Origin of the sequence: Veillonella sp. 6_1_27, assembly GCF_000163735.1 — a bacterium.
Taxonomy (GTDB): domain Bacteria; phylum Bacillota; class Negativicutes; order Veillonellales; family Veillonellaceae; genus Veillonella; species Veillonella parvula_A.
In genome coordinates this window covers 24,319-136,963 of sequence record NZ_GG770218.1, presented here as the reverse complement: position 1 = coordinate 136,963, position 112,645 = coordinate 24,319, and the positions used below count along the sequence as shown (strand labels likewise).

97 protein-coding genes, 1 rRNA gene and 1 riboswitch are annotated in these 112,645 nt (G+C 39.2%); of the genes, 93 read left to right on the top strand and 5 right to left on the bottom strand.

The genetic code is table 11. The features are described 5' to 3' along the window. Nucleotides 1-142 precede the first annotated feature (142 nt). The 8 genes from rrf to HMPREF0874_RS09755 all read left to right on the top strand — a co-directional run bounded on the left by rrf (nucleotide 143) and on the right by HMPREF0874_RS09755 (nucleotide 10,344). A 5S ribosomal RNA gene (rrf, locus tag HMPREF0874_RS09790) occupies nucleotides 143-259 on the top strand. A gap of 355 nt (nucleotides 260-614) precedes the next feature. Further along, nucleotides 615-1,475 (top strand): polysaccharide deacetylase family protein, encoded by an 861-nt coding sequence (locus HMPREF0874_RS09785; protein WP_008603514.1) that lies wholly within the window; start codon nucleotides 615-617, stop codon nucleotides 1,473-1,475. An 8-nt stretch (nucleotides 1,476-1,483) separates the two neighbouring features. Further along, entirely contained in the window at nucleotides 1,484-1,978 is a 495-nt protein-coding gene (locus tag HMPREF0874_RS09780) for a molybdenum cofactor biosynthesis protein B (RefSeq protein WP_008603511.1), read from the top strand. Nucleotides 1,979-2,199: 221 nt separating this feature from the next. Further along, on the top strand, nucleotides 2,200-2,631 hold the full coding sequence (locus HMPREF0874_RS09775; protein WP_008603509.1) for an Rrf2 family transcriptional regulator: 432 nt from the start codon (nucleotides 2,200-2,202) through the stop codon (nucleotides 2,629-2,631). An 84-nt stretch (nucleotides 2,632-2,715) separates the two neighbouring features. After that, complete coding sequence (locus HMPREF0874_RS09770) at nucleotides 2,716-4,104, top strand: cytochrome ubiquinol oxidase subunit I (RefSeq protein ID WP_004695363.1); 1,389 nt, start codon at nucleotides 2,716-2,718, stop codon at nucleotides 4,102-4,104. Beyond that, the gene (gene cydB, locus HMPREF0874_RS09765) at nucleotides 4,095-5,114 is read left to right on the top strand and encodes a cytochrome d ubiquinol oxidase subunit II (RefSeq protein ID WP_008603507.1); all 1,020 of its coding nucleotides are present in this window, start codon (nucleotides 4,095-4,097) and stop codon (nucleotides 5,112-5,114) included. The genes HMPREF0874_RS09770 and cydB overlap by 10 nt, the downstream gene beginning before the upstream one ends. Before the next feature lie 200 nt (nucleotides 5,115-5,314). After that, nucleotides 5,315-8,902 carry a thiol reductant ABC exporter subunit CydD gene (cydD, locus tag HMPREF0874_RS09760; protein ID WP_008603505.1) on the top strand — a complete coding sequence of 1,196 codons (3,588 nt, stop codon included), beginning with the start codon at nucleotides 5,315-5,317 and terminating at the stop codon, nucleotides 8,900-8,902. Between the two features lie 272 nt (nucleotides 8,903-9,174). Further along, a complete protein-coding gene (locus HMPREF0874_RS09755; protein WP_004695368.1) occupies nucleotides 9,175-10,344 on the top strand; it encodes a hypothetical protein in 1,170 nt (389 codons plus the stop codon). Nucleotides 10,345-10,473: 129 nt separating this feature from the next. Here the strand turns inward: HMPREF0874_RS09755 and HMPREF0874_RS09750 are convergent, their stop codons facing one another. Then, a complete protein-coding gene (locus tag HMPREF0874_RS09750) occupies nucleotides 10,474-11,058 on the bottom strand; it encodes a DUF805 domain-containing protein (RefSeq protein ID WP_004695370.1) in 585 nt (194 codons plus the stop codon). Between the two features lie 21 nt (nucleotides 11,059-11,079). Then, a complete protein-coding gene (locus HMPREF0874_RS09745) occupies nucleotides 11,080-11,913 on the bottom strand; it encodes a pyridoxamine kinase (protein WP_039965504.1) in 834 nt (277 codons plus the stop codon). A gap of 135 nt (nucleotides 11,914-12,048) precedes the next feature. Here HMPREF0874_RS09745 and HMPREF0874_RS09740 point away from each other — a divergent pair, with 135 nt between their 5' ends. From HMPREF0874_RS09740 to ftsH, 21 genes are all read left to right on the top strand, one after another. Next, nucleotides 12,049-12,981 carry an ABC transporter permease gene (locus HMPREF0874_RS09740; RefSeq protein WP_008603500.1) on the top strand — a complete coding sequence of 311 codons (933 nt, stop codon included), beginning with the start codon at nucleotides 12,049-12,051 and terminating at the stop codon, nucleotides 12,979-12,981. After that, nucleotides 12,974-13,873, top strand: coding sequence for an ABC transporter permease (locus HMPREF0874_RS09735; RefSeq protein ID WP_008603497.1), 900 nt, complete (start codon nucleotides 12,974-12,976; stop codon nucleotides 13,871-13,873). The genes HMPREF0874_RS09740 and HMPREF0874_RS09735 overlap by 8 nt, the downstream gene beginning before the upstream one ends. Then, nucleotides 13,873-14,853: an ABC transporter ATP-binding protein gene (locus tag HMPREF0874_RS09730; RefSeq protein WP_008603495.1), complete on the top strand. Its 981-nt coding sequence runs from the start codon at nucleotides 13,873-13,875 to the stop codon at nucleotides 14,851-14,853. The genes HMPREF0874_RS09735 and HMPREF0874_RS09730 overlap by 1 nt, the downstream gene beginning before the upstream one ends. After that, nucleotides 14,853-15,800 carry an ABC transporter ATP-binding protein gene (locus HMPREF0874_RS09725; RefSeq protein WP_008603494.1) on the top strand — a complete coding sequence of 316 codons (948 nt, stop codon included), beginning with the start codon at nucleotides 14,853-14,855 and terminating at the stop codon, nucleotides 15,798-15,800. Before HMPREF0874_RS09730 ends, HMPREF0874_RS09725 begins: the two co-directional genes overlap by 1 nt. Nucleotides 15,801-15,812: 12 nt before the next feature. Continuing rightward, on the top strand, nucleotides 15,813-16,631 hold the full coding sequence (locus tag HMPREF0874_RS09720; RefSeq protein ID WP_008603492.1) for a serine hydrolase: 819 nt from the start codon (nucleotides 15,813-15,815) through the stop codon (nucleotides 16,629-16,631). Beyond that, the gene (locus HMPREF0874_RS09715) at nucleotides 16,628-18,229 is read left to right on the top strand and encodes a peptide ABC transporter substrate-binding protein (protein ID WP_004695386.1); all 1,602 of its coding nucleotides are present in this window, start codon (nucleotides 16,628-16,630) and stop codon (nucleotides 18,227-18,229) included. The genes HMPREF0874_RS09720 and HMPREF0874_RS09715 overlap by 4 nt, the downstream gene beginning before the upstream one ends. A gap of 89 nt (nucleotides 18,230-18,318) precedes the next feature. Further along, on the top strand, nucleotides 18,319-19,257 hold the full coding sequence (locus tag HMPREF0874_RS09710; RefSeq protein ID WP_004695389.1) for an LD-carboxypeptidase: 939 nt from the start codon (nucleotides 18,319-18,321) through the stop codon (nucleotides 19,255-19,257). A gap of 126 nt (nucleotides 19,258-19,383) precedes the next feature. Next, a complete protein-coding gene (locus HMPREF0874_RS09705) occupies nucleotides 19,384-20,523 on the top strand; it encodes an amidohydrolase (RefSeq protein WP_008603490.1) in 1,140 nt (379 codons plus the stop codon). 110 nt (nucleotides 20,524-20,633) lie between these two features. Next, entirely contained in the window at nucleotides 20,634-22,190 is a 1,557-nt protein-coding gene (locus tag HMPREF0874_RS09700; protein WP_008603488.1) for an ABC-F family ATP-binding cassette domain-containing protein, read from the top strand. Nucleotides 22,191-22,198: 8 nt separating this feature from the next. Continuing rightward, nucleotides 22,199-22,768: a GTP cyclohydrolase I gene (gene folE / locus HMPREF0874_RS09695; protein ID WP_004695394.1), complete on the top strand. Its 570-nt coding sequence runs from the start codon at nucleotides 22,199-22,201 to the stop codon at nucleotides 22,766-22,768. Continuing rightward, entirely contained in the window at nucleotides 22,761-23,594 is an 834-nt protein-coding gene (gene folP / locus HMPREF0874_RS09690; protein WP_004695397.1) for a dihydropteroate synthase, read from the top strand. Before folE ends, folP begins: the two co-directional genes overlap by 8 nt. Next, a complete protein-coding gene (gene folB, locus HMPREF0874_RS09685) occupies nucleotides 23,594-23,956 on the top strand; it encodes a dihydroneopterin aldolase (RefSeq protein WP_008603485.1) in 363 nt (120 codons plus the stop codon). Before folP ends, folB begins: the two co-directional genes overlap by 1 nt. Then, nucleotides 23,956-24,426 (top strand): 2-amino-4-hydroxy-6-hydroxymethyldihydropteridine diphosphokinase, encoded by a 471-nt coding sequence (gene folK / locus HMPREF0874_RS09680; protein ID WP_008603484.1) that lies wholly within the window; start codon nucleotides 23,956-23,958, stop codon nucleotides 24,424-24,426. Before folB ends, folK begins: the two co-directional genes overlap by 1 nt. Before the next feature lie 101 nt (nucleotides 24,427-24,527). Then, the gene (locus HMPREF0874_RS09675; protein WP_008603482.1) at nucleotides 24,528-25,343 is read left to right on the top strand and encodes a hypothetical protein; all 816 of its coding nucleotides are present in this window, start codon (nucleotides 24,528-24,530) and stop codon (nucleotides 25,341-25,343) included. 94 nt (nucleotides 25,344-25,437) lie between these two features. Next, complete coding sequence (locus HMPREF0874_RS09670; RefSeq protein ID WP_038125918.1) at nucleotides 25,438-26,385, top strand: L-lactate dehydrogenase; 948 nt, start codon at nucleotides 25,438-25,440, stop codon at nucleotides 26,383-26,385. Nucleotides 26,386-26,562: 177 nt separating this feature from the next. Further along, nucleotides 26,563-26,895, top strand: a complete 333-nt coding sequence (locus tag HMPREF0874_RS09665) for a septum formation initiator family protein (RefSeq protein ID WP_004698500.1) — start codon at nucleotides 26,563-26,565, stop codon at nucleotides 26,893-26,895. Nucleotides 26,896-26,965: 70 nt separating this feature from the next. Further along, nucleotides 26,966-27,367, top strand: coding sequence for a S1 RNA-binding domain-containing protein (locus HMPREF0874_RS09660; protein ID WP_004695410.1), 402 nt, complete (start codon nucleotides 26,966-26,968; stop codon nucleotides 27,365-27,367). A gap of 96 nt (nucleotides 27,368-27,463) precedes the next feature. Beyond that, on the top strand, nucleotides 27,464-28,360 hold the full coding sequence (locus tag HMPREF0874_RS09655; RefSeq protein ID WP_008603478.1) for a phosphatase: 897 nt from the start codon (nucleotides 27,464-27,466) through the stop codon (nucleotides 28,358-28,360). Continuing rightward, complete coding sequence (gene tilS / locus HMPREF0874_RS09650) at nucleotides 28,329-29,327, top strand: tRNA lysidine(34) synthetase TilS (protein WP_038125915.1); 999 nt, start codon at nucleotides 28,329-28,331, stop codon at nucleotides 29,325-29,327. Before HMPREF0874_RS09655 ends, tilS begins: the two co-directional genes overlap by 32 nt. A gap of 23 nt (nucleotides 29,328-29,350) precedes the next feature. Then, nucleotides 29,351-29,896 (top strand): hypoxanthine phosphoribosyltransferase, encoded by a 546-nt coding sequence (gene hpt, locus HMPREF0874_RS09645; protein WP_004695416.1) that lies wholly within the window; start codon nucleotides 29,351-29,353, stop codon nucleotides 29,894-29,896. An 88-nt stretch (nucleotides 29,897-29,984) separates the two neighbouring features. Further along, nucleotides 29,985-31,913, top strand: coding sequence for an ATP-dependent zinc metalloprotease FtsH (gene ftsH, locus HMPREF0874_RS09640; RefSeq protein ID WP_004695418.1), 1,929 nt, complete (start codon nucleotides 29,985-29,987; stop codon nucleotides 31,911-31,913). Between the two features lie 53 nt (nucleotides 31,914-31,966). Here the strand turns inward: ftsH and HMPREF0874_RS09635 are convergent, their stop codons facing one another. Beyond that, the gene (locus tag HMPREF0874_RS09635) at nucleotides 31,967-33,310 is read right to left on the bottom strand and encodes a threonine/serine exporter ThrE family protein (protein WP_004695419.1); all 1,344 of its coding nucleotides are present in this window, start codon (nucleotides 33,308-33,310) and stop codon (nucleotides 31,967-31,969) included. 171 nt (nucleotides 33,311-33,481) lie between these two features. On the opposite strand from HMPREF0874_RS09635, the gene HMPREF0874_RS09630 reads away from it, so the two are divergent. The 61 genes from HMPREF0874_RS09630 to HMPREF0874_RS09330 all read left to right on the top strand — a co-directional run bounded on the left by HMPREF0874_RS09630 (nucleotide 33,482) and on the right by HMPREF0874_RS09330 (nucleotide 107,081). Next, nucleotides 33,482-34,456 carry a biotin--[acetyl-CoA-carboxylase] ligase gene (locus HMPREF0874_RS09630; RefSeq protein ID WP_008603475.1) on the top strand — a complete coding sequence of 325 codons (975 nt, stop codon included), beginning with the start codon at nucleotides 33,482-33,484 and terminating at the stop codon, nucleotides 34,454-34,456. Nucleotides 34,457-34,465: 9 nt separating this feature from the next. Then, nucleotides 34,466-35,233 (top strand): type III pantothenate kinase, encoded by a 768-nt coding sequence (locus tag HMPREF0874_RS09625; RefSeq protein ID WP_004695423.1) that lies wholly within the window; start codon nucleotides 34,466-34,468, stop codon nucleotides 35,231-35,233. A 94-nt stretch (nucleotides 35,234-35,327) separates the two neighbouring features. Then, nucleotides 35,328-36,314 carry a tRNA dihydrouridine synthase DusB gene (gene dusB, locus HMPREF0874_RS09620; RefSeq protein ID WP_008603473.1) on the top strand — a complete coding sequence of 329 codons (987 nt, stop codon included), beginning with the start codon at nucleotides 35,328-35,330 and terminating at the stop codon, nucleotides 36,312-36,314. A gap of 123 nt (nucleotides 36,315-36,437) precedes the next feature. Continuing rightward, complete coding sequence (greA, locus tag HMPREF0874_RS09615; RefSeq protein ID WP_004695428.1) at nucleotides 36,438-36,911, top strand: transcription elongation factor GreA; 474 nt, start codon at nucleotides 36,438-36,440, stop codon at nucleotides 36,909-36,911. 29 nt (nucleotides 36,912-36,940) lie between these two features. After that, nucleotides 36,941-38,458: a lysine--tRNA ligase gene (lysS, locus tag HMPREF0874_RS09610; protein ID WP_004698435.1), complete on the top strand. Its 1,518-nt coding sequence runs from the start codon at nucleotides 36,941-36,943 to the stop codon at nucleotides 38,456-38,458. 429 nt (nucleotides 38,459-38,887) lie between these two features. Then, nucleotides 38,888-38,986: riboswitch (purine riboswitch) on the top strand. A 61-nt stretch (nucleotides 38,987-39,047) separates the two neighbouring features. Continuing rightward, the gene (locus HMPREF0874_RS09605; RefSeq protein ID WP_004698450.1) at nucleotides 39,048-40,391 is read left to right on the top strand and encodes an NCS2 family permease; all 1,344 of its coding nucleotides are present in this window, start codon (nucleotides 39,048-39,050) and stop codon (nucleotides 40,389-40,391) included. A 101-nt stretch (nucleotides 40,392-40,492) separates the two neighbouring features. After that, nucleotides 40,493-41,773 (top strand): guanine deaminase, encoded by a 1,281-nt coding sequence (guaD, locus tag HMPREF0874_RS09600; protein WP_004698462.1) that lies wholly within the window; start codon nucleotides 40,493-40,495, stop codon nucleotides 41,771-41,773. Nucleotides 41,774-42,015: 242 nt separating this feature from the next. Next, nucleotides 42,016-42,969, top strand: coding sequence for a cation diffusion facilitator family transporter (locus tag HMPREF0874_RS09595; RefSeq protein WP_004695437.1), 954 nt, complete (start codon nucleotides 42,016-42,018; stop codon nucleotides 42,967-42,969). 125 nt (nucleotides 42,970-43,094) lie between these two features. Continuing rightward, complete coding sequence (serS, locus tag HMPREF0874_RS09590; protein ID WP_004698502.1) at nucleotides 43,095-44,375, top strand: serine--tRNA ligase; 1,281 nt, start codon at nucleotides 43,095-43,097, stop codon at nucleotides 44,373-44,375. 13 nt (nucleotides 44,376-44,388) lie between these two features. Further along, nucleotides 44,389-45,033 (top strand): fructose-6-phosphate aldolase, encoded by a 645-nt coding sequence (gene fsa, locus HMPREF0874_RS09585; protein WP_004698439.1) that lies wholly within the window; start codon nucleotides 44,389-44,391, stop codon nucleotides 45,031-45,033. A gap of 59 nt (nucleotides 45,034-45,092) precedes the next feature. Further along, the gene (gene glpX, locus HMPREF0874_RS09580) at nucleotides 45,093-46,055 is read left to right on the top strand and encodes a class II fructose-bisphosphatase (RefSeq protein WP_004695442.1); all 963 of its coding nucleotides are present in this window, start codon (nucleotides 45,093-45,095) and stop codon (nucleotides 46,053-46,055) included. Nucleotides 46,056-46,255: 200 nt separating this feature from the next. Further along, a complete protein-coding gene (gene murA, locus HMPREF0874_RS09575) occupies nucleotides 46,256-47,521 on the top strand; it encodes a UDP-N-acetylglucosamine 1-carboxyvinyltransferase (RefSeq protein WP_004695444.1) in 1,266 nt (421 codons plus the stop codon). Further along, on the top strand, nucleotides 47,502-48,887 hold the full coding sequence (locus HMPREF0874_RS09570) for a rod shape-determining protein (RefSeq protein WP_038125913.1): 1,386 nt from the start codon (nucleotides 47,502-47,504) through the stop codon (nucleotides 48,885-48,887). Before murA ends, HMPREF0874_RS09570 begins: the two co-directional genes overlap by 20 nt. Before the next feature lie 227 nt (nucleotides 48,888-49,114). Beyond that, complete coding sequence (locus HMPREF0874_RS09565; protein WP_008603466.1) at nucleotides 49,115-50,455, top strand: phosphodiester glycosidase family protein; 1,341 nt, start codon at nucleotides 49,115-49,117, stop codon at nucleotides 50,453-50,455. Nucleotides 50,456-50,542: 87 nt separating this feature from the next. Next, complete coding sequence (locus HMPREF0874_RS09560) at nucleotides 50,543-50,827, top strand: biotin/lipoyl-containing protein (protein ID WP_004695449.1); 285 nt, start codon at nucleotides 50,543-50,545, stop codon at nucleotides 50,825-50,827. 12 nt (nucleotides 50,828-50,839) lie between these two features. Beyond that, entirely contained in the window at nucleotides 50,840-52,822 is a 1,983-nt protein-coding gene (locus tag HMPREF0874_RS09555; RefSeq protein WP_004695451.1) for a SpoIVB peptidase S55 domain-containing protein, read from the top strand. A 30-nt stretch (nucleotides 52,823-52,852) separates the two neighbouring features. Continuing rightward, a complete protein-coding gene (locus HMPREF0874_RS09550) occupies nucleotides 52,853-53,614 on the top strand; it encodes an ABC transporter permease (RefSeq protein ID WP_004695453.1) in 762 nt (253 codons plus the stop codon). A 21-nt stretch (nucleotides 53,615-53,635) separates the two neighbouring features. Beyond that, nucleotides 53,636-54,394 (top strand): ABC transporter ATP-binding protein, encoded by a 759-nt coding sequence (locus HMPREF0874_RS09545; RefSeq protein ID WP_004695454.1) that lies wholly within the window; start codon nucleotides 53,636-53,638, stop codon nucleotides 54,392-54,394. Then, nucleotides 54,394-55,653: an MlaD family protein gene (locus HMPREF0874_RS09540; protein ID WP_008603460.1), complete on the top strand. Its 1,260-nt coding sequence runs from the start codon at nucleotides 54,394-54,396 to the stop codon at nucleotides 55,651-55,653. Before HMPREF0874_RS09545 ends, HMPREF0874_RS09540 begins: the two co-directional genes overlap by 1 nt. A gap of 42 nt (nucleotides 55,654-55,695) precedes the next feature. After that, nucleotides 55,696-57,156 (top strand): TolC family protein, encoded by a 1,461-nt coding sequence (locus HMPREF0874_RS09535; protein ID WP_038125910.1) that lies wholly within the window; start codon nucleotides 55,696-55,698, stop codon nucleotides 57,154-57,156. A gap of 179 nt (nucleotides 57,157-57,335) precedes the next feature. Continuing rightward, the gene (locus HMPREF0874_RS09530; RefSeq protein ID WP_038125909.1) at nucleotides 57,336-61,625 is read left to right on the top strand and encodes a translocation/assembly module TamB domain-containing protein; all 4,290 of its coding nucleotides are present in this window, start codon (nucleotides 57,336-57,338) and stop codon (nucleotides 61,623-61,625) included. A gap of 176 nt (nucleotides 61,626-61,801) precedes the next feature. After that, nucleotides 61,802-63,970 (top strand): outer membrane protein assembly factor, encoded by a 2,169-nt coding sequence (locus tag HMPREF0874_RS09525; protein WP_038125908.1) that lies wholly within the window; start codon nucleotides 61,802-61,804, stop codon nucleotides 63,968-63,970. A gap of 106 nt (nucleotides 63,971-64,076) precedes the next feature. Then, a complete protein-coding gene (locus HMPREF0874_RS09520; RefSeq protein ID WP_004695463.1) occupies nucleotides 64,077-64,565 on the top strand; it encodes an OmpH family outer membrane protein in 489 nt (162 codons plus the stop codon). A 29-nt stretch (nucleotides 64,566-64,594) separates the two neighbouring features. Next, entirely contained in the window at nucleotides 64,595-65,566 is a 972-nt protein-coding gene (locus HMPREF0874_RS09515) for a hypothetical protein (RefSeq protein ID WP_008603451.1), read from the top strand. Nucleotides 65,567-65,577: 11 nt separating this feature from the next. Beyond that, nucleotides 65,578-66,105 carry an OmpH family outer membrane protein gene (locus HMPREF0874_RS09510; RefSeq protein ID WP_004695467.1) on the top strand — a complete coding sequence of 176 codons (528 nt, stop codon included), beginning with the start codon at nucleotides 65,578-65,580 and terminating at the stop codon, nucleotides 66,103-66,105. Nucleotides 66,106-66,136: 31 nt separating this feature from the next. Then, nucleotides 66,137-67,168, top strand: coding sequence for a UDP-3-O-(3-hydroxymyristoyl)glucosamine N-acyltransferase (gene lpxD / locus HMPREF0874_RS09505; RefSeq protein ID WP_008603448.1), 1,032 nt, complete (start codon nucleotides 66,137-66,139; stop codon nucleotides 67,166-67,168). A gap of 6 nt (nucleotides 67,169-67,174) precedes the next feature. Next, nucleotides 67,175-68,077: a lysophospholipid acyltransferase family protein gene (locus tag HMPREF0874_RS09500; protein WP_039965501.1), complete on the top strand. Its 903-nt coding sequence runs from the start codon at nucleotides 67,175-67,177 to the stop codon at nucleotides 68,075-68,077. A gap of 263 nt (nucleotides 68,078-68,340) precedes the next feature. Continuing rightward, nucleotides 68,341-69,180 (top strand): UDP-3-O-acyl-N-acetylglucosamine deacetylase, encoded by an 840-nt coding sequence (lpxC, locus tag HMPREF0874_RS09495; RefSeq protein ID WP_012864067.1) that lies wholly within the window; start codon nucleotides 68,341-68,343, stop codon nucleotides 69,178-69,180. Continuing rightward, nucleotides 69,177-69,602: a 3-hydroxyacyl-ACP dehydratase FabZ gene (gene fabZ, locus HMPREF0874_RS09490; RefSeq protein WP_004695477.1), complete on the top strand. Its 426-nt coding sequence runs from the start codon at nucleotides 69,177-69,179 to the stop codon at nucleotides 69,600-69,602. The genes lpxC and fabZ overlap by 4 nt, the downstream gene beginning before the upstream one ends. A gap of 20 nt (nucleotides 69,603-69,622) precedes the next feature. After that, on the top strand, nucleotides 69,623-70,435 hold the full coding sequence (lpxA, locus tag HMPREF0874_RS09485) for an acyl-ACP--UDP-N-acetylglucosamine O-acyltransferase (protein WP_004695481.1): 813 nt from the start codon (nucleotides 69,623-69,625) through the stop codon (nucleotides 70,433-70,435). Between the two features lie 328 nt (nucleotides 70,436-70,763). Continuing rightward, nucleotides 70,764-71,600 carry an LpxI family protein gene (locus tag HMPREF0874_RS09480; protein ID WP_039965500.1) on the top strand — a complete coding sequence of 279 codons (837 nt, stop codon included), beginning with the start codon at nucleotides 70,764-70,766 and terminating at the stop codon, nucleotides 71,598-71,600. Then, on the top strand, nucleotides 71,600-72,742 hold the full coding sequence (gene lpxB / locus HMPREF0874_RS09475; protein ID WP_008603444.1) for a lipid-A-disaccharide synthase: 1,143 nt from the start codon (nucleotides 71,600-71,602) through the stop codon (nucleotides 72,740-72,742). Before HMPREF0874_RS09480 ends, lpxB begins: the two co-directional genes overlap by 1 nt. Continuing rightward, a complete protein-coding gene (locus tag HMPREF0874_RS09470) occupies nucleotides 72,735-74,465 on the top strand; it encodes an ABC transporter ATP-binding protein (protein WP_004695487.1) in 1,731 nt (576 codons plus the stop codon). The genes lpxB and HMPREF0874_RS09470 overlap by 8 nt, the downstream gene beginning before the upstream one ends. A gap of 2 nt (nucleotides 74,466-74,467) precedes the next feature. Next, the gene (locus HMPREF0874_RS09465; protein ID WP_004695490.1) at nucleotides 74,468-75,772 is read left to right on the top strand and encodes a 3-deoxy-D-manno-octulosonic acid transferase; all 1,305 of its coding nucleotides are present in this window, start codon (nucleotides 74,468-74,470) and stop codon (nucleotides 75,770-75,772) included. A 54-nt stretch (nucleotides 75,773-75,826) separates the two neighbouring features. After that, nucleotides 75,827-76,939: a tetraacyldisaccharide 4'-kinase gene (gene lpxK, locus HMPREF0874_RS09460; RefSeq protein ID WP_039965499.1), complete on the top strand. Its 1,113-nt coding sequence runs from the start codon at nucleotides 75,827-75,829 to the stop codon at nucleotides 76,937-76,939. A gap of 44 nt (nucleotides 76,940-76,983) precedes the next feature. Continuing rightward, nucleotides 76,984-77,715 (top strand): 3-deoxy-manno-octulosonate cytidylyltransferase, encoded by a 732-nt coding sequence (gene kdsB / locus HMPREF0874_RS09455; protein ID WP_004698512.1) that lies wholly within the window; start codon nucleotides 76,984-76,986, stop codon nucleotides 77,713-77,715. Continuing rightward, nucleotides 77,716-78,534 (top strand): 3-deoxy-8-phosphooctulonate synthase, encoded by an 819-nt coding sequence (gene kdsA / locus HMPREF0874_RS09450; RefSeq protein WP_008603443.1) that lies wholly within the window; start codon nucleotides 77,716-77,718, stop codon nucleotides 78,532-78,534. A gap of 11 nt (nucleotides 78,535-78,545) precedes the next feature. Next, entirely contained in the window at nucleotides 78,546-79,517 is a 972-nt protein-coding gene (locus tag HMPREF0874_RS09445) for an SIS domain-containing protein (protein ID WP_004695498.1), read from the top strand. Continuing rightward, nucleotides 79,517-80,038 carry an HAD family hydrolase gene (locus tag HMPREF0874_RS09440; RefSeq protein WP_008603441.1) on the top strand — a complete coding sequence of 174 codons (522 nt, stop codon included), beginning with the start codon at nucleotides 79,517-79,519 and terminating at the stop codon, nucleotides 80,036-80,038. Before HMPREF0874_RS09445 ends, HMPREF0874_RS09440 begins: the two co-directional genes overlap by 1 nt. Before the next feature lie 14 nt (nucleotides 80,039-80,052). Beyond that, nucleotides 80,053-80,985 carry a lysophospholipid acyltransferase family protein gene (locus tag HMPREF0874_RS09435; RefSeq protein WP_004698446.1) on the top strand — a complete coding sequence of 311 codons (933 nt, stop codon included), beginning with the start codon at nucleotides 80,053-80,055 and terminating at the stop codon, nucleotides 80,983-80,985. Then, nucleotides 80,972-81,508, top strand: coding sequence for an LPS export ABC transporter periplasmic protein LptC (gene lptC, locus HMPREF0874_RS09430; protein WP_004698432.1), 537 nt, complete (start codon nucleotides 80,972-80,974; stop codon nucleotides 81,506-81,508). Before HMPREF0874_RS09435 ends, lptC begins: the two co-directional genes overlap by 14 nt. A 12-nt stretch (nucleotides 81,509-81,520) precedes the next feature. Continuing rightward, nucleotides 81,521-82,243: an LptA/OstA family protein gene (locus HMPREF0874_RS09425; RefSeq protein WP_008603439.1), complete on the top strand. Its 723-nt coding sequence runs from the start codon at nucleotides 81,521-81,523 to the stop codon at nucleotides 82,241-82,243. Nucleotides 82,244-82,252: 9 nt separating this feature from the next. After that, nucleotides 82,253-82,972 (top strand): LPS export ABC transporter ATP-binding protein, encoded by a 720-nt coding sequence (gene lptB / locus HMPREF0874_RS09420; RefSeq protein ID WP_008603437.1) that lies wholly within the window; start codon nucleotides 82,253-82,255, stop codon nucleotides 82,970-82,972. A gap of 8 nt (nucleotides 82,973-82,980) precedes the next feature. Further along, nucleotides 82,981-84,072, top strand: a complete 1,092-nt coding sequence (locus tag HMPREF0874_RS09415) for an LptF/LptG family permease (protein WP_008603435.1) — start codon at nucleotides 82,981-82,983, stop codon at nucleotides 84,070-84,072. 33 nt (nucleotides 84,073-84,105) lie between these two features. Next, nucleotides 84,106-85,320: a DUF3084 domain-containing protein gene (locus tag HMPREF0874_RS09410; protein ID WP_039965495.1), complete on the top strand. Its 1,215-nt coding sequence runs from the start codon at nucleotides 84,106-84,108 to the stop codon at nucleotides 85,318-85,320. A gap of 117 nt (nucleotides 85,321-85,437) precedes the next feature. Beyond that, the gene (locus tag HMPREF0874_RS09405) at nucleotides 85,438-85,965 is read left to right on the top strand and encodes a hypothetical protein (RefSeq protein WP_008603431.1); all 528 of its coding nucleotides are present in this window, start codon (nucleotides 85,438-85,440) and stop codon (nucleotides 85,963-85,965) included. Beyond that, on the top strand, nucleotides 85,955-86,824 hold the full coding sequence (locus tag HMPREF0874_RS09400) for a YitT family protein (RefSeq protein WP_039965494.1): 870 nt from the start codon (nucleotides 85,955-85,957) through the stop codon (nucleotides 86,822-86,824). The genes HMPREF0874_RS09405 and HMPREF0874_RS09400 overlap by 11 nt, the downstream gene beginning before the upstream one ends. A gap of 9 nt (nucleotides 86,825-86,833) precedes the next feature. After that, nucleotides 86,834-87,418 (top strand): signal peptidase I, encoded by a 585-nt coding sequence (gene lepB, locus HMPREF0874_RS09395; protein ID WP_008603428.1) that lies wholly within the window; start codon nucleotides 86,834-86,836, stop codon nucleotides 87,416-87,418. Between the two features lie 578 nt (nucleotides 87,419-87,996). Continuing rightward, nucleotides 87,997-89,259: an S-layer homology domain-containing protein gene (locus tag HMPREF0874_RS09390; protein ID WP_004695518.1), complete on the top strand. Its 1,263-nt coding sequence runs from the start codon at nucleotides 87,997-87,999 to the stop codon at nucleotides 89,257-89,259. 607 nt (nucleotides 89,260-89,866) lie between these two features. Beyond that, nucleotides 89,867-91,108, top strand: a complete 1,242-nt coding sequence (locus HMPREF0874_RS09385; protein WP_004698453.1) for a putative porin — start codon at nucleotides 89,867-89,869, stop codon at nucleotides 91,106-91,108. A 286-nt stretch (nucleotides 91,109-91,394) separates the two neighbouring features. Further along, the gene (locus tag HMPREF0874_RS09380) at nucleotides 91,395-92,207 is read left to right on the top strand and encodes a Cof-type HAD-IIB family hydrolase (RefSeq protein ID WP_008603424.1); all 813 of its coding nucleotides are present in this window, start codon (nucleotides 91,395-91,397) and stop codon (nucleotides 92,205-92,207) included. Nucleotides 92,208-92,219: 12 nt separating this feature from the next. Then, entirely contained in the window at nucleotides 92,220-93,134 is a 915-nt protein-coding gene (gene rapZ / locus HMPREF0874_RS09375; RefSeq protein WP_004695526.1) for an RNase adapter RapZ, read from the top strand. A gap of 12 nt (nucleotides 93,135-93,146) precedes the next feature. Continuing rightward, entirely contained in the window at nucleotides 93,147-94,496 is a 1,350-nt protein-coding gene (gene yvcK / locus HMPREF0874_RS09370; protein ID WP_004698495.1) for a gluconeogenesis factor YvcK family protein, read from the top strand. A 15-nt stretch (nucleotides 94,497-94,511) separates the two neighbouring features. Then, nucleotides 94,512-95,459, top strand: coding sequence for a DNA-binding protein WhiA (gene whiA / locus HMPREF0874_RS09365; protein WP_004698478.1), 948 nt, complete (start codon nucleotides 94,512-94,514; stop codon nucleotides 95,457-95,459). A gap of 12 nt (nucleotides 95,460-95,471) precedes the next feature. Further along, nucleotides 95,472-98,519: an ATPase gene (locus HMPREF0874_RS09360; RefSeq protein ID WP_008603421.1), complete on the top strand. Its 3,048-nt coding sequence runs from the start codon at nucleotides 95,472-95,474 to the stop codon at nucleotides 98,517-98,519. A gap of 349 nt (nucleotides 98,520-98,868) precedes the next feature. Next, nucleotides 98,869-99,819, top strand: a complete 951-nt coding sequence (locus HMPREF0874_RS09355) for an aspartate carbamoyltransferase catalytic subunit (RefSeq protein ID WP_008603420.1) — start codon at nucleotides 98,869-98,871, stop codon at nucleotides 99,817-99,819. Further along, the gene (locus HMPREF0874_RS09350) at nucleotides 99,803-101,089 is read left to right on the top strand and encodes a dihydroorotase (RefSeq protein ID WP_004698506.1); all 1,287 of its coding nucleotides are present in this window, start codon (nucleotides 99,803-99,805) and stop codon (nucleotides 101,087-101,089) included. Before HMPREF0874_RS09355 ends, HMPREF0874_RS09350 begins: the two co-directional genes overlap by 17 nt. Continuing rightward, nucleotides 101,089-102,156 carry a glutamine-hydrolyzing carbamoyl-phosphate synthase small subunit gene (carA, locus tag HMPREF0874_RS09345; protein ID WP_004695539.1) on the top strand — a complete coding sequence of 356 codons (1,068 nt, stop codon included), beginning with the start codon at nucleotides 101,089-101,091 and terminating at the stop codon, nucleotides 102,154-102,156. The genes HMPREF0874_RS09350 and carA overlap by 1 nt, the downstream gene beginning before the upstream one ends. A 1-nt stretch (nucleotide 102,157) precedes the next feature. Continuing rightward, the gene (carB, locus tag HMPREF0874_RS09340) at nucleotides 102,158-105,358 is read left to right on the top strand and encodes a carbamoyl-phosphate synthase large subunit (RefSeq protein ID WP_004698494.1); all 3,201 of its coding nucleotides are present in this window, start codon (nucleotides 102,158-102,160) and stop codon (nucleotides 105,356-105,358) included. A 5-nt stretch (nucleotides 105,359-105,363) separates the two neighbouring features. Next, nucleotides 105,364-106,131: a dihydroorotate dehydrogenase electron transfer subunit gene (locus tag HMPREF0874_RS09335; protein ID WP_008603419.1), complete on the top strand. Its 768-nt coding sequence runs from the start codon at nucleotides 105,364-105,366 to the stop codon at nucleotides 106,129-106,131. Continuing rightward, on the top strand, nucleotides 106,131-107,081 hold the full coding sequence (locus HMPREF0874_RS09330; RefSeq protein WP_004698485.1) for a dihydroorotate dehydrogenase: 951 nt from the start codon (nucleotides 106,131-106,133) through the stop codon (nucleotides 107,079-107,081). The genes HMPREF0874_RS09335 and HMPREF0874_RS09330 overlap by 1 nt, the downstream gene beginning before the upstream one ends. 188 nt (nucleotides 107,082-107,269) lie before the next feature. On the opposite strand, the gene HMPREF0874_RS09325 is transcribed toward HMPREF0874_RS09330, so the two are convergent. Next, nucleotides 107,270-108,160: a LysR family transcriptional regulator gene (locus HMPREF0874_RS09325; protein WP_004695545.1), complete on the bottom strand. Its 891-nt coding sequence runs from the start codon at nucleotides 108,158-108,160 to the stop codon at nucleotides 107,270-107,272. 195 nt (nucleotides 108,161-108,355) lie between these two features. Here HMPREF0874_RS09325 and HMPREF0874_RS09320 point away from each other — a divergent pair, with 195 nt between their 5' ends. Continuing rightward, on the top strand, nucleotides 108,356-108,541 hold the full coding sequence (locus HMPREF0874_RS09320) for a hypothetical protein (RefSeq protein WP_004698441.1): 186 nt from the start codon (nucleotides 108,356-108,358) through the stop codon (nucleotides 108,539-108,541). Nucleotides 108,542-108,564: 23 nt separating this feature from the next. Here HMPREF0874_RS09320 and HMPREF0874_RS09315 read toward each other — a convergent pair whose 3' ends face one another. Beyond that, complete coding sequence (locus HMPREF0874_RS09315; RefSeq protein ID WP_004698470.1) at nucleotides 108,565-109,218, bottom strand: YigZ family protein; 654 nt, start codon at nucleotides 109,216-109,218, stop codon at nucleotides 108,565-108,567. 407 nt (nucleotides 109,219-109,625) lie between these two features. Here HMPREF0874_RS09315 and HMPREF0874_RS09310 point away from each other — a divergent pair, with 407 nt between their 5' ends. Beyond that, on the top strand, nucleotides 109,626-111,800 hold the full coding sequence (locus HMPREF0874_RS09310; protein WP_039965493.1) for a cation-translocating P-type ATPase: 2,175 nt from the start codon (nucleotides 109,626-109,628) through the stop codon (nucleotides 111,798-111,800). A 207-nt stretch (nucleotides 111,801-112,007) separates the two neighbouring features. Beyond that, nucleotides 112,008-112,535: an ECF transporter S component gene (locus HMPREF0874_RS09305; RefSeq protein ID WP_008603416.1), complete on the top strand. Its 528-nt coding sequence runs from the start codon at nucleotides 112,008-112,010 to the stop codon at nucleotides 112,533-112,535. The last annotated feature ends 110 nt before the right edge of the window (nucleotides 112,536-112,645 follow it).

The following is a 112,645-nucleotide window of genomic DNA, read 5'->3' as shown; positions in this document are numbered from 1 at the left end:
CGAAGTGAAATCCACAGGCTTCGACGCAATCCTCCAGACGTGTACTTTGAGTATGGGACGCAACATATAATAAAACATTAAGCAGAATGTGCAACAAATATATATACTTCTATGTGGTTTTCAGAGTACAAACTCTGACAGATTCAGTGGCGATGGCTATGAGGATCCACCTGTTCCCATCTCGAACACAGTAGTTAAGCTCATAAACGCCGAAAGTACTTGGCTGGAGACGGCCTGGGAGGATAGGAAGCTGCTGATTGAAGCAAAGGCACACCTGAGGGTGTGTCTTTTTTTTGTATGGCTTCCTATCCTCCCAGGGGACCTGGTAAGCAGGGCAGTAAAAGTAGGGCAGTAGAAGATGGAGGAGCAACGCGACGACAGATTCACTGCATCACTTTCTTCCGAACGTAAGATTTACCAAACTGCGAAGCAGTGAAGGGAAATCCACAGTGAGGAAGCAAGTAGGGAAAGTTAAAGGTAATAAGAATTAAGCGACGATAGATTCATTGCATCAACAGTTTTTATATTAATCTTATGAGGGATTTTCTTGATAATAGCCACTTATATGTGGTATTCTCATTATGTATGTAAGTCGATGGGAGTGATTATTTTATATGTATAAATATGGCAAGAGCTGTATTAAAAAGTTGTTATATTGTATTGCAATATGTATTGCAATTTTAGCGGTTTCTATTGGGGCTATGTGGGGACTGTCTTCAAATTATAAGTTATATGGTGTACCGGTACTTAATTATCATCAAATAAATGATGAGAAACACTCCGCTTTAACATTGCATGTGGATCAGTTTAAGGAGCAGATGGAATACCTCCATAATCATGGATATCATACGATATCATTGGATCAATTGTATGAGTATTTGCAAAATGGTACGGAGTTACCAGAGAAGCCAATCGTAATAACATTTGACGATGGTTATGTAGATAATTATGAACATGCATTGCCTATATTAAAAGCATATAATATGAAAGCTACTTTGTTCATGATTAGTGACGCAGCCAATACGCCTGGTTTTGTAAATACAGCACAAATGCGTCAAATGGAGACGGCAGGATTTGATATTCAAGGGCATACAAATCATCATAAGATACTAACTCATATGGATCCTACAGAATTGCCTGATGCCATTCTTGGTGGTAAAACATCTATGGAAGGTATTTTAGGAGAACCTATCAATTATTTGGCGTATCCTGGTGGTTTTAATGATATGCTCGTTCAATATGTTACTAAACAGTCTGGGTATAAAATGGCTTTCACAGTTCAACCAGGAACAGTAAAGCCAGGGGATAATTTATATGCTCTAAATCGACTAGCTGTATTCCAAGGAGATACACCGTATTTATCTTTCTGGTTGCGCCTACATTGTGCACCGCTTATTAAGTATACATGGGCATTGCGTGATACATTACGCGATAATGGATGGCCGATATTGGCGTCTATTGTGCCTTTATTTTAGGAGGAACTATGTCTTACGAAGTTGTAGCAAGACCATTACGTGTTGCAGTATTAACTGTATCTGATACTCGTACATTAGAAACTGATAAAGGAGGCAACAAAGTTCAAGAATTTTTGGAAGCAGCAAATCATATTGTAGCAGATCGAAAAATTGTAATTGATGATTGTGAGGCTATAATAAATGCTATGATTCCATGGTGTAATGATGAGTCTATTGATGTCATTATATCTACCGGGGGAACTGGTATTGCTATGAGAGATGTTACCATCGAGGCGGTAAATAGCTTATATGAAAAGCATATCCCAGGTTTTGGTGAAATCTTTAGATATTTATCCTATACGGAGGATATTGGAACAAAAGCAATGGCATCTCGTGCAGAAGCTGGTGTTAATAACAATACTTTAATGTTCTCCGTTCCTGGGTCTGTTGGGGCCGTCACCTTGGCGATGAGCAAACTAATCATTCCTGAAATGGGCCATTTGGTGCGAGAAATTACAAAATAATACATATATTGAGACTGTTCTTTTGAGAGCAGTCTTTTTATATATGATGACAATCAATATTTGATGGATATAAAAGTAGGTAATTGATTCATAAAATATGAGCATGAGAAGTAAGTGAATTAATTTATTCTGTTTAAAACAATACCATTGCAGTATTGTTTTATTTCATTTATACTAGATTTAGTAATACGTTTGTCCGAGTGCATGAGAAAGGAGACTTTATGAAGTTAAATCAGGCCACGGATTATGCATTTCGCATGGTCTTGCATATGGCGCTACTACCTTCGGGCTCGAAGGTAACTGGTGCTGTATTGGCTGAGCAAGAGTTGATTCCAGAACGCTTTTTGCTCAAGATTATGCGTAGTCTCATTGCAGCAGGAATTATGAAATCTTTCCGAGGGGTAGATGGCGGGTTTGCTCTGAATCGAAGCCCTCAAGAGATCTCGTTGCTTGATGTAATTAGAGCAGTAGAAGGGGATGCGTATTTACAACGTTGTTTATATGATGTAGGTTCTTGCTCTAAGTCTTGTAAGGGGCATTGCGCTATAAATGAAGCAATGGGCGTGATTCAGCATCAATTGATTAATCAGTTGGAAGCAGTTAATTTTAAGACCCTTGCCCAACGAAAACAGTTGATTATTGCTGAGGCTTGAGCTTTTTTACAGTCGCAATGATGCAAGGTTTTTTGTAAAAGCTCGTCAAGTGATGTTAGTATTTTATTCTAAGGAGGAAAACACATGTTTGAAGCTGTAGATTTAGCCCGATTGCAATTCGCGCTAACATCTATCTATCACTGGTTATTTGTGCCGTTCACACTAGGTATGACAGTGACTGTTGCTGCTTTAGAGTGGACCTATGTGTCGACTGGTAAAGAAGTATACAAAAAAATGGCTAAGTTCTGGGGGAAATTGTTCCTAATTAACTTTGCCATGGGTGTGGTGACTGGTATTGTTCAGGAATTCCATTTCGGTATGAACTGGGCAGAATATTCTCGTTTTATGGGTGACATTTTTGGTGCCCCATTGGCCCTTGAAGCATTAATGGCATTTTTCTTGGAATCTACATTCATGGGCGTTTGGATTTTCGGTTGGGACCGCTTACATAAATGTGTTCACGCCCTTGTAGCTACATTTGTAGCGTTAGGTACTAACTTATCTGCGTTCTGGATTCTCGTAGCCAACTCCTTTATGCAACATCCTGTAGGCTTTGTATTACGCAATGGCCGTGCAGAGATGGAAAATTTCCTGACCATCGTTCAAAATGGCTATGTACCTGGACAATTTTTCCATATCGTATTGAATGGTTTATTAACAGCTGGTGTAATTATTATGGCAATCAGTGCATGGCACTTATTGCGTAATAATGCGACAGAGTTCTACCGCCGCTCCGCTAAATGGGGCATGGTTATCGCACTTGTATTTGGTACTTTAGGTGCATTAGCTGGTCATCATCAAGGTCAATACATCACAAAAGTACAACCTATGAAAATGGCTGCTATGGAAGCGTTGTGGGAAACACAAGATCCAGCGCCATTCTCTTTGGTAGCTAATATTGATACTAAAGCACAAAAGAATACAGGTGCTCTTGAAATTCCTGGTGGTTTATCCTTCTTGACTCAAAACTCCTTTACGTCTGGTAAGGTAGAAGGTATCAAAGACCTTCAAGCAAAAGCGGAGGCTCAATATGGCCCTGGCAACTATATTCCAGATGTTCCAGCAATCTTCTGGACATTCCGTGTCATGGTAGCATCCGGTTCTCTTATGTTACTTGTTGCCTTTGTAGGTCTTATCCTAAATGCAAAAGACAAGCTTGTTGAAAATCGTACATTCTTAAAAATTATGTTCTGGATGTTGCCATTGCCATTCATCGCTCACTCCACTGGTTGGTTTGTAGCGGAAGCAGGTCGTCAACCATGGCTTGTATATGGTTTGCAATTGACTGCAGATGGTGCGTCTAAATCCGTAACGGCTCCAGAAATTATGACTACAATCATCGGCTTTACACTTGTGTATATCGTGGCTGCTATCGCGGCTATCTACCTGGCTGTAGAACACATTAAAAAAGGTCCAGATGGAAATCCATCTCATGATGTAGTTGAAAAAGAGGAGGCAAGATTATGGAATTAATTTTTAATAACCTTGAAGTGGTATGGTTTATCTTAATTACTGTACTATTCGCTGGCTTCTTCTTATTAGAAGGTTTTGACTATGGTACTGGTATTTTGTTGCCATTCATTGGTAAAACTGACGTTGAACGTCGACAAATGATCAATGCCTTAGGTCCAGTGTGGGATGGTAATGAAGTCTGGATGATTACTGCCGGAGGGGCATTATTCGCATCCTTCCCTCACGTGTATGCTACATTGTTTAGTGGATTCTACTTGGCTCTATTTTTGATGCTTGCAGCTCTTATTATTCGTGGTGTATCCTTTGAATTCCGTTCTAAGAGCCCTAATTTGTTATGGCGTAAAACATTCGACTACTGCATCTTCTTTGGTTCCTTGATTCCTGCACTATTGTGGGGTGTTACAGTAGGTAACTTGATTCAAGGTACTCCAATTGATGCAAGTATGACATATGTTGGTACTTTTTCTGATTTATTAAGTCCATACACCATACTTTGTGGTATTGCGTTCATTTTGGTATTTACATACCATGGTGGTTTATTTACTTCTATTAAAACAGCTGGTGCTGTTTCTGAGCGCGCTCGTGCGGCATCCTTGGTAGTAGGTGTTCCTACAGCTATCGGTGCATTGGCATTGGTAGGTGCAACTTACGTGTATACAGATTTGTTTAATTCTGTATTAGCTATAGTTTGCTTTGCATTAGCTATCATGTCCTTCCTCATTTCTTGGGGTGCAGCACGCACTCGAAATACAAAATGGGGTTTCTTATTCAGTTGTTTATCTGTTATTTCTGTAACAGCTGCATACTTTGCAGGTTTGTTCCCTCGCATCATGGTTTCTTCTTTGAATCCTGAGTGGAGCTTGACTATTACTAATGCAGCTAACTCTACTTATACGTTGACTTTGATGACTTGTGTAGCCTTCGTATTTGTGCCAATTATTTTGGTTTACCAATCTTGGGTATATTGGACATTCCGTCATCGTGTAACAGAAAAAGATTTACACTATTAATAGTATAGCTTTACAACTTATGTAAGTTGTAAAAATTAGGTCTTAATGTGAGGCGTGCCGTAGCGGCACGCCTCTTTTTTATGGTAAGATGAATATAATATTGATAAATTTAGATTCACTTGGACTCTTGTAGGCTTAGTAATAGGGATTTAAATTTGTTTGAGTTTATATATTTAAATAGATTTACCGTAGAGGATAGTATGATACAGCGTACCGCATTTAAAGCGCTGCTAGAACATAAAGGACCGCTTGTGCTACTCGGCTTAACCTGTTTAGTAGAAAGTCTGTCCATTGTTGGGCAAGCCTGGTTCTTTGGAACCTTAATAAATAATCTTATATTTTTGGAGCATACACTAGCTGACGAAACGAACACCATTATTTATTTGTTTATTGCTATTATTGTGAGATTGGTGGCTCATTATGTTCAAGAGGCGGTAGCAAATTATTTGGGAAGTGCTGTAAAAGCATCCTTTAGAGAACGCTCTTTGGCGCATATGTTTAAGCTCGGTATACAGCATAAGGAACGTCATGGCGATGTCATCCATATGCTTACCGATGGTTTAGAACAAGTAGATGCTTACATAGCACGTTACATTCCGCAGATTTTATATGCTATTATGATTCCTCTTATTATGGGGATTGCCATTGTAAATACATTGCCAATAATTGGTATTATTTTGATTGTTACGGTGCCTTTAATTCCATTTTTTATGATATTGATTGGGAAGCAAGCTGATCGATTAAATAAGGAACAATGGGAACGTATGAGTTTCCTATCGGGGCATTTTTTAGATGTACTACAAGGGATTACTACGCTAAAGCTCTTTGGCCGTGCAAAGGATCAAATCAAGGTTATTGGTCGATTATCTCAAGAGTTTAAAGATTCCACTTTACGCGTGTTGCGCGTAGCCTTTTTATCTGCATTAGTACTTGAATTAGTGAGTACAATTAGTACTGCTCTGATTGCGGTATATTTAGGTCTAACCTTATTAGATGGTGAAGTCACATTCTTTTCAGCCTTCTTTATTTTGTTGTTAGCGCCGGAGTTCTATACTCCATTTAGACAATTGGGGGCAGCTTTCCACACAGGGATGGCAGGAAAAACATCTATTCTGAAGTATGAAGAATTCATGCAGCGCCCACCTTCTTTACCAGTAGGTGGTGAGTCTAAACTTGATAAGCCTATACAGGAAATTGCTATTAAAGATTTAACTTTCACCTATAAAAATAGTGAGAATGGGGTACACCACATTACTCTGCAGGCTGAACGTAATGCACCTATTATGCTCGTTGGTGAAAGCGGAGCTGGTAAATCTACTATGGCCCATATTGTTGGAGGGTTTTTACAGGCTCCGAAAGGAACAGTTACTATCGATGGCATTGATATATGTGATTTAGATATCAACTGGTGGCGTCAGCAAATTATCTATGTATCTCAACATCCACATATTATGAAAGGGTCCTTGCGAGAGGTCTTATCCTTTGGTATGGATGTAAGTGATGCAGAGATTCTTGATGCGTGCAAAGAAGTTCAGCTATTAGATGTTATTAATCGAGAACAAGATGGGCTTGATGCGGTTATCGGTGAAGGTGGGTTAGGTCTTAGTGGAGGCGAGCGGCAACGTATTGCTTTAGCTCGTGCATTCCTCCGGAAGGGTCAAGTATTGATTCTTGATGAAGTGACAGCACATCTAGATGTAAAAACAGAAGCTATTATAAGTACAGCTATTCAGCGTTTGATGGAAAATAAGGTTGCCATCATTATTGGGCATCGATTACAAACTATGCATTGGGCATCTAAGCTATATGTCTTGAAAAATGGATCAATTCTTCAAGAAGGTTCTTATCATGACCTACTTGAAGAAGAGGGGTATTTTAAAGACCTTGTTACATCTGGCTTAGGGCAATTATCAGCAACTCTTGAAGAACCATTGTATATTGGAAAACAATTTGATTCAGAGAATACATTGGTCGTAGATACACCTATCAATAGTACAGAGCATTTTGTTAAATTTGTTAAATATACTGAGACCTTTAAAGATAATGCAAAAGGTTCTAATATGGGCTTACAAGGTTGGAAATTGTTGTTTTCTGTATTGAGTCCCGCTAAGTGGTCATTAGTATTGGCCTTGCTATTTACATTCTTAACAGTGTTTATGAATGTTGGGCTTTTGACAGTATCCTCTTGGCTATTGGCATCTGCCGCACTGCAACCAGGACTTACTTATTTAAGTCTTGCAATCGTAGGAGTTCGATTCTTCGGTGTTAGTCGTGCTGTATGTCGTTATTTTGAGCGCTATACATCTCATCGCATGGCATTCCAAGGACTCTATGGCTTGCGCTTGTGGTTTTATGCTCATTTGGAACCATTGGCACCTGCTATACTCAAACGGTTTGGGGCAGGTGATATGTTGGGACGCATCATGGGGGATATAGAGGTATTACAATTCTTCTACTTGCGCACTTTGATTCCACCCGTAGCAGCCGTTGCCTTGACTATATTGATTGCATATGGAGTTTCTACAATTGACAATAGTTTGATTATACCTATTCTTTTGTCGGCCTTCGTATTAGGTGTAATAGTACCTTTGGTTGTTTATTCGTATAATAAAGAATCTTTACGTACGATTGGGCCCCAACAAGGCGATTATAAAGCGCTTTTAAGTGATACTATGGATAGTTTGGAAGATGTGATTAGTTATGGCAATGAAGACATGGTATATAAGCGTATTCAGCATATGATGCGCAATGTAGATGCTCAAAAAGGTACTATTGAGCGAGGCATGAATATGGGTAATACACTATTCATGGGCGGCGTTCAGTTAACTGTAGTTATTGTAGCTATTATGGCTTCTAATGCGTTAACAGGTGCTTGGGCTAGTGTTATGGTAGCGGTGGCTGCCATTGGCACACAGGCTTGGTTTGAAGCGTTACAGCCTATGATTGCTGCTGTTCATCATGGTGCAGAAAGTAAAGTTGCTACAAGTCGTCTCATGGCTCTCAGTAATGAACCGATATCTATTGTAGAACCTATATCACCAGAATCATTTAACCCTAATGATGATATTATTTTTACAGATGTATCCTTTGGTTATGATGAATATCGCCATATTTATGAGAATCTCAGACTACATATTCAGCAAGGGAAATCCATTGCTATCGTTGGTGCTAGTGGGTCTGGCAAGACGACATTATTTAATATGCTTGAGAGGTTATATGATTATGGTGGATCCATTCGTATAGGCTCGGTGGAGTTGAAAGATATTTCAATTGATACTTGGCGTAATGCATTGGGGACTATAACTCAAGATACGTATATTTTTAATGCTTCCTTTAAGGATAATATACGCCTTGCAAGACCTGAAGCTTCTATGGCGGATTTAGATCAAGCCATTAACCGTGCATCATTGCGATCGGTAGTTGAAAAATTACCAGAAGGTATGAATACGATTGTAGGGAGTGGAGGGCAAGGTTTGAGTGGTGGTGAACGTCAAAGAGTTGCATTAGCTAGATTGTTCTTGCGGAATCCTAAAATCGTTTTATTAGATGAACCTTTAGAAGGCTTGGATCAAGTAACAAGAAAAGCTTTACATCGTGACTTGATGCATTATGTAGAGGGTAGGACATGTCTATATATTACGCATCAATTGGAAGGTTTAGAACAAATGGACCGGATTTTATTTATGGATAAAGGGCAAATTGTTGAAGATGGAACGTATGAAGAGCTAATGGCGCTTAAAGGTCGTTTCTATGAATACTGTTATTTATCCATGGCAAGTATTCAATAAAACTAAATATCATTTAAAGTATCTATTATTAATGCTTAATTATAGATTTGAACAATGTTTAATATTACGTTGCAATTTAAGATCTATTATGAATATTAAATTATAATATGACTAATGTTTAACTACATTAATAAGGCCCCTTTTACTATGCAAAAAGGGGCTTTAATTATATTTATATTTAATAGTATATGTAGTATACTTTTATCGATAAATCATGCAATATATGGTATAATTTTTGTGTTAAGAGCTATTATTTCACCCTTGGAGGGGTTATGACTAAAATCTTCACCAAATTACGAGCTTTGGTGGATGAAGCATTATCTGATCGAGATGCGGTGGTGGATAAGGCGCCCGTATTAGAAAAAGCACCTTTAGAACAAGATTTGTTTGACCATCGCTTATTATATATAGAAGAAGATATGGTTAATCGCATGTTGCGTGCCGCTCTTCGTAATCATTGGTTCTTTTATGCTGTAACATTTGAATTTGAACCAAACAATCAAATATTCCTATCCATTATTACAAAATGGGGGAATGTGATTAATGTGGAATTCACCTTAGAGGATTTATGGTTCGATGATTATTCATCATCCTTTGCCATTCGTTTAGATACAAATAATATAGATACAGGTGGGTTTATTTTGAACTCTATTTTACACTTGTTGGGTAACTGGTGTCTAAGTCTCTTCGGTATTTTCTTTAACCCTATTGCATTAGGTGAAAAAGGATCTACTGTACGCTTTGAGAAGAAGGGTATAATTCAGTTTGACTTATTACCTAATACACAAGTGAAGAAATTTATACCCATGCCTGAGCGCCATATTGGTAGTAATGGACCCGTTCTCTTGGGTAACCCGCGTACCAGTCAATCTGTGTTACAGTTGGATTACTATGCATTCCATGATCCTGTAGATACTTTTACAGTACCTGATGTGCCAACTCGTACTAGCTGGCTTCGTTCTATCGATATTGCAGCGGTTCTTTTATTGCCAATAGGTGTATGGATTACTTTTATTATCTTGCATCACTACTTACCAACAGAAACATTGGAATTTTCATTCTCTACATACTTTTTAATTTCCTTAGGGATTTTTATCATTTCCTTCTTGGTTATGAATATTCCTCGGTATTTGTACATGTATTTTGATTCTCGCAAACAGTGGCAAAGTGCATTTGTACATAACAATATTAAAATTCAAATGCGTAAACTACACCGACGCATCTTCATGCAACAAGCTACATTGACAGCTGATTGTGATGAGTATACTGCTAATGAAAGCCAAGAGCGAATTAAACACCTTTTGTTGCAAATTCGAGATAAACGATTCCTTGCAAATCGACTTAAAATTGCAGATGATGATAGAGCGCGTAAACAAAAGGTTAAGTTTATTATTGCATATATAGGTTGTACTTTGATTGAGTTGATGTTGTTAATGAACTAATATTGTAAAAACAGAAGACATAATAAAAACGTATCTCTTTGATATGTACTCTCTTTACTGGTTGTCCAGTAAAGAAGGTATATATTACTTATAGAGATACGTTTTTTATTGTAGGGTGTTAATTTTTAATTATCGCTTTTTGCGTCGCTTACGAACTGTTTTTCGACCTTCTTGTTTTTTGTTAGATATAGGAGTCTGTATTGGTTCATAAACTGTCCGATTTACAGTCATAAATGGAGGGTTGCCATATTGATTAGGCTCAGGTTGTCCTGGCAATACCCAGAATAGGAAGCCGATGAGCCATATAAAAAGCTCTAGCATGTAATTGAATGGAGATACGGCAGAGTAGGTATTGATGAAAATCATGATTACCGACCAGAGGATTCCTGCCCATGCATTGAAGCCGATGTCGTGAATACGACGGCCAAATAAGACACAAGATAAAGGAAAGAGGGTTGCCAATAAGAGCCAAATAATGACCCTAGTCAACCAATATGCTGGTAGTGATACAACAAAGTCCAAGAATATGTTATCGATGTAGTGGACAATATGAAATAAAATCATTAAAGCGATGAAGCATATGATAAATTGTAGTCGATTTAACCGTCCCGTTAAGTTAAAAATCGATAAACCCATGCGACGTCCTTGGAATGCAATGAGTAAACCGATGGTACATATGAGCAGTGTTCGTAATACAACATAAAGTAAATCCATAAGTTCCCCTTTATTTATAGCTTATAGTTGAGTTAATTCTGGCAAAACTAACTCAAATGCGACTCCCTGTTTTAGTGATTGTACTGTATCTAACGTTGCTTGAATCGCTTTGGTAGTAAAATTCATTGCCAGTTCTGCCGCATCATAAGGAGAATATCCCCTCATTACAGCACCAGATAATACAGCAGTAAAAATATCTCCTGTCCCTGTAGCTTTTACAGGAACCAGAGGTATAGAGTATGTTTTTAAAAAGTCTGTAGGTCCATCATAGACCGCAATAACAGCATGTGTTTTCGATGGGACGCTGGTCATGATAACCATTTCAGGGCCCATGTGATGTAATTGTTTACATCGCTCACGTAATTCATCTTCGCTAATAGGATTTGTTGAGAATGGAATATCTAATAAGAAGCATGCCTCAGTATAGTTTGGCTTTACGATGTGGGCCTTAGATACAAGTTGGCGCATAGCTACAACCATATCAGGAGTATAAATGGAATAGAGGCGACCATCATCGGCCATTGCGGGATCGACGATAACCATCTGACCATTAGAGGCAAATCGATCGATTGCTTCTTCAACGAGGTGAATTTGTTCTGGTGATGCCAAGAATCCACTTACGATAGCGTGAAAGTCAATTTCGTTTTTATCCCAGCAGTCCATAAAATCTCTCATATGAGCAGATAAATCAACGAATTCATAGTGTGGATACTCTAAGTGATTGCTTAGTACCGCTGTCGCCAAAGGAACCGCCTGACAGCGCATGGCACTGATGATAGGAATCATAACGGTAAGGGCACAGCGTCCGATAGAGCTCATGTCTTGAATTGTTAAAACTCTAGGTACTGCTATCATAGACACCTCCAAATAATCATATATTTTATTGTACGTTATGTGAGCCTTTCTGTAAATGTAATGATGTTAATCATGAAATTAACTTCATAATGTAGTATAATAAAACGAATAGACTTTTTATGGAGGAAAGTGACAATGACGAGGTATGTATTTCGACGCCTAGGTGGCGCAATCATAATCTTATGGGTCATCATTACCGTAACATTTGCATTAATGTATGCGATACCTGGTGGGCCTTTTACAACAGAAAAGAAATTACCGCCTCAGGTGAAAGCAAGTATCGAGGCTAAATATCATCTCGATGATCCTGTATGGAAACAGTATGGAGATTATTTAGGTGGCGTCATTACAGGTGACTTGGGCCCATCATTTAAATATGAAGGCCGTAGTGTAAACGATATAATTGGTGATGCATTCCCAATTTCCGCACAGCTTGGTTTATTATCTTTAATGGTAGCTATAGTTGGTGGTATTACAGCTGGTGCGATTAGTGCCATGAGACCTAATAGCATTGTAGATTATGCGGTAACTGTATTATCTACAATAGGGATTTCGGTACCAACATTTATTATCGGTGCTGTTCTTGTGTACATAGTAGGCTTTGAATTGGGATGGTTCCCGGTAGCCTTATGGCGTGGCCCCTCTTACATGGTGTTACCTGTGTTGACATTAGCAGCGCAACCGATGGCATTTATTGCTCGTTTAACGCGCAGTGGTTTACTTGACGTGTATCAACAAGAATACATTCGTACAGCTCGCGCAAAAGGTCTAGGTTCTTGGACCATTTTGACACGTCATGCCCTTGGCAATGCAATTTTGCCAGTTATTACGTACTTAGGTCCATTGGCAGCTAGTTTGTTAACAGGCAGCTTTATCGTAGAAACAATTTTTGCGATTCCTGGTCTAGGTCAGTATTTTGTAACATCTATTTATAACCGAGACTATACGGTTATTCTTGGTATTACGATTTTCTATAGTGCGCTTGTAGTATTTCTTAATATTTTGGTGGACATGATTTATCCATTAATCGATCCACGAGTTACAACGGAGGAGGGGACAGATGAATAAGGAAGACTTTTTACCTATTGAACGAGCCCCTCAAGAAGAGATTACTAGCTTTATAAAACGTCCTAGTAAATGGGAACGATTTAAGGTAAATCGTTTAGCTGTAGTTGGTGCAACCATCATTATTGTGATGATGGTGCTTGCTATTCTAGGCCCACTTATTTCACCTTATACCTATGCGGACCAATCCTTAATTGATGCGAACCAAAGTCCAAGCTTTAGCCATTGGTTTGGTACGGATACATTGGGCCGTGATATCTATACACGTGTTATGTACGGCGCTCGTATTTCCTTAACCATTGGTTTTGTAGCAGCTTTTATTAATCTTGTGATTGGCGTTGCCTATGGCGGCATTGCGGGTTATATAGGTGGCAAGGTAGACCGTATCATGATGGGGATCGTAGATGTTTTGTATGGTATTCCACTTTTACTATACGTAATCTTATTGATGGTTGTACTTGGACCTGGGCTAATCTCTATTTTTGTAGCGTTGGGGATTGCGTATTGGCTTAATATGGCCCGTATCGTACGCAGCCAAATTTTGAAAGTTAAAAACGAAGAATACATCATTGCAGCAGAAGCTATGGGTATTCCTAAGCGTCGAATTTTATTACGTCATATTTTACCAAACTGTGTAGGACCGATCATTATTACTTTAACATTGGCCATTCCTGAGGCTATTTTTACAGAAGCATTTCTTAGTTTTATCGGCTTAGGTGTAAATGCACCTATGGCGAGCTGGGGCGTACTAGCTTCTGAAGGTATTAGTAGCATGCGCTCTTATCCGTTCCAATTGATTTTCCCAGCTGTTGCTATTAGTATTACCATGCTTGGTTTCGCATTTTTTGGCGACGGTTTACGTAATGTATTAGACCCTAAGGAAGGAGATAGATAATGAATAATGCTATTGTTGATGTACGTAATGTATCTATTACCATCAATACCTTCCAAGGTCCGTTGCGAGTTATTCGCAATCAAGATATTTCTTTATACCCTGGTGAGATTTTAGGTATAGTCGGGGAATCTGGGTGTGGTAAATCCGTTTTAGTTAACTCTTTAATGGGCTTATTGCCATATGGTAAAACTAAAATTAAAGCGGATACATTCATGATTGATGGTCATGATTGTTTAGGATTTACTGAAGATGATTGGAATGAACTTCGTGGTACGACGGTTGCCATGGTGTTCCAAGATCCTATGACCTCCTTGAATCCTATCATGACCATTGGAGAGCAAATGTATGAGGTTATCCGTCGTACAAATGCGTATGGTGAAGATTACGATGAAAGGGCCATTGCCATCGATTTATTGAAGAAGATGGGGCTGTCTACACCGGAACGCCGGTTATCTCAATATCCTCATGAGTTGAGCGGTGGAATGCGCCAACGCGTATGTATTGCTATGGCAGTGGCCGGTCGTCCCAAGATTTTAATTTGTGATGAGCCCACAACAGCTCTTGATATTACTACAGAGGCACAAATTTTGCGCCTTATGCAAACATTAGCCGTAGAGGCTGGCATAGGGATTATCTTTATCTCTCATAACCTACGTGTTATTGCTCAAATTTGTGATCGGGTTATGGTTATGTACGCAGGTAAATGTGTTGAGTCTGCTACAGTAGATGGTATTTTTAGCGAGCCTCGTCATCCATATACTTTGGGGCTGTTGCTTGCATTGCCTCAAGGTAAATGGCACGGCGAATTGAAGGCTGTTGAAGGTCAACCACCTGATCTATTTGATTTACCTCGTGGATGCGCATTTAATCCTCGTTGTAAATGGGCTATGCGAATCTGTGGTAGTCGGGTTCCGATGGTTACAAATGTTGGTGAAAGTCACCAGTTTACATGTTGGTTAGCTAAGTTGGAGGGACTTTAATGAGTTACGTATGGGAGACTGACAATCTCGTTAAAGAGTTCACCCTGTCAGGCGGCTTATTTAAGCCAAAACAAACGGTACATGCCGTACAAGGCGTGAGTCTATATCAATCACCAGGGGAAACCCTAGGTATCGTAGGTGAATCTGGATGTGGTAAATCTACATTTGGTTACACTTTGATGGGTTTATATCAAGCTACATCTGGTTCTATTTATATGAATGGTCGACATATCAACCCTTATGTGGATAGAGAGTCTGTTCACCCGGTGATGCAAATGGTATTTCAAAATCCTTATGCATCCCTTAATCCGCGGCTTACGGTTAATGCGATTTTAGAGGAGCCTTTAGAACTGGATCCAAAGTATACACCTCGAGATCGCGTGATTCGTGTAAAAGAGGTGCTTGACCAAGTTGGCTTAAATATGTCATTTGGTGAGCGTTATGCTCATGAACTATCTGGTGGGCAACGTCAACGTATCGGCATTGCACGGGCTCTTATTATGGAGCCTCAATGTATCATCTGTGATGAGCCGATTTCTGCGTTAGATGTATCTATCCAAGTGCAAATTATGACATTACTAGAACGGTTACAAGAACAACATGGTATTTCGTACCTCTTTATTTCTCATGATTTAAATATGGTGCGCTACATTAGTCATCGCATGGTTGTTATGTATTTAGGTGCCGTCATGGAAGAAGGTCCTGCATTGGACTTATATGAATTCCCTCAGCATCCGTATACCCGTGCATTGACGGCCTTAAATGGTCCAGTTATGCCACATGCACCAATTGGGGCACCGCTTAAAGGGGATCCACCAAATCCATTAGACCCACCAAAAGGGTGTCTGTTTAGTGGTCGATGTCCAGAAGCGGAAGGTCGTTGTTTTACAGAACGTCCGCCACTTCGAGATTGGGCAGATCGCCACATCGCATGCTGGCACATATAATGGGAGAATAGTATGGAAAAACTAATTGTTGGCAAGTCCTTGGAACATCAACTAGATACAGTCATTAAAGAATTGGCACCAGCAGGGAATATATCTTATGCGGTGCTACAATTCGATGATGAAGAGGAACCAACACTCATCGCAGCTAGAGGTGAAAATACTGTACATTCTAGTGCGAGTTTAATTAAGGTACTTATCATGGAATATGTCTTTCATTTAGCTCGTACGGAGCAATTGGACATTAATGATACAGTTCCTTTATCTAGAACTCCACGCGTTGAAGGTGGCGGCGCACTACAAGAGTTAGTTGGTAAACATAGTTTTACATATCTTGAGTTATGCCGTCTCATGATGGTTCTTAGTGATAATATCGCAACAAATCTACTCATCACAGTGCTCGGCATGGAAAATATCAATGCTCGTGCAGAAAAGCTTGGTATGGATGAGATGGAGCTTAATCGCATGATGATGGACTTTAACGCCCTAGCTGAAGGTCGTGATAATCACATTACAGCTATGTCGTTAGCTCGTTTGTATAAACACATTTTTGAATGTCGTGATAGAGATGCTTATGGCCGAGAAATGTGGAATATCTTAGGTCGCCAACAATTCCGTGATATCTTACCATTTTACTGGGGAGAAGGCATACGCTTTCACCATAAAACAGGATCCCTTGATCGTGTAGAACATGATGGGGGTGTAATAGAAACATTTAGGGGTCATTTTTGTTTTATCCTTTTAATGAGCGATATCGATAATGACCGAGGTAAAGAGTTAGGCGCTCAAGTTGGGCGCATCATGAAAGAATTTGTAGAGGAAGCATTGCCATGATGGATAAACGAAACTTGTTAAAACTCATGGTCCTCGCTCTAGGGGTGAGCGTACTCTTATTCGTATTTGGGTACCCTCGTGGTGTTCAACCAATCGATGAACACACAATCCGCTATGTTATTGAGCAGGAACCATCCACATTGGATCCCGCAAAGTCTACTACCTCTCCGGAGGCTACGGTTCAACTTCAATTATTCGATGGTCTAGTTCGTTTGAATGATGAAAGTGAACCTGAAGCAGCACTTGCTAAAAATTGGGACATCTCCGATGATGGTCGTGAGTATACCTTCCATTTACGACCTAATTTAAAATGGTCCAATGGAGAGCCTTTGACGGCTTATGACTTTGAATACGCTTGGAAGCGCGTATTAGACCCTGAAGTCCATGCGGATAATGCATATATGTTATATGTATTGGAAAATGGTGAAGCTTTTAATACGGGTAAAGCTGCAGCTGAAGATGTTGGGGTTAAAGCTATTGATGAGGATACATTGGTAGTTACCTTAGAAAATCCAACGGCTTATTTCTTGAAATTATTAGCGTCTCATAGCTATTACCCAGTGAGTAAAAAAGCAGTAGAAGCTCACGAAAACTGGGCGGCTAATGCGGAAACAATAGTATCTAATGGTCCATATCGTTTACTTTCTTGGAAGCATAATGGGGAAATGGATTTCATTAAGAATCCAAACTATTGGGATGCAGAATCTGTGAAGACAGAGAAAATGAATTGGCCTATTAGTGAGTCTCAAAGTACACGCCTTACCTTAGTTGAAGGTGGCGAAGCTGATATGACGGTTGAGCCTCCTGTAGCGGATCAAAAACGTCTAGAAGAAGCCGGCCTATTACATATTGGCCCTATGCTTGGTAACTACTATTACGTATTCAATGTGAAAGCAGAACCTTTCACAGATCCAGATGTGCGTAAAGCCTTTTCTATGGTTATCAACCGTGCTAATATTGTTAATAATATTGTTAGAGGCGGTAAAGAGCCAGCTTATGCATTCGTACCATATGGTATGCTTGAAAGCAATGGTCGTGAAGACTTCCGTGAAGCTGGTAGCTATCTCGTATACGAAGATGTAGAGCAAGCCAAGGAAATCCTGAAAAAGGCTGGCTATGGCAAGAATCGTCCATTGCCGCAAATTACGATTTTGTATAATACAAGTGAATTACATAAAGCTATTGCAGAAGCGATTCAAGATGCATGGATAAATGCATTTGGCGCAGATGTACGCTTACAAAATCAAGAGACAAAGGTATTCTTGGCAGACCGTGAAGCTGGCAAGTACCAAGTAGCTCGCGCTTCTTGGGTTGCCGATTATAGCGATCCACAAAACTTTTTAGAGGTATTCTCTGCTGAAGATAACGATGGTCAGTATCATAGTGATGAGTATAATGAGTTGATTGCACGTATTCGTACAACTCCAAATGGGGCGGCTCGTGATGCGTTGATGCATGAAGCAGAAAAGATGATTTTTGATGAATCTCTTGTTATGCCGTTGTACTTTACAACACAACCATATGTGACAAACGGAACAATTCAAAATTATTTCTGGACCACATTGGGACTTGTTGACTTTAAAAAAGCATACAAATAAGATACACTTAAGACGTACACCTTGTGTACGTCTTTTGTTGTATGGGAATATTAATATATTATAAGTTAACAGGTATTTTCTGAGGATATATGGACTGGATTGAACCAAAACGTTTGGCACCGGGGATGACCATAGGTATTATGGCACCTGCTAGTGCTAGCGATGAAGATTTACATAGAATAGAAGAAATTTGTAAGGCTAAAGGCTATAAGGTGCTTGTAGGTGAAAGTGCAAGGAGAAAGGGGCTATATGGAGGCACACCTGAGGAGCAAGCCGTAGAATTTCAATACATGATGACTGTGGCTCCTTGTGATACGGTTCTTGCCTTGCGCGGTGGTTATGGCACGATGCGCTATTTAGATTTATTAGATTATAAAGCGATTCGTAAGTATCGGAAGGCTTTTGTTGGATATAGTGATTGTACAGCACTTCATATGGCTATTAATCGATATAGCCGCCTCATTACTTATCATGGACCTATGGGGGTAGATTTTAAATTAGACCGTAAGTCAGATATTGATACGCTATTTAATGCTTTAGAAGGCAAATTAAAAGTTATAGAACCCTTGCCAGAGCCTCCCCGAGGTGCGATTGGCACAGAACTCGGTGAGGGTATTTTACGAGGTGGTAATATGACGATGGTATCCATGTTATCGGGAACGCCTTATTTTTTAGAGAATGAATCATGGGAAGATACCTTACTATTTATTGAAGATGTAGGGGAGGCTCCTTATAAGCTGGATCGCATGTTACAACAATTTCGACTCAGCGGTTTGTTGAGCCGTATTAAAGGCTTAGTCATTGGTATCTTTACAGATTGTGAAGGAGATGAAGATGAGCGTGATTACGATTTAGGTTATGAAGCATTGCGCTATATGGAGGAAAATAGAAATCCAAAATTACCAGATCCTTTTGTATGCTATGTGCCAACGGGACATGGGGCGCCACATCAAACATTACCGCTAGGAGCGACGATTAGCTTTAGATATATTTCTAATACCATCATCGTTCATCCTTATACGAAATAGTTAAGAGCTTTTGGATGAACGATTTTACTTAATAGGCAAATAGATATTAGATAAAAATAGTAGTTACCGTGATATTAGGTAATAAAATAATAGGTAATAAGATATTAGATAATAACAAGGGGAGTTATGACACTACAAGAACGAGAGGCTCGCGCCTGTGCCATCATAGATAGTATGGCACGGGAATTGCGTGCAGTTTCCATATATTTACACGATAATCCTGAATTGGGCTTGAATGAGCATAAAGCAGTAAAGGTAATTCACCAATTCTTAGAAACACATAATTTTATATCTCATGTAAGTCTAACTAATCGGCCAGAGTTACAAACAGCGTTACGGGGCGACTATAACGGTACTGCACGGCATAAAATAGCCTTCTTAGGTGAATATGATGCGTTACCGGAACTAGGCCACGGCTGTGGTCATAACCTTATTGCTATGATGAGCTTAGGTGCTGCTGTTGCTTTTAGTCAAAGTGCACCACAGGATTGGGGTACAACATTCTTTGGGTGCCCTGCAGAGGAAACTATCGGTGGTAAGGTATATATGGCAGAAGCCGGTCTTTTTAAAGGCTATGAGGCAGCACTTATCATTCATCCAGGTGGAGAAAATGAGGTGGGAGGTACATCATTGGCGACACATCCTCTAGAGGTTACGTTCCATGGACGTTCTTGTCATATTGCATCCTTAACAGATTCAGGAATCAATGCCTTAGATTGTGCGGTAGACTTATATCAAAGGGTAAAAGATTTAAAAAAGACCTTTCCTAAAGGTGCTATTGTAGGTGCCATCTTTACAGAGGCAGGTACGGCACCAAATGTGGTTACACCAAAGGCTACGATTCGTATGACTGTTCGTGGTAGTACAGTGGATGATTTAGAAGGTATTATTTTGCCGGCTATTAAAGAGGCAGCCCAAGAAATCGGTTCATCCTATGGAGCTCAAGTTGAGATGCATCACTATGAGCCACTCTTTAAGGATATGCGTCAAGATAAACAGTTATTAAATCTCTTTAAAGATGTGATGACTGAATTTGGTGAAAGCCCACGTATATTGCCTGATGATGAGGCGGATGGTAGCACTGATGTAGGTAATGTGTCTTACGAAGTACCAACAGCACAGCCTACCTTGCAGATTGGATTAGGTTTAGAAGCGCATACGCCAGAATTTACTTGTGCTGCTGGATCTGACTATGGGTTAGACCAAGCGATTAAGGGTGCTAAGATTATGGCTGTTGTAGCCTTGCGTTATGCGATGTGTAAGTAAGTTCAATTTTTGACATATAGAGGTCAAAAAGGTACAATAGATATAATATTTAAGTAAGTATGAAATAAGCCGTCTTCAACAAGACGGCTTTTATTCCGGTGGAGATAGATATGAGTGTTTTAACCGTTTCAAATGTAACTCATGGTTTTGGAGCGCGACAAATTTTAGATGATGCATCATTCCGTTTGCTAAAAGGTGAACATGTAGGCCTCATTGGTGCAAATGGTGAAGGTAAATCTACGTTTCTTAATATCATTACAGGTAAATTGCCACCTGATGAGGGGAAAATTGAATGGTCCAATCAGGTAACTGTTGGGTATTTGGATCAACATGCTGTTCTTGAAAAAGGTATGACCATCCGTGATGTATTACAACGTGCTTTTGATGATTTATTCGTCATGGAGCAAAACATTAACGATGCGTATAATCGCATGGGTGATGTGTCCGAAGATGAAATGAATAAGCTACTTGAACAGGTAGGGGAATGGCAAGAAATTCTTGAGCAACGTGGGTTCTATGAAATTGATGCGGTTATTGAGCGTACCGCTGCCGGATTGGGACTTATGGATATCGGCTTAGATCGAGATGTAACAGAGCTCAGCGGTGGTCAACGTACCAAGGTTTTGCTCACAAAACTATTACTAGAGAAACCGACTATTTTGCTCTTAGACGAACCGACAAACTATCTTGATGTGGAGCATATTCAGTGGTTGCAAAACTATTTGCAAAATTATGAAAATGCCTTTATCTTGATTTCTCATGATATGGAGTTTTTAAACTCCGTAGTCAATGTTATTTACCATATCGAACAAGCGGTGCTTACGCGTTATACTGGTGATTATCATCAGTTCCAAGCTGCTTACGAGGTGAAAAAAGCGCAAGCAGCTAAGGCGTATGAACGTCAACAGCAAGAGATTGAGCGTATGGAAGACTTTATTCAGCGCAATAAAGCGCGCGTTGCAACACGTGGTATGGCAAATTCTCGAGCAAAGCGCTTAGAAAAGATGGAAATTCTAGAAAAGCCAAAAGAGTATATCAAGCCCACTTTTGGCTTTAAAGAAGGCCGTACGCCAAGTCGCTTTATCGTAGAGGCTTTTGGATTGCAATTAGGTTATGATGAACCATTAACAAGACCAGTAGACTTTCAAATTGAAAGAAACAAAAAAATTGCTATTCGCGGTGTCAATGGTTTAGGTAAAACAACGTTGTTGAAGACTATTTTAGGTCTATTAAAGCCTGTTAGTGGTGAGTTGGTAAAAGGTGAATTCTTACAAGTTGGCTATTTTGCCCAAGAGGATACGCCATCTAATTCTGAAACAGCATTAGATTATATTTGGAATGAATATCCGGCGATGACAAATGCAGAGGTGCGTGCAGCATTAGCTCGTTGTGGCCTTACAAATGAACATATTACGTCTCAAATGCGCGTACTTTCAGGTGGTGAGAATGCGAAGGTTCGCCTATGTAAGCTCATGCAGAATAAGTACAATGTGTTGGTCCTAGACGAACCGACTAACCATTTAGACATATATGCAAAAGAAGAACTGAGCCGTGCACTACGTGATTTTAAAGGTGCAATTATATTGGTAAGTCACGAGCCTGAATTCTATCAAGATTGGGTTACGGATATTTGGAATATTGAAGATTGGACGACAAAGATTGTTTAGGAGGACCGATGAATCAACGTGCAAATGACGGGATAAAGCAATTCTTAGAGGCTTTATCTGTTGATACAGAGGCACCAGAGTTAGAAAAGACACCAAGTCGTGTAACAGAATTATATGGTGAGTTATTTAGTGGCGTAGGAGTCGAAACAAAATCGGTATGGGGTGAAACGTTTAGCACTGATTACAAGGGACTTATAGCCGTTACAGGTATTCCCTTTTATTCTATGTGTGAGCACCACTTATTGCCATTCTTTGGGACTGTAGACATTGTGTATCAACCCAAGGATGGATGTGTGGCAGGGCTCAGTAAGTTTCAAGATGTTGTTAATATACTCAGTCGCAGACCGCAATTACAAGAGCGGTTAGCATCTGAATTAGCAGATGCGATAATGAATGATTTATCTGCTCATGGTGTTTTTGTTCGTATTACATCGACTCAATTATGTATGCTTATTAAAGGAACTATGCAGCAAGATTCAAAGGTAATTACATTAGAAAGCCGAGGCGTATTAGCTGAAACAGGTACAGTAAGGGATGAAGCGTTGGCAATGTTAGGCGGAGGACAGGTAAATGTTTAAACGTAGAAATTATACATGGAATGATGGCAAAAACTTATCTTTGTGTGATCGTACCCTTATCATGGGTATACTGAATGGTACACCTGACTCCTTCTCTGATGGGGGGCAATTTAATACACCAGAAACAGCTACTGCTCATGTGAAACAAATGATTGAAGATGGTGCAGATATTATCGATTTAGGCGTTGAGTCTACACGACCAGGTTCTACACCTTTGACTACGGACGAAGAAATAGAACGTCTTTCTTTATTGATAGAACCTGTGTTAAAGGCCTCTACCGTTCCTGTATCTATCGATACATATCATGCAAAAACCGCAGAATATGCTTTCTCAAAAGGGGCACATATTCTAAATGATGTATGGGGCTTACATTATGACCCTGACATGGCCGCGGTGGTGGCTAAATATAAGGTACCTGTTATCATCATGCATAATAGTAATGATACAAACTATGGTGATATCATTGAAGATATGAAAGCTTTCTTCTTCTGCGCTATTGATAAAGCGTTGAAAGAGGGTGTAACGCCACAACAAATCTGGCTTGACCCAGGTATTGGCTTTGGTAAAACTGAAGAACAAAATATTGAAGTTATGCAACGCTTGGGTGAGTTAACCGCTTATGAATACCCTGTTTTGCTTGCTCCAAGCCGTAAGCGTTTCATCGGATCTATGTTAGGCGGATTGCCTCCGGAAGATCGCGATGAAGGTACGGTAGCTGCTTGTATTACAGGTGTATTCCAAGGCGTTGATATGGTGCGTGTTCACAATGTGAAAATGCACAAACGCGCCTTAGCTGTAGCAGACGGCTTGTTACGAGGTGAATAATGGATAGAATCGTTTTAAAAAATATGGCATTTTACGGATACCACGGAAATTTGGCATCTGAGCAAGAACAAGGGCAACGATTTTTTGTAGATGTAGAAATAATAACTGATCTTACAAAGGCCGGTCAAAGTGATCAATTAGAGGACTCCATCAATTATGTAGAGGTATATGAAATTGTAGAATCAATTATGACTGGTGAAAAGCATAATTTGTTAGAACGATTAGGGGCGCTTATCGCCGATTCCTTGTACCAACATTATCAAGGTATCGTAGGTCTCTCAGTAACGGTGCGTAAACCATCTGTACCGATTTCAGGTATTTTGGATTATGTTGAGGTTATCACCACAAGAGGACAAATTTGATGTATACCTATTACATCAGTGTAGGCTCGAATATGGGGGATAAGAGAGGCTACATCAGTTCTGCTTTTCGATCCTTACTACATCATGAGGCAATTTCCAGGCTAGTCACTTCTCCTCTGATTGAAACTGAGCCGTGGGGATATACGGAACAAGACACCTTTGTCAATGGCGTATGGTCTTGTGAAAGCACTCTAGATCCACATCAAATGCTCAGCCTTATTCAGCAATTAGAGCAGGAGGCTGGACGAAAACGATTGATTCATTGGGGACCTCGCACATTAGATTTGGATATTATTTTAGTGTACGATATAGAGGGGAAGATGATTTCTTTGTGTGATGAAAGTCTTGTGATACCGCATCCTCATTTTTGGAATCGTAAATTTGTAATAGAACCGCTATCTCAGCTATTACCAACATTCACATATAAAGGGACTAAGATTGCTGACCGATTAGCTCAATTGGGTGTATAAGCTAGAATCGTATATAATCTAATGTTAGATACACTGTAAACACGATACATATTGTACGCATGCTTTTACGTTTTATGATTGGAAAGTCATGGAGAGCGTAGATGAATATAAAACGTATTGGATTATTTGTACTGGCACTTATTATAATGGGGATATCTTACTGGCTTGCTGTAGGAGCAAATTATGATAGTAAAACAGTACGTATTGATCCAGAAGCGCATACACTGGTTAATTCTAGTGATGCCATTATTTCAAAACGAATATTAGCTATGAAGACTAGTGGATCACAAGTGTATTTTTTAGGTTATGAAGGACTAGGGATTTATAATTTATCTGATAATGCACTTCGTTTAATGCCAATAACCTTTAGGGGACAACATATAGAGCCAACTAAATCGGATGATTACCAACGAGGTTTACGGAATATAACAAAGCTAAAATCTTTATCCGATTTCAGTGCTGAAGAGCAAAAAGAATTTAAAGGCTTGTTGGAGTCTACTGATGGAGGGGCCCATTATTATGGTGACTTTTACCATTCTGGTTATGAGTCGTCCCTCATTGATTTGAAGGACCAGTATTTTATTACGAATACAGTACGTGCATTAAAACGTGTTAATCATACATTATATGTGTATGATGGATCAGGTTTTATTATTATAGATTTAGATAATCGTCGTATCCAAGGGTTCTTTAATAACCGCATTAGTGGTGAAGGCTCTAAGGGTGTACCTGATAGCTTACGTGGGCACTATGGTGCTGACTTTACTATGATATATGCATTATCTAAATTGGATCCTACAGATTTGGATATTTTGTGGTCCATGCGTAAACAATATTTAGAAAAATCTCCTCAAGCGATGGAAGGAAAAGATTTGTTCCCACTCAATTTGGATGAGATGAATTTAAATGAGTTATGATTCTATTAAGATAAATCATATACAGATATATGTGATTTAAATAATTGGCATTTGAGGATATGCTATCGTTTTATGCTAAGGTATGGAGGCTCTTATGAAGTTACGTAAGGTAGGTATTATTGGCACTGGCCATGTAGGCTCTCATGTGGCATTTTCTTTAGCCTTGCAAGGTGAGGTTGATGGATTATATTTGATGGATATTGACGAGAAAAAAGCTCAGGCGCAAGCTATGGATATTAATGATGCCGTAAGCTATATTCCACATCAAGTAACTGCTACATCAGGTCCTATTGAAGAATGTGGAGATTGTGATATCCTCGTTTTTAGTGCGGGGCCTTTGCCGAATTTGTATCAGGATCGCCTTGAGAGCCTTGGTGAAACAGTGGCTGTACTAAAAGACGTTATTCCACGTATTAAGCAGTCTTCTTTTCAAGGTTTCATCATTTCAATTTCTAATCCTGCTGATGTGGTAGCTACCTATTTATGTAAACATCTTGAGTGGAATCCTAAGCGTATTATTTCAACGGGAACCGCTCTAGATTCAGCTAGATTGCAAAAAGAATTAGCTCATATCTTTACTATTAGTAATCGCTCTATTACGGCCTACTGTTTAGGTGAACATGGAGGTAGTGCCATGGTGCCGTGGTCCCATGTCTGTGTACAAGGTAAACCACTTTTAGAATTATATCGAGAGCTACCTCATAGATTTCCTAAACTTGACCATACAAAAGTACTAGATGATGTTAAAATTGGTGGCTATCATGTACTAGCTGGTAAAGGCTCTACGGAGTTTGGTATTGCGAGTGCTACCACAGAATTGATTCGCGCCGTATTCCATGATGAAAAGAAGGTATTGCCTTGCTCCTGTTATTTAAATGGACAATATGGAGAAGAAGGAATATTTGCATCTACTCCTGCTGTTATTGGTAAAGATGGTATCGAAGATGTTCTTGAACTGCAACTAACCAATGAAGAGCTAGCCTTATTTAAAGCTTCTTGTGCTGTCATTCGTGAACATGTTGCAAAGGCTGAGGCTATGTAAGTGGATGTTTACTTTTGTATATAGAAAGTTTACATCGCATATGGAGTTTTAAAATTATACGGATTTATGTTACCGTTCTTAATGAGAAATATCTGTAATTTTCTTTAGTCCCAAGCTCTGTTATGTGGTATAATCTAAAAATGACAGTATACAGATGATGAATATTTGGGGGACATTATGACTCAGGACACTATGGATGTACAACGCCCAAAAAGGCCACGCAAACGGGTTCGTCCTAATCGCAAAGCACAGGATCAGCGTATTATCCTCATGTGGATCAAGCGGATTGGCATAGGGATTATGGTGCTGTTACTGTTAGGGCAGGCTTATCGCTTGGTGGCTGTATATCAAGAAAAACAACATATAGAGCAACAATTGCAAGAGTTACAGCAGCGAAATGAAGAGTTAGAACAGGAAAAGGCTAGGTTACAAGATCCAAAGACCATAGAAGGGGTTGCTCGTGAGGAGTTAGGATTGGTAAAGCCTGGTGAAGTACCGTATGTAAAATAGAGTGTATTCTATTATTTTTTCCTTTGCATCAGTTTGTAGTTTAAGGTTTCCGCATTAATTAGGAGGTTGCATGGCAATCGAAGTTGGTAACATTATTGATGGTACCGTATCAGGTATTACAAAATTCGGCGTATTTGTTGATTTAGGAGAAAAGCAAACAGGGTTAGTTCATATTTCTGAAGTAGCTCATGGATATATCGAAGATATTAATACCCTTTTAAAGGTTGAGGATCCAGTAAAGGTTAAGGTTTTATCTATTGATGGGAATAAAATAGGACTTTCCATTCGTCAAACACAACCTAAAGAGGGGATGGACGAAGAAAAACGTCCTCATCGTGTTCAATCGAAACAAAGCATAGAGTCTTTCGAAGCGAAGATGAAATCATTTTTGCGCGATAGCAATGAACGATTACACGATTTAAAACGTAATACCGAAGGAAAACGCGGAGGCCGAGGTGGTCGTCGAGATTAATAGTGAGAGATGGCATCTAGCCATCTCTTTACTTATGTATAGAGTATTAACGCTATAATAGTATTAGGGAAAATCATTTATATGTAAGGAGCAATTATGAAGTTAGCAATTATCGATATTGGCTCTAATTCGGTGCGCTTATTATTGGCTACCTATGAGAATAACGAGTGGCGTTATGAGCCTAAGCAGTTGTGGACTACTCGTTTAGGTCAACGAAATACAGATGGTACCTTGCGAGATGAATCCATGGAAGCATCCTATCAAGCCTTTACGGATATACAAAAAATAGCAAATGAATACGGTGCTGACTATTGCTTTGGTTTTGCGACGAGCGCTGTTCGTGAAGCGGCTAATGGACTTGCATTTATGGAACGTATTAATACATACTGTCCTATGGAGTGGCGAATTTTATCTGGTGCTGAAGAGGCCATGTATGGCTTTTATGGCGCTTTAGGAAATCAATTAGAGGATGGACGTCATTATACGACCATTGATATTGGTGGAGGTAGTACAGAACTTGCATTAGGTAACAAGGATGGAGTGTACTGGAGCCGTTCTTATCCTGTGGGAGCGGTACGCCTTCAATCTATATCTGACGAAGGGCCTCAACGAGTGTGGGAGGAAACCCGTTTTCTTTGGGATCCGATGATGATTGAAGGTGAATTTGGTGAATTTATCGGTATTGGAGGAACCCTAACAACCTTGGCTGCTATTGATTTAGGTTTAGACCATTATGATGGCACAAAGGTACAAGGTCATAAATTGAGCCGTGAAACGGTGGAAGGCATTATTATGAATTTGCGGTATATGAGTCGTGATGAGAGACTACAAGTAAAAGGGTTACCCGCTGGGCGTGCCGACATTATTGTTGCTGGGGCAGAGATTTTAACGTCCTTTATGGATTTCTATGAGGTCCCTCATGTATTTGTGAGCGACCAAGATGGTATGGAGGCGATGGCCCGTGAATGTGAAAGCACTCATTCGAACCGTTAATCACACTTTAAAATTACATGATATATTTCCTGAGAATTGTCGTATCTTGGTAGCTTGTTCTGGTGGTCCTGATTCGATGGCTTTATTGCATTTATTGCAAGATATTGCTACACATCGCCATACAGTATATGAGCTTGGAGTTGCTATCGTAGATCATTGTATTCGTTCTGAAAGTAAGGATGAGGTTCTATGGTTAAGAAATCAAGCGGACGTACTAGGACTGCCATTTTATACGGCTGTCTTTGACGTGCCTAAATTGAGTCAAGCTCAAAAGCTATCAGAGGAAACTATAGGCCGCCAAGTTCGGTATCAATGGCTAACCGGTATAGCACAGTCTGAGGGGTATGACTATATTGCAGTAGCTCATCATAAAGATGACCAAGCAGAATCAATTTTAGCACATCTTATTAGAGGGACTGGACTTAATGGTTTGACAGGCATGGCCGTTGTTAGTAATGATTATACTGTTCCAGTAGTAAGACCTCTGTTAGATGTCACAAAAGAAGAATTACTTCTATATTTAAAAGAGAAAGATATTTCTTACTGTATAGATAGTACAAATGAGGATGTACGATATCAAAGAAATAGAATTCGTCATCGCATTATACCTGAGTTAAAAGCCATTAATCCTATCGTTATCGATGCTATAGTAAGGCTAGGGGCTTCTGTACGCGAAGACATTTCTCTTATTTCTAATTTAACGGATATGGCGTTTGATGAGTTAGTAACTATCTCTGATGAGGGCGCGTTTATATCTCGTAGGGGGTTACGTAAGAAGCCGTTGGCTATCCAACGTCGATTGTGGCAAAGACTGGTGAGCATCTTTGATCCTGAAATCAAGCTTACCACTGCTCATCAAGAGCAATTACTCGACATTGTTAACACTGGGGAAAAGAAAACTTTCAATATAAAAAGTATAAAAGTAAGTGCTCAATGTGATACAATAAAAGTATATTGCAAACATTAATATGAATTGCGGAGGTCATATAGATGCATCAAGATGCAAAAGATATTTTATATACAGAGGAACAATTAAAGGCACGTGTGGCTGAATTAGGTCATCAAATCAGTGCTGACTATAAAGGGGAATCCGTAGTTCTCGTAGGGGTATTGAAAGGTGCTATCGTTTTTTTTACAGATTTAGCTCGTTCTATCGATGAGAATGTGGATGTAAGCTTCGATTTTATTTCTTGCTCTAGCTATGGCAGCGGTACAACAAGTACAGGGGTAGTTCGAATTTTAAAAGATTTGGATCGCTCTGTAGAAGGAAAGCATGTACTCGTTGTAGAAGATATTGTAGATACGGGTACAACATTACATTACTTGCTAGAAAATTTACATGCCCGTGGAGCTAAAAGTGTACGCCTTGCAGCGTTATTGAATAAGCCTGAACGCCGTAAAATGGATGTAGAAGTAGACTATGTAGGCTTTGTCATTCCTGACTACTTTGTTATCGGCTATGGTTTAGACTATGCAGAAAAATATCGACACTTACCTTATATAGGTATTTTAAAGGAAGAAATGTATCAAGATTAAAAATATGATATAATATATGAGTGCATCTCTCAACGAGATGTACTCAATTCGTTTATGCCACTAAACTATTATTGAAAGGGGTAATATTTTGGGTCGATTTACTAAAAATATCGTCCTTTATTTACTTATCATTGCCGCTTTCGTTATCGCCATTGACGCTTTCTCTGGTCAAAGTGCGAATAAATCTGAACTCAGTTATACAGGATTTATTCAACAAGTACAACAGAAAAAGGTTGAGTCCGTAACGATTACCAATGATCATGGTATTAAAGGTAAACTAAAAAATGGAACAGAATTCAATTCTTATGCGCCAACTGATGAAACATTAATCAAAACTTTACAAGATAATGGTGTAGAAATTACTGCAGCTCCACCTGAGCAACCTGCTTGGTGGATGAGCTTGTTAGGTTCTGCTATTCCGATTATCATCTTGGTAGTATTATTCTTCTTCATCATGCAACAAACGCAAGGTGGCGGTGGCCGAGTGATGAACTTTGGTAAAAGCCGTGCTAAATTGATGGGTGAAGGCAATGTAAAGGTTAGCTTCAAAGATGTAGCTGGCGCTGAAGAAGCAAAACAAGAATTAGAAGAAGTAGTAGAGTTCTTAAAGGATCCAGGCAAATTTACAACTATCGGTGCTAAAATTCCGAAAGGTGTATTATTGGCAGGACCTCCAGGTACAGGCAAAACATTACTTGCTAAAGCTGTTGCTGGTGAAGCAGGGGTACCATTCTTTACGATTTCTGGTTCTGACTTTGTAGAGATGTTCGTTGGTGTTGGTGCTTCTCGTGTGCGTGATCTTTTCACACAAGCGAAAAAGAACGCCCCATGTATCATCTTTATAGACGAAATTGATGCGGTTGGTCGCCAACGTGGTGCCGGCCTTGGTGGTGGTCACGATGAACGTGAACAAACATTAAACCAATTGCTCGTTGAAATGGATGGCTTTGGTGCCAACGAAGGTATTATTACTATCGCTGCAACAAACCGCCCAGATATTCTAGATCCTGCACTTTTACGTCCAGGTCGTTTTGACCGTCAAGTTATTGTAGGTCGTCCAGACCTACGCGGCCGTGAAGCAATTTTGAAAGTTCATGCTCGTAATAAGCCTTTGGCTGATGATGTAGACTTGAAAATAATTGCGAAGAAAACTCCAGGCTTTACTGGTGCAGACTTGAGCAATTTGTTAAATGAAGCAGCTCTTTTGGCGGCTCGTCTTAACAAAAAAGTAATTACTATGGCTGAAGTTGAAGAAGCCAGTGAAAAGGTTAGTATGGGACCTGAACGCCGCAGTCATATTGTGAGCGATAAGGATCGTAAATTGACAGCATACCATGAATCTGGTCATGCTATCGTGGCACATCTATTGCCTCATGCAGATCCTGTTCATAAAGTAACGATTATTCCTCGTGGTGCAGCTGGTGGCTACACTATGATGCTTCCTACTGAGGAACAAAACTACAAAACAAAATCTCAATTATTAGCAGATATTCGAGTTGCTCTTGGTGGTCGAATTGCAGAAGCCTTGATTTTAGATGAAATCAGTACAGGCGCTTCTGGGGACCTTCAAAGTGTAACTAATACTGCTCGCGCTATGGTAACGCGTTGGGGGATGAGCGATGAGCTTGGTCCTATCGTGTTTGGTGAACAACAAGAACAAATCTTCTTAGGAAAAAACCTAGGCCATGAGCGCAACTATAGTGAAGAAATCGCTGCGAAAATCGACTCTGAAATTCATCGTATCGTAGAAGAAGCTTATAAAGATGTAACAAAACTTCTTAGCGATAATGAAAAATTCTTACATGACATGGCAAATGCTTTGTTAGAAGAGGAAACAATCGATGCGAAAGCGGTAGATAATCTTTACAAATATGGTACAACAAAAGAACCTGAAGCTGAGGAGCCTAAAGTAGCTTCTGAAGTAGAAGGTAGCGTAGTACCAGAGAGTGTTGATGCTAAAGAAATAACTAGTACTGTAGCAGATCCTAGTGAAGCATCATCTAATGAAATTAAATAATGGATTTTGTCCAAATGAAAAAGAGCTAGCCTTTTTAGAAGGCTAGCTCTTTTTTACTGTCCATCGTTTATATGACGTGTGGCAAGAAGTTCTGTCATGCGTTGTTCTTTTAGTTTTTGCAAATATTTTTGTGCCAAAACATTTGGTATAGCTACACCGATTGCTATAGCTATAGTTGTAAATGTGCCAGTTACACCATTTTGTATCATAAGGATTAGACTAGCATCATTTAATGCATTGATGTGTAACATGTCGAAGAGAAATCGGTAGTACAGTATACCGGGCATTAATGCGATGGCAGACGGCACGATAATGATAGTGCTAGATGTTTTTAACCAAGTAGAAACTTTTACAAAAATAATACTCATAATGGCAGCACCAATAAAGGTAGCACCTGGTGTAGAAAATCCTAATTCTACGGATAGTATATTGCGAATACATACACATAGTACGCCACCAATACCAATGGATACTAATAGTCTGACAGGAGCATTAAAAAGTACCGCAAAAGCAGCTGCAGCTGTAAAAGAACCGATAACTTGCTCAATGGAAATAACATGAGGTTTAATATCAACAAAATTAAATGCTGGTGCAGGGCTAAAGTAGAGTGCCATAGCCATACCTAAAGTCATGCTACCCACGATGAGTAGTGTTCTTATAGCGCGTGTCATGCCCGATAAAATATGATTATTAATGATATCGATGACACAATTGATCAATGGTACCCCAGGAATCATGAACAAGGTACAGCAAACGAGTACATATAGTAAGGATTCATTATTTACATGACTATAAAAAGCGTAAGCCGATATCATGGCACCAAATCCGCCTAATGCGATTCCTACATATTCATTAAGCCCTAATCTGCCTGATAGGGTGCGCGTAAAATAACCAATACTAGAACATATGATAGTAACGATGAATGCGATGATATCGCCACTGTAAAGGTATGCAAGACCTGCCGAACCTAGTGCACAAGCTAGTCCTTTTATCCAGTTTGGATACGTCGGTATAGTTGTATCCAGTTTGGCAATTAGTCGTTCATAGGTCGTTAGTGAGTAATGTCGCTCAAAGGCGCGCCATGTGAGCTTTGATACGGCATTGATCATAGCCATATTCGGAATATGAACCGGTGTTTTTCTGAAGACCGTTATGGATCGTTCTTTGTGTAATAGATTGACCATAATAGTGGTATATGAAATATGGATATTTAAGTAATCATGAGGAATTCCCATAAATGTTGCGGCTTTTAGCATTTCCTCAATGATTCGATTTGTATTTGCCCCACATTCCATTAGTAACTTCCCTATATTGAGTAGTACATCCAGTTTTCGATGAATATGGATAAAAGGGTTCTCTAAAACTTGATTTTTCTCTTCTAATGTAAACTGTTTCATATATCTCTCCGAAGGATAATAGATAGCATTATTGTTATCTATTTTTTTATGTATACCTTTATACTATATACATTATAACATTAATTATTTTAAATAATCCTTGCATTTTACAAGGTACACTTGTACAATCGAATTGTAAACCTAGGTTGACAAAGAAAGGGGCTCTAAACTATGCGTGATGAAGTGCTAGAATTCTTGAGACAAAACCAAGGTAGTTTCGTATCGGGACAAGATATGTCCGAAGCCTGCCATGTTTCGCGCACAGCTATTTGGAAACATATCAAGGCGTTACGTCAAAAAGGCTACAAAATTGAATCTTATACCAAGAGAGGGTATCGATTATTGGAAGAACCTGATTTGTTGAGCCCCTTGGCAATGAAACAAATCTTAAAAACAGATGTATTTGGTAAACGATATGTTTATATGGATACCACGGAGTCTACGAACTTAGAAGCTCGTCGTTTAGCTCAACAAGGTGCAGAAGAAGGTACGGTTGTGGTTACTGAGGAACAGGCTGCTGGTCGTGGGCGTTTATCTCGCGGTTGGTATTCTCCATTTGGCAAAGGCTTGTGGTTTAGCTTGATTTTACGCCCTGATTTTCCACCTGTAGAGGCTCCAAAGTGTACTTTGATGGCTGCAGTGGCTTTAACAAAGGCCTTTCATAAGATGGGACTCACTGATGTGGGGATAAAGTGGCCTAATGATATTCTTGTGAATGGTCGTAAGCTAGTAGGTATTTTGACTGAAATGTCTGGTTCTATGGAAGAAATTTCTCATATTGTAATGGGCATTGGGGTCAACGTAAAAACAAAACAAGAAGAATTACCAGAAGAGTTAAAATTAATTGCTACATCCCTTGCGATGGAAGATATTGATATTGAGCGCACAGAAGCATTTAGACTTATATTAGAAGAACTAGAACATCAATATTATGAAGTGCTCGATAGTGGCTTTGACGAAACCCTTAATGAATGGCGTCAATTATCTGTTACTCTCGGTGAAGAAATTGAAGTGCGTGCTCCTGGCAATACCTATGAAGGGGTAGCTACAGATATTGATGAAGATGGTAATTTATTAGTAAGAATCCCAGATGGGACAATTAAACGTATTGTGGCAGGGGACGTATCAATTCGTCCGCGTAAATAGGAGGCATTAATGTTATTAGTAATTGATGTGGGAAACACCAATATTGTTCTCGGTGTATACGACAAGACAGAACTTGTGGGTCACTGGCGTATTTCCACAGATCGGGTTCGTACCACCGATGAATATGGCATGCTGATGATGAACTTATTCTTTCACGACCGTAAGGTTGATGTAAAAGATATTAATGCTATCATTATCTCCTCGGTTGTACCACCATTAATGCCTACATTAGAGCGCGTGTGTTTGCGCTACTTTAATGTAAATCCTCTTATTGTAGGTCCAGGTACTAAAACTGGCATCGCTATTAAGTATGATAATCCTCGTGAAGTAGGGGCTGACCGTATTGTAAATGCTGTAGCAGCACATGAGCTTTATAAGGGCGATTTAATTATCATCGATTTTGGTACGGCTACAACTTATTGTGCGGTACAAGGTAATGGCGATTATATGGGCGGGGTTATTACTCCAGGGGTAACAATTTCTGCAGAGGCTTTATTCCAACGGGCGGCCAAATTACCTCGTATCGATGTGAGAGACCCGGGGCAAGTCATTTGTCGAAATACGGTGTCCTCTATGCAATCTGGTATGTTCTACGGTTATGTAGGTCAAGTAGAAGGCCTCGTGTCTCGTATGAAAGCGGAAATGGGAAATCATGTAACTGTAGTTGCTACAGGTGGTTTGGCACAGCTTATTAGCAGTGCTACAGACTGCATTGACCATGTAGAACCTATGCTTACATTAGAAGGCTTACGCCTTATTTACGAAAGAAATAAATAATGCTACTATAATATAGTTACGTATATGTAACGAAGTAGTGTACATTTGGGTACAGCTTATGCTGTACCTTTTTTATTAAGGGAAATAGAATTATATGAATAATAAACAGTGGCAAATTGGGGCTGTCAAAATTGATGGTCAAGCCATATTAGCGCCTATGGCAGGGGTTAGCGATATTGCGTATCGACTACTGGCTAAAAAACATGGTGCAGCCTTGGTATGTACCGAAATGGTCAGTGCTATGGGTATTAAATATAAGAATGAACGTACTCATGAATTATTGCGCATTGAAGAGGCAGAACGTCCTGTATCCATGCAAATTTTTGGCTCTAATCCAGAAGCAATCGCTTTGGGGGCTAAGGTTGTGGCCGATGCGGGCGCCGATATTGTAGATATAAACATGGGCTGTCCTGTAAAAAAGGTAGTTACCTCTGGCGATGGTTCGGCACTTATGAAAAATCCTGATCTAGCGGCTCGTGTTGCAGAAGCCGCTGTTGAGGCTGTTGATGTACCGGTTACTGTAAAAATGCGTATTGGTTGGGATAGTGACTCTATCAATGTCGTGGATTTTGCAAAGCGCATTGAGTCTACAGGTGTGGCTGCTATTGCTGTACATGGTCGTACAAAGGAGCAAATGTATAGTGGACATGCGGACTGGTCTTATATTAAGGCTGTGAAAGAAGCGGTATCTGTACCTGTACTTGGCAATGGTGATATTGTGGAGCCTGAAGATGCTAAGCAAATGCTTGATGAAACAGGCTGTGACGCTGTAATGATAGGTCGTGGGGCACAAGGGAACCCTTGGATCTTTGATCGCATTCACCACTATCTAGCTACTGGTGAAGTGTTACCTGCACCGACCGATATAGAGCGTCTAGATATGTTATTAAAGCATTTTGACTTGTTATGCCAATACAAGGGTGAAAGTATGGCCGTTAAGGAGATACGCACTCATGCGGGCTGGTATATGAAGGGACTTCCGGAATCTGCATATTGGCGCAATCGAGTGAATACAATTCATACTGTAACGAGCTTTCACAATGAGCTAGAATCATATCGCAAAATACTGTCCGAAGGGTAGTCAGATTGACAAATAAATAGTATTTTTATATAATGATTGAGATAATTTAGAAACAAGAGATAAGGTGTCATCTTATTATGACACTTTTTCTTATTATTTATATGTAGAAAGAGTGGGGTACCCATGGCAGACGTAAAAGAAACATTACTCACCGCCGAAGGTTTAAAGAAGTTAGAAGAAGAATTAGCGTACTATAAATCTGTACGCCGTATTGAAGTATCAGAACGTATTAAAACTGCTATTGAATATGGCGATATCAGTGAAAACTCTGAATATGATGATGCAAAAAATGAACAAGCTTTTATTGAAGGTCATATTGTAGAGTTAGAGAATAAGATTAACACTGCGAAGATCATCGATGAATCTGTAAAAGGTGACGTTGTATCTGTAGGTAGTAAAGTTACTGTACTTGACACTATGTACAACGATGAATTGGAATATGTTATCGTTGGTTCCTCTGAAGCGGATCCATTTAACAATCGTATCTCTAATGAATCTCCTGTAGGTAAAGCTATTTTGGGTAAACGTAAGGGCGATGAAGTAGAGGTTTCCACACCAGATGGTCCTGTAACATTCAAAGTGTTAGCAATCCAATAATTTACAATTACCGACAAAGAGGCGATAACATGAGTGAAGAAATTAAAAATATACAAGAAGAGCTGAATGAGCAAATGCAAATTCGCCGCGATAAATTAGCCGAATATGAAGCTGATGGTATTTACCCATTTGGACAACGTTTTGTCGTAAAAGATTACGCAAAAGATATTAAAGAAGACTTCTTCTTGAAATATGATGGCCAGCCTGTAGTTATTGCAGGTCGTTTGATGACAATCCGTTCCCATGGTAAAACGGCATTTGCGAATATTCGTGATAAATCTGGTGATATTCAAGTATACTTCCGTAAAGATGTATTGGGCGAAGAAGCTTATAAATACGTTAAAATGCTTGATATCGGTGATATCATCGGCGTAGAAGGTCACGTATTTAAAACGCATACCGGTGAAGTTACCATTAAAGTTAACAAATTAACATTGTTATCTAAGTCTTTACGTCCACTACCAGAAAAATGGCATGGATTAAAGGATACAGAACTTCGTTACCGTCAACGTTATGTTGATTTGATTGTAAATCCTGAAGTGCGTGATACATTTGTAAAACGCTCTCAAATCGTTGCTAAGATTCGCGAATACATGATGCGTGATGGCTTCATGGAAGTGGAAACACCGATGATGCATGCTATCCCTGGTGGGGCTGCTGCACGTCCATTTATCACTCACCATAATGCGCTTGATATCGATATTTACATGCGTATTGCACCAGAATTGTATCTCAAACGTTTAATCGTTGGTGGTATGGACCGCGTGTTCGAAATGAACCGTTGCTTCCGTAACGAAGGTATCGATAATCGTCATAATCCAGAATTTACTACTATCGAATCGTACCAAGCTTATGGCGATGTAGAGGATGCGATTCGCTTAACAGAAAATCTTGTGTCCTACTGTGCTCAAGAAGTACTTGGTACACAAGAAATTACATACCAAGGTACAGAAATTAATTTGACTCCTCCTTGGAATCGTATCACAATGGCTGAAGGTGTAAAAAAATACACTGGTGAAGATTTTGATGCAGTCACAACTATAGAAGAAGCTCGTGCTATTGCTGATCGCTTAAATGTAGAATACACAGAAAATGATGGTATTGGTAAAATCTTAAATCTTTGCTTCGAAGATTATGTAGAAGAAAACTTGATTCAGCCAACTATCGTATATGGTCATCCTAAAGAGATTTCTCCACTTGCTAAAGCAAGTCGTGAAAATCCATTGGCTACAGAACGTTTTGAAGCTTTCATCTATGGTCGTGAATTGGCAAATGGCTTCTCCGAGTTAAATGATCCAATCGACCAAAAACAACGTTTCTTGGATCAATTGAAAGAACGCGAAGCGGGTGACGATGAAGCTCATCGAATGGATGAGGATTTCGTTACTGCTCTTGAGTACGGCTTGCCTCCAACAGCTGGTCTTGGTGTTGGTATCGACCGTCTTGTTATGTTCTTAACAGACTCTGCATCTATTCGAGATGTATTATTGTTCCCGTTGATGAAACCAGAAGCTCCTAAGCATTTTGAAGCTGAAGAAGCAGAATAATAATCGACACTATTAAGGCTCCCTATTCTTTGAGTAGGGAGCTTTTTATATATTTATGAAATAGTTAGTATCATATAAAAATCATTTTAAACCTGTTACTACGATACTGCCTTTAAATATGTATTGAAACATGAATGCTATATGTAATTTTATACGATGGATTAATGGAGTGGTTAATATGTTGAGCTCCTGTAGCAGTCTATAAGTATATAACAAAATTAACGATATAAAGTCTATAGAAAATAATTTCTAGGATAAAAAATAGTTTATGATTATTCATCAATTGTTATTGACAGTGTATAAAAATAATTTTATACTAAGTGTGAGATGTGGTATTTACATAATATATATGATATAAATTCATGCATATAAAGTTTTTCTTATTTATCTTTGCTTTATCGAATCTGAATGTGATGATATAGATTAACTGTATAGAACTACTACATACCTTGTATAACCTTGACGGGATGGGTCAAGTCTCTCTAGCGTGAACCGAGATTTACGGCTACAAGAGCTTATTTATGATGCTCTTGTAGCCGTTTTTTATTTAACTAAATTTATATTTCTAAAAGTTTAGGAGGTAAGTGCGATGAGTTCAATGGATTATGAAAGAGGTAATCAAGCCAATGGTTGTCTTGATCGGTTTTTCAAGTTAACCAAACATGGAACATCAGTAAAGACTGAGATTTTTGCGGGTATTACAATGTTTATTGCATCAGTATACATTCTGGCAGTAATACCCAATCTATTATCTGTATCAGGAATGCCTCATGGTAGTGCTGTAGCGGCTGTAATTTTAACAACTGCCTTTGCGACAATGCTAATAGGTTTTGTTGCTAATGTTCCAGTTATCGTAGCACCTGGACTTGGCCTAAGTGCATTTTTCTCGTATACCATTTGTGGTGCTATGGGCCTTAGTTGGCAAACTGCATTAGGTGCCGTTTTTATTTCCGGTACAGTTTTTGTTATTTTAACAGTTACTAAAGTTCTTAATAAAATAGTAGATGGTATTCCACAAGTGCTGAAAACCTCTATTGGCGTAGGTATTGGTTTATTCGTTGCCTTCATTGGCTTTAAAAATGCTCATATAATTATTTCTGATAATGCTACATTTGTAACCCTTGGGAACATGAAAGATCCTGCAGTACTATTAACATTGTTAGGCTTGTTTATTACAAGTATTTTATTAGCTAAGCAGGTTAAGGGTGGATTGTTAATTGGTATGGCCTTCACTACGATTTTGGCTATGGTGTTAGGTTTGACTAAGGTTCCTATATCTAGTTCGGATATCTTTAACTTGGTACCACCATTTCCAGTAGACACATTTGGTCAACTTGATGTAATGAGTGCTATTGGGTATGGCTTTTTCTCCATTATCTTCTCCATTACTATTGTGGATATGTTCGATAATATCGGTACATTGATTGGTGTAACGAGAAAAGCAAACTTAGTAAATGAAGAAGGGAAATTTGAAGGTTTGAATCGTGCCTTGCTATGTACGTCTATTGGTGCCGCAGCAGGTGCCGTTGTAGGTACCTCTACAGTTACTTCTTATATTGAAAGTGCGGCAGCCGTTGCTGATGGTGGTCGCACAGGTCTTACGGCAGTAGTAACTGGCCTTTTATACTTGGTATCTTTATTCTTTGCACCATTGTTCTTATTGGTACCGGTACAAGCGACTGCACCTGTACTGATTACTATTGGCGTATTTATGATGAGTGAGGTAACGCATATTGATTTTACTAATTTCACGGAAGCATTGCCTGCGTTCTTAACAATTCTTCTTATGCCATTAACATTTAGTATTGCTCAAGGTTTATCCTTTGGTTTTATTTCTTATACATTAATTAAATTGGCCACAGGTCGTCATCATGAAATTCATCCTATTATGTACATCATGACTGTGGCGTTCATCATTCACTTTGCTATTTAAATAGCATATACTATGAATCATATAGCATAGTCTATTAAACGAAAATCTAGCGTAGTATATGGGCGCAGTACTTTAGGGCTCTAATCACGCGAGGAGGTTATATGAATTCAACGATTATTTTAAAAGGAAATATATTATATACACCGAATCCATCAGCACTTGTATCTATTCAACAGGGTTATGTTATTGCTGTAGATGGGGTGGTTGTTCATTGTGGTGAAAGTATTCCTACAGTTTATACAGAGTATGATGTTGTTGATTACGGTGATAATCTCATTATTCCTGGTTTTGTGGATACTCATGCGCATGCACCACAATATTGTAATCGTGGACTTGGTATGGATAAGGAACTGTTACCATGGCTTGAAACTTATACATTTCCTGAAGAGGCAAAATTTATTGATCCTGACTATGCTCGTCTAGTATATGGTGCCTTTGTTCACGATTTATGGCGCAATGGTACGACGAGAAGTATTTTGTTTGGCACAATCCATAAAGACAGTACATTGGTGTTGATGGAGCTTTTACAAAAAGCAGGATTGTCAGCTTATGTGGGCAAGGTAAACATGGACCGTAATAGTCCGGAATTTTTGATTGAAGAAACGAATCAATCATTAGCTGATACTAAAGTATGGTTAGATGCATCAGCTCAATTTGGACCTTTAGTTAAACCTATTATTACACCGCGCTTTGTACCATCTTGTACGAGTGAACTCATGACAGGACTTGCTAAATTAACGAAAGAATACGATGTTCCTGTTCAATCTCATTTGTCGGAAAATCACGGCGAAATTGATTGGGTCGCATCATTACATCCTGAGTCGTCAAACTATACAGATGTGTACTATGAACATCATTTGATGGGTACCGTGCCAACTGTAATGGCCCATTGCATTCATTTGAGTGACGTAGAAATGGATCGCATGGCTGAAACGCAGACCATGGTATCTCATTGTCCATATTCGAATGTAAATCTTTCTAGCGGAATTGCACCGATTCGTAAGCTGATTGAGCGGAATATACCAATTGGTTTAGGCTCCGATATTTCTGGTGGACATATTGTATCGATGGCAAAGGTCCTTACTGAAGCTATTGGTCTATCGAAAATGAAATGGGCTGAAGTAGACCCAAACTATGCACCTCTTACCTTGAGTGAAGCCTTCTATATGGCTACCAAGGGTGGTGGACAATTTTTTGGCCACGTTGGAAGCTTTGAAAAAGGCTATGAATTAGATGCCCTTATTATCGATGATACGTCCCTATTCGACCTAAATGAACGTTCTTTGGAAGAGCGTTTAGAGCGCTGGCTATATGTAGGGGATGATCGTCATATTATTGAACGCTATGTAGCTGGTCGCGTAGTTCCGAGTCCAAAAGGGTAAAGTTTATATCTTACAGAAAAAAATACTGATATATTTAAAGCAGCTAGTTTGTATACCCTTCAAACTAGCTGCTTTTCGGTGCTTCTTTTAGAACCTGACCGAGGTGTTAGATAAACTTTGGATTATGATTTATAGTAGGTTTTATAGCTTTTCTGTTTATATTACTGAACAGGGCGATTTTGCTCATCAATTCACTTGGTGTATAATAAAAAAATGTACAAATTAAGAAAGTGGGGGGCTTAATGGATATATTAGGAGCAAGACGCTCTATTGAACAAAAGCTATTAATGCAATCTGTTGCTTTGATGGCGCTAGTTGCGGTGAGCGGCACTGTGATGGGGATTGTAACGGGATCTAGTGCAGTGTTGTTAGATGGGGTATTCTCCTTCGTTGATGTTGTTATTAAGATTATGATGCTTATGACAGCTAAGTTAGTTGCTAGAGAAACGAGTAAGCGATTCCAATTCGGTTTTTGGCAATTTGAACCTCTGGTGCTCGCCGTGGAGGGCTTTTTTATTCTTCTCATAGTAATTTATGCCTTATCTAGTGGGATTACAGATCTTTTGTCTGGTGGACGTCACGTAGACTTCGGGCCAGCTATTTTCTATGCTATATTCTTTACTGTTGCGGATACTGCTTACTATCTTTATGTACGTCGTATTAATAAAAGTTTGCAGTCTAACTTGATTAAATTTGATAATGTAAGCTGGTATGTCGATGCTTTGTTAGAAGCGGCTATCTTGATTAGTTTCGTTGTAGCTACTATGCTAGAAAGTACTGAATATGCTAGATGGGCTACTTATATTGACCCTATTGTATTAATTATTTTAGCGGTACAGATGATACCCTCTGCATTTCGTATCATTGTGCCATCCATGAAACAAATATTAGGATGGGCACCAACTTCATTGCATAATGAAGTGCAAGAAATTATGGATCGATTTATGGAAAAGTATAATTTTAAAGATTATGTGACGAGCGTGCAAGTATATGGCAATACTCGAATCATTGAAATTGATATTTTAGTTCCTAAAAGTTTTCCATATCAAACCATTGCTGAAATTGATGCTATTCGCAATGAAATTGACCAAGAAATCGGCGGTAACCCAACGGAAAAATGGGTGACCATTTCTTTTACAGGCACGCGTAAATGGATGGCAAAAGATTATTTGCTAGATGAAGAAGAGGATGAATAATATAAAATATTGGTGAGAAGTCTAGTATATAGCACATAATTTAATGATAAATACACCAATATATGGTATACTTAAACGTATTGAATATATTGTGCGTAACATAGTTGGAAAATGAGGTTTATAGTATGTTAGATTTAAAATTTGTCCGTGAAAATATTGATTTAGTGCAACAAAATTTAGATAATCGTCATACAAAAGGCGATCTGAAAACCTTTGTATCCGCTTATGATGAACGTCGTCAATTGATCGGTCGAGTAGAAGAATTAAAAGCGCTTCGCAATTCTGTAACAGAAGAAATTAGCAAATTAAAACGCAACAAAGAAAATGCTGATGAAAAAATCGCAGAAATGAAAAAAGTAGGCGATGAGATTGCTGAGTTTGATAACCGTATTCGCGAAGTAGAAACAAAATTGCGCGATGCGGCATTGATGTTGCCAAATATGTGTGATGCATCTGTTCCTGTAGGTGCCGATGAAGATGAAAATGTGGAGCAACGCAAATGGGGTGAACCACGTCAATTTGATTTTGATGTACAGGCTCATTGGGATTTAGGTGAAAACCTCGATATCCTTGATTTCAACCGTGCAGGCAAAATGAGCGGTGCTCGCTTTACTGTGTATAAGGGGTTAGGGGCTCGTTTGGAACGGGCTCTTATCAACTTCATGGTGGATCTTCATGTAGATAAACATGGCTATACTGAAATGATGACTCCATATATGGTAACGCGTGAAACTTTAACGGGCACTGGGCAATTGCCTAAATTTGCTGAAGATATGTACCATGTAGAGGGAACGGAATATTTCTTGATTCCAACTGCTGAGGTTACATTGACTAATTATCACGGTGGCGAAATTTTGAGCGAAGAGGAATTGCCTAAATACTATACTGCATTCACCGCATGTTTCCGTGCTGAAGCGGGTTCCGCGGGGCGTGATACTCGTGGCCTTATTCGACAACATCAATTTAACAAAGTTGAAATGGTTAAATTAGCTAAACCAGAAGATTCTTTCAAAGAATTAGAAACATTAACAGATAATGCAGAAGAAGTATTGCGCTTATTAGAATTACCGTTCCGTGTTATCACTCTGTGCACAGGTGATATGGGCTTTGGTTCTGCTAAAACCTATGATGTAGAGGTGTGGATGCCTGCACAAGGCAAGTATAGAGAAATTTCCTCTTGCTCTAATATGACTGATTTCCAAGCTCGTCGTGCTAATATTAAATTCCGTCGTGGACCTAAGGGTAAACCGGAATTTGTTCATACATTAAATGGATCTGGCCTTGCAGTAGGGCGTACAGTAGCTGCTATCTTGGAAAACTATCAACAAGCCGATGGGTCCGTTGTAATTCCAAAAGTTCTCGTGCCATACATGGGTGGCGTTGAAGTGATTTCACCGGCTAAATAAGAGGGGGCATTTTATGAGATTCTTTATTGATACAGCAGAATTTGATGAGATTAAAGAGGCCTATGATTTTGGTTTTATTGATGGCGTAACTACAAACCCATCGCTTATCGTGAAAGCTAAACGCGATTTGAAACAAGTTATTTCTGAAATTGCAAACCTTGTTGATGGACCTGTTAGCGCAGAGGTTATTTCCTCTGATGCTGAAGGCATGGTGGCGGAAGCACATGACCTTGTGAAATTAGGCTCTAATGTGGTTATTAAAGTTCCTATGACTCCAGAAGGTCTTAAAGCCGTTGCTATTTTGAGCAAAGAAGGCATTAAAACGAATGTGACTTTGATTTTTTCTGCAAACCAAGCCTTATTAGCTGCTCGTGCAGGTGCAAGTTATGTGAGTCCATTTGTGGGTCGTATTGATGATATCAGCATGGATGGTCTTACATTGATTCAAGATATTGCAGATATTTTCGCTATTCATGAAATTGAAACTGAAATTATTGCTGCAAGTGTGAGAACTCCGCTGCATATTATTCAATGTGCTAAAGCAGGTGCTCATATTGCAACTGTTCCATTTAAAGTACTCATGCAAGCTATGAAACATCCGTTGACTGATGCAGGACTTGCAAAATTTATGGAAGATTGGAAACAAGCTAATCAATAAGTTAGAGACTCTAGGTAAGAGTCATATCAATACATAGAGGACTTATAAGGAGGCCCATTATGGATCGTACATTATCTTTGGAATTTGCTCGTGTCGTTGAAGCCGCAGCTTTGCGTAGCGGTCGTTTGCTTGGCCGTGGGCAAAAGGATGCAGCCGATGGTCTTGCTGTAGATGCTATGCGTCAAGCGTTTGATTCTGTTCGCATTTCTGGTACTGTGGTTATCGGAGAAGGCGAAATTGATGAAGCTCCTATGCTTTATATCGGAGAACACGTAGGTGCTGGCGGACCAGAAGTAGATATCGCCGTTGATCCTATTGAAGGGACAAACTTGATTGCTAAAGGTCAAAATGGTGCTATTGCAGTTATGGCGATTGCAGAAAAAGGTGGCTTGTTACATGCACCGGATATGTACATGGAGAAACTTTGTGTTGGTCCTCGAGGTGCAGGTGCTATCGATATTACGAAATCTTTGACCGAAAATATCAAAAATGTAGCGGCTAAAATGGAACGTAATGTAGATGAAATCACGTTGGTTATGCTTGATCGTGAGCGTCATCAAGGCTTAATGAAAGAGGCTCGTGAAGTAGGGGCTCGTATTATGCTCATTTCTGATGGTGATGTTAATCCAGCTATGGAATGTTGTATCGAAGGTTCTGGGGTGCACATGGTTGTAGGTACTGGTGGTGCACCTGAAGGTGTATTAGCGGCTGCAGCCTTAAAATGTGTAGGCGGCGATATGCAAGCTCGCTTAAAACCAGAAACGGAAGAAGAAATTCGTCGTTGCCATGAAATGGGCATTGCCGATGTAAACCAAGTGCTCACATTAAATGATTTAGTTCGTACTGATGATGTTATCTTTGCGGCTACTGCTATTACACGTGGTAACTTATTAAATCCAATTCAATATTTCCCAGGTGGTGCGCGTACTCATACTATTGTGATGCGGTCTAAAACTGGTACGGTTCGTTTCCTTGATACAGTGCATATGGATCATAAACTTAAAACATTAAAAGCTAAATAAGAATAAAGCCCTGAAATATACTCAAAAATTGGGCACAAATTTTTGAGATATATTCAGGGCTTTTTTTCTTTGTATTTTCTCTCATTCTCTTGATGAGATATATCGAAAAATAGTATAATAACATTTAGTATATGACGTTATAAATACAAGGTCTTGTAGCTTATACAAGATGAACGATATAAAGTGTAGGAGGAATTCTGTTGGAAAAGTTAATCATTCAAGGTGGCAATCGATTGGAAGGACGTGTACGTGTTAGTAGTGCTAAAAATGCAGTACTCCCTATTATTGCCGGTACTTTGCTAGCATCAACGCCTAGTAAATTGCTTGAAATTCCAAATTTAGAAGATGTAGGCACGATTTGCCAAGTTATCGAGTCTTTGGGGGTTAAAATCACTCGTAATAATGCAGATGGTGAAATTGTTTTCGATGCTTCTACATTGACTGCTACGGAAGCTCCTTATGAACTTGTGCGTAAAATGCGTGCATCCTTCCTTGTCATGGGTCCACTTTTGGCTCGTAAAGGGGAGGCTAAAATCTCAATGCCTGGTGGATGTGCTATCGGTGCACGTCCCATTGATCTTCATTTAAAAGCATTTGAAGCATTAGGTGCAAAAATTGAAATTACTGAAGATTATGTATATGCCCATGCTCCGGAAGGACTTAAAGGGACTCAAATTTATTTGGATTTCCCAAGTGTGGGGGCTACAGAGAATGTAATTATGGCTGCTTCTATGGCGGAAGGTAAAACCGTTATCGAAAATGCTGCAGAAGAGCCTGAAATTGTTGATTTAGCTACATTCTTAAATGCTATGGGGGCTAATATTCGCGGAGCTGGTACAAATGTGATTCGTATTGAAGGTGTACCTCAATTACACGGTGCTATTCATACAGTTATTCCTGACCGCATTGAAGCTGGTACATATTTAATTGCAGCTGCTATGGCAGGTGGTGATGTATTCGTAGAAAATGCATTGCCAGAACATCTAAAACCAGTAGTGGCTAAATTAAAGGAAGCTGGTGTAACAGTAGAGGAAGAAATCGACGGCATTCGCGTTATCAGTAGTGGTAAAGGCATTAAAGCTGTCGATATTAAAACCTTGCCATACCCTGGATTCCCAACAGATATGCAAGCTCAATTTATGGCTCTTACTACGATTGCGGAAGGGACTAGTACAGTAACAGAAACTGTATTTGAAAATCGTTTTATGCATGTTGCTGAACTTCGTAAAATGGGGGCGCATATTGACATCGACAATCGTCAAGCTATTGTCGAAGGTATGCCAAGCTTACACGGGGCTATAGTGAATGCTACTGACCTGCGTGCTGGAGCGGCGCTGGTATGCGCTGCATTGACTGCGGAAGGTAGAACAGAAGTCGGTCGTTTACATCATATTGACCGAGGTTATGATGATTTTGTAGGTAAATTGCAAAGGTTAGGTGCTGATATTGTTCGGGTTGACGAATAAGAGTACACAGCCAAAACAAAATAAAAAGAAAAGAAGCCGGCGCTCTAAAGGGCCGGCTTTATACAACGAGCAACAGAACTTAGGTGCTGCAAAGGTTGAGAATTCGAAAGCGAGTACTACACGCAAACCATTGAGAAGGACAAAACGTAAGTCTACTAAGCTTTCAAATGGCGTGGCAAAGCAAGCTAATCATTTAGCCTCCAATATGCGCGAGACCATGATTAAAGTTACAAAAATGCGCCGTGCTGAACGACGTAGTCGTGAGACTGTAGCGATTGCTAAAACAACGCCAGCCATGACATTAAAACGTTTAGTTCGACCTGAGCAAGTCGGAGATTTTATGAGTCGTTTAAATCGATCTTTAAACTTCGATTTGGGAATTGATTTAGGGACTGCAAATATCCTCATTTTTGCAAAGGGTAAAGGCTTGGTATTAGATGAACCTGCGTATATTGCACGGGATGATAAAACCGGTGATATTCTTGCTTTAGGTGAGGCCGCACGTTCTATGGTAGGCCGTACTCCAAAAGGGATTTCCGTCATCCGTCCAGTTCAAGCGGGCGTTATTGCAGATTATGATATGACAGAATTCATGTTGAAGTACTTTATTCGCTCCGTTGTACCTGCTTCTAGATTGATGAAGACGCGTATTATCGTATGTGTGCCATCAGGCATTACACCTGTAGAGAAACGCGCCATTTTAGAGGCCTTACTCAGAACCGGTGCAAAAAAGACAGTCCTTATTGAAGAGCCATTGGCTGCTGCTATGGGGACTGGTCTCAATGATGCTAAGCACGTAGGGGCGATGGTTGTCGATGTTGGCGGTGGCACTACGGATATTGCCGTTCTTTGTGATACGGGTGTGGTTGTAAGTGAATCACTTCGCATCGGTGGAGATTCTTTTAACGAATCTATTATCCGTTATATCCGCCGTAAGAAGCGCCTCGTTATTGGTCCCCTAACGGCAGAGAAAATTAAAATTTCTGTAGGGACTGTGGATCGTCGTGCAAAGGAGCGTACAATTGAGGTACGAGGACGAGATGCAAGTTCTGGATTACCAAAGATGGTTGCGGTGAATTCTTTAGAGATTCAACGTGCTCTAGAAGCACAAGTGATGAATGTTTTGGAAGGCGTTAAGTCCATTTTAGAAAAAACTCCACCGGAACTTGTGGCCGCTATCAATGATCATGGTATCATTCTTACTGGTGGTGGCGCGCTCATCGATGGATTAGACCGTGTTATTACACGTTCTATTGGAATCGCGGCATACCTTGTAGAATCTCCAAGATATGCAGTAATTAAAGGTGTTGCAAAGGCTTTAGATGAAATGTCACAGCTTCGTGATACATTAGATGAGTTACAATAATATAGTTACAATAATATATCATGATGATGTAAGTTTAAATTGACGAGGTTATGGTCTACAGTTATTCTATTTTATGTATGGAGTATCTTTAGACTGTAACCTCGTTTTTCGTTTATTTTTTGAATTTTTCATCTTTATGCTGTATACTATAGTAAAAGTATATTGCGTAAAATTGATGTAATGATATAAGGTCATTATTATGGTTTGTAGCTATAGAGGAATTAAAGATGAAACGATATCTGTATATGACTTTTGCTGTTTTAGGTCTACTGGGTAGTACCGTTCCTCATGCTGAGGCCGGTAATTTAACAGGGGTGCGCGTATCTAATCATGAAGGTACAAGCCGAATTGTTTTAGATGTATCTGAAATGCCTGTATCTTGGACTCAATCCTATAATGAAGAAACACATGCTCTTACATTGAACTTAGGGGGTACTACAAATGGTTTAACTGGCCCCATATCACAAAATGATAAAAAAACGGGAGTTCTTAAAGGCATTGGCTTACAACCGGTTAATGGGGCCTTACGAGTAACATTAACAGCGAATAAGGATGTACAACATCATGAGTTTGCATTAGAAAAGCCTTCGCGTATAGTAGTGGATTTATTTTCTGGCTATGCGCAACAGACTACAAAAGATGTAAATAAATCTGTAACGTATAGCAAAATTAATAACACCGTAGCTGAAGGGAAAATTCAAGCCTTTGCATTGACCGTAGATAATGATTCACCTATGGTGGTGGCGCATGTTCCAGAAGGTAAACTATTATCTTCTGTTACTCAAGCTCATACAGCTATCATTGGAGCAAAGGTAAAAGGGGGCAGTTTTGAACGACCTTACTCAGTGGCGAGTGATGGAGCCATTGATTTAGAGCGTATTTCTAATCGTGGTACGTTACGATATACGCCTAATAGAGGATATTTTATAGAAGAGAAAAAACCTTTACTTCAAGCTAAAACAAAGAATGAGAGTTTTGTAATCACCTCCGTTGATACGGTTCGTAAAGAGAATGCCTTGACCCTTTATACGTCAACTTATGGTCCTTCTACAAAGACCAATGAATATGGTTATGAAGTGACTGTAGCTAATGGCAAGGTTATTAGTAAACAAAAGGGAAATTCTAAAATTGGGGAAAACCAATACGTATTGTCTGGTCATGGCGAATCTGGAAATGCTTTACGTAAATTAAAAGTTGGAACACCTATTACGATTCAAAATAGAGAAGAACTTGCTCAAGTTAGTACTACCGGTGGAGCTAGTTTAGAAGTGGGCACTATGGTGATGAAAGGCGGTCGCTATGTAGGAGCTGATGAATCTAATAACAAAGGTCGTAGTTTCATTGGAACCACAAAGGAACACGATTTAGTTGTGCTAACAGTTGATAAATCCGAACTTCAATCTGTAGGTGTGACTCAAAAAGAAGGAGCTCAGTTATTGTCTAAATTAGGTGTTGTTGATGGCGCTGAATTATCAAATCAAGGTAGCATTGATATAGTTATCAATGATGATTATGTACACAAATCTTCTGTACCTATGAGTTATGAGGATATAGTAATCATAAAATAGATTCGTGCATACAATTTTGTTTGAAATATTACTAATAATTTAGTATACTATAAATACATAACTAATTTTGTAAAAGGAGGGATCGTTATGAAAAGAGTAGTGTTAGCTTTAGCTGCATTAGGTATTTTAAGTGTTAGCTCTGTAATGGCGGCCCCTGTATCATACCAAAGTGTATTAACAGGTAAAGTTGCTTCTACAGTTTCTGTTGGTACTTCTGTAACAGAAGGCCAAACATTGGTGACTGTAGAGACATTGGCTGGTCCTATGGCTGCTGCTAAATCTACTGTAACTGGTACTGTAACGGCGGTTAATGTTACAGTGGGTTCAGACGTTTCTCGTGATCAAATCGTTGTCACTGTAGAAAGTAAATAAAGGAGAGAAGGAATGAAGTTTTCTCATTCTTGGCGTCGGTATAGAAAAGCGATACTGGCGCTTTTCTTCTGTACTTCACTTACAACTGCACAGGCTATTGATTTTATGCCTGTCAATGATGTAACAACAGGTATGGAAGGTATTGCAAAAACTGTAATCGTAGGGGATACTATTTCCACCTTTGATGTAAAGGTACTGGGTGTCATGAAGGATAAGGGACCATCTGGTCATCTTATTTTAGCCAAGTTTTCCGGACCTGTTATGGATCAAACTGGTGGCATTGCGCATGGTATGAGTGGTAGCCCTGTATATATAAATGGTAAACTTGTTGGGGCTGTTGCTTATGGCTGGGGGTTTGCGGATGGTACGATAGGTATGATCACTCCTATTGAGGATATGGTCAAACTATGGAATATACCATATGAGAAAAACTTATCTAAACCTTGGGATGATACACAATTGATTCCTTTAGGTACTCCACTTATGGCATATGGCTTCGATGCGGCATCAATGGAATACTTTAAATCGAAGTTACCACAATATAAATATGAAACATATGACACCGCAAGTGCTAGTGGTGATGAAATTGCAAAACCTTTAGAAGCTGGTGGCTCGGTAGCGGCTTTGCTAGTTGATGGTGACCTTAAATTGGGCGCTATTGGTACTGTTACTCATGTAGATGGTGAAAAGGTTGTTGCCTTTGGTCATCCATTCTTAAAACATGGTTCTTCTAACTATTTTATGCACAATGCAAGTATCTTTACCGTTGTAAAAAGCTATAATGCTGCCTTTAAGCTTGGCTCTATGGGTAAAGAGATTGGTTCTGTTACTGAAGATAGAGGTGCCGGTATTGCAGGTGTATCAGGCGTGATTTCGCCAGGTATTCCATTGCGATTCCATTTAAAGGATATTGATATGGGCCGTGATAGAACTAGTTCCGTCAAGGTTATTGAAGATGGTGAAATGACACCAACTTTAGCAGCTACAGCCTTATACAATATGTTGAATAAAACATTGGATCGCAGTGGCTCTGGTACGGCTACAATTTCTTATACTATTACGCCAAAAGGGAAAGAACATAAGCCATTAACGCGGACAAATATGTTCTACAGCTCTGATTCCATTAGTGAAAAAGCAGTTGATGAATTTTATAATGTCATTGATGTTCTTATGAACAATCGATTCATCAACTATGAAATTTCGGATATTTCGGTTGAAACCAACGTAACGCAAGATAAGAAAACAGCAAAGCTTATCGATGCTTCTGCTTCGTCTACTGTAGTTTCTCCTGGGGATACTATCGTAGTAGATGTAACATTAGAGCCGTTCCGCGGTGAAAAGGTTATTAAACAAATTTTCTTTAAGGTACCTGAAGATCAAGCTATTGGTAAATATACCTTAGAGGTGCGTGGCGGTGGCGAGATTCCATTGCCATATGTATTGGAAAAACAGAAATATAATTTAACAGATGAAATTTTACGCCGTTTGAAAGTTCATAAAGATTTTGATGAGCTTTATGATGAAATTCAAAAGACAGATACAAATAATCAAATCGTTGTAGAATTTTTGGAAGATGGCATCAGCTTAGTTGATGAAGATGGCTCTCAATCTGTTAAAAAGGCTAAGCTTAAAGATGTGGAATCAAAACCTATGCCAGGGGATGTAAAGAAAAAAACAGGTCAAGAAGATTTGAGTTCTAGTAAGGATGATGAAAAGAAACCTGAAAAGACTGCTGTTGATACTGAGTACATTGTGCAAGGTGATGGTCAATTTACGATTCATGTAATGAAGCCCGCTGATCGGGATAAAGAATTAGCAAAACGTGTCAAAGAAGCGAAACATCAGATTAAGATGGAACGCAAGTTAGAATTGGAAGATCAATCTAAAAAAGATAAAACGGATAAAGCTGAGTCTAAAAAGGATTCTAAAAAAGAGTCGAAAGAAACTAATAAAAAAGATGAGGCTAATGCTGGTGGAACAAATACAGCTGAATAAGTTGAAACTGTAAGGGAAAGGGATAGACTGTTGAGTTGGCTAGAATCGATAGGTCGAGTCGTCATAAACGGCTTATCGCAGATGGGTAGTGCTACATTATTAGTGTGGCAAACAATAAAACAACTAAAAATGATTAATCTGTGGCATGTATTTCAACAGATGGCTCACTTAGGGGTAGACTCCTTGCCTATTATTAGCTTAACTCTACTCTTTGCTGGTGCCGTTATGACCTTACAGATTACAGATGTACTCATTACCTATGGTGCTCAAAGTACAGTAGGTGGCCTTATGGCTGTAGCTATGGGCCGTGAATTGGGTCCTATCTTAGTTGGTGTAGTATTAGCCGGCCGTGTTGGCGCAGCTATCACGGCTGAAATTGGTACAATGAAGGTAACAGAACAAATTGATGCCCTACGTGTTATGGCTGTTGATCCTGTTGGTTACCTCGTAGTACCACGTGTAGTAGCGTGTATGATTATGGTGCCAATTTTGGCATTTTATGGTGTTGTTATCGGTATTGCCGGTGGTTACTTTGTAGCCACTGTTATCAAGGGTTTGGCGCCTAGTACATATTTAGACTCTATTCAAATGTTTTCTACCATTTCAGACTTCACGTTAGGACTTATAAAGTCTAGTGTGTTTGGTGCTGTCATTGCATTGGTAGGTGCTTATAAGGGCATGGAAACTAAAATGGGCGCAGAAGCTGTGGGTTTTTCCACTACTAGTTCTGTAGTAACTAGTATTATTCTAGTATTTGTATTAAATTACTTTTTATCTACATTGTTATTTTAGTAGATATTTTTAGAGGGATTTATGATTGAACTACGCAATGTTGTAGTTGCCTACGAGTCACGTGTGATTTTAGACTCTGTTAATCTCACTATTAATGATGGGGAGACGTTAGTTATATTAGGTGGCAGTGGTAGTGGTAAAAGTACACTACTTCGCTTATTAATAGGTTTACAACGTCCTACATCAGGGCAGATTATCGTAGATGGCACAGATATAACTACATTATCTGAAGATGAATTTAATACGGTACGAAGAAAAATGGGGATGGTATTCCAATATTCAGCTTTGTTTGATTCTATGTCGGTAGGGGAAAACGTAGCTTTTGGTTTGCGTCAACATACGAAGTTAAAGGATGACGAAATCAAACGCATTGTGGCAGAAAGACTTGATTGGGTTGGTTTAAAGGGATATGAGTCCTATATGCCTAATGAGTTATCTGGTGGTATGAAAAAGCGGGTTAGCTTAGCTCGTGCTATAGCACTAGATCCGAGTTTAATTCTTTATGATGAACCTTCATCAGGGTTAGATCCTATTACATCAGGTACGATTAGTATGCTAATTAAGGGGATGCAGAATCGGCTTGGTTGTACTTCTATCGTGGTAACACATGATATGCAGTCAGCATTTTATGTTGCTGACCGCATAGCTTTACTCGATCAGGGGCATTTTGTAGAAATTTCTGATACAATAGAATTTAAGAATTCTACAAATAAGAAGGTACAACAATTTATTCATGGTGAAGCAGAGCCGATTAACGAATCTGCGATGGGAGATATATAATGAAGTGGACGATGGAGGCCAAGGTAGGGGCTTTTACAATAATAGGTATAGTTCTATTTATTGCAGGCATACTATTTGTAGGCCGTATCGATATTTGGGCTAAACCGCAAATGACAATTACAGGTGATTTCACTCAAGTAAATGGCCTAAAAAATGGGAATCAGGTTAAATTTTCCGGCGTGGCCATCGGGACTGTTTCTGATATTGAAATTACACCGCGTGGCGTTGTGGTTAAGATGAAACTTGATGAAAAAACGCAGATTCCAAGTGACTCAATCTTTTCCTTGGGGTCAGATGGTTTTTTAGGTGATAAATTTATTCAAATTTCACCAGGACAGTCTAAAGTATATTTACAAGATGGTGACTCCGTTAAAGGTGAAGGCGTTGATGCTGTGGATAAGGCCATGCAGAGTGCACAAAAATTAATGGATGGTACTGAGAAGATGCTACAGTCTATTAATAGTATTATTGGTGATCCTGCAACTCAAAGTGCACTTAAATATTCTTTGCAATCTACAGCTGTGATGGCTGATAATGCGGTAGCTATTACACAAAATATGGCGGATGTAACGGCTCAGCTAAATCAAGCAGCACAACAGTTTAATGCTGATGGTAATGCAGGCAATGATATGCGTGCTATTTTAACTAATTTAAAACAAACTACTGATCGTGTAGATAATATGGCTCGTACCATGGAATCAACTGTAACAGATCCTAAAGCACAAGAAAATATTAAGGAGACTTTACATAATACGGCACAGATTTCAGCTCGCATCAATAAACTGATGGGCGGAAAGGCGTACCAAACGGATGTAAATGGAAAGAGTGTAGAGGTTGGTATGACTGAAAAAAAGTCATCTACCAAGATTGAACCATCTGTAGATTTGTTGTATAACACAACGGATAATGAATTCCGTGTCAATGGTAGAGTACGTGCCTTTAACAATAAAGGAATGGCTGAAATTGGCCTTTCTAATATAGGTGATGATACTACTTTTGATCTGAATGCAGGTCGATTTATCAGTTCTAAATGGTTGGTGCGTGGTGGTATTTTTGAAAGTGAATTGGGTCTTGGGGTGGATTATAACCTCCGTGGTCCAGTGTCCTTATCAGCCGCGCTATATGACCTTAATCATCGTAAATATCGTATTCGTAGTGATATACGTTTGCATAAAGATACCTATGGCGTTATTCAAATGACCAGACCGTTCAGTTCTACGAATGGAGGTACCTATTTCGGTATTAAACAAGTATTCTAATGACTAACACATTTACTCTATATGAGTATGGAGGTACATATTATGAATAAAAAGGTTCTTTCCTTAGGTGTAATGCTTTCTTTAGTTACTACTGGTGCATTCGCCGCTGATGTAGTAACTACATCCGTTAACAACGGAGACCAATTAAGCAAATATCAAAAAGAAGCTATTCAATTAACACAAAAGCAATTAGCAGAAAAATCTGTTTTAGACAGTAAAACCTATGAACGTACATTAGCTTTAAACGAAGCCCGTACGGTTGATTTAGCATTAGCTAATAATCGTACAGCTAAGCAAACTAAATGGGGTTATGAAGCTGCTAAATCTGCAGTAAGCCAAGTAGCAGCTGGTAAGAATCCAAGTGTTAGTTATGGTTGGAGTGCTCAAAAAACGGGCGGTGACACAGGTAGTGGCAAATCTGGTAGTCATAACTTCTCCATTAGTGCGCCTGTATTCAATCCACAACTCGATGCAAGCATTGATTCTGCACGTTATACTCGTGAAGGTACTGGTGCTAGCTATGAAGAGGCTTTACAACAATCAAAATATGATGCTCTTAACGGTTATTATACATTGATTATGAGCCGTAATATGGTAGATGTAGCACAACAAGCTGTTAAAGATTATCAAGGTCATGTAACCAATGTAGAGGCACAGTATAATGTTGGTTTAGTGGCGAGCTCCGATGTATTGGCCGCTAAAACAAATCTTGATGATTCTCAAACATCTCTTGTAAAAGCGCAAAATGCTGCAAATTTAGCAGAGGCGAACTTAAATCAAGTTATTGCATACCCTGCACAAACGGCTATTACTACAGCAGAGCATGATTTACAATATAAACCATATAATGTAACCTTGGAGCAAGCGAAAGCATATGCTATGCTTCATCGTTCCGCTCTTGTTAAATCAGCTCTTGATGTAAAATCTGCGGAAGAAGCTGTAAAATCTGCTAAGGCGGGTTATTTGCCTACGGTTGCTGTAAAAGCTGGTCGTGGCTATGGTGATCCAGATGGTTACTTTGGTACAAGTACAAAGTCCTGGAGTGTTGGTGCTAGTGCTACTTGGAACTTATGGGATGGTGGTGCAACACAAAATGCTATTAAAAAAGCAAATGCACAACTTGAACAAGCAAAAGAAGCTAATTTGGCAACTGTTGATGCTGTATTGTTAGCCGTACAAAAAGCATACTTGAATTTACGAGCTGCTGAACAAACAATCCAAAGTACACAAACTGCAGTCGCACAAGGTCAAGAAAGTTTCCGTATTGCTACGCTTCGTTACCGTGCAGGTGTTGGTACGAACCTTGATGTACTTGATGCAGAAACTAAGTTGACAACAGCTCGTAATAACTATGTAGAAGCTCTTTATAATTACAATATTAGCATTGCGGCTCTTGAACAATTAACAGGCGTTCCATTGTCTACACCTGTAGGTCAAGGTGCTGAAGTTATCGCTAATAGTGGTGCTGTTGAACAATTGTCAAAACTAGGCGGCAATCAATAATATGATCTTTAAAAAGACGACTTCGGTCGTCTTTTTTTCTTGTAATGGACATTATAGACAATGAGTGTTCTTGATAGGTTTTATAAAATTCACTCTGAAAATACTATAGTTATTACTGTGTCTGTGGTAAGATTAGTATATATATTTATATTATTCATAATGTGTATGGGAGTATCATTATGACCCGTAAAAAGTGGCTCCTTATCGGTGCAGCGATTTTAGGTTTGTCTAGTATTGTTGGTGCCAGCATCAATCCTATGGCTCAAACTTACATTGCACCTATGGTTAAAGAACAAGTAAATAATGTCATAAACGGATCTATAGACTATGATTCTCTCCGAATTAATTGGAATGGTGATGTTGTTCTAACAGATGTGACTATCAAAGATAGAGATGGTCATTTAGTTGGAACTGCTCAAGAGGTAGCTGTAGGAGTTAAACTATCTTCTTTGCCGAAGATTGTCGGTGGCAACACATCAGGGGCTACGGCTATTTCTAGTGTAATCGTTGAGGCGCCAGATTTTCATATATGGCAACTAGCTGATGGGTCGTGGAGTATAACTAAGTTAGTAAAACCATCCGATCCAAATAAGTCGGGTACTTTTGATGGCTCTGTGACTATTAATGATGGTCGCGTAGCGCTACGTACTAAAGATGGAATAAAGAGGAATGTAGAAAATCTTGATGGGACTATGGCGCTTGATATGAGTGGCATGTCTAAAGGTGCCTTTACTGCTGATGTAGATGGTTCCGCAATTACCTTGAATGGCAAAATTGATATGAACAATGTATCTAATTTTGATCTCTTTGTACAAGCTGATGAAATTGATACTGCTGGTATTATGAGTTTTGTTCCACTTCGTAAGGATCTATCTGTAACGAGTGGTAAGTTACAAGATTTACATTTAAATCTTAAAAGTGAAGATGGCAAATACATTATGAGTGGTAATGTAGGCTTTAAAGGTTTAACAGGCACTTATAAACGGGGTAATACAATTTATAATATTACCGATGGCACGGGTCGCATTATGCTTAATAATGATCAAATCGTTATTAGTCGTAGTTCTTGGAGGGTAAATGATCAAGTAACAAAGATCAATGGCTTAGTTACACTAGGCAAAGATGAAGAGTATTTAAATCTTAATGTTGTGGCCGATAAAGTAGATTTAGAGGCGATAACAGACGTCGGTGTTTCTGGTATTGTAGGTGGGCGTGCACATATTGGTGGCACGACAGTAGCTCCACGTGTAGATGCAACGATTGCTAGTGATGGTATTTCTTATAATGGTTACTATATTGATCGTTTACAAGGTGATATTGTATATGATAACGGTTTAGTTCGTACGGATGATGTGCGCCTATCAGTAGGCGAAGGTAGTGCAAAGGTTAAGGGCCAATATGTGGTTGATACAGGGGATTTTGATACTACTATAAAGATTCAAAATTTACCTTTAGGCACTTTCACAAAAGATATGATCTCACCGGTTACAGGTAATATCGATGGTGAGATGCGTATCTTAGGAAAAAATAATCAAGTTACAGATGTTGTAGGCTCTGTTAAAGGTCGCCAAATAGGCATTCGCGGTGTTGTAGTTGATACTGCAAAAGCTAACTTTACGCATGCTGATAATAGTACAAATATGACCGTTGTAGGCACTATAGGAGATGGGGCGCTAAGCGGATATGGCTATATCCAAAATGGTAATATAGATGCCACTATTTCCGGTAATGCATTGCCATTGACCGCACTAAGTCTTATTATTGGTCAAGATGTTGATGGCACCTTGAATACCTCTTTTGCGATACAAGGTACATTGGATAATCCAAATGTAATGGGCACTGTATGGGGGCAAGAGGTACATTATAAAGGGGCTCGATTCAATAATATCCATGGAGATATTAAGCTAGATAACCATATTCTCACTATCACCAATGGACATATTGGTGATGGCGATGGGGGCTATGATGTTAATGGTTGGTATAATCTTAATACAGATGTGTTAGATCTAAATGCCAAGGCTCGGGCTGCTCGTATTGAAAATGTGATTCGTACTGTTACAGATGTTCCTATTACAGGTTGGTTTGAAACAGACAATCATATTACAGGGACGGCTGCAAATCCGATTATAGAAGGTCGTGCTCATTTGTGGGATGGTTCTGCTTATGGCAAACTCGTGACCAATGCGTTTGCAAAATATAACTATCAGAATGATACATTAGAGCTTTATAGATTTGATATTGAAGGTTATGGTGCAACTATCACAGGTGGCGGTACAGTATCTAAAGAAGCAATTAATATTGATTTTGAAGGCAAAAAAATTGATATGGGCAGATTGCTCATTAATACGGATTACAAAGTTGATGGTTTGCTATCTGGTCGAGGACAAATTACTGGATCTGTGGATAACCCTCAATTCAATGGCTATATTTCATCCGATGCCTTATCAGTTAATGGGGAATTATTGAACGATATTCATGGTCGTGTTTATGCAGATAAATCGGTTGTAAATGTGCAAGATTTCACCTTTGCTGAAGCCGATGGTGGTCGCTACACTGCTAAAGGTGGTATGAAGTTTGATGATAGTAGACAACTATTTGGTGTATTAGATGTTACTAATGGTAGCGTAAAGAATTTGCTAACCTTGCTAGACCGGTCCAATGAACACATTGATGGCAAATTAAATGGTTCTGTTGAAATCGGAGGTACACGCGACAATCCAAGCGTTAATGTAACAGGCAAGATTAATGATGTAAGTATTGATGAAAAGATTGTTGGTGATGCAACTATCGATGCAAGTCTTGCTAATCGTAAATTCAAAGTTACAACTTTGAAACTGCCTGTTGATGAAGGTCTCATTGCAATAGGCGGTACGATGGATCTTGATGGTCAAGCGGACTTACAGGTTGCATTAAAGGATGTTGATATAGTACCGTTCTTGCCACTTATGGGTAAGGATATTCAAGCTACTGGTTGGGTGACTGGCGTTGTAAATATCACTGGGGAAACTAAGAATCCTAAAGTAGAATTATCCGGTGCTGTAGAGTCGGGGTCCTTTAATGGTGTTGGTATTGATGAAGGTTTTGTATTGGCTACAATGCAAGATCAAGTTATTCAGATTCAACGAATTCAAGGTGCCAAAAGTGGGTATAAACTTAGCGTCTATGGTAAGATTCCATTAGCGGCAATCTTTACGTCTGGGTATATTCCAGCAAATGATAGCAAATCTATGGATGTAACTATTGATTTTAACGAAGCAGATATGGCTGTTATCCCTCTTCTTACAACTAGTGTTAAGGAGGCAACAGGTCCGTTAAAAGGCACGGTTCACATTACAGGCACTATTGATCAGCCTGAAGCATATGGTACTGTATCGGTACGTAATGGTACGATGAAATTAGCAAGTGTAGAAAATCAAATTACTGGTATTGATGGTGACTTAATTTTCTCTGGTCAACAAGGTGATTTCCAATCCCGTATTAATATGGGCAAAGGCTCAGCTGGTTTGGCTGCTAAAGTAAATTGGTCTGGACATACTCTTACTAATTACAAGGCGGCAGTTCAGCTAGAAGACTTAGAGGTTCGCAGTGAATATGTAAGAGGACCGTTGAATGGTGAACTTTATATTGCTGACCGAGATGGATTGCCGACCCTTATTGGTACTTTAAATCTTGAAAAGATTCAATTCAAAATTCCTCTTTCCTTACAATCTAGTGAAAGTACCAAAGATATGGGGGTGGATGTTACTGTTCATGCGGGTAAAGGTGTACGTTTATATGATCGCACCTTATACAACATGTTTATCAGTGGCGATGTTCATTTTGGTGGATCTTTACAAAATCCAACTGCTAGTGGTCAATTTGATGTTAGAAATGGCACGTTTAAGTATTTGAGCCATGTATTTAATATTACAAAAGGGAATGCCCATTTCGTAGGTGGCTCTTATTTACCAAACTTACAATTAGAGGCTGAAACAAATGTAAGTAATTACACTATTATGCTTGGCGTAAAAGGGACAGTGGATCATATGGACTTATCATTGTCCTCTAATCCTACATTGTCTAGAAAGCAAATCATTTCCATGTTGACCTTCGGCCGCGGTGCAGATTCAAATAGTAGTACTTTGACAAATGAAGATGTGAATGCCGTGGCTACAGCAGGGCTTCAAATGTTTGCTTTTGGCTATGTACAAGATGCATTACAAAATACACTTGGGTTAGACCGCATCAATATTACAACAGGGTCAATTGATCCCGATGAGCCAACCAATAGGGATACGGCAAGTAATTATAATATTGAAATCGGTAAATATGTATTACCGAGAGTCATGTTGACTTATTCTCAAGGTATTAATAACAAACAAAATAAATATGGTATAGAATATTCTGTTAAACGAAACCTTAAGTTCACGGGATGGCATACATCAAAAGGGAACAATTATATAGGTGGTCGTTGGACACGTAGCTTTTAAGAGTATGGCTAGAATGTGTAAACCCCTTAGGTATGCACATTCTAGTCATATTAATTTCATAAAATTTGTTTAATATAGTACTCATTCCAAGCAATTTATGCTATAATGATAAAGATTTATTAGTCTTTATAAATAAGATGTAAACTCTTTATGGGGATGAGTTCTAGGAGGAATTTATGTTTAAACCAAAAGCTTATAAAAGTATGCTTGCAGCGTCCGTGTTGACTGCTGTCATGGGGACAGGCAGTGTATTTGCTGCTGAGGTACAAGCTGGCTATACTCCAGATTTAAATAGCACAACGACGACTAATGCTGCTACAGCAAATGATGCAGCTACTACACAAGCTGTTTATAATGCTGATGCAACTACTACAACTATACAAGATGAAACTGATGCAGCTATCTTAGCTGCTCGTGGTGATACGACTATATCTAGTGACGGCACTGTAGTAAAAGGTTCTGATGGAACTGTTACAGTCAATAATGCTGCTTTAAAAACTGATGATAAACAAGTAAAAATGGTATCTAAAACTACTGGTGGTACTGATCTTGATAAGGCTGCTGAAAATGGCCAAACTCAAGCTGTTACAACAGTAGAAGCACAATATGTCACATCTGCTAGTGCTGAATCTGTTAATCCTTACGTAGGTAAATTGATTACCGGTTTATCTATATCTGGCGTTACAGCTGAACAGCAAGCAAATTTGTTGCCAATTTTAACTGAAAAAGTTGGCGATACCGTATCTGTTGATGGCGTATTTAAAGATGTAACTAATCTTGGTAATACTGGTTACTTCTCCGAAGTAAATCCTGTATTTACTTCCGTGCCTGAAGGCGTAAAATTGGACTTTGCCGTAACAGTAAATCCAGTTACTACTGGCGTTTCCTTTGAAGGTAATACTGTATATTCCTCCGAAGTATTGACTAAGTTCATGGATATTCAACCAGGTCAAGTTCTTAACTCTGTATCCGTAGGGCAAAAAGTTCAAGGCATTAATGCTGCATATGCTCGCGATGGCTATATGTTAGCACACGTTGATGGTATCCGTGTAGATGACCAAGGCATACTTCATATACACATTGTTGAAGGTGTCGTAGAAGATATCATTCCAGCAGGTAACAAGAAAACCCGCAATAAAGTTATTACTCGTGAATTTGTTCAAAAGAAAGGAAAACCTTTTAATAAATTCTTGGTACGTCGTTCTGTAGAACGCGTATATAACTTAGGTTTCTTTGATGACGTAAACGTTCGTATGTTGCCAGGTGAACAAGATCCAAATAATGTAATTATTGAAATCGATGTATTGGAACATAAGACTGGTACCATCACATTAGGCGCTGGTTACTCTAAATCTGATGGATTGATGGGTATTGTTGAATTTGGTGAAGATAATTTACGTGGTACTGGCGATAAATTTAAAGTTCACTGGGAAATCGGTGGTAAGAAAAAATATAAGAACTACCAAATCTCCTATTTGAAACCTTGGATTGATAGCAAAGGTACATCCCTTGGCTTCTCCTTCTTCAACCGCGAAGATGAATACACAGATTACAATGAAGATGGTAGTGAAGTAGCAGAATACAATAAGAAATCTCGTGGTTTCAATATTTCCTTCGGTCGTCAAACTGGGGAATATACTCGTGATTACTTGACATTAGAATCTCGTAAAGATACTTATAAATGGGATGATGATGATAGCTCTGGTTTCCGTTATGATAAAAATGCGGGTAAAGGTACAAACTGGGATAATGGTTCCTATAACTTTGCATCTGACAACTATGTAAAAAATAACTTCGGTCGCATTAACTCCGTAACATGGCAAAAAGTATACGATTCTCGTGATAATATCTATGAACCAACTCGTGGTCGTCGTATTTCCTATACTACACAATGGGCTGGTCATGGTTTAGGCGGTGACTTCGACTTCTATAAATTCACAGCTGAAGCACGCATGTATAAAAAACTTGGTGCTAAGAATGTATTGGCATTCCGTGCACGTGGTGGCTTTATTCAAGGTGATGCTCCTTATAGCCAATTGTTCACATTGGGTGGTGCTGATTCCTTACGTGGTTATGAAGATGATCAATTCCGTGGCAAGTATATGTACAATGCTACATTGGAATTCCGTTTCCCAATCGTTAAAAAGGTTAGTGGCGTATTGTTTACTGATATCGGTGATGCATGGGATGCACCAAATGTTACATGGTATAATAGCAAGAAAACCTTTAACTATGGCGTTGGTGCTGGTGTTCGTATTACGACTCCAATTGGTCCAGTTAAACTTGACTATGGCGTGGGTAAACACAAAAATAAATTCCACTTCAGCTTCGGTACACAATTCTAATATAGTAAATGTATATGGTGAAGGCCTCTTTTTAAAGAGGCTTTCACCAATATCTCTATATGGCATCCTTTGATGCAGTGATTTAAAGAAATGAGGGCACTCTATTATGATGCGAATGATGAACAACAAGGCGAATGTAAAGATTTTTTCCATCGTCATTGCTGCAATTTTTATTGTTGGTATTGGTGCGTTAGCTTATACGCAAATGGCTTCGCCTAGTAGTAATAGTGGGACTAGTACTATTGGGGTTATTGATACATCTCGTATGTTGTCTCAAGATAATCCAATTTATATCTCTGCAGCTCAAGAATATATGAGCTATCAAAGCCAATTACAACAAGAAACGCAAGCTAAAATTGATGCAGCACAAGATGATGCTACTAAACAAAAAATCGCTGAAGAAGCGCGTCAAAACCTAGCAAAAAAAGATCAAGAAATTGCTAAATCCGTTCAAGATAAAGCTATGGAGGCTGCAAAAGCAGTTGGTGATGCTAAGGGTCTTAGCGTTGTTATGACTAAAGATACTGTACTATATGGCGGTGTTGACATTACAGATCAAGTATTGAAAAAACTAGCTACTGATGCAAAAAAATAAACTGTAGTTCTATGTAAGGGAGAACGACAATGAACGGGAAACAACGATATATAGGACTAGTCATATTTCTCGTTGCTGCAATAAGTGCTATGGTTTGGGCCTATGGTTTTGTAACAAATCGCCAACAGGGTCCTGATGGCATGTCAATAGGTGTTGTACGCATTGATGATGTACTAGCGTTTAATCCATCCTATGCGGATTATAAACAAGCCAAGAATGAACTGGAACTTTTACAACGTCAATATGAACTTGAACAACAAGCCTTAAATGCCAAGTCAGAGACACAAGATGAACAGTTGAAAACACTTGCACTGGATTCAACCTTGTCAGATGCTCTTACGGTAGAATTGCAAACTCGTATTGCAACAAAAGAAAATGAACTAAATCAGCAATTAAATTCGAAGCGCAATGAATTGACTCAAAAGTATTTAGCTGAGTTAAAGGTTAGTACTAATGAATATGATCTGGAAATCGTAAACCTTCAATTAGACTTATATGCCTATGATGCACGTGTATATATAGATGATGCACAAAGAGCAGCGGCTATGGCTGAAAAGGCTAAAAAAGAAGAAAGGTTAAAAGAATTATTAGCTAAGAGAAAGCCGTCGGATTTCGATGTGGATTCAATTAAAGCAAAGGTACAGGCTGAGCTTGCTCCAATGCAACAAAAAGGGCAGGAAGAGCTCAATCAATACGCTGCATCCCTACAGAAGGAATTAGCTGAGAAACGAGACTCCATGGTGCAACAACAAGCACAAGCCATCATTGCTAATAATAATCTGCCTGTGGCGCAAGAGTGGAATGATACATGGGCAAAAAAGCTTTCAGATAAAGAAGCTGAAGTGAGTGCGCTTCATGAGGCTATTTTAGAAGATGTTCGTATGCGCGTAACAATTATTGCTGAGGAACAACATTTAGATTTAGTCATCATCGATGATGGTGGTAATATTAAAGGGCTTGATATTACTGATGCAGTGAAGGCGTCTTATCGAGTTCAATAAGGAGTTATATTATGAATAAACGTATTAAATCTTTAGTATTAAGTGCAGCTTTAGTAGCTTCTATGGCTATCTTAGGTGGTTGTGGTTCTAACAATGTTGGCTATGTGGATAGCGTGAAAGTAGCAAATAGTACTGAAAAAGGTATTGAAATTACTAAAGAGATTAACGCTAAAAAAGCGGAATTAGATGCTAAAATTGCTGCTGCTGATGAAGCATCTAAACAAAATGTATTTAACCAAGCGAATCAAGAATTAAATGCCTTTGCAAATGCAAAAGCACAAGAATACCGTCAATATCAAGAACAAAAAATCAATGAACTTGTGAAAGAAAAAAAACTTGATGTTATTATTGAAAAAGGCGCTGTTGTTGGTGGTGGCTCTGATGTAACCGATGATTTGATCACAAAAATGGGTAAAGCTTCTGACGATCAAATCAAAGAAGTTGAAAATGCGGCTAAAGCCCAAGAGCAACAAGATGCTCAGCAAAATGCACAGCAAGCAGATCAAGCTACAACAAGTACAACTGAAGCTGCACAATAATTGAGGATTACCACAGGGGGAGGAGTTTGCCTTGGAAAAAACTTTACAGGAACTCGCAAATTTAGTAGGCGGTCAACTTATAGGGGATGAGTCTATTGTCATTACTGAGACACGTAGCTTTGAACAAGCGGTAAAACAATCCATAACTTTTGCAATTGGTGAATATGTTGAACATATTGCGTTATGCCAAGCGGGTACTGTTATCGTTGAATCAGAAGTAAAAAATGCACCGATGGCGCAAATCGTAGTTGATAATGCAAAATCTGCATTTGCCCAAGTGCTAGAAGTATTCCATCCACCTGTTGTAGTTCCCCGTGAAGTGCATAGTACTGCTATTATTGGCAAGAATGTTACACTTGGTAAAAATGTAGCTATTGGTGCCTATTGTGTTATTAATGATAATGCTGTTATCGGTGATAATGTAACGATTCGACCTTATGTATATATTGGTCATAATGTACGAATTGGGGAAGATTCTGACATCTATGCGGGTGCTATCGTACATGAGAACTGTATTTTGGGTAAACGCGTTGTATTGCGTGCTAAAGCAGTTATCGGTGGTGAAGGTTTTGGTTTTGCCACAGAAAATGGTATTCATACGCATATTCCTCAAGTAGGCAATGTTATTCTTGAAGATGATGTAGAAATTGGCTCTTGCACTACTATCGACAATGCTACAATGGGATCTACCTTGGTACGCCGCGGTACCAAAATTGACAATCTTGTTCACCTTGGCCACAATGTTGAGATTGGAGAAGATTGTTTCTTAATCGCACAGGTTGGGATTGCAGGTAGTACAAAATGTGGTAACCATGTAATCTTTGCAGGACAAACAGGCTGTACAGGTCATATTACAATTGGAGATAATGTACAATTTGCAGGTAAAACAGGAATTACTGGCAATGTGCCTTCTAATTCTGTTATGGCTGGGTATCCAATGAGACCTCATAAAGAGTGGCTAAAATTGGCTGCTTACGAGAATCGTTTGCCAGAAATGGTGAAAACTGTAAAACAATTACAAAAAGAAATTGACGCTTTGAAAGCACAGCTTAAGGAGAGCTAATAATCCATGTATAGGTTTATGAAAATCTTTAGTGCCTTTATTTGCTTATTACCTAAAGGTTTGCAATATGCTATTGGTACATTGCTTGGTGAAATTGTGTGGTTAGTGGTGCCACCTAAACGCAAGCGCCTGGCGATAGGCCAAATTTTATTCTGTAATATTACAGATGATCCTAAAGAAGCTCGACGTATTGCGAAAGCTAGTACTACACGCTTTGGCCGTATGATTATTGATGTATTGCGCTATCCTGAAATTAAAGATGGCGCATACAAAGATATGGTGGAGTTTATTAATCGAGAGTACTTAGATGATGCCTTAGAAAATGGTCGAGGTGCAATTTTAGCTGCTGTTCATAGTGGTAACTGGGAACTTTTAGGTGGCGTTCTTGCTTCTGAAGGATATCCGCTGATTTCTGTGGCTATGAAACAGAATGGTGATGCCGATAAGTTTATCAATGAATATCGTCGGATTATGCATCAACATGTGACCTATAAAACAGGTGTTCGTGAAATGATTAATGAACTAAAAAAAGGTGCATTTTTAGGCCTTATTATGGATCAGGACCCTGGTGATGATGGCGTTCTTGCACCATTCTTTGGCTATGAAACATTGACGGCTGCTGGGCCAGCTGTACTGGCTCGTATGCAAGATGTGCCTATTATTTTTGTAACCATACATTATAGTCCGTTTTCTGAGAAACATGAGATTGAAGCACATCCACCAATTTATGTGGAACGTACAGATGATAAAAAGCGTGATATAGCGGTAACAACAACTCGTCTAAATGAGTTTATTGAAGATTATATTCGGCGATATCCTGAAGATTGGTTCTGGCTTCATAACCGTTGGAAATGGACTCGTCGTTTTTATGGTGAACAAATAGATACACCACCTGATGTTTTTCAATAGTTAATAATTTTAAAGAGATTTTGTTTATGCGATTGTGGAATCTTCAAGATGAAACTGATTCCTACTAGCATGGATGAAATCTCTTTTTATTTTATAACTTATAACTTAGTGTTTAAAAATAGTCTATTAAAATTTTAAAGACTAAGAATAGTCTTTCCAATTAGCGTAATATATGGTAAATTTCTTGTAACGCCTATGCAAATAGGGTATAATACATATTGGTGTATAGTAAACGTGAATTCGGATTATGAAAGGACATTCTTATGAGTAAGCCACAACAAACAATAAAAAAGGCTGTTTCATATCAAGGGATTGGCCTTCATAGCGGTGAACCAGTACATATGGTTTTTAAGCCTGCACCTGAAGATACAGGAATTGTGTTTGTCCGCACGGACATTGAAGGGCATCCTTCTGTGCGAGCACACATTGATAATGTGACGAACACTATGCGCGCTACCACGTTGGAAAATGGTGAAGCAAAGGTATTTACTGTTGAACATGTGATGGCAGCGTTCAGTGCTATGAATATTGATAACTGTTATATTGAAATGGATTCTCCAGAACCTCCTGTAGGTGATGGTAGTAGTGCTATTTTTGTCAATCTTATTGAAAAGGCTGGCATTGAAGAACAAATAGCGTTGCGTCATATATACAAAGTGACTCGATCTCATGCTGTTTATGATGGGGATCGTTTTATTGTGATTTTGCCATATGATGGCTATCGCATGACTTTTACATCAATTAACAGCCATCCGTTGCTTGGTACGCAACAATGTGATTTTGAAGTATCGCCTGAGTATTTCAAAGCACACATTGGATCGGCTAGGACTATCGGATTTATGAAGGAATTGGAACAATTACAGGCCATGGGGCTTGCAAAAGGCGGTAGCCTAGATAATGCATTAGTCTATGATGATGAGAAATGTCTATCTATACCACGCTTTGAGGATGAATTAGTTCGCCATAAAGCATTAGATGTTATAGGAGATTTATTCTTGTTAGGACCGATTGAAGGCCATGTAATTGCTTTGAAATCGAGTCATGAATTAAATTCAAGATTGGCTCGCAGTATAATGGAAGAAATAAGGGAGACACAGCCATGATTCTTAATCACGAAGATATTTTAGAAATTTTACCTCATCGTTACCCAATGCTTTTGGTTGATCGTATTGTTGAGTTAGAACCTATGAAACGTGCTGTGGGTATTAAAAATGCTACATTCAACGAATTGTTCTTCCAAGGTCACTTTCCAGGGAACCCAGTTATGCCAGGTGTATTATTGACTGAAGCTATTGCTCAAGTTGGTGGTATTGCATTATTGTACCCTGAGGAAAATCGTGGTCTTACTCCTATGTTTACAGGTATTGATAAAGTGCGTTTCCGCCATCCTGTAAAACCTGGCGATCAAGTTCGCATGGAGGTAGATATTGTTAAAATTAAAGGTAAAATGGGCAAGGTTGAAGGCCGTGCCTATGTTGGCGACAAATTGTGCGCTAGCGGTGAATACATGTTTGCCCTTGTATAATAGAATGAGGAGTGATTGTAGTGATAGTTGTAGGCATGGAAAATGCGGAATCCAACATCCATAGTACAGCCATAGTCCATCCAAATGCTAAATTGGGCAAAGATGTAATCGTAGGTCCTGGCGCTGTTATCGGCGAACATGTCGAGATTGGCGATGGCACACAAATCGGTGCACATGTTGTAATTGGTGGTTGGACAACCATTGGTAAGCGTTGTGAAATTTATCCTAACGCATCTATTGGGTTGGAACCGCAAGATTTAAAATTTAAAGGCGAAAAAAGCTATTGTAATATTGGCGATGAAACGGTTATTCGTGAATTCGTAACTATTAGCCGCGCTACTGGTGAAGGTGAAGAAACACGTGTAGGCAATAATTGTTTACTTCAAGCCTGTACACATGTGGCTCATAACTGTATCGTTGGTAATAATGTAATAATGAGTAATTGTGCTGGTCTTGCAGGGCACGCTATCGTTGAAGATCGCGTGGTTATTGGCGGCCTTGCAGGTATTCATCAATTTGTTAAAATCGGTCGTAATGCAATGGTTGGCGGGATGGCTAAGGTGGTACAAGATATCCCACCTTACGTGATTGCCGATGGTCAACCAGCACGTGTTATCGGTCTAAACTCTGTAGGCTTATCTCGTGCAGGAATTTCCGAAGATGTACGACGTGATTTGAAACAAGCATTCCGTATTATTTATCGTTCTGGATTCAGCTTATCCAAAGCAATTGAAGAAATGGAATTACAATTGGATTCTTCCGTAGAAATTGAAAATTTATTACGATTCCTACGCAATGCTGATAGAGGCATTATGCGTACTCGTCGCGACTAATTATGAGGACCTCGTACAATGTACGAGGTCTTTTTGTGTACAGTATAACTGGTTGAGTTTTATATTAATGATAATTTGCATTATATTTTCATAATTATAAAAAGTTTTTATAGATATATTCGTAGATGTTTTAGTAGTTAAAAGTAATAAGGAAATTTTAATAAAATGATGAAGAAAAGGGCATAAACCTTGGCTTTTTAATGGTAAAAAGTAGCTATTTATAGTAAAATATATTGTATATGATTATGTCTATTTTTAGGCATTTTCATAGTGAACTTGAAATTACTAATTGATATATAGGCCGTGAGGCCATCTAGGAGGTATAGTCTTGGCAAAGGTAGGATTAATTGCGGGCATTGGTGTTTTGCCTGTAGAATTCATGCGTGCCGCTCATGTATTGGGCCACGAGGTGGTTGTTATCGGTGTAGTACCTGATATAGACCCAGCTCTAAAGGCTGAGGCTGATGCTTTCTATGATATTGGTGTTGCTAAACTAGGTAAAATCTTTAAAACCTTGAAAAAAGAAGAGGTTCAAGAGTTAACTATGCTTGGAAAAGTCACTAAAGAGATTCTCTTTAAAGGCCTTACATTTCCTGATTTAAAAACATTAGGCGTTTTAAAGCGGCTCAAAAATCGTAAAGATGATACGATTATGCTTGCCATCGTTGATGAAATCGAACGAGAAGGCTTTAAAGTATTAGATCAAACAGCATACTTGAAACCATTTATGCCAAAGGTAGGAGTGCTTTCAAAAGCACAACCTACAGATGAGCAATGGGCTGACATTTGTTTTGGTTTTGAATTAGCTAAACAAATGGGGGCCCTTGATATTGGTCAAACCGTTGTTGTTAAACATAAGGCGGTCATGGCAATTGAAGCCATTGAAGGGACTGACAAGTGTATCTTGAGAGGTGGAGAACTGGGTCGCGGAGATGCGGTTGTCGTTAAAACCGAAAAACCAAATCAAGACGTACGCTTTGATGTGCCAGCAGTAGGCATAAAAACTCTCATGTCTATGATTGATAGCGGTTGTAAGGTGCTAGCTGTAGAAGCGGAAAAGACTATTTTTGTACAACAACAAGACGTGCTTAATATGGCAGATCGTCATGGTATTGTTATCTGTGCTGTAGACCAAGAATTTGTAAATTCCAGAAAGGATGCATAATGAAAGTCATGTTTTCCGCCGGTGAAGCTTCCGGCGATACTCATGCGGCAAGTGTAGCCAATGCATTGAGAGAAATAGATCCTTCTGTAGAGATGTTTGGTATGGGTGGCACCCTGATGGAACGCGCTGGTGTTCGTATCGTGTATGACATTAAGAACCTTGGTGTCATTGGTATTGTAGAGATTGTGAAGTCATTGCCAAAATTCTTTAAGCTGCGCACGTACTTGAAGCGTGTCATGATGAAGGAAAAACCAGATATTCTTGTTTGTGTAGATTATCCAGGTTTTAATATGAAATTAGCTGCGGTGGCTCATGAACTGGGGATTCCTGTTTTATATTATATTGCTCCAACGATTTGGGCTTGGCACAGTAGTCGTGGTAATACAATTCGTAAGTATGTAACTAAGGTAGCATCTATCTTTCCATTTGAAGCTGAAGCATATCGCAAGTATAAATGTAATGTAGATTTTGTAGGGCATCCTTTACTCGATATCGTACATCCTACGATGACTAAAGAAGCGGCCGAAGAATACTTCGGGGCTCGTAAAGAGGCTAAAAAGGTATTGCTCATGCCTGGCAGTCGTAAACAAGAGGTTTTATCCTTACTTGATACGATGTTAAAAAGTGGTGAGCAATTGATGGCGAAGTATGAAGATATTCAATTCTTCTTGCCTCGAGCACATACAATTGATCGAAGTGAGTTAGAAGCGTTTATTGATGCTCATAAGGTGCCTGTTACGATTACGGAAGACCATACATATGACTTGATGCAGATTTGTGATGTGTGCCTTGCCGCATCAGGAACGGCTACATTAGAAACGGCGATGATGGAATTGCCAACGGTGTTATTGTATCGTGTATCTCCAATTACGTATGGTATTGGTAAGATGGTTGTGAATGTAACACATGTGGGCTTGCCTAATATTGTAGCGGGTAAAGAAGTCATTCCCGAATTATTACAAGATGCTGTCACTCCAGACGCAATTGTGTCTTTGGTAGAACCATTGCTCAGAGATGTAGACAAAAATGAAGCTATGCGCAGTGAATTGCGCGAAGTACGTCATAAATTAGGTGAGCCGGGTGCAGTAAAACGGGTAGCACATCTTGTATATAATCTCGGTAAGGAGAAATGTAATGAATAGTTATTCTAGGCTCTTATACTTTGTAAAGCCTTATTATAAGCGAATGCTTTTTGCAGTGTTCTGCATGATTGTCGCTGCTGCTGCCTATTTGGTAGTACCTTGGCTAATTAAGAATGTAGTAGACCAAGTATTAGATGAAAAGAATATGTTTATGTTGAACCTTATTGTAGGTGCTATTATACTGATTTTCCTAATTCGTGGCTTTGCTACCTATGGTCAAACTTATAACATGTCCTACATCGGACAGCGCGTGATTATTGATGTACGTGAGGCTATTTTTAATCATCTACAAAAATTAAGCTTATCCTATTTCGATCGTCGTAAGACGGGCGTTATCATGAGTAATCTTACAAATGACGTAGCTGCATTGCAAACGGCCGTGGTAGATAACTTGATTTCTTTTATTACGGAATCTGTAACACTTATCGGTTCCTTGGTGTCTATGCTTCTCATTGACTGGAAATTGACGTTAGTTACTTTTATTACGGTTCCCGTAGTTTTAGTGATTATCAATGTTTTTGGTAAGAAGCTTCGCGTGGCGGGGCATGATGTCCAAGGGCGTGTAGCTGACATTACGGCACTTTTACAAGAGGTAATTAGTGCAGTTCGCGTTGTAAAATCCTTTGCTCGTGAAGATTTTGAGCGTAAGCGCTTTGAAGATGAAAATGATCGCAATTTTAAAGCAGTTATCAAAGCTACTAAATTGACTAGCTTGTTAAGCCCAATGGTTGAGTTTTCTGCGGCAATCGCTGTAGCGGTCATCCTTTGGTACGGTGGTTACTCCGTAGTAACAGGTGCTATTACTGCAGGTTCTTTAATTGCGTTCTTGATTTATGCTATTAACTTGTCAAATCCCGTAAAACGTTTGAGTCAAGTATATGGTAATATTCAAAAGGCGTTGGCTGCTGCCGATCGTGTATTTGAAATTTTAGATACTAAAACAGATGTTGTGGAGAAACCTGATGCTATTACATTGCCTGCTATTACCGGCAATGTGGAGTTTAATGATGTTTCTTTCTCCTATGATGGAGAAAAGACTGCCTTAGAAAATTTTACCTTGTCAGTTAAGGCTGGCGAAAGTGTAGCCCTTGTTGGACCATCTGGTGCAGGCAAGACAACTCTCGCTAACTTACTACCTCGTTTCTATGATGTAACTGGTGGTTCTATTACAATTGATGGTTATGATATAAAAGATGTTACTTTTAAATCTTTGCGTGAACAAATTGGTCTTGTACCACAGGAAACCGTATTATTCAATGCTACAATTAAAGAGAATATCTTGTATGGCCGTTTAGATGCTACTGATGAAGATGTGTATGAAGCGGCTAAAGCGGCTAACGTACTTGAGTTCGTTGAGAAGATGCCTGATGGTCTCGATACAATTGTAGGCGAACGAGGCAGTTCATTATCTGGTGGACAACGTCAACGCGTTGCCATCGCACGCGCTATTTTAAAAGACCCTCGTATTTTAATTCTAGATGAAGCTACATCTGCTTTAGATACGGAGAGTGAAAAACTTGTACAAGAGGCGTTAGATCGCCTTATGAAAGGGCGTACGGCATTTGTTATTGCCCATCGATTGAGCACTGTTCAAAATGCTCATCAAATTGTTGTACTCAATCAAGGCCGCTTGGTAGAGCAGGGGACTCACCAAGAGCTATTAGCTATTGACGGCGGATTGTACAACCATCTTTATTCCGTTCAATTCTCCAATAAAGGATAACCATGTACTGGATATATAACGTATTGCTCATATTCTATTGGATTGGCTTGATTCCGGTTATTTTATACCGACTTGCCTTTGAAGATGGATTTTATGAGCGTATCAAACAGAGTGCAGGCTATATGCCAGCTTCACTATTAAAGAAAATTGAAGGGCGTCGTGCTATTTGGATTCACGCCGCTTCTGTAGGGGAAATTGTGGCTACCAGTCCATTGGTAAAAGAAGTCAAAAAGGAGTTTCCTGAAGCTGTTGTGGTCGTGTCTGTAGTTACTGCTACTGGTCATGCTATGGCTCATCGTATCATTCCTGAAGCCGAAGGAATTATTTTCTTTCCCCTTGATTTACCATATTTAACTCGTAAAATTTTACATATTATTAAGCCGATTACTATTTTACTTGTAGAAACTGAAATCTGGCCAAATTTCTTGCGTATCGCCGAATCGGAAAATATTCCAGTTATGATGGTTAATGGACGCATTTCAGATCGCAGTATGAAACGTTATAAGTATATCAGTGCTTTTACGCGTGAAATGTTACGTTCTATTGAGCGTTTCTGCATGCAGTCCAAATTTGATGCGGCGTATATTGAAAGTTTAGGTGCTCATACACCTGATATTACCGTAACAGGTAATATGAAATACGATCAAACATATGCCACCGTATCATATGAAGAAAAACAAGCTCTTCTCGATGAATTTGGCTTTGGGAATAATCATCCTATCATTATTGCAGGTAGTACTCACAAAGGTGAAGAAGAGGCTATTTTTGAAACTTTCAAGCAAGTATTGAAAGCGTATCCACAAGCTCGTTTATTGATTGCACCTCGTGAGATTTATCGCGGTCATGATGTGCAAAATATTGCAAAGCGTTATGAATTGAGTGCTATTTGTCGTAGCGATATGAAGGAGCCTGTTCACGAAGGCATTCCCGTTGTTGTTTTAGATACCATTGGTGAACTTGGACGACTGTATAGCTTAGGCGATATTATCTTTGTTGGTGGTTCCCTTGTTAAAACTGGAGGCCATAATATTTTGGAACCAGCTGCACATGGTAAGCCAATTTTGGTTGGGCCTCATATGTTTAACTTTAAAGAAATTTTCGCCTTATTAAACTCTCGAAATGCTTGTGAGCAAGTGAAGAATGGAAAAGAGTTAACCGCTATGGTCTTGCGGTTATGTAATGATAGAGACTTGGCTAAAAAGATGGGGCAAAACTGCCTGGATATCATTAAAGAAAATCGTGGTGCTACGCGACGTAATACACAAGAGTTGCGTTTGCTATTTGAGAAACATCAAATTATTCCGTAGTAAGACTAAATTTGTAGATTAGTTTACTGTATTACATAATAGGAGGCGTCACCTATGAGTGGGGAAGCATTATTCAAATCCATCGTTAGTGGTGAAGATCAATCCGTATTAGGTGATATAGCTCGCTCCAGTTTAGGCCTTTTGAGTAAAGGTTATGAGAAAGCTGTATCAATACGCAATGCTCGATTTGATGAGGGTAAAGGCGTTACGAAAGTTATAGTGCCTGTAATCAGCGTTGGCAACATTACGGCTGGTGGTACTGGAAAAACACCGATGGTGCGATTTATTTGTGATGTGCTTACTCAGAAAGGCCTTCATCCTACTGTTCTTAGTCGTGGGTACCGTGCAGAAGATAATAACAAAAATATTATTATTTCTAAAGACGGAACAATGCTTGTAGAGCCATCTATCAGTGGTGATGAGGCTTGGTTACTGGCTAAGGTTTTACAAAAATCCAATGTAATTATTGGACGTGAACGTTCCAAATCTGCAGAAATCGCTATTAATGAGCTAGGTGCCGATTGTCTTATTATGGATGATGGCTTTCAACATCGTGCACTAGCAAGAGATATTGATATTGTACTAATCGATGCATCCAATCCGTTTGGCTATGAACATGTATTGCCACGGGGACTATTACGTGAACCCCTTAGTGGTTTACAGCGTGCGGATATTATCGTTCTTACTAAGGTTGATCAAGTAGCACCAGGTATTGTATCCGGCATTCGAAAGCGATTAACTCAGATGATTCCCAATATACCTGTCTATGAAACAACACATAAGCCGCAATTTATGTACACCTTAGATGAGTGGGCTAATGGTTCTGTTGGGGCTTCTGTAGATGCTTACAAGGAACAACGCATTATGGCTGTGAGTGGAATTGGAAACCCTCAATCCTTTACACAAACGTTAACTGATGTAGGGTATAACGTTGTTCATACCTTGCCATTTGGAGATCATCATGACTTTTCAAATGATGATGTAGTTGAGATTTGGAAACAAGCATTTGCTCATCAAGCTGATGCTATTTGCATTACAGAAAAGGATGCAGTTAAGTTAAGTCAGTTGCATGCAATTGAAGACTTGAAAATACCGATTCTGGTGCTATCTATAGGGATTGAATTTGTTTCTGGAAAACAAGAATTCATAGAAAATTTAGAGATTTAGTGTATAATAATAAGATACACGAATAACAGAAATGGGGTTTTATCGTGAAGTTTGGATGTGTTATTCCTGCGCGTTATGGTTCTACAAGATTACCGGGCAAACCATTAGCTGATATTGCAGGTAAACCTATGATTGAACGGGTTTATGCAAGGGTATCACAAGCTACAAAGACAGTATGTACAATTGTAGCCACTGATGATAACCGCGTATATTCTGCAGTACAACAGTTTGGGGGAACTGTTATGATGACAGATCCTAATCACCCTACAGGGACGGATCGATTAGCAGAGGTTGCGAGTCATTATACAGACTTGGATGTTGTTATCAATGTCCAAGGTGATGAACCGATGATTGATCCAAATCTTATTGATGACTTGGCACGTCTATTTGAGGAAGATCCAAACTTGCAGATGGCCACAGTAGCTACTCCTTTATTAGAGGAAGAGTACGAGGAGCCATCAGCGGTAAAGGTCATTTTAAATAATCGTAATGATGCGATGTATTTTTCTAGATCTTTAATCCCATATCCTCGCCATGATTTTGTGCGTCCGCCACTAAAACATATTGGCATCTATGCATATCGTAGAGAGTTTTTATTAAACTACGCTAAGATGGAGCCAACTCCGGCGGAGCGAACAGAATCTCTAGAACAATTACGTGCTCTAGAGAACGGTTATACAATTCGTGTTATTTTGACAAATAAACGATTTATCGGTGTTGATACACCTGAAGACTTAGCTCGTGTTAATGCAATTTACGAGCAAGAGGAGAAATAAATGAAAACAGTTCAAATTAAAGATATTACTGTGGGTGGCGGCAAGGGTTTATTTGTCCTTGCAGGTCCATGTGTTATTGAGGACTATGACCGCACATTAGCTATCGGTAAACGAGCAAAAGAGATATGCGAACGTTTAGGTGTTCCCTATATCTTTAAAGCTTCCTTTGATAAAGCTAATCGCTCTAGCTTTAACTCCTTCCGTGGACCAGGTCTTGAGGAAGGGTTAAAAATGCTTGCTTCTATTAAGAAGGAACTCAATGTGCCCGTTGTCAGTGACATTCACTCTATCGAGCAAATTGAACCTGCAGCTGAAGTATTAGATATTCTACAAATTCCAGCTTTTTTATGCCGTCAAACTGATCTTGTTTACGGCGCTGCTAAAACTGGTAAATGCGTAAATGTTAAAAAAGGTCAATTCATGGCTCCTAAGGACATGGAAAATGTTCTTAATAAAATGAAAGAAACAGGTAATGAAAATCTTATGCTTACCGAACGTGGTTTTAGCTTTGGTTATAATAATCTCGTAGTTGACATGAGATCCTTCCCAATTATGCGTTCTTTCGACTATCCAGTAATCTTTGATGCTACTCATAGCGTTCAATTACCAGGTGGTGCAGGGACTAAATCTAGTGGTAACCGTGAATTTGTACCAAATTTGGCACGTGCGGCTGTGGCTAGTGGCGTAGATGGGTTATTCTTTGAAGTACACGATAATCCTGAGGAAGCATTGTCTGATGGTCCTAATATGTTGTATTTAGATCAATTTGAAGCTGTGCTTCGTGATTTAGTAGCTATTGATAAAATCGTAAAAGGTTAGGGGCGGTATTTGTGACTATTTTAGAACAAGCGGCACAGGTGCTTCATGAGGAAGCTCGTGCTATTGAAGAATTAAGTTCTCGTTTGGATCACAATTTTGTAAATGCTGTAAATATGATTTTGGCTTGTAAGGGCCGTGTAGTATGTACAGGAATGGGAAAATCTGGTCATATTGGTCGTAAAATTGCGGCTACCTTGGCTAGTACAGGGACACCGGCACTTTTTATGCATCCTGGTGAAGGCGTGCATGGTGATCTTGGTATGATTACTGAAGATGATGTAGTGTTAGCCTTTTCTAATAGTGGTGAAACAGGAGAAATTATTAGTATTTTGCCGTCTCTGCGCCGCATAGGGGCTAAATTAATCTGTGTTGTAGGGAAACCAGAGTCTACATTAGCAAAAAATTCTGATATTGTATTGTTGGCAGAGGTAGAACGAGAAGCTTGCCCATTAGGTTTAGCACCTACTACAAGTACTACTGTTGCCCTAGCACTAGGTGATGCGTTAGCAGTATGTTTATTGGAACGCCATCATTTTACTCCAGAAAACTTTGCTGTATTCCATCCAGGTGGTTCCTTAGGTCGCAAATTATTGTTGACTGTAGAAAATATCATGCATGGTGGCGAGGATAATCCAACAGTATTTAAAGGGGCTACCGTTCGTGATGCACTTTTTGTAATGACAGAAAAAGGGTTAGGTGCTACAAATGTTATTGATGAAGAAGGACATTTGTTAGGTCTAGTGACTGATGGTGATGTTCGACGTGGACTTGATTCTGGCAGCAATTTTTTAGAATGGCCCGTAGAGGATATGATGACGTCTATGCCGCGTACGATTACAAAGGATAAATTGGCCGCAGAAGCGCTTCATTTGATGGAGAAAAATCAACCTCGCCCTATCACCGTATTACCTGTGGTTGATACTAATAATGTATGTCTTGGCATTGTTCACATTACCGATTTATTGCGTAGAGGCATTGTATAATGAATATTCAATGGATTGTTCTCGATGTTGATGGAGTTTTATCAGATGGCACTCTAATTTATACATCGACTGGAGAAGAGCTCAAAGCCTTTTCTGTAAAAGATGGTTTAGGCTTGACTGCGGCTCGTAAATCAGGGATAAAGCTAGCAATTATTACGGCTCGTGTATCTCCGATGGTAGAGCGCCGTGCGAAGGAGTTGCATTTTGATGAACTTCTTATGGGGCATGCTAATAAAACTGAAGCATTAAGAACTCTTTGTAAAAAACATCAAATCGACTTAGACTCGATTGCTTACATGGGGGATGATCTTAATGATTTAGGAGCTCTTCAACTCGTAGGTTTGCCGATGGCACCAAATAATGCGGTATTAGAGGTTAAATCAATAGCTAAATTTATTTCTACCGTCAATGGTGGACATGGTGCTGTTAGAGAGGCTGTAGAATATATCTTGAAGAATCAAGGTTTATGGGATTCTGTTGTTGCAGATTATGCGCAAGAGGCCCATGCTCATGGACAATAAAGGAGGTGGGCAGAATGAATAACGAATGGCAATACCATTTAGTTAAAGGCATTAGTTGGCTTGTTTGTCGACTACCATACAAGCTCATTTTGCTCATAGGCGCTTGTTTAGGTCCTGTATATGGGCTAATAGCGAAGAAGCAAAAGCTTAGAGGCATAAATAATATTAAAATTGGTATGAATATGAACGATCAAGAGGCGGAACAATTAATTAATAAGTTGTTCAAGAATCTTGGTCGAAGTGTTATGGAAGTATTATACATGCCAAACCTGACGAAATCCTTTATCAATAAACACATAGAGATGCGTGGTGTTGAACATTTAGAAAAGGCCATTGCTGAAGATAAGGGAGTTATCGTTCTTACTGGCCATGTAGGCAACTGGGAATGGATGGGGGCTGCTATGGCAGCTCATGGATATCCTTCCACTACAATTGTTAAGAAACAACCTAATGCTCAATTCACACGCCTTATGAATGAATATCGTGAGATGGTGGGGCTTGACGTATTTGCTAGTGGTGGCAACGAAATCGTTTCTGCTGCTAAGGCTTTAAAAAAGAAAAAACTACTTGGATTCTTAGCTGACCAAGATGGATATATAAATGGTTTACCAGTTCCGTTTTTGGGACAAGATTCATCAGCTGTTATGGGACCAGCAACATTTGCAAAGAAATTTGGCTCTCCTGTAGTACCTATTTTTGCATCTCGTAAGCCTGAAGGAGGACATATCGTTCATATCTTGCCAGCATTACATTATGAGGAAACTGGCGATGAAGATGTTGATATGTATCGTCTAACTGAAGCCTGTGTACGTGTTACGGAAGAATTTATTCGTGAACATCCAGATGAGTGGCTTTGGTTCCAACACCGTTGGATGACTAAGATGGATCAAATTATTGATTACGATAAGAAGATAGCTATACGGGAGAGAGCGCATGAAAAACAATAAAAAGTTAATTGCCATTGTGGTCGCTATAGTATTAGCTCTAATCGGTCTTATTGTATTTATTATGAAAGACTCTAATGAGGCTAATTCCACTCAAAATCAAAGTGGACAACTCGTTAATTTCCAAGGTGCGGACTTGCAAGAGGAAAAAGATGGCAAGCTAGTATGGGCATTATCGGCTGAGAAGATTGAATATGACCCGCGTACAAAAGCTATCGTTCTGACCAATTTGAAAGGTCTGTTCTATCAAGATGATGTGACTACTACGATTACAGCGCCTCATGCTGTCCTGACGGGCGATCGAAATTCTCTTGATATTGATCAAGGCGTTACTGCTACTAATACGGAAGGTGCAGAATTTAAAACTGAGGCCCTTCATTTTGATAACAAAACGAAAACATTGACATCTAAAACGGCTTTCACTTATAACAGTAAGGATGTAACCCTCACAGGGGACAAGCTTGAGGGCAATATGTCTTTAAAAATTATTAAAGCCATTGGACATGCGAAATTAACAAAGAAGTAATTGAGAGGAAATATGATGAATAAGAAAAAACAGATTGGTATGGCTATATTAGCTGTACTCATGACTGCATCTGTTACAGTTTGGGCTGCAAATGATCCGTTGACTATCAGCGCTGATACATTGTCTTATGATGGCAATTCAGGTCGTGCAGATGCAACAGGTAATGTTGTTATTACCCAAGCGGATAAAACTATGACTGGTGCCAAGGGTTGGTACAATACAAAAACTCAAGAAGCAAATCTTGATGGTGGTGTATCTATGATTGGTTCTGATATGGCCATGTCTGCTCAAGCGGTTCACAGTTACAATAATAATAAATTCACTGCTAATGGTAGCGTTCATTTACAACGTGCTGATCGCCAAATCTTTGGTGACAGTGTTGAGTATAATACTGACTCTGAATACGGTCTTGTTACAGGCAATGCCCGTTTGATTGCTGAAGGGACAACCTTAACCGGTGATAAGGTAGAAGGATGGATGAAGGAAGTTCGTGCTGTAGCGCAAGGTAATGTTACTTTCTCTAATCCCGAACGAAACGTGTCTGGTTCTGCTGACCGAGCTACATATACACAAACGCCAAACCAAAATGATGGAGTGGTACTCTTATCTGGTTCTGCGCATGCCGTTCAAAATGGTAATGTACTGAATGCACCGGAACTGAAAATTCGTTTAGCTGATGATTCTGCTGAAACATTAGGTGGACGTAGTACACTCGTCATTGTTCCGAATAAATAAGGATAATATATGTATATAGAAACCAAAAACTTAGTTAAAACCTTTAGCGGACGCAATGTGGTAGATGGTGTAAGTCTACGCGTTGATAAAGGCCAAGTTGTAGGTCTATTAGGGCCTAATGGGGCCGGTAAAACTACGTCATTTTATATGATTGTAGGCATTGAAAGACCAAGTTCTGGTATCATTACCGTTGATGGCAAGGATATAACAAATATTCCTATGTATAAGCGGGCGGCTGAAGGTATTGGATACTTACCGCAAGAGGCATCAATCTTTCGTTCCATGTCTGTAGAGGACAATATTCGTGCCATGCTACAGACTACGGCAAAAAAGCCTGATGAGATTGAAGCTATCGTGGAATCATTGATTGAAGAATTTCATATTGGACATGTCCGTGACCGTATGGGGATGCAATTATCTGGTGGTGAACGACGCCGTGTAGAAATTGCGCGTTGCCTCGCCTTAGAACCTAATTTCATCCTTCTTGATGAACCTTTTGCAGGTGTCGATCCAATTGCGGTTGCTGATATTCAGCAAATTATCTTACACGTTAAGAACCGCGGTATTGGTATCTTGATTACAGACCATAATGTTCGCGAAACATTGGGGATTGTAGATAAGGCTTATATTTTGAGTAATGGTAAAATCCTCCTAGAGGGTACCCCTGATGAAATTGCGAATGATCCAATCGCTCGTGAACATTATTTAGGGGATAACTTTAAATTATAGGAGGGGCTATGCGATTATTAGATAAATATATTTTAAAAGCTTTTGTAGGCCCATTCCTATTTGGGGTTTTTGCTTTTACTAGTATTTTTATTGGTACAGGCACATTGTTTAGGATTGCTCAATATATTACTGAATATGGAGCGCCATTGTTGCTTGTCATGCAAGCATTTGTCTTGGCTTTACCAAGTATTGTTATCTTAACATTCCCAATGTCGGTTTTATTGGCTTCTCTTATGACCTTTAGTCGTTTGAGTAGCACTAGTGAAATCGTTGTTATGCGTGCTGGTGGACTAAGCTTTTTACGCTTGGCCATGCCCGTATATATCATTGCACTCATCATTTCCATTGGGGCTGTAGCATTTAATGAATTTGTTGTGCCTCGTACAAATCATATGTATCAAACGATTGTGCGCGAACAAATTATGAAAAATGCATCACCTCAAACACAAAATCATATTGTGTTAAAAACGATGAATGGTGACGAGCTAGGCACATTGCTGTATGCTAAGAGCTATGATGCTGAAACCAAACAGTTGTCCATGATTACGGTTCAACAATTTGGGGAGGGCGGCAAGTTACAACAAGTTGAAAATGCTGATACAGCTATCTGGAATGGTCAATATTGGGTGATGCAGAATGGTATCATCTATGATCTATCAGCTGGTAATGGTGTTGAACGTACCATGAAATTTAAGGAGCAATCCTTGCCGATTAAGTCTGCCCCAAAAGATATTCAACAAGATCAACGTAAACCTGAGGAATTAACGATTAAGGAGTTACGTCATCAAATCAGAGCTTATAAGGCTGCTTATACTAATGCTAATAAACTTGAAATGGAAATGTACCAACGTTTTACAATTCCGTTGGCAAGTTTTGTATTTGCTCTTGTAGGTGCACCTTTAGGCCTTCAAAAACAACGTTCTAGTTCATCTATCGGCTTTGGTATTAGTATTCTTATCATCTTTATTTATTATGGGGTGATGACCTTTGCTGGTGCCTTAGGGAAAGGTGGAGCATTGCCAACCGTATTAGCTGCATTAATACCGGATACATTAGGTATTATTGCAGGGTTGTATTTGAATTGGCGCGTATCGAAATAACAGATTGTATTCTTAGGAGAAAGGAGGGACATGATGTTAGTAGGTGTCAAAATCTTAATAATTATCGCTCTTATGGGTGGTCTCATTGCTTACATGGGGGATAAGCTAGGCACTAAAATTGGTAAACGTCGTATGTCCCTCTTTGGATTACGACCTAAGCACACATCTATTATAGTTACTATTGTGACAGGCCTTTTGGTTGCAGCAGCTACAGTTGGGGTATTAACCTTTACGTCTCAAAGTGTGCGAACCGCATTGTTCGGTATGGATCAGTTGCGAGCTGATATAAAGCAGCTGAATAATGAGGTTGCTGCAAAGACGCAAGAACTGATTCGTGGGCAGGCTTTGTTAGAACAAAATAAACAAGAGCTTGAAGAACGGATGGCTGAGATCGAACAAATTCGCCGTGAAGTAGAGGCTACAAAAGCTGAATTGGCGAGTGCACAAGCTGCTAAAGACGCAACAGAAGCCGAATTGGCATCTTTACAAGCCTCTTATGCAGAGGTGTCTCAAAAGGTAGCTGAGCTTGAAGCAACACGTGCTAAGATGGAAGCGCATATTAAGAATCTACAAAATACACAAGAACAATTGCAGAATGGCATCATTCATTTACGGGAAGGAACCATTCTCTTCCAAGTAGATCAGCTATTAGCACAAGCTGTTGTACGACCTGGTTTAAGTGAAGAAGATAGTAATAATGCTATTAAACATATTATCGATGATACAAATAAACTTGTTTTACGTCGCTTAGGTATAGAAGATAATGGTCAATCCGTTGTGTATGTAGATCGACAAAATGTTGAGGTAGCTACTCAAAAGCTAATCAATTCCAAGACTCCTATGGTGGTTCAAGTTGTGGCAGCCGGAAATATTATTTCAGGTGAACCTGCAGTTGCAGTTATTCAAGTATATCCACAACAATTTATCTATAAAAATGGAGAGGTAATTCACTCTACGGTAATTGATGGGGGTACTAATGCTCAATCGTCTATGCTTCAATTCTTGAAACAAGTAAATGAGCGTGCTAAGGCAAAGGGGATTATTCCTGATTCCTTATCAGGTGATATTGGAACGATACCTGGTGATGATTTGTTTACAGCTATTAAAAGAATAAGTACTATGCGTGGCAAGGTTCATGTGGAAGCTTATACTGATGGAGATACATATTCATCTGGTCCTGTTCACCTCAAGTTGCGTATTACTCAAATGCCAGATTTCAATGATAAGGCAAAAATGCAAACTAATTAATATAATGAAGGTATGCTGTTTTCATACATTATAAAAGAAGGTCTTATGTAATTTTCAACATAAGACCTTCTTTTTATGTTAAAATATAACTACTGTACTTACAAAGGGGATAATCAAATGACTGAAAATACATATATTTTAGCAGTGGATCCAGGAAATGAGAAAACTGGCGTAGCTATACTCTCACCTTCCGGTGAGATGATATGCCGTAAAATTATTTCTTCAAATACTTTCAATAAAGATATTGAGCGTATTTTAACTGAATATTATGGTATTGTTCATATTGTTTGTGGAAATGGTACAAATCATAAACATTTGTATCCTTCGCTTCAACAAATTGGACGTAATCATAAAATTACAACTAGTTTAATCGACGAATCTCATAGTACAGAGGAGGCCCGTAAATTATATTGGCAATATAATCCTCCTACAGGGTGGCGCAAGATTATTCCTACATCTATGCAATTTCCACCAGAACCTGTAGATGATTTGACGGCTCTCGTTATTGGATTGCGCTATACGAAGCAGTTAGCTCAGAACGAAGCGGCAATCAAAGAAGAAACTATGAGTTCAAGTGAGTTAGAAGAGAAAAGATTACATGCTATGGAGCAGTTATACGGAAAAGGAGATAATCATGACAAGTGAAACTTCAACGCGTAACTGGTCAAATCTTATTATGCGCTGTGTAATGATGATTCTAGGCGCCCTAATATATACGGTGGGCTTAGATTTGTTTTTAGTACCAAATAGCATCATCGACGGCGGTATAGTTGGTATCTCTTTGATGGCTGCGGAACTATCAGGTATTTCCTTTAGTATTTTCGTAGTACTTTTCAACTTACCCTTTTTATATTTAGGCTATAAAGTAATTGGTAAAGGATTTACCTTGTCTACTTTGTTCTCTATTATATGGATGGCAATATTTTCTACCATTGCACACCGCTTTACACCTATTACAACTGACCCATTTTTAGGGGCAATCTTTGGTGGTATAATCTTAGGTATTGGAGTAGGGCTTATTATTCGTAATGGTGGCTCATTAGATGGATCTGAAATCGTAGCTATTATCTTTGATAAACGGTCCACCTTTTCTGTAGGCGAAATTGTAATGGCCATGAATTTAGTTATTCTTGGAGCAGCGGGCTTTGTATATAGTTGGAATAGTGCCATGTATTCCTTAATTGCTTATTTTATTGCTTATAAGATGATTGATGTGACCATCACTGGACTTGAAGAATCTAAAGGGGTTATGATTATTACCGATGCAGATAATTCCAAGATTATTGCTGATGCATTAAATGCTAATCTTAATCGTGGTGTTACTATTATGTATGGAGAAGGCGGGTATTTAAAACAACCGAAACATGTATTATATTCTGTAGTAACGCGGCTAGAAATTACAAGATTAAAGGATACCGTTTATGAAGTAGATCCTACAGCATTTATTACGATCCAAGACGTACATGATGTCTTTGGTGGGAGATTTACGAAAGGTGGTCATTAAGAGGAAACTATGAGTAATAAATTAGGTAGTACAATAGTAAAAGAAATATTAGATTGGATTTATGCTATTGCATTGGCATTAATCATTGCTATGGTAATTCATATTTTCTTGATTCAACCTACTAGAGTGTCTGGGGAATCAATGGATGATACATTACATAATGGACAATATTTGATTGTTACCAAATGGCATCATATTATGAATGATATGCCCGAATATGGACAAATCGTTATTATTGATAGTCGTGTTAATCGTGTTCGTACATGGGTGGATGATGTAAAAGAACCACTGATGAACTATGCATCTGTTTTTAATAAATCCGCTCAAACAAATGATGTATGGGTAAAACGTGTAATAGGTAGACCTGGTGATGTACTAGAGTTTAAAGATGGTTATGTATGGCGTAATGGAGAAAAATTACAAGAACCATATACAAAAGATACAAAAATGAATTATACTCGGTCTACACCTGTAACAGTTCCTGAAGGTCATGTATTTGTAATGGGGGATAATCGCAATCACTCTAGTGATAGTCGGTTTATCGGACCAGTTCCTGTTGATCATATTTTAGGATTTGTTTCTTATGCAATTTAATAATCGTGAAAGCCTATCTATGATGTTTTTCATCGTAGATAGGCTTTTTTATAAGTTAAGAAGGATTAAGTTACGTTGTATCTTGTGAAATGTATACTAAATAAAATTTACCGAGACTGCTAGGTTGAATCTAAATATATCACTTAGTTATCTTATAAAAAATAAACAATTCAAATATATAAATTAACTATATTTATTATATGATTTATATTTAATAAGTAATAATTATTAAATTTATGGATGTAGATAATAAAATTATCTATTATTTTAGTCTATAAAATGAAATTTTGTAAAATTAAATTTTTAAAAATACAGTAAAAATCTATGTTTTTAGGATAATTTTTATTCATGAAAGAAATTTCATAAGATTTAGTTGTGTAAAATGCTTTACAAAGTTTTGGGGTGGTGGTATATTCACATCAACAGAAAGGCTACGCTACAAAGAAGTGGAGCTAAGATAGATAATTTAGTTGAGGAAACATGGACACTCCTAATACATCTTTCATAGTGATACTACTTATGTAGTGAATGTCTTCTGCAAATATAAATTCTTATTTATAAGAAAGAAGGAATTCATTATGAAAAAACAATTCGCAACAATGTTAGCAGCAACAGCAGTGTTAGGTGTAACAACAGCATTTGCTGCAAATCCATTCTCCGATGTAACTCCAGACAGCTGGGCATACCAAGCAGTATCCCAATTGGCACAAGCTGGTATTGTTAATGGTTATCCAGATGGCACTTTCAAAGGCCAAAACAACATCACTCGTTATGAAATGGCTCAAATGGTAGCTAAAGCTATGGCTAACCAAGACCGTGCTAACGCTGAACAACAAGCTATGATTAACCGCTTGGCAGATGAGTTCTCTAACGAGTTGAACAACCTCGGAGTTCGAGTATCTCGCTTAGAAGACCGTGTAGGTAATGTAAAGGTAACTGGTGATGCTCGTATCCGTTATCAAGGTTCTGAAGACAAAGGTGTTTACAAAGCTAATAGTAAATCTTTAACTGACGGCCGTGCACGTGTACAATTCAATGCTAATGTAAATGATAAAACACAAGCAGTTGTTCGTGTAAAAGGTAATTACGAATTTGGTGACTCTACTAAAGGTTCTCAAGCAACAATCGATCGTGCTTACGTAGATCACAAATTTGGTAGCAACGTATCTGCTAAAGCTGGTCGTTTCCAACAAACAATTGGTGGCGGTTTGATGTACGATGATACATTTGATGGTGCACAATTGAACGTAGGTAATGATAAAGTTCAAGTACAAGGTGCGTATGGTTATATGATTGATGGTGCTGCTGATGGCAACTCCAAATCTGATAACCCATCTGTATCCTATGTAGGCTTAAAAGGTAAAGTTGGTAAAGAATCCTCCGTTGGTGGTTTCTACTCCAGATTATCTAGCGGCAACTTGAACCATAATGGTGTAACAGTTAATTCCGATAAACAAGATGTTTACGGTTTCAATGCGGACTTCCGTAAAAATAAATTGTGGGCTGGCGGTGAATGGTTGAAAGCTTCCAACGTAGATAATTCTCAAGCTTGGACAGCAGGTCTTGGCTATGGTAACTACGACATCGCTAAAAAAGGTACATGGGATGTGAAAGGTCAATACTTCAACCAAAAAGCTAATGCACCAATCGTAAGTTCCACTTGGGATCAAGCATATGATTTAACAAATACATCTAATGGTTACAAAGGTTACATGGCTAGCGTAGACTACGCAGTACAAGATAACGTAGGTTTATCCGCAGGTTATGGCTTCAACTCTAAAGACCAAAGCGGTAATGATCTTTCCGATTTCTATCGTGCAGAATTAAATTACAAATTCTAATTCCCTCACAAACAAAAAAAGACTTCTTCGGAAGTCTTTTTTTGTTGCATAAAAGTATTATGAATTATTTTATATATAATAGTATATATATAGTAAAATGTTTTATAAATACATAATATTAAAAGTAATCGAATAATTTAGTGGTTATCAAGAATTATATCCCTTATATTGTAGGATATATTTATAAAATCTTTCTGTATAGAAAGATAAATTTCTTATTAATTATATATATATTAATAAGTTTAACTTAATGAAAAATATAATAAAAATTCTCAATTAATAGAAAAGGATATAAAATTAAATTTTTTTATGAAAAAAATTATATCCTATAAAACTAGATAAAATCTAACTTAGCAAGCATTTTAAGTTATAAAAACAAGATAATGAGAACACAATTGAGAAAAAAGGGTTTACACGAAAAAGTGGTTGTGCTAATATCACCGTACGAGAAGTAGCAAACACATGAAATGAAGAACTTCGATGTAGAATGTGGCGAGGAAACGTGGACACTCCCAAAGATTCTTAATCTGAAGAACTGAGTAGAATGTGAATGTTATGACTTGTAACATTTTATTTTCTATTTTTTTCAGAAAGAAGGAATTCAACTATGAAAAAACAATTCGCAGCAATCTTTGCAGCAACAGCAGTATTGGGTGTAACTACTGCATTCGCAGCTAACCCATTCTCCGACGTAACTCCAGATTCTTGGGCATACCAAGCAGTTTCTCAATTGGCTAACGCTGGTGTTATCAATGGTTACCCAGATGGTACTTTCAAAGGCCAAAATAACATCACTCGTTACGAAATGGCTCAAATGGTAGCTAAAGCTATGGCTAATCAAGACCGCGCTAACGCTGAACAACAAGCTATGATCAACCGTTTGGCTGATGAATTCTCCAACGAATTGAACAACTTGGGCGTTCGTGTAGCTCGCTTGGAAGACCGCGTTGGTAATGTAAAAGTTACTGGTGATGCTCGTCTTCGTTACAAAGATGCTGAACATGCTAAATCCAAATTTGACGCTCGTGCACGTGTACAATTCAACGCAAAAGTAAACGATCGTACAGACGCTGTAGTTCGTTTGACTTCTGGTAACTTCGAATTAGGCAATTCTGAAAATGAAGATAAAGCAGATGCTACAATTGACCGCGCTTATGTAAACCATAAATTCGGCGAACGCGTATCCGCTAAAGCTGGTCGTTTCGGTCAATCCTTCGGTGGCGGCTTGATGTTCGACGGCACATTCGACGGTGCTCAATTGAATGTTGGCAACGATAAAATTAATGTACAAGCTGCATACGGTTACATGGTATCCGGTGATAATGGTAGAATTGTTGCCAATAATACCAATGGTAACGAATTAACAAAAGATCAAAATGTAACTAACACATATATTGGTTTAACTGGTAAAGTAGGTAAACACACTATGGTAGGCGGTTTCTACGACCGTGTAAATCAAGATACTGATAATGGTTACAAAAACATCTATGGCTTCAATGCTGATGCTAACTTCGACAAAGTTTGGGTTGGTGGCGAATGGTTGAAAGATTCCCATGTAGACGACTCTCAAGCTTGGACTGCAGGTCTTGGCTTTGGTAACTACGACATCAAAAAAGCAGGTACTTGGGGCGTAAAAGGTCAATACTTCAACCAAAAGAAAAATGCACCAATTGTAGATACTACTTATAATCAATTCTACACTACAGATGCTAAAGGTTGGATGGCTTCCGTTGACTATGCATTGCAAAATAACGTTGGTTTATCTGCTAACTATGGTTTCGACTGGAAAACTCAAGATGGTACTGACAAAGGTGACTTTTACCGTGCAGACCTTAACTACAAATTCTAATTTGATAGTTAATTATATGAAAGAGACTTCTTCGGGAGTCTCTTTTTTGTGTTTAATATAAAGTTAAATGAAAATTATATGAAGTGTTTATTATAGTGTTTTATTAATATTATACAATTGATTAAGAAATAATAATTAATTGATAATAGAGGATTTTGCATTTAATGAAAGTTTTATGACTATACTTTCTAATCATTATTAGAGTTCTTACCGCTAATTTCTATCTATATAGCCACTATTAATGGTATAATAAAGAGTATTTAAAATTTTTATAAAGGAGGCAAACATGAATCCTTCTTTTTCTCATATTAAAATGGTTGCCATCGATTGTGATGAAACCTTGGTACGCAGTGATAATACTGTATCTGACTATACAGTAGATGTGTTACATCGTTTACAGCAAAGGGGCATCGTTGTTACCATTGCTACGGGACGGATGTATCAAACGGCAAAGCCTATTGGTTCTGCTTTAAAGCTTGGTAATGTACCCATGATTTTGTTCTCTGGAGGACTCATTCAAGAATTAGAAACAGGGTGTAAACTATTTGAGCAGACCGTTTCTGTTGAGGCTGTACAGCGTATTTATGAATTAGCAAAACAATATGATTGGCATATACAATCCTATATAGATGATCATTTGCTATGTCATCATAAAACATGGCAGTCCGATCTCTATGAAGTTCAAACGGGAGCGAAAGTAGAGTTTTTAGGTGATGGCTTATATACTTTAGAGTCTGAACCAAATAAGCTAATCGCTATTGATACAGTAGAGGGGATTGATCAAATTATTGATACTTTGACTCCTGAAGTGGGCGATTTGGTTAATCTAGTTCGTAGCCAAAAAGACTTTTTAGAAATCGTTGCCCTTAATGTGTCAAAGGGGCGTGCTTTGACACAACTAGCTTTAGATAATCATATTAGTTTAGAACATATCGTTTCTTTTGGTAATGCAGAAAATGATATTTCTATGCTACGTAAAACAGGTTACTCTGTAGCTGTTGAAAACGCTACAGATCATGTAAAATCTGTGGCTCATACAATTTGTGGCCATCATAATGACGATGGAGTAGCCCATTGGATTGAAGATAATCTTTTATAATGGAGTAAAACTATGGAAGCATTTCGTTTGTTAATAGTTACAGGTATGTCAGGTGCCGGCAAAACTCAAGTATTGCAAGCTTTAGAAGATATGGGGTATTTATGTATTGATAATATTCCCCCTGTGCTGATTCCTAAATTAAGTGAAATTTGCCGACAAGGTGGAGAACGGACTAATCGCGTTGCTCTTGTTGTAGATATTCGGGGGGGCGAATTTTTTGAAGCTCTTTCTTCATCTTTAGATACATTAAAAGATATGAAGGTAGATTTTGAAATTGTATTTATGGATGCTACAGATGAGACTTTGATTCGTCGATATAAGGAAAGTCGACGGAGTCATCCATTGGCTCCTAATGGGCTAATTACAACAGGGCTAAAAAAAGAACGCCAAATTCTTAACTCTGTGCGCCATAAAGCAGATTTTATTATTGATACCACTAATATGAAGACGGCTAGCTTGAAAGAGTATTTAAAAACGCGCTTTGCTCAAGTTGATGAAGCTCATGGTATGGCGATTACTGTAGTGAGCTTTGGTTTTAAGTATGGTATTCCTCTCGATGCAGATATGGTATGGGATGTTCGTTTTCTACCTAATCCATTTTATATTCCTGAGTTTCGTCATAAAACAGGTCGTGTGAAAGCAGTGAATGAATATATCCATTCCTTTGAAGTAACCGAGGAATTTAAAAAACGTTACTTTGATACCATGGACTTCCTTGTACCAAATTATGAACAAGAAGGGAAATCTCAGTTTATTGTGGCAGTAGGTTGCACAGGTGGTATGCATAGATCTGTAGCTATGGCAGAGGCTCTATACTCCCACTTGTTAGAAAAAGGATATCGTGTAACTGTTGAACATAGAGATATGATGAAAAATAATGTAGAAGAAGATTATAATCCTCATGAAATTATAACACTTGATAACTAGGTAGGGGGGATTATGTTGCGAAAAGGATGGTTCCGGTGGCTAATTCCGGGTCTAAATATAAAACGTTGGCTTGCCCTATTTAGTTGTGGTGTAGGTCTTTTAATTATTGGTATTTCTTTGATTTTTAACTATCAATGGCTTGCGGTTCTTGAAGATATTGTACTTGCCTTTTCCTATAATATGACGGGCTTTTACAATTATAATGTACTCATTGCTGTAGGGACTGTAGTATTATCGATTGGTGCTGTATTAATGCTCATCGGTACGAGTAAAGTTATTAAAACGATTATTCGTGCGGTACTACCTAATCCTGACAGCAAGGTATCGGATATTATTTTTCAAAATATCCGACTCGATAAGGGCCCAAAAATTGTAGTAATCGGTGGTGGTACGGGCTTATCAAATTTATTGCGTGGTTTAAAATCACATACATCAAACCTATCTGCGATTGTAACTGTCGCTGATGATGGAGGTTCTTCTGGTCGCTTGCGAGAAGACTTTCAAATGATAGCTCCTGGTGATTTGCGAAACTGTTTAGTATCATTAGCTGAACAAGAAGGAGTAATGGAGAACTTATTCCGTTATCGTTTCGATGGTGAAAATGAGCTTTCTGGGCACAGTTTTGGTAATCTCTTTATCACTGCGCTTGCTCAAGTTTATGATGGAGATATTGAAGAAGCTCTTGAAGCGGCTAGTAAATTGTTGCGTGTCCGTGGTCGTGTAATTCCTTCCTCTACAGAGTTCATTAAATTGCGTGCAGAGATGACAGATGGCACTATTGTAGAAGGTGAAAGTAATATACCACACTCGGGTAAACGAATTCGTCATATCTATAGTGATCCAGCATTGCCTAAGCCAGAGGGGGCTGCATTACGTGCCATTGATGAAGCGGATGTAATTATTTTAGGTCCTGGTAGTTTATATACAAGCATTATCCCAAATTTACTAACCGATAAGTTGGCCTCTCATGTACGTGCCAGTAAGGCTAATAAAATCTATATTGCTAATGTTATGACACAACCGGGTGAAACCACAGGCTACACATTAAATGATCATGTAGAGGCTTTAATTGCTCATGGCGGAGAAGGAATTATAGATACTGTTCTTGCCAATGATGGGCCGTTGCCAATTCAAATGGTTGAACAATATAGTGCTGTAGGATCTGAACCATTGGTATTAGATACTAAGAAGTTACAAGACAAAGGAATCCGCACTATACGAGCTACCTTAATTAACCCTCAAAAACCAGCTGTTCACGATCCTGAACGGTTAGGTAAAGTTATTATGGATATCATTCATGCTATGCAATCTAACACTGAACCGCATATCTTGGAATATTATCTTCAACGAGATGATCATTAATGAGAAGGGATGTCCATGTCATTTGCAGAAGATGTAAAAAATGAATTATGCCAATATGAAGCCTCTAATGATGCAGATGTGGCCATGAAAATTGAAGCGTCTTGCTTATTGCGTATGAGCGGATCTATCATTTTGGGGATGAAAGGTGCCGTTGGCATTCGTTTGGCTACGGCTAATAATGCAGTAGCTCGTCGGTTGCTTGGGATTTTGAAAAAGCAATACGAATTACCTACAAATGTATTAGTACGACAAGGTTTAAACCTGCGTAAAAAAAATATGTATACGCTCTCTGTGGAACCTTCTATAGAGGGGAGACGGGCTTTAGAGGATCTCGCTTTATGGCCTGTAACCGAACAAATTCCTCGCAGTTGGCTCAAATCAATGGAAGCACGACGTGCCTTTTTAAGGGGAGCTTTTTTAGGGGGAGGCTCTGTTAATAAACCACAAAGTGATTACCATCTTGAGTTTATGACGGGAAACGAGATTTTTGCGAGGGAAATTATCCATGTATTACGGCTTTTTCACATTCATGCAGGCTTAACGGAGCGGAAGGAAGAGTATGTAGTATATCTTAAAGAAGGGGATGCAGTAACAAATTGTTTGCAAATCATGGGTGCTCAATCGGCGCTTATGGAATTTGAAAATGTGCGGATTATGAAAACCGTACGGAATCAAATTAATCGTCAAGTCAACTGTGAGACTGCAAATTTACAGAAGGTTGTGGATGCAGCAGTTCGTCAGGTAAAAGCAATCCGTATTATTGATAGAGAAATCGGCATTGAAGAATTACCAGAAAAGTTGCGCGTCGTTGCAAGACTTCGATGGGAGAATCCTGAAGCGAGTTTAAAAGAACTTGAAGAGTTGATGGAGGGGAAACTATCTAAATCTGGAATTGGCCATCGACTAAAGAAGATTGAAGCATTAGCACTTACGTATGACCCATTGGGGCTCGAAGAAGTATAGAGGTAATAATATATGTTTTCCTATAAATCAAGATATTGTGTAGCTGCGGCTATGGCCGCCATGGCTGCCCTTACAGGCCATGTAGAAGCTCGTGATATAGATTTACAATCAATTGGATATTTTCAGTTTTCTCCGTTGCCACCATCGTTGGTGTCTCAAACGGATACATTGCTCCTATCAGATAGTCCTGAATATGTAGGACCTGTAGGAGGTACGTTAAGTGCAGGTACAATTAATGGCAATGGTCGTATCTATTTCTATCATGTAAATGAAATGGATTTACCTCACAAGATTGCTATCGTCTTAGAAAACCAAACGGCTTATCCAACTTCAGTACATGTCATGAGACAATTAAAATCTGTAGCTACACCTGATTATTTTGCAGCAGGTCGTGATTTGTCTCGAAAGGATTTGGAGCAACCTCTTAATGAAAGCCCAGATGCAAGACCATTATATTCTCTTAGCATTCCACCACAAGGGCGCCAATTAATCTTTAGTGACTTAGAAAATACACCGGTAAATCGAGATGCATTATTTACGGGTATTGTAGATATTAAAACAGAAGGGCCTATATTTGCGCGTGTTATGATGCTGCCTATGGGGATGGACCCCGTAGATGCGTCACATTGGGTGAAAAATCTTCCCATAGATGAAATACAATTGCGCGGTACCTATACTGGTGCTAAACGTAATATGGAGGTTGCTACACCATTCGACACCGCTTTAGGTGGTGCCTTTGTAGAAATTGGTAATGACCGAGAAGATACGTTTATTAATGGTGTAGACGAAATGCAAAATAAAGCATTTGTTCGAGATCGTGGTAACTATGGCGTATCATATACGCTAAAAATTCCTACTAAGGGTAATGAACCGTTTAGACTGTATTTTAACCCTCTTGGGGGACCTTATTCTGGTTCCTTTACGATAAAAACATTACATCAACAAGGTGCTAGAAGGGGACAGACAGATACACGGACTTATCACATTGGTGGTGCAGATGGTATTTCCGCATTAGGGGAAGGTACTATATTAGATAGCCGTCTTTTAGGGAACTATAATGCGGGCGATTTATTAACGTTAAACTTTATGCCAGCTGGTGCATCGAATTTGCCAATTCGTTTCTTGTTGATTCCTGAATCTCTTGCAAATCCACAAAAACATCAAACCATTGCTGTTAATGTACCGAAAGATGTTAAAGATATCTTAGGGCACCCAACTCAAGGGGGGACACAAATACCTGTAGGTCCTGTAGGGGGGAAAGATGGAGATAAAGGGACAGTAGATACTAAAAAATCTACTGTTGAAAGTCCAGCTAAACGGGCAGAAAAAATTGCTCATGAAGAAACTAAAAAGATGAGCGATAAAGCTGCAGCAGATGTAAAAAAAGAAGCGCAACTTAAAAAAGCAAAAGACGAGAAAGAAGCCTTAGCTCGTAAAAAAGCCGAAGAGGCTCGACTAGCTGCAGAAAAAGCTGAAATGTTGCGAAAGGCTGCAGAGGCCAAGCATGCTGAAATTGAGCGCAAGATGGCTGAAAAAGCCGAAGCAGAGCGTAAAGCAGAGGAAGCTCGAAAGGCGGAAGCGGCTCGTAAAGCTGAAATGGCACGTATCGAGGCAGCGAGAAAAGCGGAAGCGGATCGACTAGAGGCGGCTCGTAAAGCAGAAGAAGCTCGACTAGCAGCGGAAGCAAAACGTCTTGAAGAAGAACGTAGAATTGAAGCTGCTCGTATTGAGGCCGCACGCAAAGCGGAGGAAGAAAGAAAAGCGGCCGAAGCTAAGGCTCGCTTTGAAGCGCAACGAGCAGCAGAAAAAGCTGCTTTAGAAGCCAAAAAGGCCGAAGAGGAACGCTTGGCTGCTGAGGCTAGAGTTCGTTTAGAAGCACAACGTAAAGCTGAGCAGGAAGCATTGGAAGCAAGACGTGCCGAAGAAGCTCGTAAAGCAACAGAAGCGAAAGCTGCTTTAGAAGCACAACGTGCTGCCGAGCAAGCCGCTCTTGAAGCGAAGCGCCAAGAAGACGCTCGTAGAGCGGCAGAGGCTAAGGCTGCTTTGGAAGCACAACAAATGGAAGCCGCAAGAAAAGCAGAAGAGGCTCGTCGTGCGGAGGAAGCGCGTAGAGCAGAAGAAGCTCGAATTGAAGCGGAACGTAAAGCTGAGGCCGCTCGCGTAGCAGCAGAAGCAAAACGAGCAGAGGACGCACGCAAAGCTGAAGCAGCTCGAATTGAAGCAGCGCGTAAAGCTGAACAAGCTCGTTTAGCAGCAGAAGCACGTAGAGCAGAAGAAGCTCGGAAAGCAGAAGCAGTTAGACTTGAGGCACAACGTAGAGCTGAACAGGAACGTCTTGAAGCTGCGCGCCGTGCAGAAGAAGCTCGAATTGTTGCAGAGGCTAAACGTGCTGAAGAAGCGCGTAGAGCCGAAGAAGCTCGCCGCATAGAAGAAACAAGACGTGCCGAAGAGGCTCGTAAAGCAGAGGAGGCCCGCTTAGCGGCAGAAGCTCGTAAGGCAGAGCAAGAGCGACTTGCTGCAGAACGAGCTGAAGCAGAACGTCAAGCCGCAGAGGCACGACGTATTGCTGAGGAACGATATAAAGCGCAACTAGAAGCAGAGCGTAAAGCTGAAGCTGCTCGTCAACAAGCGTTGGCTCAAGCTGAAATCGAGCGTAAAGCAAAAGAGCGTGCTGAAGCTATTCAACGTGTCCGAGATCAACAAGAGAGTGCTCGTCGTCGTGCAGAACTTGCACGTCAACAACTTGAAGCCGAACGTAAGGCTGCTCAAGCATCTAAGAGGACTCCTTCCTTCAGTGAACTTGATGATATTCATGGGGATACATCAAATGTAACTATTCCAAATGCTGTATCCATTGATGAGTTGACAAAACCTAGACCGACTGCATCTCAAAATACACGTCGTCGTGAGCAACGTCAACCTCAATTGTCGCCAAATCAGCAATATGTGCAGATAGATCCTGTAGCGAATGAGCCGCAACAAGATCAAATGCCATATACTCCACAAAATGAACAGCAAAATGATGAAGAAAACCCACCAAGATTATATCCATTAGGTTAAGACCCTTAATTTCTAAAAAAAATTTTAGATTAAAGTTTAAGATATAGAAGTGGATTAATAGCTGTTTAAATATAGAGAGGACAAGCAATTTTATATGCTTGTCCTCTTTTTAAAATCCATATGAATTTTGTGTTTTACATTGACTTTCAAAGGTGGATTCAGTACAATAAATAAAGAAATGCATATATGGTACGAGAGACCATTGCATAATACAATACCTTTTAATTTAGTCCAGAGAGGCTGAGAAAGGAATATAGTTGAAGTGCCCATAGGGGCTTCTTTGTGCAAACTATTTGACCTTTTGCCCTGGGCAAAAGGTCTTTTTTGTTACGTGAGTTAGGAGGAAATCATGGGACAAGTTAGCCTAAAAGGCAAAGATTTATTGGGTTTGCAAAATGTGTCACCTGAAGAAATCAAATTGATTTTAGATGTGGCAAAGAAAATGAAGAAAATCGTTCTTTCTGATGACAAGAAGGTTCCACTTTTAAAGGGGAAATCCATTATCAACCTTTTTATGGAACCAAGTACTCGTACCCGTAGTTCCTTTGAGTTAGCCGGTAAATACTTAGGGGCTGACGTAATCAATCTTTCTCCTAGTGGATCTTCCATGGGTAAAGGTGAAAGCTTCCGCGATACATTATTAACTATGTCCTACATGGGTACAGATGCTATCGTAATGCGCCACAGCGCAGAAGGTGCACCTTTATACGCTACGAAAGCCGTAGATCCGATTATCATTAACGCAGGTGATGGCGCTCATGAGCATCCAACACAAGCATTACTAGACATGTATTCTATCTTAGAGAAAAAGGAATCTATTGAAGGATTAAAGGTGGTTATCCTTGGCGATATAATGCATAGTCGCGTAGCACGCTCCAATATTTATGGACTTACAAAAATGGGGGCTGATGTACATTTAGCTGGTCCTCGTACAATGGTATATCCAGAACTTGAAAAATTAGGTGTTACCGTACACCACGATATTCGTGAAGCAGTGGCTGATGCAGATGTAGTTAACGTACTTCGCATTCAATTAGAACGCATTCATTCTGCATTGTATCCTACAAATAGAGAATATGCTCGTATCTTTGGTATTAACAATGATATATTAAAATTAGCTAAAGATGATGTAATGGTAATGCATCCAGGTCCTATGAACCGCGGCCTTGAAATTGCACCAGATGTAGCATATTCTGATCAATCCGTAATTCAAGAACAGGTACGTAATGGCGTAGCTGTACGTATGGCTGTATTGTACTTAACTATTATCGGAGGTGACGGTAGTGAGCTTGCTTATTAAAAATGGTACGGTAGTTAATCCGGCAAAAAAACAAAATGAAGTAGCAGATGTTCTCGTAAAAGATGGTAAAATTGCAGCCATCGGTCAAAACTTGAGTGCTGAAGGTGCTGAAGTTTATGATGCAACAGGGCTTATCGTAGCACCTGGTCTTATCGATATTCACACACATTTGCGTGAACCAGGCCAAGAAGCTAAAGAAGATTTCCACTCTGGTACACAAGCGGCTGCTGCAGGTGGTTTCACACGTGTTGTCACTATGGCTAATACTAACCCAGTTGTAGATAATGCTGCACTTGTAAGAGGTTTACAAAAACAGGCTGAACTCACTGGCGTTGTGAAAGTAGAATTTATTGGCGCTGTATCAAAAGGTCTAGAAGGTAAGGAACTTGCTGAAATGGGCGATATGGCAGAAGCTGGTGTAGTAGCATTCTCCGATGATGGTCACTATGTAGAAAATGCTGCATTTATGCGTCGTGCCTTAGAATACTCCTCCATGTTTAATAAAATGGTTATCGACCATGCAGAAGATATTACATTGACTAAAAATGGCCATATGCATGAAGGTATTGTTTCTTATGAATTAGGTGTTATTGGTCGTCCTGCAGTAGCTGAAGATTTGGCTGTTGCTCGTGATATCTTGTTATCTGAAATGACAGGTGGTCATATCCATATCGCCCACGTAAGTAGTAAAAATACGGTAGATATGGTGCGCCGTGCGAAGGCTAAAGGCCTTAATGTAACATGTGAAGTTACAAGCCAACATTTATCTTTCACAGATGAATACCTACGCGAATATAACCCAGCATTCAAAATGGCTCCTCCAATTCGCTCTGAAGATCATCGCCAAGCATTATTAGAAGGCTTGAAAGATGGTACAATCGATGCGATTATTACAGACCATGCACCACATGCATATGAAGAAAAAGACCATGAATTCTGCTGTGCACCAAATGGTTTCAGTGGCCTAGAAACATCTTTGGCGGCGGTTATTACTAATGCATATGGTCCTGATAAACTAAGCATCGATCAAGTTGTGTACTATATGAGTACTCGACCAGCTGAGTTGATGCACCTTGATGCAGGTGTTCTTGAAGTTGGCAAGCCAGCAGATATTACTGTATTCTCTACAACTGAAAAATGGACAGTAGATCGAAATAAATTCTATACAAAAGGTAAAGTTAGCCCATTTGATGGTATGACTGTTACAGGTAAAGCTAAACTCACAGTCGTTGATGGCAAAATTGTTATGAAGGAGGGCGTAGTCTTATAATGAAAGGCAAGTTAGTTCTTGAAGATGGTTCCGTGTTTGAAGGTTCCTTATTAGGTGGCGCCCCAACGGTAGGCGAAGTTGTATTTAACACAGGTATGACAGGGTATCAAGAAATCTTGACTGATCCATCCTATGCGGATCAAATTATTACATTAACCTATCCTTTAATTGGTAATTATGGTACTTTAAATTCTATTACTCAAGGTCCTAAACCATATTGTAAAGGTTTTATTGTAGGTGAACTGTGTGACTTTCCATCTAACTGGCAAAATGAAGGCCTATTTAGTGAGTATCTTCGTTTGCACGGCATCCCTTGCCTTTATGATGTAGATACACGTGCAATTACACGTGTTCTTCGTAACCATGGTGTAATGAAGGGCGTACTTGTACGATCTGATTACCCTATGGAGGATATTCAAAAATTGTTTAAACAAGACTTGCCAACAGATCAAGTTATGCGTGTAACTACAAAATGGCAAGGTATGCGTGGAGATAAAAATGCTGAATTCCACGTAGCGGTAATGGATTATGGTGTAAAGGAAAATATCCTTCGCTCTCTAGAAGCTGCAGGCTGTCGTCTTACTGTATTTCCTGCAGATGCTAAGGCCGAAGATGTGTTGGCAGCAAATCCAGATGGTATCTTTTTATCTAATGGCCCTGGAGACCCTCAAGATCTTGGCTATGCAGTAGAAGAAGTAAAGAAGATGTTTGGTAAGAAACCAATCTTTGGCATCTGTATGGGGCATCAAGTATTGGCACAAGCTTATGGTGGGACTACATTCAAATTGAAATTTGGTCACCGTGGTTCTAACCATCCTGTACAAGATTTACGTACTGGTCGGGTATATATTACATCTCAAAATCATGGCTATGCGGTAGATGATACTTCTTTGCCAGCTTTTGTAGAAATTACACATCGTAGTGTAAATGATGGAACCGTAGAAGGTATGCGTCATAAAGAATTGCCAATCTTCTCCGTACAATACCATCCAGAAGCATCCCCAGGACCTACTGATAACCTATATTTATTTGACGAATTTGAAGACTTAATGAGAAAGGGAAAATAATATGACCTCAGAAGCAAAAAAAGTACTTGTAATTGGTTCTGGTCCAATTATTATCGGCCAAGCTGCAGAGTTTGACTATGCTGGCACACAAGCATGCCGTTCCCTTCGAGAAGAGGGTTATAAAGTAGTATTGGTTAACTCTAACCCTGCTACTATTATGACTGATACAGATATTGCAGACCGCGTATATGTAGAACCGATTAGTCTTGAATTCGTAACAGAAGTAATTAAAAAAGAACGCCCTTGGGGCTTGTTGGCTACATTAGGTGGTCAAGTAGGCCTTAATATGGCCGTACAATTGTCTGAAGCTGGCGTATTAGAAGAATATGGTGTAAAACTTCTTGGTACAACTCTTGAAGCTATTAAACAAGCCGAAGACCGTGAACTCTTCAAAGAAGCGATGAAGGAAATTAATCAACCAGTTCCTGAATCCGATATCTTTAACGATCTTGAAGAAGCAGTAACCTTTGCTAATCGCATTGGGTATCCTATTATCATCCGCCCTGCATACACGTTAGGCGGTACAGGTGGCGGTATTGCCCATAACGAAGATGAAATGTATGAAATCACACGTCGTGGTTTGAAACTTTCACCAATTCACCAAATTCTAGCAGAACGTTCCGTTGCAGGCTGGAAAGAAATTGAATACGAAGTAATGCGCGATAGTGCAGATAATTGCATCATCGTATGTAACATGGAGAATATTGACCCTGTTGGTGTGCATACTGGGGACTCTATCGTTGTGGCACCAAGCCAAACCTTGAATGATATTCAATACCAAATGCTGCGTACCGCATCCGTTGAGATTATCCGTTATTTAAAAATCGAAGGTGGTTGTAACGTACAATACGCTTTGAATCCAAATAGCAACGAATATATTGTTATCGAAGTAAACCCTCGCGTATCTCGTTCCTCTGCATTGGCATCTAAAGCAACAGGTTATCCAATTGCGAAGGTAGCCGCAAAAATTGCAGTAGGCATGACATTGGATCAAATTACAAATGCTGTAACAGGCGAAACAAAAGCATGCTTCGAGCCTACACTCGACTATGTAGTAACGAAGTTCCCACGTTGGCCATTTGAAAAATTCAATTTGGCGGACCGCACATTGGGCACTCAAATGAAGGCTACTGGCGAAGTTATGGCTATCGACCGCTCTTTAGAAGGGTCTTTGTTAAAAGCAATTCGTTCCTTGGAGATCGGTTTAGACCATATTGAGCTTAAGAAAATCGCCCATGAATCCATGGAACAGCTTATCGAACGTTTACACTTAGTAGATGATGAACGTATCTATGTTGTGGCAGAAGCTCTTCGCAAGGGGATTAGTGTAGAAAAAATCCACTATATTACAAAAATTGATACATTCTTTATTGAAAAAATCAAAAACATTGTTAATGTAGAAAAAGCATTGGCTGAACAGGGCTTAACAGAAGATGTATTGCGCAAAGCAAAACGCTATTCCTTCACCGATTCTGTTATTGCTCGCTATGCTAATACAACTGTAGAAGAAGTTCGCGCAAAACGTAAAGAATGGAACATTCTACCAACATATAAATACGTAGATACATGTGCGGCAGAATTTGAATCTAAAACGCCGTACTATTATAGTGCCTATGCGCAAGAAGATGAAGTTAAACCACTAGGTGAAAAATCTGTAGTAGTACTTGGTTCTGGGCCAATTCGCATTGGTCAAGGCGTAGAGTTTGACTATTGTTCCGTACACTCATCTTGGGCACTCCGTAAAGCGGGTTACCAATCCATTATGATTAATAACAACCCAGAAACAGTTTCTACAGACTTTGATATTTCTGATTCTTTATACTTTGAGCCATTGACTGTGGACGATGTTATGGAAATCATTGATAAAGAACAGCCAGTTGGCGTTATCGCTCAATTCGGTGGACAAACAGCGATTAACTTGGCAGGCCCATTGGCTAAGCGCGGTGTAAAAATTCTTGGTACATCCGTGGATAGCATCGATATGGCAGAAGACCGTGAACGCTTTGATGAATTGTTGGCGAAACTTGGCATTCCTCGTCCAGTAGGTGCTCTGGTAACCTCTGATGAAGAAGCACAAGAAGCAGCTAAAAAGTTAAAATACCCATTAATCGTTCGTCCTTCCTATGTATTGGGGGGGCGTGCGATGGAAATCGTATACAATGATAAAGAGCTTGATGTATACATGAAGGAAGCCGTAGTAGCATCTAAGGAGCATCCTGTTCTTATCGACCGTTACATGGTTGGTATGGAGGTAGAGGTTGATGCTATTTCCGACGGTACTGATGTATGTATCCCTGGTATTATGGAACAAATCGAACGTGCCGGTGTTCACTCTGGTGACTCCATGGCCGTTTACCCAGCTCAACACTTGAGTCAAGAATTGATTGATCAAATTGTTGACTATACACGTCGTATTGCAGTAGGTCTTAATGTTAAAGGTGTGCTTAACATTCAATACATCGTGGCTGATGGTGAACTTAATGTAATCGAAGTTAACCCTCGTTCTAGCCGTACCGTGCCATTCATTTCTAAGGTAACAGGTATTAACATGGTGGAATGTGCAACACGCATTGCGCTTGGTGAAAGCTTAATAGATTTGGGCTTGCCACTTGGTCTTGTACCTAATAAACCTTATGTAGCTGTAAAAGCACCTGTATTCTCCTTCTCCAAAATGGGGCTTGTGGAAATCGCCCTTGGACCTGAAATGAAATCTACTGGCGAAGTTATGGGGATTGGTCGTACATATTCTGAAGCTTTATTCAAAGCTATCAATGGTGCAAACATGCGTATTCCAGAGGATGGTACAATTCTCATGACAGTAGCAGACCGTGATAAAGCAGAAGCTTGTGAACTTGCAAAAGGGTTCATCGATCTTGGTTATCATATTGAAGCAACTGGTGGTACAGGTAAATACTTTATCGAACACGGTGTTGATTGTAAGGTGGTTAATAAAATCTCTGAAGGGGATGACAACTGTGCTGACCACATTCGTCAAGACAAGGTCGATCTTGTACTTAATACATTGACTGCAGGTAAACGTCCTGAACGCGAAGGCTTCCAATTACGTCGTCTCGCTGTAGAAATGGGTACACCTTGCTTAACAAGTCTTGATACAGCACGGGAAGTATTGCGTGTTGTGGCGAATCGTAAAGATGATGCTAACTACTCTGTAGAAGCGTTACAAGATTTTGAATTGGAGTAATAACCATGAGTGGCTATGTAGAACAGGGCGAAGTCGTTCGCAATGAGCAAATAGGCTCTGATGTGTGGATTATGGATATTCACGCACCAAAACAAGCAGTAGAAGCAAAGGTAGGACAGTTTTGTAATGTTCGCGTAGCGGACTCTACGGCGCCATTATTGCGCCGCCCTATTAGCTATGCTGGATTTGATGCCCGAAAGGGTACGATTACCCTTTTGTATCGCGTCGTAGGTAAGGGGACTGAGATTATGACACATCTCGTACCTGGCGATACATTAGATTGTTTAGGCCCTTTGGGCGAACCGTTTGTAACATCTAATAATATGCTTCTCATTGGCGGTGGCGTTGGTATTGCACCGATGCTATGTATCGCATCTCATTTGAAAGAAGGTGAAGAAGCACAAGTTATTTTGGGCTTTAGAAATGAAAGCGAAACCTTCTGGGCAGATTTATTTAAAGATACACCTGTTCAAGTCCACATCACTACTGATGATGGTAGTGTGGGCACAAAAGGTTTCCCTACGGCTATTATGCCTGACCTAATTAATGCTAATTCCTTTACTTCTGTCATGACTTGTGGTCCTACGCCGATGATGAAAGGCGTAGCTCAAGTGGCTAAAGAACTGAATGTGCCTTGCCAAGTTTCTCTTGAGGAGCGTATGGGCTGTGGTACTGGAGGTTGTTTAGGCTGTGATTGTGATGGTGCAGAAGGTAAACGCTATAAAGTTTGTAAGGATGGTCCTGTATTCCCCGCTGAGGAGGTGTTCTTTTAATGCATGAACGCGATTTAAATAACACCGTTACGCCAAATCCAAAGCTTGCCATTGATTATTGCGGGATTAAGATGAAAAATCCTATTATCGCCGCATCTGGCACCTTTGGCAATGGCCCTGAGTATGCTGGGTATTTAGATCTTAGCAATGAGATAGGAGCTATCTCCGTAAAAGGTTTAACACCTAAGGGGCGTCACGGAAACCCTGGAACTCGTATTGCAGAAACACCATCTGGCGTATTGAACTGCATTGGCCTTGAAAATCCTGGAGCTGAACATTTTGTTAGAGAAATTCTACCAGAGCTTAAGAAATATGATGTACCATTGCTAGCGAATATGTCTGCGGGCACAATTGATGAGTTTGCTTGGATGGCAGAGACATTATCTGTAGATGGCATTGCAGGGTTAGAAGTCAACGTATCTTGCCCAAATGTAGAATGTGAAGGCATGGCTTTTGGTGTAGATCCAAAGGTTGTTGAATCGGTAACTAAAGCGGTTCGTAAGGTAACGGATAAACCTGTTATCGTTAAGCTTTCACCAAATGTAACAGACATTGTAGAAATCGCAAAGGCTGTTGAAGCAGGCGGTGGTAATGGAGTAAGTCTAATTAATACCTTGTTGGGCATGGCTATAGATATTCACCGTCGCAAGCCTGTATTGGGGAACACTTATGGTGGATTATCCGGCCCAGCCGTAAAACCCGTGGCTCTTCGCATGGTGCACCAAGTTTATAAAGGGGTAACTATTCCTATTATTGGTCTTGGTGGTATCATGACTGGCACAGATGCTATCGAATTTATGATGGCAGGGGCGCAAGCCGTTCAAGTTGGTACAGCTACGATGGTAGATCCAACAGCAATTTCACGTATTGCCCGTGAAATGAGCGAATATGTAGAACAATATAATCTTAACAGCATCACTGATATTGTAGGTGCTGTTCATCAAGTATAACAGAATCATATATACGGCGAGCTTAAACAACCATAAGAATTGTCGTTATATAGGATATGATACAAAAAGACCTAGTACATTTAGTACTAGGTCTTTTCTTATGTATTGAATTGGGGTCTATAATTACATAGATGCCAATTATATAGACTGTTAATGTCATAGTATGGTAATAATATGTATAATTATGATTATACATATGCTTTGTAGAAGTCAATAAATTGCTGTGCTACTGGGGAAAGTGCATGGCCTTTAAGTGTGATAAAAGCTTTTTTGAAATCCCCCGAGAATTCTGGTAATTTGATGCGGGCCATTTTGCGATGATTGATGAGTTCCTTAGCGTCCATTGGGACTAAAGAAACTGTACGTCCAGAAGAGGCCCACTCAATAGCTGAGCTTTTAGTTGTGGTGATAGCTACCGCATTAAGTTGCTCCATATCTGTTAAGCTAGATTGCATAATCATTCGGACAGAGCCACCAGAAAGGGATAGAGGACATTTTTTTATGTCTTCCCACGTGATGGTATCATGCTCACGATCTGTCCAGAATACATCACGGCGGAAAATAGCGTATAAATGCTCTTCTTGGGTAAGCAGAATATCGAATTTATCGATATCTACCATTTGAATATTGGCGATACCTAATTCGGCGCTACCGTTGATGAGTTGGGTCACTACATTTGTCATAAGTCCTTCATAAATTTCAAAATGGACAGATGGATATTTCATGGAAAAAGCTGGTAAATATTGCTGTACGATTGGCGTTGAACGAGATGCAGACGTCGCAATGCGTAAAGTACCTTCAATGCGTGAATTCAATTGTTGTACAGCATTATATGTAGATTCTTCAATAGAGCAAAGTTGTTGTGCTTTTTCATAGAAGATTTTACCAGCATCTGTTAATTGCAAGTTTGATCCTCGTTGGCCGCGTTTAATGTTGATTAATTGAGCCCCAAATTCAGCCTCTAAATATTTCAACTGCTTACTTAACGCTGGTTGTGTAATATGAAGAATCTCTGCGGCCTGTGTCATATTGCCCGTTTGAACAAGGGTAATAAAATTGTGGTAGTAAGATGTATCCATAGAATCTCCCTATTATACACATAATATGATAAATAAAAATTATAACGAACTAAGTAACGGTCATTTCACATTTAATAAAATGCTATATATACTAAATTCAACAAAGTAATAGAAAGTAAATTAAGTTTTAAATTATCTTTCTATACTTATCACAAATTTTGATATATAACAATAGTTAAGAAAGTAGGTACTACTATGGGCGTGGTAAAAAGAACATTAAGTCGAGCAATTCGTAATTGGGAAGCACGTAGATTAATGACGGCTCGTAATAAAATTAGCCGGAAAAAACAATTAGAACGAGTATGGCCTTATCCTATGACTAAGGAAAAACGTCGTGAACTCGGTCAAGGTATAGCCGGTTTAGTTAATAACGGCAATTAAAAGTTTGGAATCTACTAACTAGATTATTTATCTAGTGGTAGTACCACCTCAATAGAATCTAATACATTACAAGTAGCAGCTCCATGACTTATGTCTTGGAGCTCTTTTTGTATGCGCTCTACATCAGTAGGTGGTATTAGGATTGTAATGTCTACATATTCACCAAAGCTTGCTTCATAGTGTAATTTTTCATCCTGTACATATCTTTCTACTGCTCCATACAGTGAATAGTCAATCTTTGCTTGTAGCCGAGTTCGTGTTGTATGTAGTTCTTTAGGCGCAAGACGTAAGGTTTCCGCAACGGAGTGTGAATAGGCCCGAATCAAGCCACCAGCGCCCAATTTAATGCCTCCAAAATAACGTGTTACGACGACGGCTACATTGGTAATACCAGTCTTTTTGAGTACTTCTAGCATTGGTTTACCTGCTGTGCCTGATGGTTCTCCATTATCGGAAGATCGTTGTTGTTCTTGCTGTGGGCCTAATGTATAGGCTGTGCAGTTATGGCGCGCATCCCAGAATTCTTTATTGATGCGGCTTATAAAGGTTTGGGCTTCCTCTTCAGTCTTGCAAGGATATACTGTTGTTATAAACCGTGATTTTTCAACAACATATTCATGGCGAAATTCCTTTGCTACCGAAGTAAATTCCACTGTAGGGCTTACTGATTCAGACATATATTCACCTCCTTTGGAATCAAAGTTTATGTTTATTCATCATCACTTTATTATAATCTATTTATGAAGGCTATGTATAGGTAAAAGCGGTTAATTCCCTTATAAAAAAGAAATAGCCTCTATATTTGGTAGGATATTGACGTAATGAGAATTTATGTTATTATTAAATGTAGATATATGAGTAGTTAGTCATGTAATATGTTCATATATTGAAGTTTTAGAATATATTGAAACATTCTTAGTGAACGTGTTTATGGCTATTTTATTTACAATAGGATATATAGCTTTTTATAGATAGATGTTTAGACGTATATTTAAGTACATAAATACAAAATATAGTACGAATTTGTAATAATATAGTAAGTTGTAAGATAAGATATATCTACAGAGTAGAAAGGCCTGTGAATATGAGCGTAAAAAAACAAGAATTTGATATTACAGGTATGCACTGTGCAGCCTGTGTAAAACGCGTTGAAAATGTCGTTTCTAAAGTTGATGGCGTAGAATCTGTTAAGGTCAACCTCTTAACTAGAAAGGGGAGCGTTGAATATAAAGATGGCGCTACTATAGATTCACAACAGATTATTGATGCCATTACAAATATTGGTTTTGGTGCTGCAGAAGCAGACGAAACAAAGCAAGAAATAGAAAAGGTTAACTTAAAACCTCATATTACACGCCTTATTATTGCCGCCTGTATGGCGGTACCGATGATGATTAATATGACCTTACATCGATTTGGTATTCAGGCATTGCCTGTATGGGTAGAGTTTGTTCTTGCTACTATTGCTCAGTTCGGTCCTGGTCTCATGTTCTATAAGAGCGCCTGGAGTGCAGTGAAAAATGGGGCGCTTACGATGGATGTGCTCGTTGTAATGGGCACGACGGTAGCTTATCTATTCAGTATCTATAACTGGCAATTTCACCCTGAATTAGGCCCTCATGGAATATATTTTGAAACCTCTGCGTGGCTCATTACTTTTATCCTTCTTGGTAAACTCTTAGAAGAGATTGCAAAAGGGCGTACCTCCGAAGCACTTCAAAAATTGATTGCCTTACAACCTGCAACGGCTCATGTGTTGCGTGATGGAGAATTTATTGATATCCCTACATCTAAGGTGGTAGCCGGTGATATTTTACAAGTTCGTGCAGGTGAAAAGATCCCTGTTGATGGCACGATTACTGAGGGATATTCCACAGTAGATGAGGCTATGCTGACCGGTGAAAGCTTACCGGTAGAAAAACAAGTTGGTTCTGAAGTTATTGGTGCTACTATAAACCTAAGTGGTGCTTTTACCATGGAAGCCAAGCGTATCGGTTCCGATACGATGTTGTCTCAAATTATCAAGGTTGTAGAAGAGGCACAAACCTCCAAGGCTAGTATTCAACGTATTGCAGATATCGTGGCTCAATATTTTGTACCGACCGTTATTGGCCTTGCTGTTTTGACAGGTCTTGTGTGGTACTTCATTATGGGAGATTCTATTAACGTTGCTCTCATTAATGCAACAGCGGTACTGGTTATCGCATGTCCTTGTGCGCTTGGCCTTGCTACACCAACATCTATCATGGTTGGGTCTGGACTTGGTGCGGAACACGGTGTGCTCATCAAGAGTGCAGAATATCTTGAAAAAGCGGGTAAACTCGATGCCATTGTTATGGATAAAACCGGTACCCTTACACAGGGTGTATTGGATGTGACGGCTTTTAAAAATTATAATGGTGATGAAAGTACTAATATGTCTATTATGATGGCTCTTGAAAGTGGTACATCTCATCCGATTGCAAAGGCTATGGTTTACTACGGTGAAGATCAGGGCTACAAAGGTAAAGCTGTTGAACTTGAAAGTTTCACCGATGTACCAGGTAAAGGGTTACAAGGTGCCTACCAAGGCGTATCCGTACAACTTGGGCACAGTCGTTGGATGAACGAACTAGGTTATGATTTAACGGCGGTTCAAGAAGATATTTTACAATTTGAAGAACAAGGCGCCTCCGTATCTGTTCTGGCTATAGATGGCGTTATTAGTGCTATGTGGGCTGTAGAAGACGAATTACGTCCAGAAACTATTGAGGTTGTAAAAGAGTTACATGCTCAAGGTATTGATGTATGGATGCTTACTGGTGATAATCGTCGAACTGCTCAATATATTGCTAAACAGGCGGGTATCGCCCATGTTATAGCTGAAGTATTGCCTCAGGATAAGGCTAGCAAGGTAAAAGAATTGCAAGATAAGGGCCTTGTAGTGGGGATGGTTGGTGACGGTATCAATGATGCTCCTGCTCTTGTTACGGCAGATATTGGCTTTGCTATTGGCAGTGGTACAGATATTGCGGTAGAAGCAGCCGATATCGTCCTCGTACGTAATGATTTGCATACACTGGTACAAGCTGTACGACTCAGTCGTAAAACAATGACAAACATTAAGCAAAACCTATTCTGGGCATTGATCTTTAACTGTATTGGCATTCCTTTGGCCGCTATCGGTGCGTTAAACCCTATGATTGCTGGCACGGCGATGGCATTTAGCTCTGTTACAGTTGTAAGTAATTCACTTCGTTTGAAACGAGCTAAAATTTAAGATTATACATATAATTGAATACTATAAAGCACCTATACAGAGGTATAGGTGCTTTATTATATCTACAGACATATAGTTAAGTATATATTTATATCTTGTATTGAGACGTGAAATGGATATTTAATTCCTACGATAATGGTGTTTTTAGACGGCTTATGATTTGTTATACTGAATATAGTGATTGATTTAAAAGAGAGGTTCATGATTATGAAATTAAGTACTCGAGACATTGTCTATATTGGTTTTATTGCCGCGTTATGTGCAGTGGCTACTACAATTCGCATTGAAATACCAGGTGGCGCTATGGTTCATTTAGGATCGGCTGCACTCTTTACAACATCTATACTTTTTGGTGGATTATATGGAGGCTTGGGTGCGGCAATTGGATCTGCACTATTTGATCTCTTTGGTGGTCATACACAGTACATCGTATTCTCTTTCTTTATTAAAGGAATTGCAGGACTTATCGTAGGTGGTATGACTGCAGGCTATTTGCCACCCTCTATTACAAAACCAACTGCATCCTTTGGTCGTATTTTAGTAGCCCTTATTATTGGTGCTGTTTGGACCGCTTTTGGCTACTTCCTTGCGTGGTGGTTCGTTCTTGAAAGTGCGGTCGTGGCGGCTAGTAAAATTCAATACTCTTTGATTACAAGTGCCGCAGGAATTGTGGTTGCTATTGTATTAACCCCTAAATTACAAACGATAGTACGCAGATTGTTTACTAAAAATTAATTTATATAATGTTTTAGGCAGATAATGGTAAAATATCTATAATAATCTAATATATTTATAATGACCTAATACACTTATATAACTGCCTTTTCAATACATACAAAAGCCTT

Excerpts from the sequence above, each read along its gene's own strand:
- HMPREF0874_RS09785 (WP_008603514.1), top strand. The coding sequence starts at position 615 with ATGTATAAATATGGCAAGAGCTGTATTAAAAAGTTGTTATATTGTATT.
- HMPREF0874_RS09780 (WP_008603511.1), top strand. The coding sequence starts at position 1,484 with ATGTCTTACGAAGTTGTAGCAAGACCATTACGTGTTGCAGTATTAACT.
- HMPREF0874_RS09775 (WP_008603509.1), top strand. The coding sequence starts at position 2,200 with ATGAAGTTAAATCAGGCCACGGATTATGCATTTCGCATGGTCTTGCAT.
- HMPREF0874_RS09770 (WP_004695363.1), top strand. The coding sequence starts at position 2,716 with ATGTTTGAAGCTGTAGATTTAGCCCGATTGCAATTCGCGCTAACATCT.
- cydB (WP_008603507.1), top strand. The coding sequence starts at position 4,095 with ATGGAATTAATTTTTAATAACCTTGAAGTGGTATGGTTTATCTTAATT.
- cydD (WP_008603505.1), top strand. The coding sequence starts at position 5,315 with ATGATACAGCGTACCGCATTTAAAGCGCTGCTAGAACATAAAGGACCG.
- HMPREF0874_RS09755 (WP_004695368.1), top strand. The coding sequence starts at position 9,175 with ATGACTAAAATCTTCACCAAATTACGAGCTTTGGTGGATGAAGCATTA.
- HMPREF0874_RS09750 (WP_004695370.1), bottom strand. The coding sequence starts at position 11,058 with ATGGATTTACTTTATGTTGTATTACGAACACTGCTCATATGTACCATC.
- HMPREF0874_RS09745 (WP_039965504.1), bottom strand. The coding sequence starts at position 11,913 with ATGATAGCAGTACCTAGAGTTTTAACAATTCAAGACATGAGCTCTATC.
- HMPREF0874_RS09740 (WP_008603500.1), top strand. The coding sequence starts at position 12,049 with ATGACGAGGTATGTATTTCGACGCCTAGGTGGCGCAATCATAATCTTA.
- HMPREF0874_RS09735 (WP_008603497.1), top strand. The coding sequence starts at position 12,974 with ATGAATAAGGAAGACTTTTTACCTATTGAACGAGCCCCTCAAGAAGAG.
- HMPREF0874_RS09730 (WP_008603495.1), top strand. The coding sequence starts at position 13,873 with ATGAATAATGCTATTGTTGATGTACGTAATGTATCTATTACCATCAAT.
- HMPREF0874_RS09725 (WP_008603494.1), top strand. The coding sequence starts at position 14,853 with ATGAGTTACGTATGGGAGACTGACAATCTCGTTAAAGAGTTCACCCTG.
- HMPREF0874_RS09720 (WP_008603492.1), top strand. The coding sequence starts at position 15,813 with ATGGAAAAACTAATTGTTGGCAAGTCCTTGGAACATCAACTAGATACA.
- HMPREF0874_RS09715 (WP_004695386.1), top strand. The coding sequence starts at position 16,628 with ATGATGGATAAACGAAACTTGTTAAAACTCATGGTCCTCGCTCTAGGG.
- HMPREF0874_RS09710 (WP_004695389.1), top strand. The coding sequence starts at position 18,319 with ATGGACTGGATTGAACCAAAACGTTTGGCACCGGGGATGACCATAGGT.
- HMPREF0874_RS09705 (WP_008603490.1), top strand. The coding sequence starts at position 19,384 with ATGACACTACAAGAACGAGAGGCTCGCGCCTGTGCCATCATAGATAGT.
- HMPREF0874_RS09700 (WP_008603488.1), top strand. The coding sequence starts at position 20,634 with ATGAGTGTTTTAACCGTTTCAAATGTAACTCATGGTTTTGGAGCGCGA.
- folE (WP_004695394.1), top strand. The coding sequence starts at position 22,199 with ATGAATCAACGTGCAAATGACGGGATAAAGCAATTCTTAGAGGCTTTA.
- folP (WP_004695397.1), top strand. The coding sequence starts at position 22,761 with ATGTTTAAACGTAGAAATTATACATGGAATGATGGCAAAAACTTATCT.
- folB (WP_008603485.1), top strand. The coding sequence starts at position 23,594 with ATGGATAGAATCGTTTTAAAAAATATGGCATTTTACGGATACCACGGA.
- folK (WP_008603484.1), top strand. The coding sequence starts at position 23,956 with ATGTATACCTATTACATCAGTGTAGGCTCGAATATGGGGGATAAGAGA.
- HMPREF0874_RS09675 (WP_008603482.1), top strand. The coding sequence starts at position 24,528 with ATGAATATAAAACGTATTGGATTATTTGTACTGGCACTTATTATAATG.
- HMPREF0874_RS09670 (WP_038125918.1), top strand. The coding sequence starts at position 25,438 with ATGAAGTTACGTAAGGTAGGTATTATTGGCACTGGCCATGTAGGCTCT.
- HMPREF0874_RS09665 (WP_004698500.1), top strand. The coding sequence starts at position 26,563 with ATGACTCAGGACACTATGGATGTACAACGCCCAAAAAGGCCACGCAAA.
- HMPREF0874_RS09660 (WP_004695410.1), top strand. The coding sequence starts at position 26,966 with ATGGCAATCGAAGTTGGTAACATTATTGATGGTACCGTATCAGGTATT.
- HMPREF0874_RS09655 (WP_008603478.1), top strand. The coding sequence starts at position 27,464 with ATGAAGTTAGCAATTATCGATATTGGCTCTAATTCGGTGCGCTTATTA.
- hpt (WP_004695416.1), top strand. The coding sequence starts at position 29,351 with ATGCATCAAGATGCAAAAGATATTTTATATACAGAGGAACAATTAAAG.
- HMPREF0874_RS09635 (WP_004695419.1), bottom strand. The coding sequence starts at position 33,310 with ATGAAACAGTTTACATTAGAAGAGAAAAATCAAGTTTTAGAGAACCCT.
- HMPREF0874_RS09630 (WP_008603475.1), top strand. The coding sequence starts at position 33,482 with ATGCGTGATGAAGTGCTAGAATTCTTGAGACAAAACCAAGGTAGTTTC.
- HMPREF0874_RS09625 (WP_004695423.1), top strand. The coding sequence starts at position 34,466 with ATGTTATTAGTAATTGATGTGGGAAACACCAATATTGTTCTCGGTGTA.
- dusB (WP_008603473.1), top strand. The coding sequence starts at position 35,328 with ATGAATAATAAACAGTGGCAAATTGGGGCTGTCAAAATTGATGGTCAA.
- greA (WP_004695428.1), top strand. The coding sequence starts at position 36,438 with ATGGCAGACGTAAAAGAAACATTACTCACCGCCGAAGGTTTAAAGAAG.
- lysS (WP_004698435.1), top strand. The coding sequence starts at position 36,941 with ATGAGTGAAGAAATTAAAAATATACAAGAAGAGCTGAATGAGCAAATG.
- HMPREF0874_RS09605 (WP_004698450.1), top strand. The coding sequence starts at position 39,048 with ATGAGTTCAATGGATTATGAAAGAGGTAATCAAGCCAATGGTTGTCTT.
- guaD (WP_004698462.1), top strand. The coding sequence starts at position 40,493 with ATGAATTCAACGATTATTTTAAAAGGAAATATATTATATACACCGAAT.
- HMPREF0874_RS09595 (WP_004695437.1), top strand. The coding sequence starts at position 42,016 with ATGGATATATTAGGAGCAAGACGCTCTATTGAACAAAAGCTATTAATG.
- serS (WP_004698502.1), top strand. The coding sequence starts at position 43,095 with ATGTTAGATTTAAAATTTGTCCGTGAAAATATTGATTTAGTGCAACAA.
- fsa (WP_004698439.1), top strand. The coding sequence starts at position 44,389 with ATGAGATTCTTTATTGATACAGCAGAATTTGATGAGATTAAAGAGGCC.
- glpX (WP_004695442.1), top strand. The coding sequence starts at position 45,093 with ATGGATCGTACATTATCTTTGGAATTTGCTCGTGTCGTTGAAGCCGCA.
- HMPREF0874_RS09565 (WP_008603466.1), top strand. The coding sequence starts at position 49,115 with ATGAAACGATATCTGTATATGACTTTTGCTGTTTTAGGTCTACTGGGT.
- HMPREF0874_RS09560 (WP_004695449.1), top strand. The coding sequence starts at position 50,543 with ATGAAAAGAGTAGTGTTAGCTTTAGCTGCATTAGGTATTTTAAGTGTT.
- HMPREF0874_RS09555 (WP_004695451.1), top strand. The coding sequence starts at position 50,840 with ATGAAGTTTTCTCATTCTTGGCGTCGGTATAGAAAAGCGATACTGGCG.
- HMPREF0874_RS09545 (WP_004695454.1), top strand. The coding sequence starts at position 53,636 with ATGATTGAACTACGCAATGTTGTAGTTGCCTACGAGTCACGTGTGATT.
- HMPREF0874_RS09540 (WP_008603460.1), top strand. The coding sequence starts at position 54,394 with ATGAAGTGGACGATGGAGGCCAAGGTAGGGGCTTTTACAATAATAGGT.
- HMPREF0874_RS09535 (WP_038125910.1), top strand. The coding sequence starts at position 55,696 with ATGAATAAAAAGGTTCTTTCCTTAGGTGTAATGCTTTCTTTAGTTACT.
- HMPREF0874_RS09530 (WP_038125909.1), top strand. The coding sequence starts at position 57,336 with ATGACCCGTAAAAAGTGGCTCCTTATCGGTGCAGCGATTTTAGGTTTG.
- HMPREF0874_RS09525 (WP_038125908.1), top strand. The coding sequence starts at position 61,802 with ATGTTTAAACCAAAAGCTTATAAAAGTATGCTTGCAGCGTCCGTGTTG.
- HMPREF0874_RS09520 (WP_004695463.1), top strand. The coding sequence starts at position 64,077 with ATGATGCGAATGATGAACAACAAGGCGAATGTAAAGATTTTTTCCATC.
- HMPREF0874_RS09515 (WP_008603451.1), top strand. The coding sequence starts at position 64,595 with ATGAACGGGAAACAACGATATATAGGACTAGTCATATTTCTCGTTGCT.
- HMPREF0874_RS09510 (WP_004695467.1), top strand. The coding sequence starts at position 65,578 with ATGAATAAACGTATTAAATCTTTAGTATTAAGTGCAGCTTTAGTAGCT.
- HMPREF0874_RS09500 (WP_039965501.1), top strand. The coding sequence starts at position 67,175 with ATGTATAGGTTTATGAAAATCTTTAGTGCCTTTATTTGCTTATTACCT.
- lpxC (WP_012864067.1), top strand. The coding sequence starts at position 68,341 with ATGAGTAAGCCACAACAAACAATAAAAAAGGCTGTTTCATATCAAGGG.
- fabZ (WP_004695477.1), top strand. The coding sequence starts at position 69,177 with ATGATTCTTAATCACGAAGATATTTTAGAAATTTTACCTCATCGTTAC.
- lpxB (WP_008603444.1), top strand. The coding sequence starts at position 71,600 with ATGAAAGTCATGTTTTCCGCCGGTGAAGCTTCCGGCGATACTCATGCG.
- HMPREF0874_RS09470 (WP_004695487.1), top strand. The coding sequence starts at position 72,735 with ATGAATAGTTATTCTAGGCTCTTATACTTTGTAAAGCCTTATTATAAG.
- HMPREF0874_RS09465 (WP_004695490.1), top strand. The coding sequence starts at position 74,468 with ATGTACTGGATATATAACGTATTGCTCATATTCTATTGGATTGGCTTG.
- lpxK (WP_039965499.1), top strand. The coding sequence starts at position 75,827 with ATGAGTGGGGAAGCATTATTCAAATCCATCGTTAGTGGTGAAGATCAA.
- kdsA (WP_008603443.1), top strand. The coding sequence starts at position 77,716 with ATGAAAACAGTTCAAATTAAAGATATTACTGTGGGTGGCGGCAAGGGT.
- HMPREF0874_RS09440 (WP_008603441.1), top strand. The coding sequence starts at position 79,517 with ATGAATATTCAATGGATTGTTCTCGATGTTGATGGAGTTTTATCAGAT.
- HMPREF0874_RS09435 (WP_004698446.1), top strand. The coding sequence starts at position 80,053 with ATGAATAACGAATGGCAATACCATTTAGTTAAAGGCATTAGTTGGCTT.
- lptC (WP_004698432.1), top strand. The coding sequence starts at position 80,972 with ATGAAAAACAATAAAAAGTTAATTGCCATTGTGGTCGCTATAGTATTA.
- HMPREF0874_RS09425 (WP_008603439.1), top strand. The coding sequence starts at position 81,521 with ATGATGAATAAGAAAAAACAGATTGGTATGGCTATATTAGCTGTACTC.
- lptB (WP_008603437.1), top strand. The coding sequence starts at position 82,253 with ATGTATATAGAAACCAAAAACTTAGTTAAAACCTTTAGCGGACGCAAT.
- HMPREF0874_RS09415 (WP_008603435.1), top strand. The coding sequence starts at position 82,981 with ATGCGATTATTAGATAAATATATTTTAAAAGCTTTTGTAGGCCCATTC.
- HMPREF0874_RS09410 (WP_039965495.1), top strand. The coding sequence starts at position 84,106 with ATGTTAGTAGGTGTCAAAATCTTAATAATTATCGCTCTTATGGGTGGT.
- HMPREF0874_RS09405 (WP_008603431.1), top strand. The coding sequence starts at position 85,438 with ATGACTGAAAATACATATATTTTAGCAGTGGATCCAGGAAATGAGAAA.
- HMPREF0874_RS09400 (WP_039965494.1), top strand. The coding sequence starts at position 85,955 with ATGACAAGTGAAACTTCAACGCGTAACTGGTCAAATCTTATTATGCGC.
- lepB (WP_008603428.1), top strand. The coding sequence starts at position 86,834 with ATGAGTAATAAATTAGGTAGTACAATAGTAAAAGAAATATTAGATTGG.
- HMPREF0874_RS09390 (WP_004695518.1), top strand. The coding sequence starts at position 87,997 with ATGAAAAAACAATTCGCAACAATGTTAGCAGCAACAGCAGTGTTAGGT.
- HMPREF0874_RS09385 (WP_004698453.1), top strand. The coding sequence starts at position 89,867 with ATGAAAAAACAATTCGCAGCAATCTTTGCAGCAACAGCAGTATTGGGT.
- HMPREF0874_RS09380 (WP_008603424.1), top strand. The coding sequence starts at position 91,395 with ATGAATCCTTCTTTTTCTCATATTAAAATGGTTGCCATCGATTGTGAT.
- rapZ (WP_004695526.1), top strand. The coding sequence starts at position 92,220 with ATGGAAGCATTTCGTTTGTTAATAGTTACAGGTATGTCAGGTGCCGGC.
- yvcK (WP_004698495.1), top strand. The coding sequence starts at position 93,147 with ATGTTGCGAAAAGGATGGTTCCGGTGGCTAATTCCGGGTCTAAATATA.
- whiA (WP_004698478.1), top strand. The coding sequence starts at position 94,512 with ATGTCATTTGCAGAAGATGTAAAAAATGAATTATGCCAATATGAAGCC.
- HMPREF0874_RS09360 (WP_008603421.1), top strand. The coding sequence starts at position 95,472 with ATGTTTTCCTATAAATCAAGATATTGTGTAGCTGCGGCTATGGCCGCC.
- HMPREF0874_RS09355 (WP_008603420.1), top strand. The coding sequence starts at position 98,869 with ATGGGACAAGTTAGCCTAAAAGGCAAAGATTTATTGGGTTTGCAAAAT.
- carA (WP_004695539.1), top strand. The coding sequence starts at position 101,089 with ATGAAAGGCAAGTTAGTTCTTGAAGATGGTTCCGTGTTTGAAGGTTCC.
- carB (WP_004698494.1), top strand. The coding sequence starts at position 102,158 with ATGACCTCAGAAGCAAAAAAAGTACTTGTAATTGGTTCTGGTCCAATT.
- HMPREF0874_RS09335 (WP_008603419.1), top strand. The coding sequence starts at position 105,364 with ATGAGTGGCTATGTAGAACAGGGCGAAGTCGTTCGCAATGAGCAAATA.
- HMPREF0874_RS09330 (WP_004698485.1), top strand. The coding sequence starts at position 106,131 with ATGCATGAACGCGATTTAAATAACACCGTTACGCCAAATCCAAAGCTT.
- HMPREF0874_RS09325 (WP_004695545.1), bottom strand. The coding sequence starts at position 108,160 with ATGGATACATCTTACTACCACAATTTTATTACCCTTGTTCAAACGGGC.
- HMPREF0874_RS09320 (WP_004698441.1), top strand. The coding sequence starts at position 108,356 with ATGGGCGTGGTAAAAAGAACATTAAGTCGAGCAATTCGTAATTGGGAA.
- HMPREF0874_RS09315 (WP_004698470.1), bottom strand. The coding sequence starts at position 109,218 with ATGTCTGAATCAGTAAGCCCTACAGTGGAATTTACTTCGGTAGCAAAG.
- HMPREF0874_RS09310 (WP_039965493.1), top strand. The coding sequence starts at position 109,626 with ATGAGCGTAAAAAAACAAGAATTTGATATTACAGGTATGCACTGTGCA.
- HMPREF0874_RS09305 (WP_008603416.1), top strand. The coding sequence starts at position 112,008 with ATGAAATTAAGTACTCGAGACATTGTCTATATTGGTTTTATTGCCGCG.